This window comes from Shinella zoogloeoides, assembly GCF_033705735.1.
Classification (GTDB): Bacteria; Pseudomonadota; Alphaproteobacteria; order Rhizobiales; family Rhizobiaceae; genus Shinella; species Shinella zoogloeoides_A.
On sequence record NZ_CP131130.1, the window covers coordinates 1519591 to 1633045 of the forward strand.

The following is a 113455-nucleotide window of genomic DNA, read 5'->3' on the forward strand; positions in this document are numbered from 1 at the left end:
CCATTGCTGGGGTTACAGGCACAACGGGAACGTCACAGCCGACCTGATCTTCAAGAATAGAACATTAATAACCCGCTAACCGGTGCAGCCTTGCGCCCGACCATGCCAGAACTATTTCGTTTTTTCCCTATTTTCCATAATCGACCCTGACGAAATATGAATAATATATTATGAGAACATTCCCCTTAAGGCACGCAAGGCAAATTTCTATTAACGCAGAAGGCTCACACCAAAATCCTACCCAAAAATTTTTTCGGTCTGATTGGAGCTTCCATCTCCTCCCAGCCAACTCTTGCTCACTCCACGAAAGGAGAAGGTTGAGCCTGCACCAGCCATTTTACGTGGGCATCTGACCAAAAGATCGAAAATAATAAAATTCAAAACTCAAGCGCACATGCAAAAAGCCCACCTAATGACGGAATGGTTGACTAACGCGAAAAGGATACACAGAATACAGCCTCCGGGAGAACGATAATTATTTTACTATAAGGAGTCTTCCGCAGCTTTTTACGATAAGGGAGGATTAAATTGAAACGAATATTTTTGGCAAGCCTAATGATAATTGCAGCTGGACTGTCCGCCCATGCCCAGCCAATTGACCTCAAGCGCGGTGTCGGCGTGCACGAGTGGCTCAACTGGTCGCCACTAGCCTCGAATGGAAGCTATGCCTGGCCACCTTATCGGACCTATGCCGAATGGCTTTCTTCCGAAAGGCCGTTAGCGGACTGGCCTCCCGGAGATCAGTTCGTCCGTATTAAGGCTATGGGGTTCGATTTCGTCAGACTAACGGTCGATCCAGGTCCGCTTCTGGCGAATACAGGTACCAGGCGGCAAGAGGCCCTGGATATATTGGAAGCAGCAGTCCGGCGGGTTACGGCGTCTGGCCTTAAAGTAGTCTTCAATCTTCATCTTGTCAGTCAAGTGCCGGCCTACAGTGAAACGATCATCGAGGGTGGCGCGACTAGCTCTGGCGTGACGCTTTATCGTGCCATGGTAGAGGATGTGGCCCGGATGCTCGTGGATGTGGGCACCGGTGACGTCGCGCTCGAGCCGTTTAATGAGCCAGGCTATTATCCGTGTGACGCGACTGGCCTGCCCCCATTGGGTGATCCGTTTGGAAAGTTAGTGCATGCTCGGTCTTCTGGCCACCGCTGGCGTTGACGCTGGACCGCTTTGGCGAGGCCAGACGGCGGCTTCAGGTGCCGGCGGCTTGTAGCCTAGCGATGAGTGGGGTCGCACGGTGTTGTAATGCTGTCTCCAGTTTTCGATGATGATCTTCGCCTCCTTGAGCGTGTAGAAGATTTCGCCGTTGAGCAGTTCGTCACGGAGTTTCGAGTTGAAGCTCTCGCAGTATCCATTTTCCCACGGGCTGCCAGGCATGATGTAGGCGGTCTTGGTGCCCACCGCCGCGATCCACTCCCGTAGCGCCTTGGCGATGAACTCCGGGCCGTTGTCGGAACGTATGTGCGTCGGGATACCCCGCAGGATGAAGAGGTCGGAAAGCACGTCAATGACATCGACGGCTTTCAGCTTTCTCTCGACCCTGATGGCGATACATTCTCTCGTGAACTCGTCGATCACGTTGAGCATGCGGATTTTCCTGCCGTTGTGCGTGCGATCCTCAACGAAGTCGTAAGACCAGACATGGTTAGGATATTCCGGTCGCAGCCGGACGCACGAACTGTCGTTCAGCCATAGCCGCCCGCGCTTGGGCTGCTTGTGAGGCACTTTTAGCCCCTCCCGTCGCCAGATGCGCTCGACCCGCTTGACGTTCACGATCCAGCCAGCCTGGTGCAGCATCGCCGTGATGCGACGATAGCCGTAGCGGCCATACTGGAGAGCGAGCGCCGTGATGTCGGCGGTCAACGCCGCTTCATCATCTGGGGTCTTGGCGATCTTGCGCTGCGTGGAACGATGCTGACCCAAGACTTGGCACGCCCGTCTCTCGGACACACCCAGTTCCTCGGTGACATGATCCACGCAAGCGCGGCGACGGGCGGGGCTCAGAAGTTTCCCTTGGCGGCCTCGGCAAGGATCATCTTGTCCAGGGTGAGATCGGAAACCGCACGCCGCAGCCGTGCGTTCTCTGCCTCCAGTTCCTTCAGGCGTTTCACCTGGTCGCCCTTCAGGCCGCCGTATTCAGACCGCCACCGGTAATATGTAACTTCCGTTACGCCTATCGACCGGATCGCTTCCGCCATCGACTTTCCCTGTGCATTCAGCACGTCAACCTGACGAAGCTTCGTGACGATCTCATCTGCCTTGTGTCTTTTCGCTGCCATTTCAATGTCCTTCTGAGGCTTATAAGCCATACGTCATGAAGGATCACTTTTCAGGGGGCAGGCCACGTCTGCTTTTTCATGAGAACTCCGCAGAAAAATTTATGCATAGAGGTTCAGCACCTTGGCGGTGCTGAGCGATACCGCCATTTGCGGTTCAAACTGGACCTCTGCGCATAAATCTCCTTCTGCCGAGAACCCTCACCATAGGGACATGAAGCCATTGGGTCAACCGAGGCGTCAGCCTCATCATCCTAATCAATGGCCTGCCCTCACCCGTTAAAGTGGATGGAAAAAGCAGACCATGACCATGATAGAAGCCAAGTTCAGCGTCTGTGCGATCTGAGCGTAGCGACATGCAGCTATCAAGGTCATCAAGGAGATCATCAATGGGAATATCGGCCACATCTCGCGCGGTTCAGAACCCCGAAATCACTGGCGTGAGTGCAGCTGGGTTGTCTGTTGCCGATGGTGCCATTGCGGCTGCCATCGTCGGTGAAAAGACCCGTCAGCGCGAATCCATTGAACTGATCGCATCGGAGAATTTCGTAAGCCAGGCAGTGCTTGATGCTCAAGGGTCGGTGCTCACCAACAAATATGCCGAAGGTTATCCGCATCGCCGCTACTATGGAGGCTGCTTGAATGTCGACGCCGTCGAAGACCTGGCTATCGAGCGGGTAAACAGGCTGTTCGGCAGCAGCTATGCCAACGTCCAGCCACATTCTGGCAGCCAGGCCAATCAATCGGTTTTCCTCGCTCTGCTCAATCCCGGTGATACAATTCTGGGATTGGATCTTAAGGCTGGCGGTCACCTTACTCATGGAGCACCGGTCAACATCTCCGGCCGCTGGTTCAAGGTCGTGAGTTATGGTGTGGACCCGGAAACCCATCTCATCGACATGGATCAGGTGGCTGCGCTTACGCGCAAGTACCAGCCTAAATTGCTGATTGCCGGCGGCTCGGCCTATCCTCGCACCATGGACTTTGCGCGTTTCCGCCAGATCGCCGATGAAGTCGGAGCCGTCCTATTGGTTGACATAGCGCATTTCGCGGGCCTGGTTGCCGGTGGTGTCTATCCGTCTCCAGTTCCTTTCGCGCATGTCGTTACCTCGACCACGCATAAGACACTGCGCGGCCCCCACGGCGGTTTCGTCCTGACCAACGACGCAGAGATCGCGAAAAAGATCAATTCTGCGACCTTTCCCGGACTCCAGGGCGGTCCGCTGATGCATGTCATCGCTGCAAAGGCCGTGGCTTTCGGCGAGGCGCTACAACCATCCTTCAAAACCTATGTCCAGGCGGTGGTCGAAAACTGCCGAGTTTTGGCGCAAGAGCTTGCCGATGGTGGGCTGAAGATCACCTCCGGTGGTACGGATTGCCATCTGGCCGTAGTCGATCTGCGCCCCATTGGCGTAACAGGCAATATCGCCGAGGAGACGCTGGAATCTGTCGGCATCACCCTCAACAAGAATGCCATCCCCAATGACCCTGAAAAGCCAATGATCACGTCAGGCATCCGTGTCGGCAGCGCAGCAGGAACATCGCGCGGATTTGGTGCCGATGAATATCGCCAAATCGCCGCTCTCATGCTCGATACGCTCGCCGCCGCCCGTGACGAAACGCTTGATGCCCGCCAACAGGACATCAATAACCGTGTACGCCAACTCGTCGCGCCTTTCCCGCTGCCTTATTGACTGGAAGCGGGGTCGACATGGAAACACTCTCCAAGATTGAGCTTCTGCCCGAGGAAGTCGCCCGCTTTGGTAACGATCCGGCAACGACATTTGCGGCGAATCTGAAAACTGTGCGGGCGCGCATTGCGGCCGCCTGCCATCGTTGTGGGCGATCCACGGACGATGTACGTCTTCTCCCCGTCACCAAGACGGTGCCCGCTAATGTCCTGCGGCTCGCCTTTGCCGCAGGGATTTCCGATTTTGGAGAAAACAAGCTCCAGGAGGCCCGCGACAAGCTGGCCACCTTGAGCGATTTGCCGATCAACTGGAGCCTCATTGGCCATCTCCAGACGAACAAGGTGAAATATCTGGTCCGGATCGCATCGGAGTTCCATGCGCTGGACAGCTTTCGGCTGGCGGAAGAACTGAACCGGCGGCTTGATGCCGTGGCGCGCGATCTCGATGTGTTCGTTCAGGTTAATACGTCGGGTGAGGAAAGCAAATATGGCTTGCACCCCGACGATCTTATGCCCTTCGTCAATCGCCTGTCCGAATATCCCCGGCTTAAGCCGCGTGGTCTGATGACACTGGCGATCTTCAGCACCGATCACGAGCGGGTACGCACCTGCTTCCGCCTGCTGCGCGATCTACGGGATCGCGCTGTCACGGCCCATCCTGGCCTTACACAGCTTTCCATGGGCATGACAGGAGACTTCGAGATTGCCATCGAGGAAGGTGCGAACGTCGTGAGGGTCGGTCAAGCCATCTTCGGTCTGCGCCCAACCGGCAATGGCTTCTATTGGCCGGACCTTACCCCAGCCAGCGATATGCCTGCCACCGTTAACAAACGATGATGAACAGACAGAGTGGGCTACTGGCGCAGGTGTCCGCAGCGCATCTCGTCAGCCATTTTCATATCATGCCCCTTCCGGCGCTACTTCCGTTGCTTCCGGCCGGCATGGGCGTAAATTTCGTCGATCTTGGTATCGCGCTCGGCGTTTTCAATATAGTCACGGCCCTGGTTCAAATTCCAATGGGTTACGCGGTGGACCGCCTCGGCGCTCGCAGATTATTGCTGTATGGTCTGGCGTTAGGAAGTGCGAGTTTCGCACTTGTCTTCCTCTATCCAACATTTGAGGTTCTCATACTCGCGATGGTTTTCGCTGGCATCGCCAATGGCGTCAACCATCCAAGTGATTACGGGCCGGCACGTCAGAGCACGACGCGGTGAAGCAACATTTCAATGTGGTGAGAGAGCTGGTCCAGAAGGTGGTCATCGTGCCCTCGCCTGACGGGAAGTCCGCGGGCCTGACGATCCACGGCCGTCTCGCGACGATCCTTGCCTCGATGAAGGCGTTCCACGAGCACAGCAAGGCCATGCGCGCGGATTTCGTCGACGACTACGGGCAACGTTCAAAGGATGGCGAACTGAAGGGACAGAAGGTGAAGCTGGACTTTGTAGCCTGCTTCCGCACCGTCCTCGCTGAAGAGGAGGCGGACTGGAAGCGGCTACAAGTCTCAGTGGTTGCGGGGGCAGGGTTTGAATCTGTGCTATCAGCAGAAAACACGGATACTCCAGTTCTCATCTTCATCACTTGCGGCGTGCCACGGTCTCTCCCCGACACCGCCAAGAAAACAGAGTCTTTCAGAACGCCTTTGCGGCATCGATCACGCGGAACTGGATGCGCCGGCTGCCCTGCCAGCTATCGGCGGAAAGCGTGCCGGCGAAATGCACCGCCTGCCCGCGCTCCTTCATCAGGAAAAGCCCGAGATCGGCTTCTGCCGCACGGAAGGCCATGGCATCCAGCCTACCGCCGTCGGGGCCTTCCAAGCTGACGCGCAGGTGGTTGACGCCGACGGGGCGCACGTCGCGCACGCGATGCACCGGCAGCGCGAAGATCGGCTGCGGGTGGCCGGAACCATAGGGGCCGGCCTGCTCGAGCTGGTCGGCCAGCGCGAGCGTGGCGCCACTGGCGCTGAGCGCGCCGTCGATCTTCAACGTTTCCACGGCGACGAGGTCGCGCACGGTGCGTTCCGCGCGCTCCTCGAAGAAACTGCGCAGCCGGCCGAGATTGCTCCGTTCCACCGTCAGGCCTGCCGCCATGGCATGGCCGCCGCCCTTGACGAGGATGCCCTCCTCCACGGCAGCACGCACCATGCGGCCGAGATCGAAGCCACTGATCGAGCGGCCGGAGCCGGTGCCCTTGCCGGAAGGATCGAAGGCGATGGCGAAGGCCGGGCGGCGGAAACGGTCCTTCAGCCGCGAGGCAAGCAGGCCGACGACGCCGGGATGCCAGCCCTCGCGGGCCGTCAGGATCACCGAGGCGTTTTCACCCGTGCCGTATTCCGCCTGCGCTTCGGCTTCCGCCTCGGCCAGCATGGCGGCCTCCATGGCCTGGCGCTCGCGGTTGAGCTCGTCGAGCTGCTTTGCGATGCGCTCGGCCTCGCCCGGCTCGTCGATGGTCAGGAGGCGGCTGCCGAGGGCGGCATCGCCGATGCGCCCGCCGGCATTGATGCGCGGGCCGACGAGGAAGCCGAGATGATAGGGCGTCACCGGCCCGCCGATGCCCGCCTGCTTGAGCAGCGCCGTCAGGCCGGCATTGCCGAGATGGCGCGCGGCGACGAGGCCCTTGACCACATAGGCGCGGTTCAGCCCCTTCAGCGGAACGACGTCGCAGACCGTGGAAAGCGCCACCAGATCGAGCATGGAGAGGAGATCGAAGCTCCCCGCCCGCGTATCGCCCTTCTGGCGCAGCAGCCGCTGCAGGGCCACCAGCACGAGGAAGACGACGCCGGCGGCGGATAGATGCCCCTGCCCCGACAGATCGTCCTCGCGGTTCGGATTGACGAGCGCCAGAGCCGGCGGCAGCGTCTCGCCGACCTGATGGTGGTCGATGACGACGACGTCGATGCCGCGTTCCCGTGCGACGGCAAGCGATTCGTGGCTCGTCGAGCCGCAATCGACGGTGACGATCAACTGTGCACCCCGGTCGATGAGCTGGCCGATGGCGTTCGGGTTCGGGCCGTAGCCCTCGAAGATGCGGTCGGGAATGTAGATTTCCGCCGGCACGCCGAAATGCGTCAGGAAGCGGTAGAGCAGTGCCGAGGAGGAGGCCCCGTCGACATCGTAGTCGCCGAAGATCGCGACGCGCTCGCCGCGCTCGATGGCGCGCGCCAGCCGCTCCGTCGCGGCCTCGCAGTCCATCAGGCTATAGGGCTCGGGCATCAGCCGTCGCAGCGTCGGATCGAGGAATTCCAGCGCATTCTCGAAGGGAATGCCCCGTCCGGACAGGACGCGGGAGATGAGGTCCGGCAGGCCGTGCGTCTGGCTCATCGCCAGCGCGCGGTTCTCCCCCGCCTGGTCGAGCCGCGCCACCCAGCGCTGCCCGGTCGCCGAGCGCTCGACGCCGAGAAAGGCCCGGCTGACGGGATCTGCGTTTTCCAACATGCTCATGGCGGCTCCGGTCGTGTTACCCCTCCTGCATCGGAAGGCCGGCCCCTCATCCGGCCTGCCGGCCCCCTTCTCCTTGGCTGCGGGAGAAGGAAAAGTGCCGCACCGTTTTCCTCAACTCTCCAACGTTGCGTGGGGCAAGTCCCCTCTCCCCGCTTGCGGGGAGAGGGTTAGGGTGAGGGGCTGATCCGCACCGAGATGCGGGCAGCAAAAATCAGGCCGTCTTCGGCCGCTCGATGCGGATCACCTGCGGCTCGCCGACAAGATAGCCCTCGCTCTTGATGGAAGCGACGGCCTTGCGGACGGAATCCTCCATGGTGGCGTGGGTGACGAGGATGATCGTCTTCGGATCGGTCGATTCGGCCGTCGACTGCGCGCGCTGGACGATGGATTCCAGCGAGATGCCGTTCTCCGCCATGTGCCGCGCGATGCTGGCGAAGACGCCCGTGCGGTCCTCCACCGAGAGGCGGATGAAGTAGCCGCCGTGGTGCTTGCGGATCTGCGCGCGCTTGTAGGGCGCGAGCGCCGCCGCCGGGCGGCCGAGCGCCGGCACGGTCTGCGCGCCGGGGCGGCTCTTGGCGATGTCGGCGATGTCGCCGAGCACGGCCGAGGCCGTGGCATTGCCGCCCGCGCCGGGGCCGACCATCAGCAATTCGCCGAGAATGTCCGATTCGATGGCGACGGCGTTCGTCACGCCATCCACCTGCGCGATGACGCTGTCGAGCGGCACCATGGTCGGGTGCACGCGCTGCTCGACGCCCGTATCGGTCTTCTGCGCGACGCCCAGCAGCTTGATGCGGTAGCCGAGATCGGCGGCGGCGCGGATATCGTCGATGGAGATGTTGGTGATGCCTTCGAGATAGATGTCGTCGGCCGAAATCCTCGTGCCGAAGGCGAGCGTCGTCAGGATTGACAGCTTGTGCGCGGTGTCGTTGCCCTCGATGTCGAAGGCGGGGTCGGCTTCGGCATAGCCGAGGCGCTGGGCTTCCTTGAGGCACGCCTCGAAGGAAAGCCCCTCCTTCTCCATCTTGGTCAGGATGTAGTTGCAGGTGCCGTTCATGATGCCGTAGACGCGGGAAATCGTGTTGCCCGTCAGGGATTCACGAAGCGCCTTGATGACCGGGATGCCGCCGGCGACCGCCGCCTCGTAGTTGAGCAGCGAGCCGTGCTTCTCGGCGATGCCGGCAAGCTCGACGCCGTGCGCGGCGAGCAACGCCTTGTTGGCCGTCACGACATGGACGCCGCGCGACAGCGCCGCCTTGACGGCGGCAAGGGCCGGATCGCCCGCCCCGCCCATCAGTTCCACGAAGACGTCGATCTTCGCCTCGCGGGCGAGCGCGACCGGATCGTCGAACCATTCGGCAGCGGAGAGATCGACGCCGCGGTCACGGCCCTTGCTGCGCGCCGTGACGGCGACGATCTCGATCGGGCGACCGCATGTCGTCTCAAGCATGTCCCTGCGTTCGACGAGAATCTTCGCGAGCGAGGCACCAACGGTCCCCAAGCCCGCAATGCCGATCTTCAGGGCATCAGCCATGGTCATGTCCTATGAGTTCTGGAAAAGCCCTCCGCTGAACGCGGAGGGCGGATTTCATTAGCGATGGGCGTTGAGCGAGATGACGTTGTGCATCGTCTCGTCGGCCGTGGAAAGGAACTTCTTGATATTGCGCGCAGCCTGGCGGATGCGGTGCTCGTTCTCGACCAGCGCGAGACGGACGTAATCGTCACCGAGCTCTCCGAAGCCGACGCCGGGAGCGACGGCGACATCCGCCTTCTCCACGAGCAGCTTGGAGAATTCCAGCGAGCCGAGATGGCGGAACTTTTCCGGGATCTTCGCCCAGGCGAACATGGTCGCCGCCGGCGGCGGCACTTCGAAGCCGGCCTTCCCGAAGGTCTCGACCATCACATCGCGGCGGCGCTTGTAGACGTTGCGCACTTCCGCGATGTCCGAGCCGTCGCCGTTCAGCGCATGGGTCGCGGCCACCTGGATCGGCGTGAAGGCGCCGTAGTCGAGATAGGACTTCACGCGGGTCAGCGCGGCGATCAGGCGCTCGTTGCCGACGGCGAAGCCCATGCGCCAGCCCGGCATGGAGAAGGTCTTCGACATGGAGGTGAATTCGACGGTGATGTCCATCGCGCCCGGCACTTCCAGCACGGACGGCGGCGGCGTGTCGTCAAAGTAGATTTCCGAATAGGCAAGGTCGGAGAGCACGATGATGTCATGCTTCTTCGCGAAGGCGATGACGTCCTTGTAGAAATCGAGCGTGGCGACCTGCGCCGTCGGGTTCGACGGATAGTTGATGATCAGCGCGAGCGGCTTGGGGATCGAGTGGCGCACGGCGCGCTCGAGCGGCGGGAAGAAGCTCTCGTCCGGCTCGACCGGAATGGAGCGGATGACCCCACCGGTCATCAGGAAGCCGAAGGCGTGGATCGGATAGGTCGGGTTCGGGCAGAGGATGACGTCGCCCGGCGCGGTGATCGCCTGCGCCATGTTGGCGAAGCCTTCCTTGGAGCCCAGCGTCGCGACGACCTGCGTCTCCGGGTTCAGCTTCACGCCGAAGCGGCGGGCGTAATAGGCGGCCTGCGCGCGGCGAAGGCCGGGAATGCCCTTGGACGAGGAATAGCGGTGCGTGCGCGGGTCCTGGACCACCTCGCAGAGCTTGTCGACGATGGCCTTGGGGGTCGGCAGGTCGGGGTTGCCCATGCCAAGGTCGATGATGTCGGCGCCGCCCGCTCGCGCGCTTGCTTTCAAACGGTTGACCTGTTCGAAAACATATGGCGGCAGACGCCGGACCTTGTGAAACTCTTCCATCTCTAACCCCGTTGAGCGCGGAGCCCCTCCGGACCCTGCCGGACGACACAAAACTCCGCGCGTTTCAAGTGACCGGATAAGGGCGAAAGCGTTCGAAATGAAGGCGCTCCGCCCGCGCCGGCGGCCAAAAGGCCGTCTTTCGCTTTGCTGCCAAACGGCACGAAAGGCAAGCGCTATTTCGTGCCTTCGATTTCGGCCAGCGTCGCCTTGCCGTGGTTGTCGCGCAGCGCCTGCAATTCGGCGAGCTGCCGGCGATATTCGGCTTCCGAGATCGTACCCGCCTTACGGCGATGCGCAAGCGCCATCAGGCTCGCCTGGTAATTGGACGCTTCCTCGTCGCTCATCTGCTGCGTCTCGCCGCGCACGATGGCGGTGATGTCGGGATAGACGGCCGCGCGGTTCGCGCCGGCATTCACCGTCGCGGGCGCTTCCGAGGAGGCGCAGGCGGCGAGCGCGGCCGGCATGGCGGCCATGAGAAGGACGGCGCTGAAGCGCCTGAATTCGAACGCCATGAGGCTGTATGCTCCTGTCGAAACGGCCGGTTCCGGATATTGCCGCGAAAGGCTTCGAGGCCCTTGTAATCTGTTTCGCAGAGAATGTAAAAATACAAAAGTAACAATAAAATCGGGAGGGAGCGATGGCCGAGGACAGCAAAGCGGGCGGGCGCGATGCGGCCGGCGACAAGCCCGGTTTCCAGCCTTTCGATCCCGCCGCGATAGAGCCCTATATCGTCAAGGACCCCGAGGCGCTGACGGTCAACTTCGCCCGCACCGTCGAGCAGCTCGGCAAGGCCGCCTCCGCCTGGCTCGCCCCGCGCGAAACCGGCGAGAAGGTCGACACCGTCGCCGAGCCGATGGTCGACATGGTCAAGACGCTCTCCAAAGTCTCCGAATACTGGCTGGCGGATCCGCGCCGCACGCTCGATGCCCAGACCATGCTGCTCGGCAGCTATTTCGGCATCTGGTCGCGCACGCTCAGCAAGCTCGGCGGCAACGAGGTCGAGGAAGCGCCCGATCCGCACGCCAAGGACAAGCGCTTTTCCGACGAGGACTGGGTGAAGAACCCGTTCTTCGATTTCCTGCGGCAGGTCTATTTCGTGACCTCCGACTGGGCGGAAAAGCTGGTGGCCGATGCCGAGGGGCTCGACGAGCACACCCGCCACAAGGCCGGCTTCTACGTGAAGCAGATCGCCAGCGCGATCTCGCCTTCCAACTTCATCACCACCAATCCGCAGCTCTACCGCGAGACGGTCGCCACCAACGGGGCGAACCTCGTGCGCGGCATGAAGATGCTGGCCGAGGACATCGCCGCCGGCCGGGGCGACCTCAAGCTGCGCCAGACGGATACCAGCAAGTTCGCCATCGGCGAGAACATGGCGCTGACGCCGGGCAAGGTTCTGGCGCAGAGCGACGTTTGCCAGGTCATCCAGTACGATGCGACGACGGACAAGGTGCTGAAGCGCCCGCTCCTCATCTGCCCGCCGTGGATCAACAAGTTCTACATCCTCGACCTCAACCCGGCGAAATCCTTCATCAAATGGGCGGTCGACCAGGGCCATACGGTCTTCGTCATCTCTTGGGTGAATCCGGACGAGCGTCATGCGGGCAAGGACTGGGAAGCCTATGCCCGCGAAGGCGTCGGCTTCGCGCTGGACACGATCAGCCAAGCGACCGGCGAGGACGAGGTCAACGCCATCGGCTATTGCGTCGGCGGCACGCTGCTCGCCGCCACGCTGGCGCTGCATGCCAGGGAAGGCGACAGGCGCATCCGCACCGCGACGCTCTTCACCACGCAGGTCGATTTCACCTTTGCCGGCGACCTCAAGGTCTTCGCCGACGAGGACCAGATCGACGCCATCGAGCGCGGCATGAAGGCGACGGGCTATCTCGACGGCTCCAAGATGGCGACCGCCTTCAACATGCTGCGCGCCTCCGAGCTGATCTGGCCCTATTTCGTCAACAATTACCTGAAGGGCCAGGAGCCGATGCCCTTCGATCTTCTCTACTGGAATTCAGATTCCACGCGAATGCCTGCCGCCAACCATTCGTTCTACCTGAGGAATTGCTATCTCAACAATACGCTCTCCAAGGGCGAGATGGTGCTGGCCGGCGAGAAGGTTTCGCTGAAGGACGTGAATATCCCGATCTACAACCTCGCCACCAAGGAGGACCATATCGCCCCGGCGAAATCGGTCTTCGTGGGCAGCAAGTATTTCGGCGGCAAGGTCACCTATGTCATGGCCGGCTCCGGCCATATCGCCGGCGTCGTCAATCCGCCCGACAAGATGAAATACCAGTTCTGGACCGGCGGTCCGGTCAAGGGCGAATTCGAGGACTGGGTGAAGAAGGCCGAGGAGACACCCGGCTCCTGGTGGCCGCACTGGCACGAATGGATCAAGGCCGAGGACGACCGCATGGTGCCGGCCCGCAAGACCGGCGGCACCATGAACTCCATCGAGGAGGCCCCCGGCTCCTATGTGCGCGTGCGTGCCTGACGCCCTGTGAAGTACATCCCATGAAATTCGATCCGCCGCTCGTTTCCGGCACGCTCGTGCAGCGCTACAAGCGCTTCCTCTTCGACGCCATCCTCGACGACGGGACGGCGATCACCGGCTCCTGCCCCAATACCGGCTCGATGCGCGGGCTGACGGCGCCCGGTTCGCGCATCTGGATGTCGGAAAGCGACAGCCCGACGCGCAAGCACCGCCACCGCCTCGAACTGGTAGAGGCGGACGACACCGTCGTCGGCATCAATACCGGCCTGCCGAATCGGCTGGCGGAGGAAGCCATCCTTGCCGGCCTCGTCGCCGATCTCGGCAGCTATCCGGTGCTGGAGCGGGAAAGGAAATACGGTCGCAATTCCCGCATCGACATCCTGCTCTCCGGCGATGCCCGCCCGCCGGCCTATGTCGAGGTGAAGAACGTGCATTTCCGCCGCACGCCCGGCCTTGCCGAGTTTCCCGATACGGTGACGGCGCGCGGCGCAAAGCATCTCGAAGAGCTGGGCGACATGGCCGAGGCCGGCTTCCGCGCCGTCATGCTCTATCTCATCCAGCGCGAGGACTGCGATCTCTTCCGCATCTGCGCCGACCTCGACCCCACCTATGCCGGCGGCTTCCGCCGCGCGCTTTCGCGCGGCGTCGAGGCCTATGCGGTCAAATGTGCCGTTACACCCGGGCAAATCCGGCCTGTGGCATCGATCGCCATGGACGAACCCGGTGTCGCTGTTTTATGACGGTACGACAAAGACGAGTGAAAGTTCGACCATGGTGACCTATATCGACGCGACCTCCGCGCCGCTGAAGAACACGGGCGTGATCCGCCTCTACGATGCGGACGCCTTTGCCGGCATGCGCAAGGCCTGCCAGCTCACGGCCCGCTGCCTCGACGAGCTCTATCCGCTGGTCAAGCCGGGCGTCGCCACCGACGTCATCGATCGCTTCGTCTTCGAATTCGGCATGGATCACGGCGCCCTGCCCGCGACGCTCAACTATCGCGGCTATACAAGGTCCACCTGCACCTCGATCAACCACGTCGTCTGCCACGGCATCCCGAACGACAAGCCGCTGCGCGAAGGCGACATCGTCAATATCGACGTCACCTACATCCTCGACGGCTGGCACGGCGATTCGAGCCGCATGTACCCGGTCGGCGAGATCAAGCGCGCGGCCGAGCGGCTGCTCGAAGTCACCCATGAATGCCTGATGCGCGGCATCGCCGCCGTAAGGCCCGGCGCGCGCACCGGCGCCATCGGCGAGGCGATCCAGGCCTATGCGGAAGCCGAGCGCTGCTCCGTCGTGCGCGACTTCTGCGGCCACGGCGTCGGCCGGCTCTTCCACGACGCCCCGAACATCCTGCATTACGGCCGCGCCAATGAAGGCCCGGAAATGAAGGAAGGCATGATCTTCACCATAGAGCCGATGATCAATCTCGGCCGCCCGCATGTGAAGGTGCTGTCCGACGGCTGGACGGCGGTCACGCGCGACCGCTCCCTCTCGGCGCAGTACGAGCATACGGTCGGCGTGACGGCCGACGGCTGCGAGATCTTCACGCTGTCGCCCGGCGGCCTCGACCGCCCCGGCCTTCCCGCATAGGCCGCCCATGACGGGATCGCGCGGCCGCACGGACATTTCGCCCTCCATCTTCACGGCGGACGATCCGGCGGGCATCGACGATCTTTTCGGTCCCGGCGACGAGCGCGGGCACTTCTACGAGCGCCCTGCCCGCGCCGCACCCGCCAAGCCGATCCCCGCCGCCGTGGAAGACAAGCACTATCACGGCCACCGCGAGCGCCTGCGCACCCGCTTCCGCGACAATGGCGACACGGCGCTCGCCGATTATGAGATTCTCGAATTGCTGCTCTTCCGCCTGATCCCCCGCCGCGACACCAAGCCAGTGGCCAAGGCCCTGCTCGACCGCTTCGGCACGCTGTCCGGCGTCTTCGGCGCAACGCCCGCGCTGCTGCAGGAGGTCAAGGGCATCGGCGACGCGGTAGCGCTGGACCTGAAGCTCGTCTCCGCCGTCGCCCAGCGCACGCTGAAGAGCGAGATCCGCAACAAGACGGTGCTCGCCTCCTGGTCGTCGGTCATCCAGTATTGCCACGCCGCCATGGCGCACGAGCCGCGCGAGCAGTTCCGCATCCTCTTCCTCGACAAGCGCAACACGCTGATCGCCGACGAGGTGCAGGGCCACGGCACGGTCGACCATACGCCGGTCTATCCGCGCGAGGTGGTGCGCCGCGCCCTGGAACTGTCGGCGACGGCCATTATCCTGGTCCACAACCATCCTTCCGGTGATCCGACCCCGTCGCGGGCGGATATCGACATGACGAAGACCATCGTGGAGACGGCCCGGCCGCTCGGCATCACGGTGCATGACCACATCATCATCGGCAAGGACGGCCACGCCAGCCTCAAGGGGCTGCGGCTCATGTAGTTCCGAAGCGGCTTCGGGGCGCGATACGGGAAACCGGGGAGCGCGCCTTCATCCGTTTGAAACGGTTTGATGCCACATTCGGTTGACGGAAATTGCTCGGCGGAGAAAATTGCTGCAACGCAATACGATTCTTTGCCGCAGAAGACTGGGACAATCACACATGCAGGAATATGATCTCGTCGTCGTGGGCAGCGGCCCCGCAGGCCGCCGCGGCGCCATCCAGGCAGCAAAGCTCGGACGCAAGGTGCTCGTCATCGAGCAGGGCAAGCGCGTCGGCGGCGTGTCGGTGCATACCGGCACGATCCCGTCGAAGACGCTGCGCGAAACGGCGCTCAACCTTTCCGGCTGGCGCGAGCGCGGCTTCTACGGCCGCGCCTACCGCGTGAAGCAGGAAATCAGCGCCGACGACCTGCGCCGCCGCCTGCTCATCACGCTCGACCACGAGGTGGAGGTGCTTGAACACCAGTTCGCCCGCAACCGCGTGCAGCATATCCGCGGCAAGGCGAAGTTCCTGACGCCCGAGACCATGGAGATCGTCAAGGACGACGGCGAGACCATGCATGTCAGCGGCAAGAGCATCATGCTCGCCGTCGGCACCAAGCCCTACCGCCCCGACAATATTCCCTTCGACAGCGAGAGCGTGCTCGACAGCGACGAGCTGCTCGACATCAAGGAACTGCCGCGCTCGATGGCCGTCATCGGCGCGGGCGTCATCGGCATCGAATATGCGACGATCTTCTCCGCGCTCGACACACAGGTGACGGTGATCGATCCGAAGCCGACCATCCTCGACTTCATCGACCGGGAAATCGTCGAGGACTTCATCTACCAGCTCCGCGACCGCAACATGAAGCTCATCCTCGGCCAGAAGGCCGACAAGGTGGAGAAGCTTCCCAACGGCAAATGCGAGATCACGCTGGACAACGGCCGCCACGTCACCTGCGACATGGTGCTCTATGCCGCCGGCCGCGTCGGGGCGACGGACAGCCTGAACCTTGCCGCCGCCGGCCTTACCGCCGATTCGCGCGGGCGCCTCAGCGTAAACCCGGAAACCTTCCAGACCGAGGTACCGCATATCTACGCCGCCGGCGACGTCGTCGGCTTCCCGAGCCTTGCCTCGACCTCGATGGAACAGGGCCGCATCGCCGCCCGCGTCGCTGTCGGAGCGATCGCCAAGGAGCCGCCGAAATATTTCCCCTACGGTATCTATGCCGTGCCGGAAATCTCCACCTGCGGCCTCACCGAGGAAGAGGTGAAGGAGCGCGGCATTCCCTATGAATGCGGCATGGCGCGCTTCCGCGAGACCTCGCGCGGCCACATCATGGGCCTCGATTCCGGCCTGCTGAAAATGATCTTCTCGCTGAAGACCCGCCGCCTGCTCGGCGTGCATATCGTCGGCGAAAACGCCACCGAGCTCGTCCATATCGGCCAGGCCGTCTTGAACCTGAAGGGCACCGTCGAATATTTCGTCGAGAACACCTTCAACTATCCGACGCTCGCCGAAGCCTACAAGATCGCCGGCCTCGACGCCTGGAACCGCATGGGCGACCTGTCCCAGACCGGCTGACCATTTGCGGGAAGGAGCGGCGTGCATGAGGATCCTGTCGCTGAATGTCTGGGGCGGGATGCTGCATGCGCCGCTCCTCGACTATCTCGCCGCCGTCGACGCCGATATCTATTGCCTGCAGGAGGTGCCGCGCGCCGTCGCCGCCCGTTCCGAATGGCTGACCTATCGCGACGGCGCAGTGGAGCTTCAGCAGCGCGCCAATCTCTACCGCGAGATCGCCGCCGTCCTGCCCGGTCACGACGGCTTCTTCGCCCCGACCGCCCGCGGTGGACTGATGGACGGCGATCGCCCCTGCCACCAGGAATTCGGCCTCGCCACCTTCATCCGGCAGGACATCGCCGTCATCGGCCAGGCGCTCGATTTCGTGCACGGCGCCTTCTCTCCGCACGGCTTCGGCGCCCATCCCCGCGCCCGCAACGCCCATGCCTTCCGGCTCTACGACTACAAGGCGGACCGCCCGCTTTCCGTTGTGCAGTTTCACGGGCTTCGCGAGATCGACGGCAAGGGCGACACGGCGAGCCGCGCTGCGCAGGCCGAAGCCCTTACGACCCTCATCCAGCGCCTTCATCGGCGGGAAGAAGGCCTTATCCTCTGCGGCGATTTCAACGTGCTTCCCGAAAGCCGCACCTTCCAAACCCTCTCGCGCCTCGGCCTCACCGATCTCGTCACGACTCGCGGCTTCACCGACACGCGCACGTCGCACTACACCAAGCCCGGCCGCCATGCGGACTACATGCTGGTGAATGCGACTGTGCCTGTCGCGGATTTCACCGTGGTGGAGACACCGGAGGTTTCCGACCACAGGGCGCTGCTGCTGACTGTCGATTGAGGTCGGGCCGCTTTGGGAACGACCCGAGCACGTCTCAAACTAGACGGCAACCGGCTGTAGCGGCAGGCAGATTTCCGTCAGCAACTCGTTCGGCGGCACCTCGCGGGGATTGTTGAGATATAGCTCGAACATCACCTCGTCGCGGATCGAGCGGCCGGAGGCGGGCAGCCATGTGCCGTAGAGCCACCGATAGGCCGCGTCCATATTCGCATAGGGCCCCTGATGGCGCAGCACGGCATAGTCGCCGCCCGCCAGGACGCGCCGCGTCAGGGGCGGCTCGGCGGGGGTATTCTCATCAGCGGTGACGCAGGCGAAGGAGCGCAGCTTCTCCTCCGCCACCAGATCGGGATCGTCGAGGAAGAGACCGATCATGCGCATGTCCGGCCGGAAAAGGTTGCGGGAAAAGAGCGTGCCGTAAAGCGCCTCGAAGGCCTTGCCGATACCCATATAGGATCCGGTATGGGGAACGGCGAGCAGCGGCTGCTCGGCAAGGGTACGGATGGTGACGTCGAACATGCGCGAAGACTCCTCGTCGCTTTCGGGGGCATAGGCGCGATGGGAACCCTCCCTGCGGTAGCGCGCCGGCGGCATGCCATAGGCGGCCGCGAAGGTGCGCGTGAAGGATTGCAGGTTGGGATAGCCCCATCGCACGGCGATGTCCCGGACGGAGCGCTCGCTGCGCACCAGATCGCCCGCCGCACGATGGAGACGCAGCCGGCGCACGGTCGCCGCCAGCGTCTCGTTGTGCACGGCGCGGTAGACGCGGTGCCAGTGATGGGCGGAAAGGCAGGCGATCTCGGAAAGCCGGCCGAGGTCCAGGTCCTCGTCCAGATGTTCGTGGATATAGGCGGAAACCCGCAGCAGGCGTTTTTCATAGGCCGCCCAGATCTCGTTCTCGCTCATGCCTTTTCCTCTCGCCGGAACGCATTGAACCAAGCACGAAGCGATTTCACAAATCCTGCGCTTCTGTCTTGCCCTGCAATTTTCGCATAGCCTTGCCTTCCGTTATTGCAAAATCGGGCGACTCGGCGTGAGATGCCCTCGCCGGCCCCTTTTCCCCAATCCACCGGCCTTTCGAGGCTCCCATGACCGATACATTGATGCCGAAGCTCGCCAGCGTTTTCGCGGAGGGCTACAGCCCCGCGCGTCTGCGCGCCGATGCGCTTGCCGGCCTCACCGTGGCGATCGTTGCCCTGCCGCTTTCCATGGCGATCGCCATCGCCTCGGGCGTCACGCCCGACCGCGGCCTCTACACCGCCATCGTCGGCGGCTTCCTCGTCTCCGCGCTCGGCGGCAGCCGCTTCCAGGTGGGCGGGCCGGCGGGCGCCTTCATCGTGCTGGTCTCGGCAACCGCCGCCCGGCACGGGGTCGAGGGCCTGCTGCTCGCCACCTTCCTCTCCGGCATCATGCTGGCCATCGCCGGCTATCTCCGGCTCGGCAAATACATCAAGTTCATCCCCTATCCGGTGACCGTGGGCTTCACGGCCGGCATCGCCATCATCATCTTCTCCAGCCAGATCGGCGAGCTGCTGGGGCTGAAGCTCGAAGGCCGCGAGCCGGGGCCGATCATCGAGAAGCTCGCCGCGCTCTGGGCCGCGCGGCCCACCTTCAACCTCGCCGCCTTCGGTGTTGCGGGGCTCACCATCGCGGTCATCCTGCTTCTGCGCCGCTTCCGCCCCTCCTGGCCGAACCTTCTCATCGCGGTCGCCGTCGCCTCGGCCGCGACCGCCCTCCTCGCCCTGCCGGCGGACACCATCGGCACCCGCTTCGGCGGCATCCCGCGCAGCCTGCCTGTTCCGGCTCTGCCCTCCTTCTCGCCCGACCTTGTCGTCGCCGTGTTGCCCGATGCGGTCGCCTTCGCCCTGCTCGGCGCGATCGAATCGCTGCTCTCCGCCGTCGTCGCCGACGGCATGACGGGCCGGCGGCATCGCTCCAGCATGGAGCTCGTCGCGCAGGGCTTCGCCAATGTCGGCTCGGCGCTCTTCGGCGGAATCTGCGTGACCGGCACCATCGCCCGCACGGCGACGAATGTCCGCTCCGGCGCCACCAGCCCGGTCTCCGGCATGCTGCATGCCCTCTTCCTGCTCATCTTCATGCTCGTCGCCGCGCCGCTCGCCAGCTACATTCCGCTCGCCGCCCTTGCCGGCGTACTCGCCGTCGTCTCCTTCAACATGATCGAGCGCCCGGCCATCGGCGCACTCTTCCGCTCCTCGCGCGGCGACGCGGCGGTGCTCGTCGTGACCTTCCTCCTTGTCGTCTTCCGCGATCTCACCGAAGGCATCGTCGTCGGCTTCCTGCTCGGCGCCGTGCTCTTCATCGACCGCATGGGCAAGGCGGTGGATATCCGGGAGGAAACCGTGCCGCGCCTCGTGCGCGCCATCGAGGAGGCCGGCGAGGACAGCGGCCTGCCCGAGCGGCCGGTCGTGGCGGACGATCCGGATACGGTCGTCTATCGCATCAGCGGCGTGTTCTTCTTCGGCGCGGCCGCCAGCGTCGGCTCCGTGCTCGACCGCATCGCCGACCAGCGGCGCAATTTCGTGCTCGACTGCACCGACGTGCCGCTGCTCGATTCCACCGCCGCTAGCGTCATCGAAGGGCTGGTGCGCAAGGCCGACCGCGCGGGCGTCCGCGTCTTCATCGCCGGATTGAAACCGGACATGCGGCGGCTGCTGGAGGCCCACGAGCTGCACGCCCCGCGCGTCACCTATACGGCGACAGCCAATGCCGCCCTGGCGGAAATCGCCGGCAGGCCGGCGGAAAATTAGCCGGCTATGGAAATACCACTCTGCTCAGGGGAAATCCGCATGCGCTCGGCAAGCGCGGTAAGGTTTCCGCCGGGCCGGGCGAGCATCACGCGGTTGCGGCCGGCCTCCTTGGCAGCATAGAGCGCGCTGTCGGCCGCCGAATGCAGGCGGTCGAAATCCGCGCCGAAGGCCGCCACATCGGCAAGGCCGATGCTGACCGAAACGCCGATCTCGCGCCCCTCGCAGGTCACCGACATGGCGGCGATCTCGCGGAGGAGCGCTTCGGCGAAGGGTTCCGCCCGTTCGGCGCCCTGCCCCGGCGCGAAGAGCGCGAATTCCTCGCCGCCGAACCGGCAGAACAGCATGCCCTCGTCCAGCCAGGAGGAAACCCGGGCGGAAAAGCGCTTCAGCACCGCATCGCCCGCGACATGGCCATAGGTATCGTTGATCGCCTTGAACCGGTCGAGGTCGAAGATCATCAGCGTGCCCTCGCCCTTGCCGGAAAGGTGCACCCGCACATCCTCGAGGAACGAGCCGCGATTGGCGATGCCGGTCAGCGCATCCGTGCGCGAGGCCTGGCGATAGATCGCCTCGCCGCGCTCCTTGATCAGCACCAGCATGGCGACGGCCGCAAGGATCGTATGGGCGAAGAGCTCCAGCGAGAAGATGGCGAACCAGGCCGAATGCGCCGTTCCGTCTGCGAGTGGCGCAGGGAAGAAGATCGCCAGCGGCACGCGCAGGAAGTAGATCATGCCATGCGTCACGAAGAAAAGCGCGGCGATGGATCGGGTCGGCAGCCGCTCGACCTTGCGGCCGCGCCAGATATCGATGCCGATGGCGCCCGAATAGGCGGCGATGATGATCGAGGACAGGATGATACGGTTGTTGACATCGCTCGCCACCGCGTCGAAGCCGAGATAGGCGACGCTCCAGAGCAGCGGCCCCACCAGCACGACCAGAAGACTGGCGGAGCGGCGGTCGAAGACCCGGAAGCCGGCCCACATGAAGGCGTAGCCGGAGGCGGCGAACGCATTGCCGAGGCCGACGGTCAGAACCGGCAGGCCGATGGGCCGCAACGCGAAGAGCAGCGTGCAGGCCGAGCCCACCCACATGGACAGGCACCAGTAGCCGGCCGCCGCATGGCGCCGGTCGGTGAGCCAGACCTGCAGCATGAAAATCCCGACGACCATGGTCGACAGGAAGGTGCAGATCATCAAGGTCGAGATGCTGATGACGTCTTCAATCAATATGGGCACTCCACACGCCGGAATGCTAGGTGCAAACCTTGAAGACTTCGCAAACGAAACGGCGGGCCAGGACCCGCCGCTCGATGAATTGTGGAGTAAAAAGGAACGCTTAGCCGGCCAGCGCCGCGGCGACGGCCTCGACCGCATCGGTCGCCCTGGCACCATCCGGCCCGCCGGCCTGCGCCATGTCAGGACGGCCGCCGCCGCCCTTGCCGCCGAGCGCCTCGGAGGCGCGGCGGACGAGATCGACGGCGCTGAAGCGGGCGGTGAGGTCTTCCGTCACGGCGACCACGGCGCTCGCCTTGCCATCGGGCGAGACGCCGACGAAGGTGACGACGCCCGAGCCGAGGCTCTTCTTGCCTTCGTCCGCAAGGCTCTTGAGGTCCTTCGGCTCGACGCCGGCGACCACCTTGCCGAGATATTTCACGCCGGCAACCTCGCGCACGCCGTCGTCGCCGCCGGCCGTGCCGCCGGAGAGCGCCAGCTTCTTCTTGGCTTCCGTCAGTTCGCGCTCCAGCCTGCGGCGTTCGTCGACCAGCGCCTCGACGCGGAAGAGAACCTCGCCCGGCTGGGCCTTGAGCGCATTGGCGAGCGCCTTCACGCGCTCGTCCTGCTCGGCGAGATAGGCGCGGGCAGATTCCCCGGTCAGCGCTTCCAGACGGCGCACGCCCGAGCCGACGGCGCTGTCGGAAAGGATGCGCACGAGGCCGATCTCGCCCGTGGAGGAGACATGCGTGCCGCCGCACAGCTCGACCGAATAGGGCCGGTTGACCTTGGCGCCGCGAATGCCGGTGCCCATGGAGACGACGCGGACCTCATCGCCGTATTTTTCGCCGAACAGCGCCATGGCGCCCTCGGCGATCGCGTCGTCCACCGTCATCAGGCGGGTGGTGACCGGCGAATTCTGCACGATGATCTCGTTCGCCATGTCCTCGATGACGCGCAGTTCCTCGGCCGTCATGGGCTTGGGATGCGAGACGTCGAAGCGCAGGCGCTCGGGCGCGACCAGCGAGCCCTTCTGGGCGACATGGGTGCCGAGCACTTCGCGCAGCGCCTCGTGCAGGAGGTGCGTTGCCGAATGGTTGGCGCGCAGGCGCGAGCGGCGGGCGTGATCGACCGTGAGCGCCACGGCGTCGCCGACCTTGATCGTGCCTTCGGTGACGGTCGCGGTGTGGACGAAGACGCCATCACCCTTCTTCTGGGTATCGCTGACCGCAAGACGCGCATTGTCGGTGGCGATGGAGCCGGTATCGCCCATCTGGCCGCCGGATTCGCCATAGAACGGGGTCTGGTTGAACACGAGCTGGACGGTGTCGCCGGCCTTGGCGCTGTCGACCGTCTTGCCTTCGCTGACGATCGCCTGGACGACGCCTTCGGCGGTTTCCGTGTCGTAGCCGAGGAATTCGGTCGCGCCGAGCTTTTCGCGCAGCTCGAACCAGACGGTTTCCGTCGCCGCCTCGCCGGAGCCGGCCCAATGGGCGCGGGCTTCCGCCTTCTGGCGCTCCATGGCATCCGTGAAGCCGGAAAGATCGACGCCGATACCGCGGCCGCGCAGCGCGTCCTGCGTCAGGTCGAGCGGGAAGCCATAGGTGTCGTAGAGCTTGAAGGCGGTCTCGCCGTCGAGCGTATCGCCCTTGTGCAGCGTGTTGGTGGCGTCGGAGAGAAGGTTCAGGCCGCGCTCCAGCGTGGTGCGGAAACGGGTTTCCTCCAGCTTCAGCGTCTCGGAGATCAGCGCTTCGGCGCGCTGCAGCTCCGGATAGGCGCGGCCCATCTCGCTGACCAGCGTCGGCAGCAGCTTCCACATCAGCGGTTCTTTCGCGCCGAGAAGCTGCGCATGACGCATGGCGCGGCGCATGATGCGGCGCAGCACATAGCCGCGGCCGTCCTTGGCCGGCAGCACGCCGTCGGCGATCAGGAAGGCGGAGGAGCGCAGGTGGTCGGCGATGACGCGGTGGCTGGCGCGGGCCTCGCCCTCCGCCGGAACGCCGGTCGCCTCGACGGAGGCGTCGATCAGTGCACGGAAGAGGTCGATATCGTAGTTGTCATGCTTGCCCTGCAGCAGCGCGGCGATGCGCTCCAGGCCCATGCCGGTGTCGATGGACGGACGCGGCAGGTCGAGGCGCTCGTCCTTCGTGATCTGCTCGAACTGCATGAAGACGAGGTTCCAGATCTCGATGAAGCGGTCGCCGTCCTCTTCCGGCGAGCCGGGCGGGCCGCCCCAGATATGATCGCCATGATCGTAGAAGATCTCCGAACAGGGGCCGCACGGGCCGGTATCGCCCATCGCCCAGAAATTGTCGCTGGTCGGAATACGGATGATGCGGTCGTCGGAAAAGCCGGCGATCTTCTTCCAGAGGTCGAAGGCCTGGTCGTCCGTGTGGTAGACGGTGACGAGCAGCCGGCTCTTGTCGATGCCGAATTCCTTGGTGATCAGGTTCCAGGCAAGCTCAATGGCGCGCTCCTTGAAGTAGTCGCCGAAGGAGAAGTTACCGAGCATCTCGAAGAAGGTGTGGTGGCGCGCGGTATAGCCGACATTGTCGAGGTCGTTGTGCTTGCCGCCGGCGCGCACGCATTTCTGCGCGGTGACCGCCGTGGAATAGGGACGCGACTCCAGGCCGGTGAAGACGTTCTTGAACTGCACCATGCCGGCATTGGTGAACATCAGGGTCGGGTCGTTGCGCGGCACGAGCGGGCTCGACGAGACGACCTCGTGGCCTTCCCTGCGGAAATAGTCGAGGAAAGTCGACCGGATCTCATTCACGCCGCTCATGTCGCGTCCTTCATCTTGGCGCCGCCTGCCCCGCAGGCCGCGCATCATCCACCCAATGTCATATTCGGCAGACGCGAAACCGCCCCGCCGGCCGGAGCGCCCGCCGGAAGCCCCTTGCGAGGCTCTCCATCCGCCAGTTCCGTCGAAACTGCACACGCCGGCCGCCTTTCCCGGGAAAGGCCGTAAACCGCGGGCGCGCGCGAGAATTGATGGCTTTTATCGCCCGCACCCTTCCCTGTCCAGACACCAAAAAACCGGCCTTTCACGAAGAAGAGGCCGGTTTCCGGATTATCGTTCCGCATGGGGCGCAATCGCAGACCGATCCGCGTCATGCGCGGGCGGGCGCGGCGCCGGAGCGATCAGGGCTCGCCGTCGTCGCCGTCGTTCGGGTCCGGACCGCCGTTTTCCAGGAAGCGGTCGGCGATCAGGCCGGCATTCTGGCGCAGCGTCATCTCGATCTCGCGGGCAAGATCCGGGTTGTCGCGCAGGAACGTCTTGGCGTTCTCGCGGCCCTGGCCGAGACGCTGGCTGTTGTAGGAGAACCAGGCGCCAGACTTCTCGACGATGCCGGCCTTGACGCCGAGGTCGATAAGCTCGCCCGTCTTGGAGACGCCCTCTCCATACATGATGTCGAATTCGACCTGCTTGAAGGGCGGGGCCATCTTGTTCTTGACGACCTTGACGCGGGTCTGGTTGCCGATGACCTCGTCGCGCTCCTTGACCGCGCCGATGCGGCGGATGTCGAGGCGGACGGAAGCATAGAACTTCAGCGCATTGCCGCCCGTCGTCACTTCCGGCGAGCCGTAGACGACGCCGATCTTCATGCGGATCTGGTTGATGAAGATGACCATCGTGTTGGACTTGGAGATGGAGGCCGTCAGCTTGCGCAGCGCCTGGCTCATCAGGCGGGCCTGAAGGCCCGGCAGGCTTTCGCCCATCTCGCCCTCGATTTCGGCGCGCGGCGTGAGCGCGGCGACCGAATCGACGACCAGCACGTCGATGGCGCCGGAGCGTACCAGCGTGTCGGTGATCTCGAGCGCCTGCTCGCCGGTGTCGGGCTGCGAGATCAGCAGGTTTTCCAGGTCGACGCCGAGCTTGCGGGCATAGACCGGGTCAAGTGCGTGTTCGGCATCGACGAAGGCGCAGATGCCGCCCTTCTTCTGGGATTCGGCAATGGTCTGGAGCGCCAAGGTCGTCTTGCCCGAGCTTTCCGGACCGTAGATCTCGATGATGCGGCCCTTCGGCAGGCCGCCGATGCCGAGCGCGACGTCGAGGCTGAGAGAGCCCGTCGAAACCGTCTCGACCTCGATGACGCTGTCCTTTCCGCCGAGCTTCATGATGGAGCCCTTGCCGAAGGAGCGCTCGATCTGAGAGAGAGCCGCTTCGAGTGCCTTGCTTTTATCCACTGTTTTATCCTCTACGAGCCGCAAAGTGTTCTGTGCCATTTGGTCCACCTTTAGGTTATTGAAGCAAGACAGGCAACGAAGCCGCCGATGAAAGCTATGTACACTTTTTGTTCTCATTTCGCAAGACCCATTCATCTCATTGAATGACTTTGGAAATCGGGAGCGTGTTCTATTTCCGTTTCAGCGGGCGAACGGCACGAAAGACGAGACAGGATACCACGGTCGATCAGGCTCCATGCGGGCGAATCGGCGGGGATGCGAAGGAAGACCATGACGGACAGGACGATACTGGTGATGGGCGGCGCCCATGTGGACAGGCGCGGACGCATCGCCGGCGAAACGGCGCCGGGCGCAAGCAATCCGGGCGCCTGGTTCGTGGAAGCGGGTGGCGGCGCCTTCAATGCGGCGCGCAACCTTTCCCGGCTCGGCCACAAGGTGCGGCTCGTTTCGCCGCGCGGCGGCGATTCCGACGGCGACATCGTTGCCGCCGCTGCGGCCGCGGCCGGCGTGGAGGATACGCCCTTCATCTTCCTCGACCGCGCGACGCCGAGCTACACCGCCATCATCGAGCGTGACGGCAACCTCGTCATCGCGCTGGCCGACATGGAGCTCTACCGGCTGTTCTCGCCGCGCCGCCTTCAGCAGCGCGCGATGCGCGAGGCGATCGACACGGCCGCGCTCATCCTCACCGATGCCAACCTGCCGGGCGAGACGCTGGCCGCCATGGTCGAGGCAGCCAAGGCGTCGGGCGTTCCGGTCGCCGGCATCGCCATTTCCCCGGCCAAGGTGGTGCGGTTTCAGGGCAGCCTTTCCGCCCTCGCCTTCCTCTTCATGAACGAGGCGGAAGCCCGCACGCTGACGGGCGAGACGCCGGAAAACCCCGCCGACTGGCCGAAGGCGCTGCGCGCCGCCGGGCTTTCCGCAGGCGTCGTCACGCGCGGCGGCAGGGGCGTGGTCGCGTTCGACGAAAAAGGCGCGGCCCTCGTCATTCCGCCGGATATCCCGGCTCTCGGCGACGTGACCGGCGCCGGCGATTCGCTCGCCTCCGGCTTCCTCAGCGCATGGACGGGCGGCGCGACGGTCGGCGAGGCGCTGCGCCACGGCGTTGCGGCGGCGGCGATCACCGTGCGCTCCCCTCTGGCGGTGGCCAAAGAAATGTCGCAGGCCACCCTTTCGGGCGCACTTTCTCTTGTGCCGGAGGCTGAAATCCTGTCATGAGACTTTTTTGCTCGAAATCCAGAGCAAGATTCCTCCCAGGACTCTCAAGGAAAACAGCATGACCAGACCCGTATCCCCTCTCCTGCCCATGCGCTACTCGGCCGAAGTGGCCGCCGCGAAGGAACGCGGCGCGCCCATCGTCGCCCTCGAATCGACGATCATCACGCACGGCATGCCCTATCCGGGCAATCTCGACATGGCCCGCAGCGTCGAGCGCATCATCCGTGAACAGGGCGCCGTGCCCGCCACCATCGCCGTCATCGACGGCGTGCTGCATATCGGCCTCGAAGACGCCGAACTCGAAGCGCTCTCGCAGACCAAGGGTGCACTGAAGGTCTCGCGCGCCGACATCGCCTTCGCGATCGCCGAGCGCCGCACCGGCGCCACCACCGTCGCCGCCACCATGATCGGCGCGGCGCGCGCCGGCATCAAGGTCTTCGCCACCGGCGGCATCGGCGGCGTCCACCGCGGCGCGGAAGAAACCTTCGACATCTCCGCCGACCTGGAAGAGCTGGGCCGCACCGGCGTCATCGTCGTCTGCGCCGGCGCCAAGGCGATTCTCGACATTCCGAAGACGCTGGAGGTTCTGGAAACGCGCGGCGTGCCGGTCGTGACCTATGACAGCCCGACCTTCCCGGCCTTCTGGTCGCGCGATTCGGGCCTCAACAGCCCGCTGACGCTGAACAGCCCCGCGGCCATCGCCAACTTCCAGAAGGTGCGCGACCAGCTCGGCATCGACGGCGGCATGCTGATCGCCAATCCCGTACCGGCCGCCGACGAGATCCCGCGCGACGAAATGGAAATCTACATCGCCCGCGCGATCGACAATGCCGAACGCGACGAGATCGCCGGCAAGGCCGTGACGCCGTACCTGCTCGACAACCTCTTCCACCTGACGGACGGCCGCAGCCTGAAGACGAACATCGCGCTGGTGGAAAACAATGCGCGGCTGGCGGCGGAAATCGCCGTGGCGCTGGTCGATTGATCACGAAGGCGGAAGGAAGGTCCGAAACCTCTCCTTCCGTCATGCTCGGGCCTGTCCCGGGCATCTCCAACGCCACATTTTTCGATACGTTGGTAGATCCTCGGCACGAGGCCGAGGATGACGAGTGGGGCAAGAATCCCTATCCACCCGCGAAGGGCGTTTATGCGTCCAGCATTTCCCGCACGGCTTCGGCGAGCTGCTTCAGCGAGAACGGCTTCGGCAGGAAGCCGAACTTGGCGTCGGCGGGCAGGTTGCGGGCGAAGGCGTCCTCGGCGTAGCCGGAAACGAAGATGAACTTCATGTCCGGATAGGATTTGCGTAGTTCCCGCAACAGCGACGGGCCGTCCATTTCCGGCATGACGACGTCGGAGACGACGATGTCGACCGCTCCGTTCAGCTCTTCCATGATGTCGAGCGCCTCGACGCCGGAACCAGCCTCATGCACCGTGTAGCCGCGCGTTTCCAGCATGCGCTTGCCGCCGCGGCGCACCGCCTCCTCGTCCTCGACGAGAAGGACGACGGCCGAGCCGCCGGTGAGGTCGCGCGGTTCCTTTTCCGGCGCCTGCGCGACGGCCGCGGGCTGCTGCTCGCCGGCCTGCGCGGTCGCGGCGGTCTCGGCAGCCGGCACGGCCTCTTCGGTATGGCGCGGCATGAGGATGCGGAAGGTCGTGCCCTTGCCGACTTCGGAATCGAGATAGATGTAGCCGCCGGACTGCTTGACGATGCCATAGACCATCGACAGGCCGAGGCCGGTGCCCTTGCCGACTTCCTTGGTGGTGAAGAAGGGCTCGAAGATCTTGTCGATGATCTCGGGCGGAATGCCGGTGCCCTGGTCGGCGACCTCGACTTCCACATAGTCGCCGGGCGGCAGGTCGCGCAGGTTCCGCGCCGCGGCCTCCTCGGCCTCGACATTGCGCGTGCGGAAGGTGATCGTGCCGCCCTCCGGCATGGCATCGCGCGCATTGACGGCAAGGTTGATCAATACCTGCTCGAACTGGCCGAGATCCGTCTTCACCGGCCAGAGGTCCCGGCCGTATTCGACGTCGATCTTTACGTTCGTGCCGGTCATCCGGTCGACCAGCATGCGCAGGTCGCCGATGACGTCCGTGAGGTTCAGGACGGTCGGCCGCATCGTCTGCTTGCGCGAGAAGGCGAGAAGCTGGCGCACCAGCACGGCAGCGCGGTTGGCGTTGCGCTTGATCTCCATGAGATCGGCGAAGCTCGCATCGGACGGGCGCGCGGAAAGCAGCAGGTGGTCGGAGGACAGCAGGATCGCCGTCAGCACGTTGTTGAAGTCGTGCGCGATACCACCGGCGAGCGTGCCGACCGCATTCATCTTCTGCGTCTGCGCCATCTGCGTCTCGAGCGCCTTCTGCTCGGTGATCTCGACGGCGTAGACGATGGCGGCCTCTTCCGGGGCCTCGTCGCTCTGGTCGATGACAGCGTTCACGTAGAAGCGGAAATGCCTTCCGTCGTCGCCGGGATGCAGCGAATCGAGCGGCGGAATGTCGCCTTGCCGGTCCCTTGCCGCATCGAGCGCCGATTGCAGGCGCAGGCGGTCCGTCTCGTGCACGATGGTCTCGAGCTTGGCGCCGCGGTCGATATCGTCGCGCGAGACGACGCCGGAGAAGAGTTTCAGGAACGGCGCGTTGGTGCGCAGGATGCGCCCGTCGCCGTCCACCGAGGCGATGGCCATCGGCGTGTTGTTGAAGAAGCGCGTGAAGCGCATCGAGGCGATGGAGGCGGACTGGTCGTTCTGGCTCCCCTCCTCGCGCGCCAGCACGATGGTGCGGCTCTCGCCCGGCGCGCCGTCGCGCATGGAGGAGACGCGGTGCACAATGCGCACCGGCAGGCTCTGGCCGTTGGTCTTGCGCAAGTCGAGGTCGAGCGTCTCGGTGCGCTTGAGGCCCGGCTCGGCCTGCACGGACTGGATGAGCGCTAGCCCCTCGCCCGCCACGACATCGGCGATGGAAAGCGAGCCCGGATGGAACTTCGTCAGGTCGATGCCGAGCCATTCGGCGAGCGTGGCGTTGAGATAGACGATCTCACCCTTGCGGCCGGCGGAGAAGAAGCCGGCCGGCGCATGGTCGAGATAGTCGATGGCGTTCTGCAATTCCTTGAAGAAGCGCTCCTGGTCGTCGCGCTCGGAGGTGATGTCGGAGATCTGCCAGATATAGAGCGGCTGGCGGGCATTGCCGGAATTCGGCAGCACGCGCGCCTTGAGGCGATACCAATGGGCACCGGAACCGTTGGCGGAAGACGGGTTGAGCGCCTTCTGGACGCGGAATTCTTCCGCCCCTTCCTTGCCCTCGTGCAGGCCGTTCGTCAGGCGGTAGACGGCCTCGGTGGCGTCGCGGTTGCGCGACAGCAGCGTTTCCAGCGTCTGCACCTCCGCCTCGCCCTTCGCCCCCGTCAGCGCCCCATAGGCGGCGTTGGCATAGACGATGCGGCCCTTGCGGTCGGTGACGACCGTGCCGTCCGGATGCGAATCGACGAAGGCGCGCGCAAGCCCGTCCGATCCGTTCGCCTGCGGCATGATCTCGATGAAGCCGATCAGCGCGGAAACGACGAAGAAGATGCCGGCCATGGCGAGCACGCCGAGGACGCCGAGCACGATCTCGTTGTCGAGCTGGTTCTTGAAGAGGATGAAGGCCCCGGCGGATGCCGCCAGGACGAGCGCGAGCAGCACGACGCGCAGCGCCACCGCCGGCCGCAGGCCGCGGTCCACGATCGGCACATTGTCCTCGTCCGGCCGCTTCATCGTCGTCATCAATCCCTCGTCTGCAACTGTCCGGCCTTGCGCTGTGGCCGGACCCGATGCCAGAATCATGTTTATCCGCCCGAGGGAAGCGCAAAAAGCCGCCCGAGGGAAGCAAGGCGGCGAATTCACAGGGAATATTCGAGGCCTTACCCTCGCAATTTCCGCATGCTGCCATAGTTGGGCGGCGATGACGACGGCAATAGGTGCTGGACAAGCGGCGTGCCGCGCTTGTACGAGCCCGTAAAAAGCCGTCAAATGCTGTCAGTTTGACGAAGCAACCCGTCCACCGAGGAGTGACTGCGCCATGCCCCAGGAGATCCTAGCAGAGAACGGCATGAAATTCGCCATTGCCGCGGCGGTGGTGCTGCTCGGCCTTCTCTGCCTCGCGCTGGTGCTGTGGATCATCCGCGGCCGGCCCTCCTCGCCGTTCATTCGCGGCGGACGCAACCGGACGCCGCGCCTTGCCGTGCTGGACGCCGCCGCGATCGATACGCGCCGCCGCCTCGTGCTGGTGCGCCGCGACGATGTCGAGCATCTCGTCATGATCGGCGGCCCGACGGATATCGTCATCGAATCCCGCATCGTCTCCGCCGCCGCCGAAGCGGCCCCGACCGCGGAAAAGCCGATCGAGAAGGTCCAGCGCGCCGAGCCCGCCGTCATCGCGCAGGAGACAACGGCCAAGACCGCCGAGACACCGCTCGCCGCCCGCTCCGCCACGGCGGGCGTGGCCGCGGGAGCCGTTCCCCTCGCCGCCGAGCGCCGGCCGGCCGCGCTGCCGGAAGGCGTCTCGGCCATGAGCAAGGTGCTCTATTCCGGCGACGAGGATGCCGCCGTCCGCGCCCTGCCCGCGCGCCCGGTCCAGCAGCCGGCCGCCGTCGCTCAGCAGGCGCAGACCGGCGCGCAGCAGCGCGCGCCCGAGCGCCGCGTCGAGGAGATGCTGGAGCAGAACCGCCAGCGCGTTCTGTCGCCGCAGACGGGTGCAACCACGGCGCAGGCCACGGTCGCCCAGACCGTGCAGCGCCCCGTCACCAGCGCGGCGATCACCAACCCGACGGCGAGCGCCGCCGACAATCCGGCGCTGGTGAGCGAGTTCGAAAAGATCCTCGAAGCGGAAATGGCGAACAATGCCGCTGCCGCGGCGACCGTTCCGGCCCGCACCGTCACCCAGCCGACGACCAATCCCACGCAGACCGCGGCGATGATCGGCCAAGGCCAGTCCGCCGCCAAGAGCCGCGAGGAGACGGAAGCGGAAATGGCCCGCCTGCTCGGCGAGATTGCCGCGAACCGCAAGGCTTGATCTTCCGGCCTGACAAGGGAATCGAGGCGTGAAGGATCACGCCTCCGGCGCGTGACAAACCGCTTCGATATTGTGCCCGTCGAGACCGATGACGAATGCCGCGTAATAGTTCGCATGGTAGCGGGGACGCAGGCCCGGCGCGCCATTGTCCTTGCCGCCTGCTTCCAGAGCGGCACGGTGGAAGGCATCCACCTGCTCCCGGCGCTCGGCGACGAATGCCAGGTGAAGAAGCGCCGGCTTCTCCTCTGTCCGGTAAAGACACAACGACACCTTGCCGTCCGAACTCATCTCTACGCCATAGGCCGGCGTTCCTTCCGAGACGACGGCCACGCCGAGCGGCGCGAGCGCCTTGAGAAAAAAGGCCTTGCTCGCCTCATAGTCGCTGACGCCGAATTTCACATGATCGAACATGGTTCCTCCTGAAGCCCAGGCAACGCTGGCCGGGAATCGAAAACCGGAAACCAAAAAGCCGCCGGGATATCCGCGGCGGCTTTTGGCAGTCTTCCCGATGTCACGCGGTCCGAAAACCGCCCGCACCGGACAATGTCCGATGTTCGATCCTTGCCGACGCGACCTGCGAGCCTCCTCGGACCCGCAGGAAACGCCTACTCGTCGCGATACACCTTCTCCCGACGCTCATGGCGCTCCTGCGCCTCGATCGACAGCGTTGCGATCGGACGGGCGTCGAGACGCTTGAGGCCGATCGGTTCGCCGGTTTCCTCGCAATAGCCATAGGTGCCTTCGTCGAGACGCTGGAGCGCCGCATCGATCTTGGAGATCAGCTTGCGCTGGCGGTCGCGAGCGCGAAGTTCGATGGCACGGTCGGTTTCCGAGGATGCCCGGTCCGCGAGGTCCGGGTGGTTGGCGCTTTCTTCCGCCAGATGATCGAGGGTTTCGCGCGCTTCGCGCAGGATATCGTTTTTCCAGGCGTTCAACTTCGCTCGAAAGTAGGCGCGCTGGTTTGCATTCATGAATTCCTCGCCCTCATCGAGGACGAAATTGCTAAGATCGATCTTCTCACTCAACGCGATTCTCCTGAAGAACATCTCAAGGCGCGCTGTATATCCCCACGGGTAACGCGATTCAAGCCTGCCGGGACTTACCCACGGTTTTCGCGCGTGCCTCTATTTTAAACCCTGCCAGACTAATATTTCATCAAGATTACAACGGGATGGGGAAAACGTCCCCGAATCGGCCCCAAATTTGCTTGCCGCTTCACACGAAAAGGTGTCCCCAGAATGGGCCAAGCGCCATCCCTGCCGTGAATTTAAGCACAGAATTCTTGCCATGCTGGCGGCGGCGCAAAACCGGTTGATCTTTCCGGCAAGGAAAGACATGAAGTCTGGAGACGGCATCGATCCTGCTGCAGGCGGATGGAGGACAGACTTGGCATCTCTCGGCACGCCGGCCTTCCGGCTCTATATCCTTCGCCACGCCCGCGCCGCCTGGGCCCAGCCCGGCCAGTCGGATTTCGACCGGGCGCTCGACGACGACGGCTTCGCCGAAGCCGAGGTGATCGCCGAGGAAGCGGCCGACCAGGGCTACCGGCCGGACCTCATCATCTCCTCGACCGCCGTGCGCTGCCGCCAGACGGCGGAACCGTTCCACCGCGCCGTCAGCGAGGAGCTTTCCATAGACTATGTCGACTCACTCTATTCCGGCACGATCGACGCCTATGCGGAGCTCGCCTTCGCGAACCGGCGGGAAAGCGCCGTGATGGTCGTCGGCCACAATCCGATGATCGAGGAATTCTTCCATCGCCTCGTCGGCAAGGAGATCGCCGAGACCGCCGCGCCCTTCGGCTACCCGACGGCGGGCCTCGCCATCCTCGATTTCGACCGGCGCCCGACGGAAGAGGATTACACGGGCGCCTGCCTTGCCGGCTTCATGGCGCCGCGTCCGGCCCATTGACGAAACGGCGTCGCCTCTTTTCCTGCCGGATTTCGTTTCCTATATCGCCCTCGATGCTGGAAAGAGACCTTGCCGCCTAGCCTGACCACCTTCACCGACGAAGCCCGGCTCGCGCTCGATGCGCTCACCGGCCGCGCCACCAATCTCGTCAGCCCGTCGATCCGGCTGGGCGTGACGGGTCTTTCGCGCGCCGGCAAGACGGTCTTTATCTCCTCCCTCGTGCACAATCTGCTGAACGGCGGACGCCTGCCGCTGTTCGAGGCCGGCCGCTCCGGCCGCGTCTCGAAGATCCGGCTGGAGCCGCAGCCGGACGACGCCGTGCCGCGCTTCCAGTACGAGGACCATATCCGCGCGCTCGTCGCCGACCGCCTCTGGCCGGACTCGACCCGCGCCATCTCACAACTCCGCATCACGCTGGATTACGAGAGCGCGTCCGGCTGGGGCCGCCTGTTCTCGCCCGGCAAGCTCTCCATCGACATCGTCGACTATCCCGGCGAATGGCTGCTGGACCTGCCGCTGCTGGCGCAGGATTTTCGCACCTTCAGCCGGAACACCGTCGCGCTCGCACAGTCCGGCATTCGCGCCGAGCTTGCCCGCGACTGGCTCGCGCTTTCCGGCACGGTCGATCCCGCCGCCCATGCGGAGGAGGCCACCGCCCGGTCGCTAGCCGAAGCCTTCACCGCCTATCTGAAAGCCTGCAAGTCCGACGAGCGCTCGCTTTCCACCCTGCCGCCCGGTCGTTTCCTGATGCCGGGGGACCTCGAAGGTTCGCCGGCGCTCACCTTCGCCCCCTTGCCGAACCTTGCCGCAGGCAGTCCCGCCAGGGGCTCGCTGCATGCGATGATGGAACGTCGCTACGAGGCCTACAAGGCCCATGTCGTGCGCCCCTTCTTCCGCGAGCATTTCGCCCGCCTCGACCGGCAGATCGTGCTGATCGACGCGCTTCAGGCGATCAATCGCGGCACTGAAGCCGTCCACGACCTGGAGCGGGCTCTCGGCGACGTGCTCGACTGCTTCCGCGCCGGCGCCAACAGCTTCCTCTCCTCCTTCGTCACGCGCCGCATCGACCGCATCGTCATCGCCGCCACCAAGGCCGACCACCTGCATCATGAAAGCCATCCGCGGCTGGAGGCCATCACGCGCCGGCTGGTCGAGCGCGCCATCGAGCGCATCGGCATGAGCGGCGCGGGCATCGAGGTCATGGCGCTCGCCTCCGTGCGCGCCACCCGCGAAGCGACCGTCAAGCACGATGGCGAGGAGCTGCCGGTCATCGTCGGGGTGCCGATGGCGGGCGAGAGGATCGACGGCGAGGTCTTCGACGGCGAACGGAAAACAGCGATATTTCCCGGGGACTTGCCGAAGGATCCGGATTCACTTTTTCAAGCGCTTGGATCGTCCCCTGAAGGCGAAGCGCCGCATCTTCTCAATTTCGTCCGCTTCCGCCCGCCGCATATCGAGGAGACCGGCGGCGGCCTGAAACTGTCGGTGCCGCATATCCGCCTCGACCGGGCGCTGCAATATCTCATCGGAGACCGGCTCGCATGACAGACCGTCCGCGCAGGCCCGCCGCCTTCTCGCTTCCGCCCGCCGCCACGGCGAAGGAACCGGAGCGCAGCAAGCCCCGCACGCCCGCCGCCTTCGACGATGCCGTGACGCTGACGCCGGACGCGGACGATCCCTTCATCGCCACGACCGCCGACCTGCCCGAGCTGACACCGCCTGTCGCGACGCCCCGCCCGCGCCGCCTGACGCTCGGCCGCATCGCCTTCGGCGCGCTCGGCCTCCTCGTCTCGCTCGCCGTCGGCCTCTGGGTGGATGCGCTGATCCGCGATCTCTTCACCCGCAACGACTGGCTCGGCTATCTCGCGGTCGCCGCCGCCGCCGTCGCCGTGCTCGCCCTTCTCGGCGTGGTGTTGCGCGAGCTCATCGGACTGCGCCGGCTTGCCGCCGTGCAGGACCTCAAGCACGATATCCTCGCCGCCGCCACCTCCCCGACGCCGTCGGTCGGCCGCGCTATCGTCTCCCGCCTCGTCCATCTTCTCGCCGCCCGGCCGCAGACGGCCCGGGGGCGCGCAAGGCTCGCCGAGACCGAAGGAGAGATCATCGACGCCGCCCATCTCGTCGACCTTGCCGAGCGGGAGCTGATGGCTCCGCTCGACCGCGAGGCGCGGGCATTGATCCTCGGCGCCGCCAAGCGCGTCTCCATCGTCACCGCCGTCAGCCCGCGCGCGCTGGTCGATCTCGGCTATGTCGTCTACGAAAGCAGCCGGCTGGTGCGCGGCATGGCGGAACTCTATGGCGGAAGGCCGGGCAAGATCGGCATGCTGCGCCTGATGCGCGACGTCATCGCCCATCTCGCCGTCACCGGCTCCATCGCCATGGGCGACAGTCTCGTCCAGCAGGTGCTCGGCCACGGCATCGCCTCCAAGCTCTCCGCGCGGCTCGGCGAAGGCGTCATCAACGGTCTGATGACGGCACGAATCGGCATCGCCGCCATGGACCTCTGCCGGCCCATGCCCTTCCGGGCGCTGAAACGGCCCGGCATCGGCGATTTCATCGGCGACCTGACGCCGGGAACCGGGAGCAGCCGCCGCGACGAGGCGTGACTGGACTGCAACACCCCGGTTTTCAGGGCCTCGGCCATAATCAAATACGAATGGACAGGGCGGCGGGAAACCGTCCATTAACCATTTTCGCGCAAATCTCCTCTCACCAGAGCAGGCCAGATGGCCGTCGCCCATCAAGGATCGTTCATGTACTCGCGCACCTCTTTGATCGCCCGCGTCTCCGTAGCGGCCATTCTCGCAACCACCGCCTTCGCCCTTCCGGCCGCCGCCGGCTCGCGCGACAAGGCATTCTTCCAGCAGGTCGCGGGCAACTGGCAGGGCAGCGGCGAAATCGTCGCCGGCAAGTACAAGGGCACCAAGTTCAGCTGCGACCTCACCGGCGACACCGCCGCCGCGAAGGATGCCGGCATCCAGCTCGACGGCTTCTGCCGCGTCGGCGTGTTCAAGCAGCCGATGTCCGCGCTGATCACCAAGGCAGGCGCCACCTACAAAGGCAAGTTCCTCGACGGCGCGAACGGCAAGGGCCTCGACATCACCTCCGGCCAGGTCGCCGGCAACAAGGTCGTCGTCGGCATCAACCGCCAGAAGCTCAACGGCGCGATGATCGCGCGGCTGGAGAGCGACAACAAGATGAACATCACCATCTCGGTGAAGGTCGAGAACAAGATGGTCCCGGTCATCGGCCTGTCGCTCGACCGCAGCCTCGACGACATCGCCGTCGGCTCGATCAAGTAAGGCTCAGGCCTTCCACCAGTCCGGACCGGCGCTCGCCGGCTCGATCCCCGCGACATCCGCCTCCTTCAGCCACGCCTCGACGGTCCGTCCCTCGACATCGAGCGTCGGCGCGACGTCCGCCAGCGGCATCAGCACGAAACCGCGCGCCGTCATGCGCGGATGCGGCAGTTCCAGCCGGCCGCCGGCCTGCGAGACGCCCTCATAGGTCAGGACATCGATATCGATGGTACGCGGTCCCCAGCGCTCCTTGCGCTCGCGCTTCATGTCGCGCTCGATGCCGAGACAGGCGTCGAGAAGCGCTTCCGGGGCAAGCATCGTCTCCACCAGCGCGCAGGCGTTGAAGAACCAGTCCTGGTCCGTCTTGCCCCAGGGCGGCGTGCGGTAGAGCCGCGACACGGCAACGACGCGGCAGTCCGGCCGCGCATCGAGCATACGCAGCGCCTGCGCCATCGATCGCACCGGATCGCCGACATTGCCGCCGAGGCCGAGCGTCGCCCGGCGGAAGGGCTCAGACGGCATGATCGACCGTCACCTGGACATAATCGAGCACGCCGGGCACCGGCGCGTTCGGCTTGCGCACGGTGATGCGCGCGCGGGAGATCTGCGGGAAGCGCGCACAGAGAACGGTGGCGATCTCCTGCGCCAGCGCCTCGATGAGGTAGCGCCGTTGACCGGTGACGATCTTCTCGATCTCCTGGAAGGCGACGCCGTAATCGACGGTCGATTCGATCGAATCGTCGGAAAGCGGGCGCAGCGGCCGCACGTCCAGCTCGGCATCGACGAAGAAGCGCTGCCCCAGGAATTCCTCGGCATCGTGCAGGCCGTGGCGGGCGAAGAAGGCGCAGTTCTTGAGCGTGATCGTATAAGTCGTGGTCATGGTCTATCCTGTCCGGTTGGCTCTCCGGCGCGCGCCTCGCGCGCCTTCACCTTGCGCCCTGCGTCGAGCATAGCATCCGCCATGGCAAGCGCATCCCTGTTGATTGCGACATCGTGCACCCTGAAGACCGCCGCGCCGGCGACACGCAGCAGCGCCGTCGTCGCGGCCGTGCCCGCATCCCGCTCCGCCGCCTCGCGGCCGGTGACCGCACCGACGAAGCGCTTTCGCGACGTGCCGGCGAGAATGGGCAGTTCGAAACCGAAAAGCGCGCCGAAACGCGCCATGAGCTCGATATTCTCGTCGGTATCCTTGGCAAAGCCGAAGCCGGGATCGAGCACCATGGCCTCGCGGGCGACACCGGCCTCCCGCGCGATCTTCAGCGAACGGCCGAGGAAGAGATACTGGTCCTCCACGACGTCGGGGAGCTTCTGCCGGTCGCGACCGGTATGCATGATGCACAGCCCCGCCCCGGTCTCCGCCGCCACGCACGCGATATCGGGCTCGCGCTGCAGCCCGTGCACGTCGTTGACGATATGCGCGCCGGCGGCAACGGCGAGCCGGGCGGTTTCGGCGCGGTAGGTATCGACGGAGAGAATGGCGTCCGTGGTGCCGGCAAGCGCCTCGATGACGGGCAGGATCCGGTCCTGCTCCTCGGCGGCCGTCACCGTCGCGGCGCCGGGCCGCGTCGATTCCCCGCCGATATCGATGATTTCGGCGCCCTGCTCCAGACAGAGGATCGCCTGCGCCACCGCGGCATCCGCGCTGTCGAACTTTCCGCCGTCGGAAAAGGAATCGGGGGTAACGTTGACGATCGCCATCAGAATGCCACGCGGGCCGAGTTCCAGATGCCGACCGTGCGCAAGCGCCCAGCGGAAGGGTTCGAACGGCGAGAACATGGCGGTTTCCTCCCGCGATTAACCAGTGCCCTGAAAGGGTGTTGCGCTCGCCGAGCCTATGCCCCAAGCTTAAAGGAAGTTCAACCGGTTCAGCGTATCGAGCCGGCACACCATCGGCGGATCCGGTGGCGAAAGGAATGCTGAACCGAAATGAAGACCATCGCCCGCCTGATGGCCGTTGCCGCCCTCGCCTGCCTCGCCCTCCAGCCGGCCCGCGCCGAGACGATCACCTCCAAGTCCTTCGCCTATTTCTCCGTCGGCGGGCGCACGGCCGCCGAACTCGACGAAGAATTGTCGAAGCGCGGCCCCGTCATGAAGCACAGCGGCTCGCGCCATCCCGGCGCCACGCGGATCAAGTGGGGCGGGTCCGTCACCTATGTGCGGCGCGGCGACCGCTGCGCGGTGGGCAATGCCAGGGTCACGCTCTCCACCCAGATCATCCTGCCCCGCTGGAAGAACCGCAAGCGCGCGACGCCCTCGCTCGCCCTCATCTGGGACACGCTTTCCGCCGACATCCGCCGCCATGAGGAACGCCACGCGGAAATCGCCCGGAATCACGCCCGCGACCTGGAGCGCACCCTCAAGCGCCTGCCGCCGGAAGCAAGCTGCGAGCGCATGCAGGCGCGGGTCGACCGGGTGACCGCCGATGCCGTCGCAAAGCACGACGCCGACCAGGCGCGCTTCGACCGCATCGAGTCGAAGAACTTCAACGACCGCATGATGCGCCTGCTCACGCACCGTCTCAACAACGGCAAGTGAGTAAAGGCCGCAGGGCCTTGCATGTATTTCCCGAAAAATTCCCAGTGCAACCGGAACGGATCAAGCCGAGAGCGGCGCGACCTGCACAAAATCAGTGGTGAATTTTAGCGATAGCGCAATTCTGCAAATCACCTTATCGTCATTCCAACAGCGATCGGGAAGTTTCTCTTGCTTTCCAACGCAGCATGAATTGGTTTTGACAGGTTCTCCTGGCGCATCCCTATCGAAGCAGCAGGTGTTCTCCTCCCTCTCCTGACTGCGATGCGCCCTCCTGGCCTCGCTCGTCCCTGGTGACCGGCGAGGCATTTTTTTGTCCATCTATTCTTAGGCAAGAACAGACCTCACCCGTTCTCTTCTTCACGCGGGAAGAAGAGCGGCAAGGTTTCTATCCGGGGGGATGATGTCAGGCCTGGCGTTCCGGCACGTGGACGACGAGCCCGTCGAGGGCATCCGACATCTTGATCTGACAGGAAAGCCGCGAGGTCGGGCGGACATCGTAGGCGAAGTCCAGCATGTCCTCTTCCATCGCTTCCGGCGGGCCGACGACGGCGCTCCAGGCATCGTCGACATAGACATGGCAGGTCGCGCAGGCACAGGCGCCGCCGCATTCCGCCTCGATGCCCGGCACGGAATTGCGCACGGCATTTTCCATCACCGTGGAACCGTTGGCGACATCCAGTTCGTGACGCGTGCCGTCGAAGGCGACGATGGTGAGTTTGCTCATGATGACTTCCGGATCCTGTAGGCTGCCCTGTGCGGGCACGTGACTGGACGGCAGAGAGGGTGCGCGCCGCCGGTTTTCCGGCGGCTGTTTCCAACAAAACCTGTCACCAGTCAACATAGTGCGCCGCGCCCGGGACTTTAAGGACCCGGCGCCGCACGGCTGCCTTGCGGCAGGGACTGTCGCTCAGCGGCAGAGTTTCAGGATGAAGTTTTCCGCCTCGACCACGGCCGCCGTGACATTTGCCAGTGCGACGGCATTTGCGGGATTGCGCTCCAGCGTTTCTGCGGCCGCGCCGACGATGGTGGCGCCGACGGACTGGGCCGAGCCCTTGAGGCGATGGGCGACAGCGGCGCGGGCGGGGCCCTGCGTTTCCGCGATCTCCTTCATGCTGGCGCGGGCCTGCCGCGCGAACATTTGCAGCACTTCCAGTTCCAGGGCCTTGTCGCCCATGGTCTGCCGGGCAAGGTGTACCAGATCGATCGGCCGTCCATTCGGGGGACACATGCCGCCCGGATTGTCGGGCGCCTCGAATGCGATGTTGAGCGCTGCCATTGCCAATATCCTTATTACGCTACGTACGCTTGTTTCGTTGTGATGCACGCAGATGCCGGCGGGTGGCGCGGGCGTTTTCCGCCCTCATGCACCGTCCGCCCGGCAATTCATTCTGCGCGGCCGGCGCGCCTATCCGATTAAAAGGCGGCGCAAAATGGGCATGAATCGCAAACTATGGTTAACGGCTGAAAAATTGCCGTTTTCTCAAGTTTTCCATCGCGATACGGATTCGCCCGATTTTAACTTCCTGTTAAGTTTCGGGCGAAGGGAGATGGCAATGAATTGTGTGATACAGGCTAATGTGTCACTACGATACGACCGGGTAGTCCCGGTGGATAAACCGTGCGCGGAGATACACCCTTTCACCGTTTCGGTTTATCGAGCGAAGTTGGAATGAACGGCGGTCCGGACGCTGCTTGCCATGAGGGTCAGCAGCAAGACCGGCCACCACCCGGACGGTTGCAGTGCGCCTGAGCAGCGGCAGCGCGCATGAAGGCCGATCCCGGACATGGTAACGAGGCGTAACCGCATGGCGACGAACAAGTCCATTGAGTCGATCGACGAAAAGGCCTTCCAGGCCCTCGAAGAAGCATTGAAGATCGACTTCGACGATCTGGCGCCGGAAACGCCCGCAAAGCAGGACGCCTCGGAGGCCCGCGTGTCGGAACCAGCAAGCCGCATTCCCAACAAGGCACAGGAAAAGACGGCGGCCCAGCCGGCCGGCGCAGAGACCCCGCGCAACCTTTCCCCCGAGCCCGGCCCGAAAGCCCCGGTCTTCACGCCGGCCAACGACGGCTCACGCAAGACGCCGGCCGCGATCCTGAAGTCGCTCGACATGCGCTCTTCGCGCGGCCCGCTGCGCATGGCGGTGCTCGCCTCCATCCTCTGGGTCATCGGCGGCCTCGGCGTCGCAAACCTTCTTTATGCGCCGCAGATCTGGCAGATCCGCTCGGTCGCCGACCTCGTCGCCCTGCCCGGCGCCATCGGCATGATTGTCGCCATCGTCATGCCGATCATGCTCTTCTTCGCCTTCGCCATCATGATCGCGCGCGCCCATGAGCTGCGCAGCGCCGCCCGCTCGATGGCCGAGGTCGCCCTTCGCCTGTCAGAGCCGGAAACGGTCGCCACCGACCGCATCATGTCCGTCGGCCAGGCCGTCCGCCGTGAAGTCTCGGCGATGAACGAAGGCATCGAACGCACCATCGCCCGCGCGACCGAGCTCGAAACCCTCGTGCATTCCGAAGTCAACGCGCTCGAGCGCAGCTATTCCGACAATGAAATGCGCGTACGCACGCTCGTGCAGGAACTCGGCTCCGAGCGCGAGGCGATCGTCAGCCATGCCGAGCGCATCCGCTCCTCGATCTCCGGCGCGCATGAACAGCTGAAAGACGAGCTCGCCAGCGCCGGCGAAAGCATCACGGCGCGCATCGCGACGTCCGGCGAGGCCTTCGCCTCGATGCTCGACACCCGCGCCGCCATGCTGATGGAAAAGTCCGACAGCGCGACGCAGACCATCGGCGCCATGCTTTCGGCCCGCACCGACAGCCTGCTCTCCACGCTCAGCTCTTCCGGCCTTGCGCTCGCCAACGAGTTCGACAGCCGCCTCGACCAGCTGACGGCAAGCCTCGATTCCCGCGGCCGCGACCTGCTGCAGCAGTTCGAGACCCGTGCCTCCTCGCTCGACACCAACACCGAGAAGCTGAACGCCGCCCTCAACGAGCGCGCCAAGCAGCTCAACGAGACGCTGATCGCCCGCACCCGCGAGATCAGCGAAAGCCTCTCCATCGGCCAGCAGGCCGTGACGGGCGGCCTCGACCACGTTCTCCAGTCGATGAACGCCGCGCTCGACGAAAAGGGTGCGCAGTTCCGCCAGAGCCTCAAGAACGCCGCCGACGACACGGTCATGGACCTCGACCTTCGCACCGGCTTCTTCGACGAGCGCATGCAGGCGACGGTCGGCCAGATCGCCAGCGCCTTCGACCAGCGCGTCGAGGAATTCGCAAACGCCTTCGACCAGCGCGCCGGCTCGCTCGACTCCAAGCTGATGGAGAGCCTTGCCCGCATCAACGAGACGGTCGCCAGCGGGCACGATTCCATCGACGGCATCCTCACCTCCAGCATCGAGCGCCTCGGCAACACGCTCACCGACCAGTCCTTCGCGCTGGCGACCACCCTCGCCACCAGCCAGGAAGTCATCGAGCACGCTGTTTCCGGCCATGCCGAATCCATCGGCAACGCCGTCGGCGGCGCGCATGAGCGCATGAGCGCGATCCTCTCCGAAAAGTCCGCGACGCTGCTCGGCGGCCTCGCCGACGTGCAGAACCGCATCGAGACCGGCTTCGGCGCCCGCGCCGACGCGCTCGCGGAAAGCATTTCGGGCAGCGAGCGCCGCCTGACGGACGCGCTGGATTCGCGCGGCACCACCATCGCCAGCGACATCCACGCCGCCCAGACCCGCATGGAAGAGGCGCTCAGCGCCCGCGCCAACGCGCTGGTCGAAAGCATCTCGGGCAGCGAGCGCCGGCTGACGGACGCCCTCGACACCCGCGGCGCGACCATTGCCGGCGGCATCGAGGCCGCGCAGGCCCGCATGGAAGACGCGCTCGGCGCCCGCGCCGACGAGATCACCTCGACCATCGCGGCAAGCCACAACCGCATCGACAACGCGCTCACCGAGCGCACGGCCGCCCTCTCCTCCATGCTGAACGAGACCGGCAGCCAGCTCGAGCAATCGGTGGGTTCGGCTGCAAGCCGCGTCGAGACCGCGCTGACGGGCGCCGCTCGCCAGATCGACGAGGTCATCACCGGCCGCACGGCCAACCTCGCCTCAGTCCTTTCCAACAGCGCCGGCTCCATGCAGTCCGCCATCGACGCGGCCGCCGACCGCGTGGAAACCGTCCTGACGGAAGGCAGCCAGCAGCTCGGCGGCGTCCTGCATGGCCAGGCGGCCGAGTTCGCCGACGCCTTCTCCGGCCGCGCCGCCGAAATCGCCGAAGCCCTGTCGGGCCGTGCCTCCGAACTCGCCGGCTCGCTCGTCTCCACCCACGAGCAGATCCGCACGACCCTCGACGACCGCATCAATGCGATCAATGTCGCGATCACCGAAGGCCGCAACCAGCTCACCGAGACGCTGAACGACCAGGCGACCTCCATCGGCACGTCCATCGCCACCAGCGCCGGCATGCTGGAAATGTCGCTGGAACAGCACGAGGAAACACTGCGTCGCACCATCGACGGCAGCGCCGCCCTTCTCGACCAGCGCGTGCGCGAAAGCGCCGGCGCCGTCGCCGAGCGCCTCGGCGAGACCTCCTCGAAGATCGCCGAAGCAGCCCATGCCTTCGGCACCCGCATGGAGCAGACCGTCGACAGCGTCGCAAGCCGCTTCGACACGACGGGCAGCCGGCTGGAGGAAAACCTCGGCAAGCTCGAAGCCCGCATCGAACACAGCGTCGAGAATGTCTCCGGCATCGTCGACACGGCCGCCGCCCGGATTTCGGACACGCTGTCCGAGCGCCTCGCCGATCTCGACCGCGTGGGCGGCGACGTCTCGCTGCGCGTTTCCGACGCCCTTTCCCGCCCGATCGCCGAAGTCGACCGCATCGGCGACGAGACGACCGCGCGCATCGCCGCCGCGCTTGCCGGCCGCGTGGGCGACATCGAACGCATCAGCGTCGACGCCGCCGACCGGATCGAAGGCGCGCTTTCGGGCCGCCTCACCGATATCGAGCGCGTCAGCGCGGATGCCGCCAACCGCATCGAGGGCGCTCTCTCGAACCGCCTCGGCGACATCGAGCGCGTGACCGGCGAAGCCGCCGACCGCATCGACGGAACGCTCGCCGAGCGCGCCACCCAGATCGAGCGCATCACCGGCGAAGCCGCGGCCCGCATTGACGGCACGCTCTCCACCCGCACGGGCGACATCGAGCGCATCTCGACCGAAGCTGCCGAGCGCATCGCCACCACCATCGACGAGAAGACCGGCCGCATCGAGGAACGCCTCGGCACGATGGACCGGGCGCTCACCATCGGTCTCGATAGCGTCAACCGCACCATCGACGGCAAGGCCGCCGGCCTTGCCCAGACACTGCGCGACGCCGTCTCCCAGGCCGCGCAGGACATGGATGCCGAAGCCATCCGCTCGGCGCAGTCGCTCGCCAAGACCGGCGAGGAATTCGCAAGCCTCAGCAGCACCCTGCGCGGCGCAGTCTCCCGCGCGGCACAGGAAATGGGCGTAGAGGCGCAGCGCGCCGCGGAGAACATCGCCAAGACCGGCGAGGAATTCGCGGAGAACCTTTCGGCCCGCAACGAAGCCTTCACCCGCGCCGTCGAGGAAACCACCTCCTCCGCCGTCGCCCGCTTCGCCGACACGGAAAGCCGCCTCGCAAGCCAGGCCCAGTCCCTGCATACCGGCCTCGGCGATGTCGAAAAGGCGCTGGAAACGCGCGGCGCCTCCATCCGCACGGCGCTCGACGACCGCACCCGCGAACTCAACTCCATGCTGGCAAGCCGCACGGAGGAGCTGTCGCGCCTCATCAACGAGGAAGCCCGTCCGGTCATCGACGACTATGCCGCCGCCGGCCGCGAGGCCGCCGAGCGCATCACCGGCGTCGCCCGCGAGAGCGCCGAGCGCCTGCGTAACGAGAATGCCGCGCTCATCAATGCGATCTCCGCCCGCACCGCCGACACGCTGGCCGCCATTTCGGCCCGCACGGAGGAAGCCGCCGGCACGATGCGCGCCATCGAGAGCGGCCTGCAGTCGAATGTCGAGAGCCTGATCGCCCGCCTTTCGGAAAGCAACGGCGCCATCGCCGGCATGGTCGACGAGGCGAGCCAGACGCTCGGCGCCATCGACGGCCGCCTCACCTCCACGGCAGAGCGCTTCACCGCCTCCGCCGAGCGGGCATCCGACATGGTCTCCACCACGTCGCGCCTCCTCGAAGGCAAGGTCGACCGCCTCTCCGACATTTCCGCCGGCACGCTCTCGCAGATCGGCGGCATCGTCGGCCGCTTCGAGGACCATTCGAAGATCCTGTCGCAGGCCTCCGATCTCCTCGCCGCCGCCCAGTCGAACCTGGTCTCGACGCTGGAAGAGCGGCAGGATGCCCTTCGCTCGCTCTCCGTCGGCCTCGTCCAGCGCTCGGAAGAGATCGAGAAGACCATGCAGTCGCTCGAAGGCATGGTGGAAGGCGTCTTCAGCCGCGCCGAGGAGCGCTCGAACCTGATCGCCGGCAACCTGCGCGGCGGTATCCAGTCCTCCTTCAACGAGGTCGGCCGCATTCTCGGCGAGACCGAGAAGCGTGCGGAGGCCGCCGCCAACACGTTGCGGGATTCGCTGGTCAAGGCCGGCGAGGAAGCCGGCCAGTCGGTGGAAGGCGCCTTCACCCGCGCCGAGGAGCGCACGAAGGAAGTGGCGAACCGCCTGCGCGGCAGCGTCGGCGCCTCGCTCTCCGACGTCGACCGCCTGCTTGCCGAATCCGGCCAGAAGTCGGAGGCCGCGACGACCGTCATGCGCGAAACGCTGCGCCAGGCCGTCGAGGAAGCCGTGGGCAAGTTCTCCGGCGCCACGGAGGAAATCCGCCGCGCCGCCGCCGACATCCGCAAGGAGCTCGACCAGACCCGCGGCGAACTGAAGCGCGGTGCCTTCGACCTGCCGGAAGAGGCCAAGGAAAACGCCGCCCAGATGCGCCGCGCCGTCAGCGAGCAGATCAAGGCCCTGCAGGATCTTTCCGACATCATCGGCAAGTCCTCCACGGCGCTGGAAGTCTCCCGCCCGACCGCGCAAGCGACCGTCGCCCAGCCGGTGCAGCAGCCCCGCGTCGAGCCGCGCCGTGAAGAGCAGCCGGCCCAGCAGTTGCGCGGCAGCCTCGGCATCGAGCGTGCGGCAACCGCCGCCGGCATTCCGCAGCGCGCGCAGCCCCTGCCCGCCGAAGCCGACGCCAAGGCGGCCGGCGAAGGCGGCTGGATGCGCGACCTCCTGCGCGGCGCCGTCTCGCGCGAGGAAGCGCAGTTCGCCCAGCCGCGCGGCGAAGGCCAGGCTGCCCGCCCGGCGGACACCCGCAACCCGCGCCATGTCGTAGAATCGCTGAATTCGCTGTCGGTTGACATCGCCCGCGCCATCGACCACGACGCCTCGGTTGAACTGTGGCGGCGCTACCAGCGCGGCGAGCGCGACGTTTTCACCCGTCGCCTCTACACGCTGAAGGGCCAGCAGACCTTCGACGAGATCAAGCGCAAATACGAGCGCGAGCCGGAATTCCGCACCGCGGTCGACCGCTACATCTCGGACTTCGAGAAGCTGCTCGCCGACGTCGCGCGCAACGACCGCGACAAGGTCATGACGCAGACCTATCTCACCTCGGATACCGGCAAGGTCTACACCATGCTGGCCCATGCCGCCGGCCGCTTCAACTGAGCGGATCGGTACTGGAACAGAGAACGGCCGCCCCTCGGGGCGGCCGTTCTGCTTTCGGGGAAGGTCGAGAAACCTGCGCCTGCCAACCCATTTTTCACCGCCCGAAACCTTAAAATCGGATGCCCGCCCCTCTATATGCCTTCCGACACAGATGGAACGCAGGGGAAGAGAAGCGAAAATGATGTCGATACAAGGATTTGGCCGCGCGCTCGCAATGGTTGCCGTGGCGCTGATGGTGGTGATGACCGTGGTGGACGTCGCCGAGGCCCGCCGCGCCGGCGGCGGTTTCGGCAGCCGCGGCACGCGCACCTTCTCGACGCCCTCGACGACGCGCACCGCGCCGACCGACGCCATGCCGATCGACCGGACCATGACGCGCCAGCCATCCGCGCAGCAGCCTTCCGCAGGCCGCAACACGACGGCCAACCCACGCCCCGGCCTGTTCGGCGGCTTCGGCGGCTCGCTTCTCGGCGGTCTCATGCTGGGCGGCCTCGTCGGCATGTTCCTCGGCCACGGGCTCGGCGGCGGCGTCGGCTTCCTCGGCCTCATCCTGCAGGTGCTGCTGATCGCCGGCGTCTTCATGTTCCTGCGCCGCATGTTCACGCAGACGAACGCACCCGCCTATTCCGGCAATGCGCGAGGCCAGTACAGCAATGGCGGCTCCGATTTCGAGATCCCGCGCATCGGCGGCGGTGGCCGGCAGGCGCCGCAGCCGAAGGCCGGTGACGAGATCGGCGTCCAGCAGAAAGACCTCGACCAGTTCGAGGACCTGCTGAAGGAATTGCAGGCAGCCTATGCAGCCGAGGATTTCCGCACGCTTCGCCAGATCACAACGCCGGAAGCGATGTCCTATCTCGCGGAGGAAATCGGCGACAACGCCACGAAGGGCCTTCGCAACGAGGTCCGCGACATCCATCTCGTCCAAGGCGACGTGGCGGAAGCCTGGCGGGAAGGCGCGGATGACTACGCGACCGTCGCGATGCGCTATGAAAGCATCGACGTGATGCGCGACCGGTCGAGCGGCCGTGTCGTTTCCGGCGATCCGGACAATCTCACCGAGGCCGTGGAAGTGTGGACGTTCCTGCGCCGCAACGGCGGCGAGTGGAAAGTCTCGGCCATCCAGGGCGTCGAAGCCGCGTGATGCAGGGGCGCCTGCCCCTCATCCCGCTGCCGCGACCTTCTCCCCGCAAGCGGGGAGAAGGCGAGGATGCCCGCCTTTCCTGAAACGTTCAGGTCCTTGGGAAGGGAAACCCTATCATCCCTCCCTTCGCCCCGCTTGCGGGGAGAAGGTGGCCGGCAGGCTAGATGAAGAACATTTTCTGGAGGGACGCTCGCTCTCGTTCCGCTGCCGCGACACTCTCCCCGCAAGCGGAGAGAAGGCGAGGATGCCTGCCTTTCCTGAAACATTCAGGTCCTTTGGAAGGGAATCCCTGTCATCCCTCCCTTCGCCCCGCTTGCGGGGAGAAGGTGGCCGGCAGGCCGGATGAGGGGCATTTCATTTTCCGGATCAGATGGACTTCAGCGTCCAGCCGACGATATCAGCGGTCACCGTCGCAAAGGCAGCATCGAGCCCCTTCACAAAAGCCGTGCTATCCGTCCCGCGCACCGGAGCCGTCGCGCGAAAAACCTTCTGCGTGCGCACCGTGCCGTTGCGGTCGTTGAGCAGCTTGGCGGAAATCTCCACGACGGCCGTCGCCGCACCCGAGGTCTGCACCTCGAAGGTGCGGATATCCGTGACGACCTGGTAGTCGATGGCCAGCCCCTGCCCGGGCATGCCGACGCCGCCGACGCGGCCGGTATTCTCGAAGGCCTGCACGAGCTTCGCCTGCACCATCTTGCTCAGGCTGTCGCTCCACTGCGACTTGGCGAGATACTGGATTTCGGAGGACGACGGGCGGATGACGATCTGGTCGCTGTCGATTGCCTTGAGGGCGGAAGGCTGCGGCACGAGGATCTGCCGGTTCTTCGCCGAAGGGCCTTCCGCAGAGGCCGTGGCCGAGAGGCTGAACGTGTCGTTCTTCGCAGGCGCCCCGCCGCAGGCGGCGAGCGTTGCCGCCAGAACGGCGATGAGAGCGGCGCGCGCCGCAGTCCCGTTCCGCAACAACTCCATACCCGATACCGTCATTTCATCCTCAAACCCTGGGAATCAATGTGTAGCAGCGGCACGGCACGCTGTCACGGTTGCGCGGGCGGACAAATTCGCGTCCGCCTGCTGCGGCCTCCCCAATGTGGGGATCGGGCCACACTTCGGATCGTTACCGCCGGGTGCGCCCGTCATATTGCTTGACGGTGTCGCCGCCGAAGAGCAGGCGCTGCGGATTGCGCTCGAAGCCGGAAATGGCGCTGTCGAGATTCTGGACCGTCCGGCGCGTGTCGAGCACGAGAGCCTCGACGTCGCGCAGGCCCGAGCCCGAGAAGCGCTGCAGGCCATCGGCGATGGGGCCGATGCGGCCGTTCAGCGTATCGGCGGCCTGCTTGATCGATTGCAGCGTCGCCTTGGCCTCGGCGAAGAGCGATTCGGAATCCCCCTCGCCCAGGAAGCCGTCGAGCTTGGCCAGCACGCCATCGACGCGCGTGGACGCGGCGTTCAGCTTGTTCGACATCTGCTTCACGTCGGTGATGATCTGGTCGATGTCTTCCTTGCGCTCGCCGATGCGGTTGGCGACGCCCGTGACGGAAGCGATCGCCTTGCGGGCATCGTCCGTCGCGACCGAGATGTTGTCGATCGCGCCGCTGACCTTCTGCGCGTCGACGGCAGCCATCAGCGTATCGACCTTGTCGAGCGTCTCGCTGGCGCGCTTGCCGAAGGCGTCGAAGGTCTCGGCGGTCTTGCGGAAGCCCTCGACGGTCGCCTTCACGTCGCCCGAGGCGTCCGCGATGTCCCTGCTGACCTTGTCGACATTGCCGACGAAGTCCTCGACCTTCTTCGGATCGACGGCCTTGATGAGCGAATCGACGGAGGCGAGCGTGGAATCCAGCCGGCCGGAAAGGTTCCTGAACGTATCCGACAGCCCGCCGACGCTTTTCAGGAACTCGTCGATGTTCTCGCCGTTGCGCGCGAGCGAATCGGAGAACTTCTCCGCATTGCGGATCGTGTTGGTGAGCGGACCGCGCGCATCGGCGACGAAGCCCTGAATATCGGAGATCGCCGTGTCCGCGCGCTTCAGGATCTTGTCGGCGGTCGAAAGGATGTTTGTCACGCTCGACTGCTCGGCCTGGAGCACGGCGGTCGTCTCGTTGTCGAAGGCCTCGCGCAGGATGTTCGGATCGCCCGCATTGCCGCCGCCGAGCTCGATATAGGCCGCGCCCGTCAGGCCCTGCACTTCCAGCACCGCGCTGGTCGATTTCTTCACGGGTGCGCTCGTCAGCACCTCCGTCATGGCGACGGAAAAGCGCGGGTCCTTGGAATCGATGGCGAGGCTGCGCACCGAGCCGACCGGAATGCCGTTGAAGCGCACCGGCGAGCCGACGGAAAGGCCGTTGGCCGAGCCCGGAATGCGGATCGCCAGCTGCGCCATGTCACCGCCGCGCCCGTATTGCGACATCCAGTAAACGAAGACGAAGGCGGCCGCCATGACCAGCACGGTGAAGAAACCGACGAGGGCGTAGTTGGCTTTCGTTTCCATGCGTCCATCCTGCCGCAATTCTATTCGCCGGGGCCGAAAGGTCCCGTTATTCCTGCTTCCGCACGATCGACCGTGCCCGCTTGCCCCGGAAATAGGACTGCACCCACGGATCGTCGAAGGCCAGCATGTCCTCGATCGTGCCTTCGACCAGAACCTTCTTCTGCCCGAGCACGGCGATGCGGTCGCATACCGAAAACAGGCTGTCGAGGTCGTGAGTCACCATATACACGGTGAGGCCAAGGGTGTCGCGCAGTTTGGCGATCAACTCGTCGAATTCCGCCGCGCCGATGGGGTCGAGGCCCGAGGTCGGTTCGTCGAGGAAGACCAGCGCCGGATCGAGCGCCAGCGCACGGGCCAGCGCCGCGCGCTTGATCATGCCGCCGGAAAGCTCGGAGGGGAACTTGTCCGCTGCCTCGGGCGCAAGGCCGACCAACTCGATCTTGAGGCGCGCCAGCTCGTCCATCATCGCCTGCGGCAGGTCGAGATATTCGCGCATCGGCACCTGGATGTTCTCCTTCACCGTCAGCGAAGAAAACAGCGCGCCCTGCTGGAAGAGGACGCCGAGCTTCATGTCGAGCGCCAGCCTCTGGGCTTCCGATGCCTTGTCGAAATCCGTACCGAAGATGCGGATATTGCCCGAGCGGCGCGGCAGGAGGCGTAGCACGGTGCGCATCAGCACCGACTTGCCGGTGCCCGACGCGCCGACGAAGCCGAGGATTTCTCCGCGATAGATGTCGAGATTGAGCCTGTCGAGGACGATGTTGCTGCCGAAACCGACGGTCAGGTCCTTGACCGAGAGCACCACGTCGTCCTGTTTTGCCGGATCCATGGGCATCCCTAGAAATTGATAGCGGCGTAGAACATGGCGAACAGCCCGTCGACCAGAATGACGACGAAAATCGCCTTCACCACCGAGGCGGTGACGTGCCGGCCGAGCGATTCGGCACTGCCGCCGACCTTCAGGCCCTCCACCGAGGCGACGATACCGATGATGAGGGCCATGAACGGCGCCTTGATCATGCCCGAGACGATGGTCGAAAGGTCGATCGCCTCGCGCAGGCGCGACTGGAACGTGTCGAAGGTGATGCCGGAATAGGCCCAGGCGACGACCGCTGCGCCCCCAAGGGCCGCAAAGTTCGCGATGATGGTCAGGAGCGGCAGCGCCACCGTCAGCGCCACCAGCCGCGGGAAGACGAGCACGCCGATGGGGCTGAGGCCCATGACCTTCAGCGCGTCAATCTCCTCGCGCATCTTCATCGAGCCGATTTCGGCCGTGATGGCGCTGCCGGAGCGGCCGGCGATCATGATCGCCGTCAGCAACACGCCGATCTCGCGGAGCTGGAGGATACCGACGAGGTCGACCACGAAGACTTCCGCGCCGAAATAGCGGAGCTGGAAAGCGCCCTGCTGCGCGATGATCGCCCCGATGAGGAAGGACATCAGGAGGATGATCGGCACGGCGCGCACGCCCATATGGTCGATCTGGTTCACGATGGCGGCCGGCGATACGCCGCTTCTGCGGCCGAGCTTCAGCTGCGCGCCGCGCACCGCCGAGCCGAGGATGAACATCGCCGCGACGGCATCGTCCCAGAGATTGTACATGATCTTGCCGACCGGCGTGAACAGGCACTCGAACAGGGTGCCGGGCGGGCGCTTGTCCTCGCCGGGCTCGGCGAGCGTTTCCGGCAGAGCGGATATCAGGTCGGCATAGCGCGTGCCCTTATGGTCGCTGACGCTGACCTCGGCCCCCTTGGCCTGCCGCGCGGTGATGGCGCGGCGCAACAGCCAGGCGCCGGCGGTGTCCATCTCGTCCACGGCGCTGAGATCGATTTCGAGCGTCCCGCCCGCGCCGCCCGCGATCTTGTCGAGCCGCTTGCCGGCGGCGACGGCGGTCGTGTTGATCCAGGGGCCGGAGAGACGCCAGATCTCCCCGCCATTGTCCGGCAGGCGCTCGGTCGCGATTTCGGCTGTGGGGCTGGCGGCGGTCAAGTCTCTTGCATCTTCCCGTGCTTGGGACAACATGCGCCTGTCTTACCGGCTCGCCGGCCATCTGTCACCGAACGAACCGCCGAAAGCCTCACTCCGCCCCGAAATTTTCTGCCCTGTCAGGATTGCCCATGCGCCGCACACTCCTTGCCCAAACCGAAAGCTTCCCGATTGCCGGGGCCTTCACCATTTCGCGCGGCGCGAAGACGACGGCCGAGGTGGTGACCTGCGCGATAGGCGCCTCTGGCCTTTTCGGCCGCGGCGAATGCGTGCCCTATGCCCGCTACGGCGAATCGGTCGCCGGCGTGCTCGACGCCATCGAGGCGATGCGGGGCGCAATCGAGGACGGCATGGGCCGGGAGGACCTCGCCCGCGCCATGCCCGCGGGCGCGGCGCGCAACGCCCTCGACTGCGCGCTCTGGGACCTGGAGGCCAAGCTCTCCGGCGTGCCGACCTGGCAGGTCATCGATACCGCCGCTCCGCAAAAGCTCGTCACGGCCTATACGCTCTCGCTCGGCGAGCCGGAGGCGATGCAGCGCCAGGCGGCCGAACATGCCTGGCGGCCGCTGCTGAAGGTCAAGGTCGGCACACCGGACGATGCCGCCCGCATCCGCGCGGTACGCGCGGGCGCGCCGGAAAGCGCGATCATCCTCGATGCCAACGAGGGCTGGACGCCGGAAAACCTCGCCCATCATTTCGCGCTCTGCGCCGAGGCGCGAATCGCCCTCGTCGAGCAGCCGCTTCCCGCTGGGGGCGATTCGGCGCTGCGCGACCATGCGCGCCCCATCCCGGTCTGCGCCGATGAGAGCGTGCACCGCACGCAGGACGTGGCGGCGCTCGCCGACCGCTACGATGCGGTCAACATCAAGCTCGACAAGACCGGCGGGCTGACGGAGGCGCTGGCGCTGAGGCAGGCCGCGCGCGACCACGGCCTCAAGATAATGGTGGGCTGCATGGTCGGCACGTCGCTCGGCATGGCCCCGGCGGTGCTTTTGGCACAGGGCGCCGATTTCGTCGATCTAGACGGCCCGCTGCTGCTGGCCCGCGACCGGGAACCCGGCCTTCACTACGAAGGCTCGAACGTCTATCCGCCGGAAGCCACGCTCTGGGGCTGATCGCCCAGGCGCGGCGCGGCGAACCGCCCTGCGACGACGCAGACGAGCCCCGCCGCCGCGATGACGGACATCAGATAGAACCCGTCGACGCCATACCAGTTGAAGGCATAGCCGGAGATGAAGGTGGCCGCTGCCATGAAGATGCCGGTGTAGAAGAAATAAAGCCCCTGCGCCGCCGCCTCCTGCTCCTCCGCCACGCGCTCGACCATGCGGCTCTGCACGCTGACATGCAGGAGCGCGAAGGTGAAGGCGTGCAGGCATTGCAGCACGAAATAGCCGGCGAACGGCATCTCGAGCGGAAAGATCAGCCAGCGCCCGACTGCGGCCGAACAGCCGAAGATCATCATGGACCACAGACTGAATCGCCGCCGCAACCGGACGGCACAGGCGAAGAGGATTACCTCGGCAAGGACGCCGACGCTCCAGAGAAGGCCGATATCCGTGCCGCTGAAGCCCTTCTTGCGCCAGTAGATCACCGAGAAGGCATAGAGCATGGCATGGCTCGCATTGACCAGTGAAACGCCGATCAGCATGAGCTGCACGTCGCGCTGCCTGAGCGTGCGCGCCGCCGGCATGGTGGCGATTGCCGCGATGGGGGACGGACGACGCGGCCGGCCGATCTTCGGCACGATCACCGCCCCCACCACCGTCAGCGCGAAGGCCGCGGCCATCGCCGGCAGCACCATTGCCCCCCCGTAGAGCCCGGCAAGCCAGCCGCCGATCATCGTCGCTACGATGAAGGCGAGCGAGCCCCACAGCCGCATCCGGCTGTAGTCGAAATTCCAGCGCCGCACGCCCGAGAGCGCGATGGCGTCGGTGATCGGCACATAGGGCGAATAGACCGCGCATTGCAGCGTATAGAGCAGGAGTACCGGCCAGAAACCGTGCACGCCGAAGAACAGGAGCGCCGTCGCCAGCGACAGCACGCCCGACCACATGAGCACGACCGAGCGCTCACCGATGCGGTCCGCAATGACGCCTGCCGCGGGCGCGGTGAAGACGCGCACGAACATCGGCAGGGCGAGCACGATGCCGATCTGGAAATCGTTCATAGAAAGGGTTTCGAGCCAGACCGGGAAGAACGGCAGCGCAATGCCGTTGACCATCATCGGCGCGCAGAAGACGAGGGCGATGCGCGCGGCGAAATACGGCGGCGCGCCGGCGGTCACGGTAAACCCGGAAGGGGCGGTCATTGGCGGGGAACCTGCGTTGGAACGCCCTCCGCTCTATCACGCCGATGTACGTACGCCAATCCGCTATTTCTGCGGGTGGCGGCGGATAATTCTGCGGTGCGGTGCCTCCCCGCGAGAGCGGCTCTCACGGCGGACGCCGCGCCCCTCATCCGGCCTGCCGGCCACCTTCTCCTTGGCTGCGGGGCGAAGGGGATATGCCGTGCCGTTTTCCCCAACTCTCCAACGATACGTGAGGCAAGTCCCCTCTCCCCGTCTGCGGGGAGAGGGTTAGGGTGAGGGGCAAGCTCCGTGCGCTGTCGCCTGCTCTATACTACGCAGCCTCCACGCCAACCTGCTCCCGCACCTCGATGGCGGGCATCTGGCGTGAGACCGGCAGGGCCTCGACGGGCGCGGCGGCCATCTGCTGCCAAGTGATCAGTTCCATCCGGCCGTCGTGATGCTCGGCGATGGCCGTGCAGCTTTCCACCCAGTCGCCGCTGTTGATGTAGCGGATGCCGTCGATCTCGGTGATCACGGCATGGTGGATATGGCCGCAGATGACGCCGTCCGCATCGTTGCGGCGCGCCTCCTCGACGACGACCCTCTGGAATTCGCCGATGAAGTTCACGGCCGTCTTCACCTGCTGCTTGGCCCAGGAGGAGAAGGACCAGTAGGGCAGCCCCAGCCGGCGGCGGATGGCGGCGAAGACGACGTTGATCGCGATGGCCGCGTCATAGGCCCAGTCGCCGAGATAGGCGACGACACGGGCGTGGCGCACCACCACGTCGAACTCGTCGCCGTGCAGCACGAGGTAGCGCCGGCCGTCGGCGGCCTCATGGATGATACGCTCGGCCACCTCGACGCCGCCGAAATGCGTGCCGGGGAAGTCACGCAGGAATTCGTCGTGGTTACCGGGAATGTAGACGATGCGCGTACCCTTGCGGGCCTTGCGCAGGAGCTTCTGCGTCACGTCGTTGAAGGCCTGCGGCCAGTACCAGTTGCGCTTGAGGCGCCAGCCGTCGACGATGTCGCCGACGAGCACGATGGTCTCCGCTTCGTGATGCCGCAGGAAGTCGATCAGGAAGTCCGCCTTGGCGGCCTTAGATCCGAGATGCACGTCCGAGATGAACAGCGTGCGGAAGTGGCGGACATTGGGGTCGACGGGGGTCGCTGTCATGCGTCTGTCTCCGGGTGGCCGGCCGCCGCGATCCTCTTCGGACGGGCGGCTTTCCTCCCGTTGAAAACCAGACTCCTGTTTCAGATTGATGACACACCTATGCCTTTTCCGGCAGCAAATAGGCATTGCACAGGCCGGCGATTGCGGCTTTATGGAAGACTCCGGAAACTTACCGTTGCGGCGGCTTCGCCCCCGAGAAACCGCGACGAAAACAGCATATGGCAGGACGCATCATGAGCACGGCTGATAAATCGAGGACGCAGGACGGCCCCGCAAGCGGCGACATCGACCAGCAGGCCCTCTTCTTCCACCGTCATCCGCGCCCCGGCAAGCTGGAGATCAACCCGACCAAGCCGCTCGGCAACCAGCGCGACCTCGCGCTCGCCTATTCGCCGGGCGTCGCCGCGCCCTGTCTTGCCATCCGTGACGATCCAAACACCGCCGCCGACTACACCGCCCGCGCCAACCTCGTCGCGGTCGTCTCCAACGGCACGGCCGTGCTCGGCCTCGGCAATATCGGTCCCCTCGCCTCCAAGCCGGTGATGGAGGGCAAGGCCGTCCTCTTCAAGAAATTCGCCGGCATCGACGTCTTCGACATCGAGATCGACGCGCCGACCGTCGGGGAGATGGTCGATGTCGTCTCCGCGCTGGAGCCGACCTTCGGCGGCATCAACCTGGAAGACATCAAGGCGCCGGAATGCTTCGAGGTGGAGCGCCAGCTCCGCGAGAAGATGGACATCCCCGTCTTCCACGACGACCAGCACGGCACGGCGATCATCGTCGCGGCCGCCGTCCTGAACGGACTGGAGCTTGCCGGCAAGTCGCTGCCCGACGCCAAGATCGTCGCTTCCGGCGCTGGCGCTGCCGCTCTTGCCTGCCTCAACCAGCTTGTCGCCCTCGGCGCAAAAGTCGAGAACATCTGGGTCCACGACATCGAGGGCGTCGTCTACAAGGGCCGCGAAGAGCTGATGGACCAGTGGAAGGCCGTCTATGCGCAGGAGACGGACAAGCGCCAGCTTTCCGAGACCATCGACGGCGCCGACGTCTTCCTCGGCCTTTCGGCCGCCGGCGTGCTGAAGCCGGAGCTTCTCGTGCGCATGGCGGAAAAGCCGCTGATCATGGCGCTCGCCAACCCGAAGCCGGAGATCATGCCTGAGGAGGCGCGCGCCGCCCGTCCCGACGCGATGATCTGCACCGGCCGCTCCGACTTCCCCAACCAGGTCAACAACGTCCTCTGCTTCCCCTACATCTTCCGCGGCGCGCTCGATTGCGGCGCGCGCACGATCAACGAGGAGATGAAGATGGCGGCCGTGCGTGCCATCGCCGCCCTCGCCCGCGAGGAAGTATCCGATGTCGCCGCCCGCGCCTATTCCGGCGATACGCCGAGCTTCGGCCCGAACTACCTGATCCCCTCGCCCTTCGACCAGCGCCTCATCCTGCGCATCGCGCCGGCCGTCGCGCGCGCCGCGGCCGAAACCGGCGTCGCCTCGCGGCCGATCACCGATTTCGACGCCTATCTCGACCAGCTCAACCGCTTCGTCTGGCGCTCGGGCTTCATCATGAAGCCTATCTTCGCCGCCGCGAGGAAGGCCGAGAAGAAGCGCGTGATCTTCGCCGAGGGCGAGGACGAGCGCGTGCTGCGCGCCGCGCAGGTGCTGCTGGAAGAGGAGATCGCCAAGCCGATCCTCATCGGCCGTCCGCAGATCATCGAGGCGCGCCTCAACCGCTACGGCCTGCGCATCCGCCCGAACACCGATTTCGCCGTGGTGAACCCGGAAGACGATCCGCGCTATCGTGACTATGTCGACGACTATTTCCGCATCGTCGGCCGCCGCGGCGTGATCCCGGAGGCCGCCCGCACCATCGTTCGCACCAACCAGACGGTCATCGGCGCGCTCGCCGTCAAGCGCGGCGAGGCCGATGCGCTGATCTGCGGCGTCGAAGGCCGCTACGCCAAGCACCTGCGCGACGTCAGCCAGATCATCGGCAAGAAGGAAGGCGTGCTCGACTTCTCCGCGCTCAGCCTGCTCATCTCGCAGCGCGGCGCCACCTTCTTCACCGACACCTATGTGACGATGGACCCGACGGCCGAGGAGGTCGCGCAGATGACCGTCATGGCCGCGCAGGAAATCCGCCGCTTCGGCATCACGCCGCGCGCCGCCCTCGTCTCGCATTCCAATTTCGGTTCGCGGGATTCGAATAGCAGTTTCAAGATGCGCAAGGCGATGGAGATCGTCCGCGAGGTGGACCCGACGCTGGAAGCCGACGGCGAAATGCACGGCGATTCGGCGATCTCCGAGGTGCTGCGCCAGCGCGTCATGCCGGATTCGACGCTCACCGGCGAGGCCAACCTCCTGGTCTTCCCGAACCTCGACGCCGCCAACATCACGCTCGGCGTGGTGAAGACGATGACGGACAGCCTGCATGTCGGCCCGATCCTGCTTGGCGCGGCCATGCCCGCCCACATCCTCTCGCCGTCCGTCACCTCGCGCGGCGTCGTCAACATGGCCGCGCTCGCCGTGGTGGAAGCCTCCAACCCGGCCTGAGCCGCACCATCCGCCTTATGAAACGGCCGCCTTCCGGCGGCCGTTTTCGTTCAGAGCTCCAGCCGGCGCGTGATATCGATAGCTTGCAGGAACGGCTCGTCGTGGCTGACCACCAGCAGCGCGCCGTCATAGGATCGCAAACCCGCCTCCACCGCCTCGATGGAATCGATGTCCAGATGGTTCGTCGGCTCATCCAGGATGAGGAGCGCCGGCGGCCTGGCCCCGCCGAGTACGGCGGCAAGGCCGGCGCGGAGCATCTGCCCACCGCTGAGGCTTCCGGCAATCTGCAAGGCCGCATCCGCCCGGAACATGAAGCGCGCCAGCGCCGCGCGGCAGGCATTCTCGTCGGCCTCGGGATTGATGCGCCGGAAATTGTCGCGGATCGACAGCGCCGGGTCGAGCAGGCTGACGCGCTGGTCCAGCATCGCGGCATCGGTGAAGAGGCGCACGCTCCCCTGCCAAGGCTGCAGCTGTCCGGTGACGAGTGCGAGGAACGTCGTCTTGCCGGAGCCGTTCGGCCCCGTCACCGCGACCCGCTCCGGCCCGGTCATCGCGAAGGAAAGGTCGCGGATCACCGGGCGTTCCGGCAGGTAGCCAGCCGTCACACCCTCCATGCGCAGCACCGTCCGGCTTGCGGGAAGATGCGTCGGCGGCACGGAGACGGTGAGCGGCTGGAGAACCTCGATGCGCTCGCGCGCCATCGTCACTGCCTCGGCCGCCTGGGCCTGCCGGCTTTCGGCAAGCCGCGCATTCGCGCCGCTCGTCAATTCGCTCCGCTCCTTCATCGCGCCCAGCATGATGCGCGGAATGTCGCCTCGCGCCTTCTTGCGGCGCCCGGCGCTGTCCTTGCGTGCCTTGCGCTCGGCGACGGCCTGCGCTGTGCGCGCGATATCGGCCGCATGCTTTTCCGCGTCAGCAAGATCGCGATGCGCGGCCGCGAGCTCCAGCGCCTTTCGCGCGCGATAGGCGCTCCAGTTGCCGCCGTAGCGCGTCGCGCCGAGGCTCGTCAGCTCGACGATGGCGTCCATCGTGTCGAGAAGTTCGCGGTCGTGGCTGACGACGATGGCGCCCGCCCGCCAGCCGGCGAGCATGTCGATGACCGCCCGCCGCCCGTCGCGGTCGAGATTGTTGGTCGGCTCGTCGAGCAGCAGGAAATCCGGCTCGCGGAAGATGAGGGCGGCAAGCGCCGCCCGCGTCCCCTGCCCGCCGGAAAGCGCGGCCAGCGGCGTTCCCGCCTCCGCATCCAGTCCGACGCGGGCGAGCGCGGCGGCAAGGCGGGCCTCCAGCGTCCAGTCGGCCCCGGCAAGCGCCTCGGCGCTCGCCTCGCCGTGCTCGGCGCGCGCGAGAAGGTCGAGCGCTTCGGCAATGCCGAAGAGATCGGCAACCGTCTCATCCGGAGCGATCTGCACGCTCTGGCGCAGGAGGCCGAGCGTGCCGACGACCGTGACGGAGCCGGATTGCGGCGCAAGATCGCCGGTGACGAGCTTCAGCAGCGTCGTCTTGCCGACGCCGTTGCGGCCGACAAGGCCGGCGCGCTCGGAGCCGAAGGTCAGATCGAGATCGGAAAGAAGCGTGTGCCCGTCAGGCGTCGACCAGGTAATTTTCGAAAGTGTGATGGAATGCGGCATGGATACGGAGTTCCCCGAGGACAAAACGAAGTCGGTTTGCGGTCGGGTCGAATTCCATGGCGCACCATCCGGTCGGCATTGACGATGCCCGATATCTAGGGCCCGGCGGCGGCGGTTGCAAGGCAGGCCCGTTAATCACAAATGCGGGAGAACGTTGCGATCCCCTCCGCGCGGCCTATGATGAAGCCTCGAAAACGGCCTTCAGGCCCAAGGAATTCAAGCATTCAGGGATCGATCGACGTGAAGGCACGCGCCCGTCTTCTTTTCGCCGCTGTCGCCGGCCTGCCGCTCATCCTTTCCGGCGGCACGGCGGCGGCGGGCGTGTGCGAGGGCATCCGGGCCGAGCTTGCGAACCTGCCGAAGGTCGTCGTCGACACGGCGAGCGCCCGTAAATATGCCAGCGCCATTGCCCGCCAGAACATCCAGCTGCGCAAGGCGAAGAGCGACCAACGGCGCCTGCGCTGCTCCAGCGGCAGCATCATCGTGATCGGCGGACCGAATGCCGATGCCTGCGCGACGCTCGCCTCCGTCATCGGCCGCATGGAGCAGAATATCCAGGTGCTCGACGGCAAGCGGCGGGAGTTTGCCGGCGGCGTGTCATCTTCAGGCAAGCGGAACCGCCTGCTTGCGGCCCTGGAGGCCAATGGCTGCAACGACGAGCCGGAAATCATGCCGGTCGCCGCGACCGAGCCCCTGCGCACGCTCGACGACACCCGCACCCTGCCGCTCGGCACGGCACCGGAGGGCAGCGAGCGGCTGGAGCTGCGCTCGCTCGGCGGCAGCTCAGGCCATGGCAACCTGCGCACCGTCTGCGTGCGCACCTGCGATGGCGGCTTCTTCCCGATCTCCTCGGGCGCGACGCCCCTCGACTTCCGCCGCGACCAGAAGGTCTGCGAGATGATGTGCCCGCAGACGCCGACGGAACTCTTCTACCAGTCGATGTCGAGCGGCCAGGAAACCGAGCAGATGACCTCGACGGTCACCGGGCGCCCCTATTACGAATTGCAGAATGCCTTCGCCTACCGCACGCGCGATCTCTCCAGACCCGGCGATTGCGGCTGCAATCTCTCGGCCTATTATCAGGAGATGATCAGGCGCGAGAAGGCGGTCGAAGGCAACGGCACGACCGCCGGCACCGGCGAAGCGGGCGGCGGCGAGAACGGCTCCGTCACCACCATCCGCACCCTGTCGAAAAAGGAAACGGTCGCCGAAAAGCCACCGGTCGCCGTCGAGGAACGCGACTACGATCCCGCCAAAAGCAAGGTGCGCACCGTCGGCCCGGTCTTCCTGCCGGAGAACTCCACCGCCATCGACCTCGGCCGCCCGGCCGACGCCGACGTCAACTGACGCCGGCGCGGCCGGCCGCTCAGAGCGGCGCTTCGGGATGGGGCGAGCCGTCATAGGCGCCCCAGATCGACTGGTCGAAGCAGATGACCGAACCCGTCATCAGGCCGGATTCCGCCGAGGAGAGATAGGCACAGGCCCGCGCCACCTCCGCCGGATCGACGAGCCGGCCGAACGGCTGGGCCGCCGCCGCCTTCGCCAGCCAGTCCTCCGCCGCACCGTGATATTCACGCTGGATGCGGTCCTCGCCCTCCGAGGCCATCCAGCCGATATTGAGGCCGTTGACGCGGATGCGGTTGCGCAGCACGGCATAGGCCGTGTTCTTCGTCAGCGTCTCCAGCGCGCCCTTGGAGGCGCAATAGGCCGAGATGAAGGGCTGGCCCGCCTTGGCGGACATGGAACCGATATTGACGATCGTGCCCTCGATCTTCTCGCGCCGCATCACCTTGATCGCCTCCTGCATCAGGAAGAACGGCGCGCGCACATTGACGGCGAACATCCTGTCGAAGAGTTCCGGGCTTGTATCAAGGATCGTGCCGCGATCCGTGAGGGCGGCGGCATTGACCAGCGCGTCGATGCGCCCGAAAGCCTTGTCCGCGGCGGCGATCACCGCCCTTGCATCGTCGACCTTTTCGAGATCCGCCTGCACATAGACGGTCTTCACGCCCGTCGCGTCCGAAATCTCCCGCGCCTTCGCCTCGCCCTTGGCCGCGTTGCGGCCGCAGATGACGAGGCCGGCCGCGCCGCGCTCGGCGAAAAGCCGGGCGATCGTCGCGCCGAGCCCCTGCGTCCCCCCGGTAACGACGGCGATCCTGCCGTCGAGTCGTGCACCATCGCTCATTGCATTCCTCCATCCGGGCCTCGTCACGAGGCCGTTTCCCATTGACTCTTTTTCTCAGCCGTGACGGTCATCCATCTGTTTCGGAAGGCTTTCCTTCGAAAATCGGATATCCGGCGGCATGCGATATCGAACGGGAACTATACGGCCTGCCCCGATCCGCGATAGATCGGGAAACCATCAAAAATCCATCAGGAACACCATGACCCATCCCTTCCTCGTCAAGGACATCGCCTTCCAGGCCGGCCTCAGCACGGCGACCGTCGACCGCGTGCTGAACGGCCGCCCGGGCGTGCGCCGGCAGACGGCGGCGCGCGTACATGCGGCCATCATCGAGCTGGAACGCCAGGCGGCGGCGCAGGACAGTCCCGCCCGCCTGCATGGCATCGACGTGGTCATGGAGGCGCCGGATCGCTTCACCAGCGCTGTGCGCCGCGCCTTCGAAAGCGAGGCGGCGACATTCGCCGCCGCCGTTTTCCGCGCGCGCTTCCATTTCGCCGAGCTCATCCGCCCGGCGGACATGGCGCAGATGCTCGACCGCATCCGCCTGCGCGGCACCGACGGCGTCGCACTCAAGGCGGCGGACGTGCCGGAAGTGGCCGGCGCGGTCGCCCGGCTGGAAGCGGCGGGAATCCCCGTCGTCACGCTGGTGACGGACCTGCCCAACACGCCGCGCACCGCCTATGCCGGCGCGGACAACCGCGCCGCCGGCGAAACGGCGGCCTATCTCATCGGCGAGCGGCTGAAGGGCGAAAGGCTCCATATCCTCGTCACGCTCAGCTCCAACCGCTTCCGCGGCGAGGAGGAGCGCGAGATCGGCTTTCGCCGGCTGATGCGCGAGCGCTATCCCGAACTCGGCATCGTCGAAGTCAGCGAGGGCTTCGGCCGCGATACGGCGACCGGCGCCCTCGTCGCTGCGGCCCTCGCAAGTCATCCGGACATTGCCGGCGTCTATTCCATCGGCGGCGGAAACCGCGCCGTGCTCTCGGCCTTCGAGGCGGCGGCAAGACTCTGCCGGATCTATGTCGCGCATGATCTCGATGCCGAAAATCTCGATCTCCTGCGCGCGGGAAAGCTTTCCTTCGTGCTGCACCACGACCTGCGCACGGATGCGCGGCGGGTCTTCGAGGCGGTGCTTGCCCGAAAACGCCCGCGGCAGGCCGGCGGCCCGGCGCGGCTCTCGGCCGTCGAAGTGGTGACGCCCTTCAATATTCCGGCCGACCTTATCCGCTAGGCGGCATGCGTGCTCGCGACGTTCTCGATGTCGCCGGCATGGACGGCACGGTTACGGCCGGCGTTCTTGGCCGCATAGAGCGCGGCGTCGGCCTTCACCATGACATCGTGAACGGTTCCGCCATGGACCGGGAACTGCGCGATGCCGGCACTGCCGCCGATCAGCAGTAGATGGGCGCCATAGGCGATGGGCAGCTGCGTATCGAGCACGAGGTTGCCGGCCAGCGCCAGAAGGCTTTCGCGGTCATGCTCGCCGGCCAGCAGCACGCAGAATTCGTCGCCGCCGAGACGCGCCACGCAGCCCTGCCCGCCGACCCGGTCGGAAAAGCGACGGGCGACGGCCTGCAGCACGATATCGCCCGCCACATGGCCATGCCGGTCGTTGACCGCCTTGAACCGGTCGAGGTCGATGGAGAGGATGGAAAAGCCCTTGCCCGCGCCCTCGGCGTGAAGCAGGTCCTCGTCGAAGCCGCTGCGGTTCCTCAGCCCTGTCAGCGGATCGTGCCGGGCGAGAAAGGCATTCTTCTCCTCGCTGCGCTGCAGCGCCCGGACGAGAGCGGCAAAGCGGGCCGCACCGAAGAGCATCACGCCGGCAAAGACCAGCACGAACAGCGCGATCTGCGGCAACGCCGAGTGCCAGACGAAGGAGCCCGGCATGTTCGGGCGCCACGAGGCGACCATGGGATTATAGGCATCGGCACCGACAGACGTCATCGCCAACCCGGGCTCCACGCTGACGATGGGAACGAAGGCAAGGCCATGCACGCCGAGCCGCCGTTCTGCATCGGCCAGCATCTTCTGCGAGATCGGCTTGACCGTGACGAGCAGGGTGGGCTGCAGACGCCCTGCCGGGATATAGAGCGTCTTCGGAACGACCGCCTGCACGACGACGATGCTCATCGTGCCCTCGATGAGCCGCATGCCGGTGACATGGATCTGCGGCAGCGCCGGCGTCAGAAGGTCGGGATCCTCCTTTGCGGGGGCAACCTGCCAGCCGCCCCGATCGGGCGAAAGCGCATTGCGGTAGGCCCGCTCGGCCTTGCGGGTGAGATCGCTCACCCATTGCAGCTTCTCGCGTGCCTTGCGGTCCGAGACCTTCTCGCCGCGATGCACGCCGAGAACCTTTTCCCCATCCGGCGTGGCGAAGATCATCCATGAGAAGCCGAAATCCGACCACATCCAGTCGCGGATCTGGTCATGCACGAAAGCCTCGCCGGGCATGCCGTTCGCCAGTTCCCTGAAGGTCTTGTCCCAGAAGGAAAGCTGGCTCTGATACTGCACCACCTGATCGATCTGGTGGCTGAACTCGTTGCGGACCAGCGTGCGCTCGGTCTCGATGACGAAGCTGTCGGACCGGTCGATGGCATGGTCGAGGACGAGATAGTTGGCGGCGCCGAACAGAACGACAATCAAGACGGCCGTCATCCGGATTGCCGTCCCGACACCGCGCCGTCGCCTCGCCCGCCCCTTTTCCGCCCTGCCTGCCATCGTTTCCCCTGTCCGGCCATCCGGTTTTCCGGATTGTTGGAGGAAGGCTAGCGGACAGACGGCAAAATTCGCTTAAACAGGCTGGTGAGCGAAAGCTTAACCCACGACTGCAACGGAAGGCTGCCCGTTATCGACAACCTTCTTCAGCGCGCACTTGCCGACGCGCGCCTTCCTGTTGTTGTCGGCCAGTTCGGCGCCGGAAAAGGCGAGCAGCTTGCAAAGCTGGCTATGCCCGTAGGTCTTGACCTCAAAGCCCGGCGCGCATTCCTTCAAGGCCTTCATCATGTCCGGCAGGCCAACCCAATCGCCGCCATCCAGCCGCGGCGCCGCGACAAAGGCCCGCTGGAGGAGATCGGCCTCCAGCCTGCACGGCGCAGATGCATTGCTTGCCGGCGGCGCGGCCCTGGTGCAGACAGTTGCCGGCTTGCTGGCCTTCGCCACCTCCACGAAAGCATCGCACGCCTGCCTGAAATGGGCCGACGCCGCTGCGCTGCCGAGACCGATAACGGTTTTTCCCTCCTGCCGGATACGCATCGCCAGTTGCGTGAAGTCTCCGTCGCAGGTGGCGATGCAGAAGACGTCCACCTCGTTCCGGCAAAGCATTTCGACGGCATCGATGACGAGCGCGATGTCTGCACCGTTCTTGCCTGTCGTACCCCCGGCCGTTTGGCGCGGCGTCAGTGCATGGCGCGGCGCGGCGTCAAGCCAGGAAGCAAGATGTTGCCGCGCGAAGTCGCCATAGAGCCGCCGCTCCCGCACAAGGCCGTGCCGGGCCGCCTCGTCGATAATTCTTGCCGCTGCCGAGACCGACACGTTCTCCGCATCGATAAGAACCGCTACATGCTGCACCGTCATGGCCATCGCCTCCGCCATTTTGCGGAAACGATAACAAAAGGCGGCGCCGTCGCAATCGACACCACCGCCTTTTGCTTGCAACGGTTAATGCGAAACTACCCCCGGTCACGGTACCGGTTGGTGATCGGGTAGCGGCGGTCGCGGCCGAAATTCTTGCGGGTGATCTTCACGCCCGGCGCGGACTGGCGGCGCTTGTATTCGGCGATGTAGAGCAGATGCTCGATGCGGTGGACGGTCGCCGCGTCGTGGCCGCGCGCGACGATCTCCTCCGTGCTCATCTCCATCTCGACGAGGCATTCGAGGATGTCGTCGAGCACCGGATAAGGCGGCAGCGAATCCTGGTCGGTCTGGTTGGGCCGCAGTTCCGCGGACGGAGCCTTGTCGATGATGTTGTGCGGAATGACCTCGCCCGAGGGGCCGAGCGCGCCCGGCGGCACATGCCCGTTACGCCAGCGCGACAGGCCGTAGACCTGCATCTTGTAGAGGTCCTTGATGGGATTGAAGCCGCCGTTCATGTCGCCGTAGAGCGTGGCGTAGCCGACCGACATCTCCGACTTGTTGCCGGTCGTCACGACCATCGAGCCGAACTTGTTGGAGATCGCCATGAGGATCGTGCCGCGGGCGCGGCTCTGGAGGTTCTCCTCGGTGATCCCCTCGTCCGTCCCCTCGAAAAGCTCGGAGAGCGAAGAGAGGAAGCCGCTTACCGGCGCCTCGATCGGCACGATGTCGTAACGGCAGCCGAGCGCCTTCGCGCAATCGGCCGCGTCCTTCAGCGAGTCCTTCGATGTGTAGCGGTAGGGCAGCATGACGCAGCGCACCCGCTCCTCGCCGAGCGCGTCCACGGCGATGGCCGCGCAGATCGCCGAGTCGATGCCGCCGGAAAGGCCGAGCACGACATTCTTGAAGCCGTTCTTGTTGACGTAATCGCGGAAGCCAAGGAGGCACGCGCGATAATCCGCCTCCTCCCGCTCGGGAATGCGCGACATCGGCCCGCCGTCGCAGACCCAGCTCCCGCCGTGCTTCTTCCAGGTGGTGAGCGCGATCGTCTCCTCGAACTGGCTCATCTGGAAGGCGAGCGTCTTGTCCGCGTTGAAGGCGAAGCTCGCGCCGTCGAAGACGAGTTCGTCCTGCCCGCCGAGCTGGTTGGCGTAGAGAAGCGGCAGGCCGGTCTCGATCACCTGTTTCAGGGCGACCTGATGGCGCATGTCCACCTTGCCGCGATAATAGGGCGAGCCGTTCGGCGACAGCAGGATTTCCGCGCCGCTCTCGGCCAGCGTCTCGCAGACGCCGAGATCGCCCCAGATATCCTCGCAGATCGGAATGCCAAGCCGCACGCCGCGGAAATTGACCGGGCCGGGCATGGCGCCCTGGTCGAAGACGCGCTTCTCATCGAACTCGCCGTAGTTCGGCAGGTCCACCTTGTCGCGTACCGCGATCACCTTGCCGGCGTCGAGCACGGCGACGGCATTGTATCGCCCGGTCTCGTCCTGGCGCGGAAAACCGATGACGACGCCGGGACCGCCCTTCGCCGTATCGGCGGCAAGGTCGTCGATCGCCCGGCGGCAGGCCTTCAGGAAGGCTGGCTTCAGCACGAGGTCCTCCGGCGGATAGCCGGAGATGAAGAGTTCCGTCAGGAGCAGGAGATCGGCGCCCTGCCGGGCCGCATCCTCGCGGGCGGCACGCGCCTTGGCGAGATTACCGGCAACGTCGCCGACCGTCGGGTTCAATTGCGCGACAGCGATGCGCAGCGTGGTCTTTTCAGTCTCGGAAGTCATGTCTGCGGACCCGTCTCCTGCTCGTGTCCGCCTTTCCCGCGCGATGCCGGAGGAAACGACGGACGGTCGATACGCTCTTTAGAGCATGGCTGGCGTTTTGGGAATGAACGGCGGCCGGTTTGCATTCGATTTCGGCAAAATCCGTCGTTTTTCAGGGGGTTCGCGACCATTGCCGCAATGCAACAGAAGGAACCAAAGCACGCCGGAAACGTTCGGCAAGCCATTCATGTTCTGTTCAAGATGACATCCGTATGACAGATACACGAAAGTTTTATGACACTCGGAGAAGGCCTTGGCCCTGTTCACTTCCGCAGCCGTGGCAATCGAAGCCACCGAGATTTCCGCCGCAGAGGCAGGCTTTTTCGCGCGCCATGCCAAGGCGCTGGCGGTTCTGCGCTCGCTGGCCGTCTCGTTTCTCCTGGCGCTTGCCACTGTCGTCGTCGTCGAACTCATCACGCGTGGCTCGCTCGGGCAGACCTATGCCTATCTGACCAATCTCCAGCAGCCCGGCTGGACGACCGCCGGCATGTTCTTCCTGCTCTATCTCGCCATCGACGCGCTGATCGGCCGCCAGCACAAGGCCGTGCTGCTGGTCTCCCCGCTCGTCGTGCTGATGGGCGTCATCTCGCAGCAGAAGCAAGTGTTCCTTACCGACCCGCTCTATCCGACCGACCTGCTTTTCGGCCGCCAGATCCTCGAGCTGATGCCCGTGCTGGTGCAGGACCGCCCGTGGACCGCCGCGGGCCTTGCGCTGGCCGTCCTCGCCGCGGTCTCCGGCCTCATCGCACTCTGGATCTTCGCCTGGCGCCGCTTCCGCCCGCTGACCAGGAAGGAGCGCCTGACGCGCCTTGCCGTCACGCTGCCGCTGCTTGCCGGCTTCGTGTCCATCATGGACTACAACGACTTCTCCTGGGTGCGCGACCGGCTGAAGGTCTTCCCGATCATGTGGGATCAGGCGGAGAACTACCGCCATAACGGCTTCGTCATGGCCTTCGCGATCAACCTGCCGATGGCGAACGTGCAGGCGCCTGCCGGCTACATGACCGATGCCATCGACAAGATTCCGTCCAAGCCCCTGCCGGCCGGCACGACGCACCGCTCCAAGCCGGACGTCATCGTGGTGATGAGCGAGTCCCTCTGGGATCCGACGCGCCTTGAGAACGTCAAGCTTTCGCCCGATCCGATGCCGGTCATCCGCGAAAACGCCAGCGGCAACGTCTTCTCGCCGGAATTCGGCGGCCTGACGGCCAATGTGGAATTCGAGGCGCTGACGGGCTTCTCCAACGCCTTCCTGCCGACCGGCAGCATTCCCTACCAGCAATATGTGCGCAAGCCGATCCCCTCGCTCGCCACGTTCTTCCGCGCGGAAGGCTACACGGCACGCGCCATCCATCCGTTCTCCGGCTGGTTCTGGAACCGCACCAGCGTCTACAAGGCCTTCGGCTTCGAGGCCTTCAAGGATGTCGACCAGATGCCGCCGCTGGCAAAGCGCGGCAACTTCACCTCGGACGAGGCGCTGACGAAGGAAATCATCCGCCAGGCGGACGCGCAGGAAAACCCGTTCTTCTTCTTCGCCGTCACGCTGCAGGGCCACGGCCCCTATGACGACGGCCGCTACAAGAAGACCGACATCGCCATCGACGGCAAGCTCGACGCCCGCGAGAACCGCATGCTGGCAAGCTATGCCCAGGGCGTGAAGGAAGCCGACCAGAGCCTCAAGATGCTGATGGACTGGGCGAAGGAACGCGACCGCGAGACGATCATCGTCGTCTTCGGCGACCACCTGCCGCCGCTCAACACGGTCTACAAGACATCCGGCTACATGCAGGGCATCACCGCCTCGCGCAAGGGCTCGGCCGAGCAGATGAAGAAGGAGCACGAGACCCCGCTCGTCATCTGGTCGAACAAGACCGGCGTGGAGAAGGAAGTGGGCACGATCAGCCCGGCATTCCTCTCCTACTACATCCTCAAGGAAGCGGGCTACGAGCACCCCTACTACACCGGCTTCCTCGGCGCGGTGCACGACAAGCTGCGCGTCATCGACCGCTACATGCTGATCGACGCCAAGGGCAACGCCACGCCCGACTGGGCGCGCAAGAAGACGCTCGACCCGCTGGTGCGCGACTTCCGCTTCCTGCAGCACGACATCATGTTCGGCAAGCAGTACGGCCTCGAACGCTTCTTCGACTCCCATGCGGAACTGATGGCGGCAGGCTACTGATTTTCGCCGGAATAAGGCTAGGCTAGGGCTCCGATTCCCGCTTCCGGAGCCCGGCCATGAGACCCTTCGACGACGCAGCCCAGATCCTCTTCGGCAAGCCCGCCGACCAGCTCGACGAGACCGAGCGCGACGTACTGCTGCACTCCCGCGAGGGCCGCATTCTTTCGGAAGACCGCAACATCGCCTACGAGGCGAAGCAATCGGTCGGCGAGCGCATCGCCGACGCCATCGCCCGCATCGGCGGCTCCTGGGCCTTCATCATCGGCTTCCTCGCCTTCCTCGTCGTCTGGACGATCGCCAATACGCTGCTGCTGACGAAGGATGCCTTCGATCCCTACCCCTTCATCTTCCTCAACCTCGTGCTTTCCATGCTCGCCGCCCTCCAGGCTCCGATTATCATGATGTCGCAGAACCGGCAGGCCGCCCGCGACCGCTTCGAGGCCACCAAGGACTACGAGGTGAACCTCAAGGCGGAGATCGAGCTCATGGCGCTGCATCACAAGATCGACACCCATTTCATCGAGGAGATCGCCGCACTCAAAATGGAAATCCTGCGGCTGCACGACGTGCTGCACCAACGGGGATGACAATCCGCCACAACCAAAAATAGGCGTATTTCACAAAAATCAATCTATAGGAGAAATTAAGATTCTCGGCGCACGATAAACGTGCATCCACATCAGGGATGCGGGGAATGCCATGCCGTCACACAATCCGAAGGAGGAGATGTCGTGCACGCCTTGTCCCGCCTGTCGAAGGATCGCGCCGGCACATCGGCGCTGGAATTCGCGATCATCGCCCCGCTCTTCTTCCTCGCACTGTTCACGCTGATCGCCTACGGCATCTACCTTTCCGTCACGCATTCCGTGCAGCAGATCGCCGCCGATGCCGCCCGCACGGCGGTTGCCGGGCTCAACCCGACCGAGCGCGTCACGCTCGTCAACCGCTACCTCGATGCATCCCGCCTCGACTACTCCTTCATCAACCGCACGAAGATGAAGGTGCTCGTCACGGACGATCCGGGCAATCCGGACCAGTTCACCGTCACCATCACCTACGATTCCAGCGACCTGCCGATCTGGAAGCTCTTCACCTTCGCGCTGCCGAAGGAAGAGATCCAGCGCTACGCCACCGTGCGCATCGGGGGGATGTGAGATGAAGCCTCCCCGCTTGCTCCAGGACCGTTCCGGCAATATCGGCATACTCGCGGCGGCGAGCCTGCCCCTGATGATCTTCTCGCTGGCGCTGGGCGTGGACTACGGCTACCTCACCGTGCAGCGCCGCCAGTTGCAGTCCTCCGCGGACCTCGCCGCGATCGCCGCCGCCTCCAACGTTGCGGAGGCGGAAAAGGCCGCCGCGACCTATTTCGCGCTCAACCACCTGCCGGCTTCCGTCTCCGGCACGAACGGCGTGACGATCCCCGCCGCGACGCCGGTCGGCCTCAAGGCCGCCGTCACCACCGCGACGGTCGAGCGCGGCCGCTACGTCGCCGATCCCGACATTCCGCCCGAGGACCGCTTCAAGCCGGCGACGGCCGATGCCGACGCCGCACGGGTGACGCTGTCCCGCCCCGCCGACCTCTTCGTCGCCTCGGTCTTCATGCCGAAGTCGCCGCTGCTTTCGGCAACGGGGTCGGCCTCGCGCACCAAGGTCGCCGCCTTTTCCATCGGCACGCGCCTTGCCAGCCTCAACGACGGCATCCTCAATACGCTGCTCGGCAAACTCCTCGGCACGAAGCTCTCGCTCAAGGTGATGGATTACCGCGCGCTGGTCGACACGGATCTTTCGGTACAGCCCTTCCTGAAGGCCGTCGCCACGCAATTGAACCTGACGGCCGGCACCTATGAGGACGTGCTGAATGCCGGCATCACCATGCCGCAGCTTCTCGCCTCCATGCGCGCCGTCGAGGGGCTTTCCGGCCCTGTCCGCTCCGCCCTCCACGCCATAGAGACGGCGACGTCTGGCAGCAAGGTGAAGCTCTCCCTCTCCCGCATCCTCAACATCGACCCGAAGAAGGGCATAGCCGTAGCGACGGGCGGCGACTGGGCGATGTCCGTCAACGCCCTGCAGATCGTCACCGCCGCCGCGGCCCTTGCCAACGGCAAGAACCAGGTGGCGCTCGACACCGGCCTTGCCATTCCGGGCCTCGCCTCGGTGACCGTCGCGCTCGCCATCGGCGAACCGCCGGTCGAAACGCCCTCCCACCGGCTGGGCGCATCGGGCAGCGCCGTGCGCAGCGCCCAGACGCGGCTTGCGGTCGAGGTCGGCATCGACGGGCTTGCCGCGCTGGCGGGCCTTCGGATCAAGCTGCCGCTCTATGTCGAGGTCGCAGCGTCCGAGGCAAAGCTCGCCGATATCCGCTGCCTCGGCGGCTCGCCGTCCAATGCCAATGTCGCGGTCGATGCCGCGGCGGGCGTTGCGGAGATCGCCATCGGCAAGGTGGATCCGTCCGTGCTCGCCGATTTCTCCGACGAGCCCCGGGTGCAGAAAGCCCGGATCGTCGATGCCCTGCTCCTCAGCATCGACGCGCTGGCGCATGCCGAGGCCAAGAATCTTACGAAGGATCGCCTCACTTTCACCCCGACGGAGATCACCGCCAAGGCGACGAAATCCACCTCGACACGCGATACGCTCACCTCCACCATCCAGAGCCTGCTCGGAAAGCTCGAGGTCGAGATCAACATCAAGCTGCTCAATCTCGGGCTCAGCACCTCGCTCGTCACGCAGGCGCTCGCCTCGACGCTCGGCGCGGTGACGCCGGCGCTGGACGAACTGCTCTACAATCTGCTGCTCGCCGTCGGCGTGAAGATCGGGGAAGCGGATATCCGCGTGACGGGCGTAGCCTGCCAGCGCCCCGCCCTCGTGCAATAGGGCCTACCCGCCCTGCGGGAATTGCGGCGCGCCGTCGGCAATCTCGTAATAGTCGCCCTTGTCCGCGCAATAGATGTGCACGCCGATGGAAAACCCTGTCGGCCTGTCGAAGGAGCCGGCCATGACCGAGGTATAGTTGGAACCATCGCCCTTCCAGAACAGGGCGGAGCCGCATGTCCGGCAGAAGCCCCGGCCCGCACGGTTGCTTGCACGATACCAGGCGACGTTCTCCGATCCTTCCACCGTCAGCTTCTCGTCGCGCACATTGACCGCGGCGTAGAAATTCCCGGTCTGCCGCCGGCACTGGCTGCAATGGCAGGCGACGATCTTGCTGAGGTCTCCCTGCGTGCGGAAACGCACCGCGCCGCAGAGGCAATGTCCCCGATGTTCCTCGCTCATATTCCCCCCAAACGAAAACCGGGCCAGCTTTGCCAGCCGGCCCGGTCCTGTCAAATTCACATTCCTGAATGCATGCATCAGCCCCGCTCATCGACGGAACCGAAGCATGAACGGAAGGCGATCAGCCGTTCACGACCATCCGCTTCTCGTCGCGGCCGCCCTTCATGCGCTCGGCAAGGAGGAAGGCGAGCTCCAGCGCCTGGTCGGCGTTGAGGCGCGGGTCGCAATGCGTGTGGTAGCGGTCGCCAAGGTCCGCGCCCGAAAGCGCCCGTGCGCCGCCCGTGCATTCCGTCACGTCGTTGCCGGTCATCTCGATATGGATGCCGCCCGGATGCGTGCCTTCGGCGCGATGAATCTGGAAGAAGCTTTCGACTTCCGACAGGATCCGCTCGAAGGGACGGGTCTTGTAGTTGTTGAGCGTGATCGTGTTGCCGTGCATAGGGTCGCAGGACCAGACGACCTTCTTGCCTTCCCGCTCGACGGCGCGGATGAGGCGCGGCAGGTTTTCCGCCACCTTGTCGTGGCCGAAGCGGCAGATCAGCGTCAGGCGGCCGGCCTCGTTCTGCGGGTTGAGGAGGTCGATGAGCTCCAGGAGGCCATCGCTCGTCAGCGACGGACCGCACTTGAGGCCGATCGGGTTCTTGATGCCACGGCAATATTCGATATGCGCATGGTCGGCCTGGCGGGTGCGGTCACCGATCCAGATCATGTGACCGGACGTCGCGTACCAGTCGCCCGAGGTCGAATCGACGCGGGTCAGCGCCTGCTCGTAACCGAGCAGCAACGCCTCATGGCTGGTGAAGAAATCCGTCTCGCGCAGGTTCGCGTGGTTCTCCGAGGTGATGCCGATGGCCTTCATGAAGTCCATGGTCTCGGAAATCCGGTCGGCGAGCTTGCGGTAGCGCTCGGCCTGCGGGCTGTCCTTGACGAAGCCGAGCATCCACTGGTTGACGTTCTCCAGGTTGGCATAGCCGCCCATGGCGAAAGCGCGCAGGAGGTTCAGCGTCGCGGCGGACTGGCGGTAGGCCATGATCTGGCGTTCCGGGTTCGGCACGCGGGCCTCTTCCGTGAACTCGATGCCGTTGATGATGTCGCCGCGGTAGGACGGCAGCGATACATCGCCCTGCTTCTCGATGCCCGAGGAACGCGGCTTGGCGAACTGGCCGGCGATGCGGCCGACCTTGACCACCGGGAGCTGGGCGCCGAAGGTCAGCACCACGGCCATCTGGAGGAAGGCGCGGAAGAAGTCGCGGATCGTATCGGCACCGTGCTCGGCGAAGCTTTCGGCGCAATCGCCGCCCTGAAGCAGGAAGCCCTTGCCTTCGGCCACGTTCGCAAGCGCGGTCTTGAGGCGGCGTGCCTCACCGGCGAAGACGAGCGGCGGAAACTTCGCGAGGCGCTCTTCGGTCGCCGCCAATGCGGCGAGATCGGGATAATCCGGAACCTGCTGGATGGGCTTCTGCCGCCAGCTGCTCGGCGTCCAATTCTGTGCCATGATACTCACCTGTCCTGAAGCGCTCCCAACAAGCCTGGAACGCCCCTCCGTTTTAACGATGCGGGCTTATAAACCGATAGATGGTTCTTGCATAGCGGGAGTTCTAGCGATCGACTGTCCCAAATGCGCCAGATGTGGCAACCGCCGTCAGACCCGCTGGCCGTTCCTGACGCGATAGCTTGGCTGGTACATCGTCACCAGTTCCTCCGACGCCGTCGGATGCACCGCCATGGTGCGGTCGAAGTCGTCCTTGGTGACACCAGCCTTCAGCGAGATGCCGAGGAGCTGCGCCATCTCGCCCGCCTCGTGGCCGAGGATATGCGCGCCCACCACCTTTCGGTCGGAGGCATTGACGACGAGCTTCATGATCGTCTTTTCCTGCCGGCCGGAAAGCGTCGCCTTCATCGGGCGGAATTCGGCGCGGTAGATTTCGAGATCGTCGAACCGCTTCGCTGCTTCCTCCTCACTGAGCCCGACCGTGCCGATCTCGGGCTGCGAGAACACGGCGGTCGCGATGAGGTCATGATCCGGCGAGACCGGATTGCCGCGAAACTCCGTCTCGATGAAGCACATCGCTTCGTGGATCGCGACCGGCGTCAGCTGCACGCGGTCGGTCACGTCGCCAAGCGCAAAGATGCCGGGAACGTTGGTCCGCGAATGCTCATCGACGATGATCGCGCCACGCTCGTTCATGGCGACGCCCGCCGTCTCCAGCCCGAGGCTGCCGGTGTTCGGCACGCGGCCGAGCGCCAGCATCACCTGGTCGACGGTCAGTGTCTCGCCGGTCTTGGTCTTCACGACACGGCGCCCGCCCTCGCCTTCGGCGACGCTGGTGATGATATCCTCGCAGATGACGCGGATGCCCTTGCCGATCATCGCCGACTGCAGGCCGTGGCGCATGTCCTGGTCGAAGCGCGAGAGGATCTGCTTGCCGCGGTAGATCAGCGTCGTCTCGACGCCGAGGCCGTGGAAGATGTTGGCGAATTCGACGGCGATATAGCCGCCGCCCGCGATCAGGATGGACTTCGGCAACGCCGGCAGGTCGAAGGCCTCGTTCGAGGTGATGCAGAGATCATGGCCGGGCAGGTCGAAATGCGGCGTCGGATGACCGCCGACGGCGATCAGGATGCGCTCGGCCGTCACCAGTTCGTCGGTGGCGGTGAGGCGGATCGTGTTCGGTCCGACGAGCACTGCGCGCGTCGCGAGGATGATCGCGCCGGCATTCTCCAACCCCTTGCGATAGAGACCTTCGAGGCGTGCGATCTCCTTCTCCTTGGCCGAAACGAGCGCCGGCCAGTCGAACTTCGTTTCGCCGACCTGCCAGCCGAAGCCGGCCGCATCCTCGAAATGCTCGTGGAACTGCGAGGCATAGACATAGAGCTTCTTCGGCACGCAGCCGCGGATGACGCAGGTGCCGCCGAAGCGGAACTCCTCGGCGATCGCCACCTTCTTGCCCATGGCGGCGGCAAGGCGCGCGCTGCGCACGCCGCCGGAGCCTCCACCGATGACGAAGAGGTCGTAGTCGAATGTCGTCATGTCGCGATCTCCTGCGGGCAAGCCTGGCCGAACGGCCGTCTAAGGACGCGGAAGGCGAATCCGCCCGCTGCGTCCGACACATATAGGAACAGCGCGCCCAAAAGGAAAAGGCCGGATCGCCGGTTGAGCGCCACTCCCGCTGCGGTCGCTTTACATTACCGGAAAATCCGCCCCAAATGCTGGGCCGGGCGGCGTGGATGCCCGATTTACGCCGGGGCGAAGGGCCGTTAGGAAATACCCGACCGATTGTGGTCCAAGTGGATGATCATCATGACAAAGCCCCTGCGTACCGCGGCCTGCGCGGCCGTACTCGCCCTCCTGGCAGGCCCTGCGGCCGCCGAAGACCTCGTCTTCGAGCTAAGGAACGGCACCAATTCCACGCTCACCGCCTTCTACACCTCCCCGGTCGGCGAGGACCGGTGGGAAGAGGATGTGTTCGGCGACCAGGTGCTCGAGCCCGGCGAGACGATCGAAGTCACCATCGCGGATGGCCGCGACGTCTGCGAGTACGACATGCGCTTCGAGTTTTCGGAGGATTCCGCCTTGGATACGACGACCGACACGCAGAACCTGTGCGAACTCGGCTCCTACACGATCCATGAATAGACGGTGGCGGGCCGTCGCCATCGAGGCATATGAAAAAGGCGGCCCGTGGCCGCCTTTTTCCGTCGATACTTACTGCTTCGGCTTCGCGTCGCCGCCTTCGGCAGGCTTGGCGCCGATCATCTGGTCGAGCTTGGTGCCGCTTTCGGTGCGCAGGTCGCGGTCGATGCCCGAAGCCCAGATTTCGGCAGCCTTCACGACTTCGCGCGTGGCGATCGGACCGTCCGACAGCAGCTTCTTGCCGACGGCCGAGCCGTAGAAGTCGGCGATGGCCTTCAGCTCGTCCTGCGTGAAGGTCTTGGCGTAGATCGTCGCGGCTTCCTTCTCGAGGTCGGCGCGGCGCGGCGCCAGCGCCAGCGCCTGTTCGTCGACGACGGCACTGATTTCCGGTTCGTGGTTCGGCGAGGCCTGCACGAGAGACGCCTTCACCCGCGCGGCAAGGCTCGGAAGGATGTCGTCGAAGCGGCTCGTCGCGCCGATGGCGTCGATGGCGGCGCGGGCTGCCTTGATCTGCGCGTCCGTGACGTCCTGCGCCTTGACGGCGCCGGCAAAGCCAGCCGAAACGATGAGGGTCACCGCGAGGGTCCGGCCGAAACCAGCAAATTTGATCATGTCGGTCTGTGCTCCTGTCTATTCTTTCGCCGTCAGCGTGCGCGCACCAGCGGGTCCCGCGATGATGGCAAGCGACGCCATATTGATGAAGAGGCCGTGTTCGACGACGCCCGGTATGTCATTGAGATTGCTTGCGAGCGCATCTGCATCAGGAATGCGGCCAAAAGATGCGTCGAGAATGTAGTGTCCACCGTCCGTCATGAACGGGCCATCGCCGGAGGTGCGCAGTGCGATCGGGCCGCAAAGGCCGAGGCGCGCGGCCGTCTTCTCGATGGCGATGCGCGTTGCGGCAAGACCGAACGGATTGACCTCGATCGGCAGCTTGAAGGCGCCGAGCGTCTCGACGACCTTGCTCTCGTCGGCGATCACGATCATGCGCTGCGAGGCGCTGGCGACGATCTTCTCGCGCAGCAGCGCGCCGCCGCCGCCCTTGATGAGGCGCAGCCTGCCGTCCACCTCGTCGGCGCCGTCGATGGTGAGGTCGAGTTCCGGCAGTTCATCGAGCGACTTCAGCGGCACGCCGAGTTCGACGCAGAGCCGCGCCGTGCGCTCGGAGGTGGGCACGCCCTCGACCCTGAGGCCGCCGGCCACCTTCTCGGCCAGGAGTCGCACGAATTCCTCGGCGGTCGAGCCGGTGCCGATGCCGAGGCGCATGCCGTCTTCTACATGGGCCAGCGCTGCCTCGGCGGCCTTGATCTTCATTTCACGGGCGTCCATGCCCAAAACTCCCTGAGCCGTTGCAAACCGGCGCGCGAAGCGGCCGAAATTCCGGTGAGACACTTACACGCCCCTGCCGGCAAACGAAAGCCAAAATCGCCGCCTCCCTGCGGCAGGAAAGCGGATTGCAAATGCCGCCCCGCCGTCGCATACCGAAAGCATCCTCCCTCTTTCCACCCGCAGGTTTTCATGTCCGCTCCTCTCGTAGTCTTCGATCTCGACGGCACCCTCATCGATACGGCACACGATCTCGTGGCGAGCCTCAACCACACGATCGGCCTCGAAGGGCTGGAGCCGGTCGGCTACGGCGACCTCACCTATCTCGTAGGCCACGGCGGCCAGGTGATGATCAAACGCGCCTTCGCGCTGCGCGGCCGCGAGATTTCCGACGAGGAGCTGCAGCGCATGCTCGCCGTCTTCGTCGAGCACTATGCGGACGCCATGCCCGGCGTCTCGACGCCCTATCCCGGCCTCACCGACGCCATGGACCGTCTTGCCGGAACCGGCTACCGCCTCGCCGTCTGCACGAACAAGATGGAAGGGCTTGCCCGCCGCCTCGTCGACGGCCTCGGCCTCACGGCGCGCTTCGCCGCCATCACCGGCGGCGATACCTTCGCCGTGCGCAAGCCGGATGCCGAGCACCTGCTCGGCACCGTCCGCCTCGCCGGGGCCGACCCCAAGCGCACGGTGATGATCGGCGACAGCCTCAACGACATGCTCGTCGCCCGCAATGCCGGCGTCCCGTCGATCGGCGTGCCCTTCGGCTATTCGGACGTGCCGGTCGCCGAGCTCGAGCCGAACCACGTCATCGCCCATTTCGACGAACTGACGCCCGGCCTCGTGGAGCGCCTCATCGCCCGCTAGAGCATCTCCGGCAAATGCGAAAATGCTGCAATGAAAAAGGGCACGCCTCCCGGGAGGCGTGCCCTTTGATTTACCAGCCGGCTTGCAGGATCAGCCCTGGACCTGCCGTGCCGAGCGCGTGGCGGCGAAGGCCTTGCGCATGTAGTCGTCACGGCCATAGACGTCGTCGAAATACTCGACCGCGCCGTTCTTGTTCGGCCAGGCGGTGAAATAGGTGATGTAGATCGGGATATCCGCCTTCACGCTCAGCGCCTTGTTGCGGCCGGCCGCGATCTCCTTGCCGACATCCGCCTCGCTGACGCCGAGCACGGCCGCCGCCATCTTGCGCGGTTCGGCAAGGCGCACGCAACCGTGGCTGAGCGCCCGCATGTCCTTCTTGAAGAAGCTCTTCGACGGCGTGTCGTGCATGTAGATGGCGTGGCTGTTCGGGAAGAGAATCTTCAATTCGCCCAGCGCATTGTCGCCGCTCGGCGGCTGACGCACGGAAACGCCGGCGGTCGAGCCGCTCCAGTTGACGGAGGACGACGGCACCGCCCGGCCGCCCACGGCGACCTCGTAGCCCATGCGGTCGAGATAGGACGGGTCGTTGCGCAGCTTCGGCAGCATCTCGTTGATGATGATCGACTGCGGCACGCCCCAATATGGGTTGACCTCGACGGTCTGGATGCGGTCCTCGAAGAAATAGGTCTGGTGCGACTTGGAGCCGACGACCGTGCGCATCGAGAACTTTTCCGCGCCGTCCTCGTAGTAATAGACCATGAAGGCCGGCTGGTTGATGAAGACATGGCGCGCGCCGAGATCGGCCGGCAGCCAGCGGGCCTGTTCCAGCGCGACTTCGAGCTTGGCGACCTTGTCGGCCACCGAATCGCCGCCGACGAGCTTGCGGATCGATGCCTTGCCGACGACGCCGTCCGGCTTCAGGCCGTTCTCCTTCTGGAAGGCCTCGACGAGCGCGACCAGTTCCGGCGTATAGTCCGGCGTGCCCGCATAGCTTGCGATGGTCACCGAATGGTCGGTCTTCAACGCATCCGAACCGTGCTTGACGATGCCCTTGACGATATTGGCGAGTTCCGGGCTGCTCTGGCCCGGCTTCAGCAGCGTATTTTCGGCGATCACCACGCGGTCGTCGCCCTCGGTCTCGGCGCGCAGCCTGGCAAGCTCGGCCTTGAGCGCCTGGAAATCGGCATTGGCCGGCGAGCGGCTTTCGAGGTAGCCCTTCACGTTGCCGCTCAGCGCCACGTTCTTCAGCGCGGCGACGAGGTTGACGTCCTTGCGCTTGAAGTCGTGATAGCCCGAAATCCGGTTCGGATCGATCCGGCCCCGCACCGCGTCCTGCACATAGGTCGCGACGGCCGACGAGAGGGCGATCTCGAAGGTCGCAAGCTCGTTGTAGCGCGCGTTCATGTCGGCGCTGTCGAAGCTGTCCGCCGGGATCTGCACCGCGTAGTCCCAGGGGTCGAGACCGACGGCCGCGGCATCGGCGAGCACCGCGATGGCGGCCTTGGCCTTCTCGTTGATGCCGGTGCCCTCGACCCAGACGAGCTTCTTGTGGTCGGCGTAGAACGTCTCGACCGCCTTGGCGGCATCCGGCGTGGTGCGCACATTGACCGAGGCGAAAGCGGCGCGGATGCCGGAATCGCCGGCCGGCACGATATCCGCGGAGATCGAGCTGGTTACGACGGGATCGGCCAGTTTATCGACGGCGACACGCTTCAGGGCATCGGCCTTGTAGGTATAGTAACGGGGGCCGGTGACGCGCGGCAGGGGCTTTGCTTCCTGCTTCACCGCGGCATTCGGCATCACCGCGCCGGTTTGCACGCCCGGAAGCTCCTCGCGCTTCGGCTCCTTCTTCTTGCCGCCGCGAATGAAATCCATCAGCGTAATGGCATTTGCGGGCGCGGCGGGCAGCGTGATGGTGGCGCAGGACAGAGCCAGCGCAGCGGCCAGCACGGCAGTCTTTGACAGCTTCATAAGTATTCCATTCCCCGAATGAACCGCACCTTGCGGTCTCTGGCGGCGCCCGAACCAGCAGGCCGGTAAGTTATAGGAAAGGATGGTGAATGAAAAGGAAACGCCCCTCCCCGCCGACCGTTCCACGCCTCACGAAACCGTTATGCCCGAACCTGAAAAACAGGACGGGCGACACCCGGTAAAAATTTGAATTGACGCGGATTTTTTTGCCTGGAGCCGGTTTTCCAAATCCCTCGGCAGAAAATCAGAAAAAATTTGTGCCGACAGTTGTGATGGAAAAGGCACAGCGCCCGCGAGGCCTTCGATACCCCTTGCGCGACCATATCCGCCGCCTAATCGATTTTAACCGAAAGTCTCGTCCCGCACCGCCAATCCGCCCTTGCAACCCGGTCTGAGATGGGCCAGAGATTTGCGCGATTTTTTCGCGCCAGCGCGGCCCTTCCCGAACGGCCCGCGCTCGCCCGGCCTGCCGCGCCCCATGCGGCGGCATCGCCGGCGGCAGGATGGAGCGCATGGGCTTTAAAGCGGGAAGCACAATGACATCGACGCGCACGGAAACGGATACATTCGGCCCCATCGAAGTGGATAACAGCCGCTATTGGGGCGCGCAGGCCCAGCGTTCGCTCGGCAACTTCAAGATCGGCTGGGAAAAGCAGCCGCTTTCGGTCGTGCGCGCCCTCGGCATCGTCAAGCAGGCCGCCGCCCGCGCCAACGTGGAGCTCGGCCGTCTCGACCCGAAGCTCGGCGAAGCGATCGTCGCCGCCGCGCAGGAAGTCATCGACGGCAAGCTCAACGACCATTTCCCGCTCGTCGTCTGGCAGACGGGCTCGGGCACCCAGTCCAACATGAACGCCAACGAGGTGATCTCCAACCGGGCCATCGAAATGCTCGGCGGCGTCATGGGCTCCAAGAAGCCGGTGCATCCGAACGACCACGTCAACATGAGCCAGTCGTCGAACGACACCTATCCGACGGCCATGCACATCGCCTGCGCCGAGCGCATCGTCCATGACCTGCTGCCGGCGCTCAAGCACCTGCACGCCGCGCTCGAAGCCAAGGTCAAGGCCTTCGACCACATCATCAAGATCGGCCGCACGCACACGCAGGACGCCACCCCGCTGACCCTCGGCCAGGAATTCTCCGGCTATGCCGCGCAGGTCGCCTCCTCGATCAAGCGCATCGAACTGACCTTGCCGGGTCTTTGCGAACTCGCCCAGGGCGGCACCGCCGTCGGCACCGGCCTCAACGCCCCGGTCGGCTTTGCGGAAAAGGTCGCCGATCAGATCGCGAAGATCACCGGCATCGCCTTCAAGACCGCACCGAACAAGTTCGAGGCGCTCGCCGCACACGATTCCATGGTCTTCTCGCACGGCGCGATCAACGCGGCCGCCGCCGCCCTCTTCAAGATCGCCAACGATATCCGCTTCCTCGGCTCCGGTCCGCGCTCCGGCCTCGGCGAACTCTCCCTGCCGGAAAACGAGCCCGGCTCGTCCATCATGCCCGGCAAGGTCAACCCGACCCAGTGCGAAGCCCTCACCCAGGTCTGCGCCCAAGTCTTCGGCAACCATGCCTCGCTGACCTTCGCCGGCAGCCAGGGCCATTTCGAGCTCAATGTCTTCAACCCGCTGATGGCCTACAATTTCCTGCAGTCGGTCCAGCTCCTGTCGGATGCCGCGATCTCCTTCACCGACAATTGCGTCGTCGGCATCGAGGCGCGCGAGGACAACATCAAGGCGGCGCTCGACCGCTCGCTGATGCTCGTCACGGCGCTCGCCCCGAAGATCGGCTACGACAATGCCGCCAAGATCGCCAAGACCGCGCACAAGAACGGCACGACGCTCCGCGAGGAGGCCGTCGGCGGCGGCTACGTCACGAACGAGGAGTTCGACGAGGTTGTGCGCCCGGAAAAAATGATCATGCCGGGTTGAAGAAGTTTTTTTTAATATAACAAGCGAAAAGGCCGCAGATCATTGGATTTGCGGCCTTTTTTCTTTCCGCATTCCGTTACGGAATACACAAACGTTAATCTTTCCCAAAGCTTTTTCGCAGTATTTTACGGGATGGGAGCCAACCAGGGAAATCAGGAGCAGCCGCAATGAACACGGCAGTCGCGCAGAAGGTCCAGGTGCCCGATATCGCGGCACAGGTGACCTATGCCATGCGCATAATGGGCGTTTCTCCCATTCCGCGGAATTACGAGCTGTTCTACGAAGCCTATATCGGCTCGAACCCCAAGCTGACGCGGGAACTGGCCGCCCTCGGCACCAAGGCCTCGCAGGAGGAACTGGACGAGATCGGCGCCCGCTATTTCGGCCATCACCACGGCGAAACCGTCATCGACGGCGCGCATACGAGGATCGTCGGCGAGCTGGAAGGCATCCTCCGCCTCCTCAAGCAGGAACAGACCTCACTCGAAAGCTATAACAGGCTGCTCGACGAAACCTTCGTGCGCATCAGCGGCAAGAGCGTCACCAGCGCCGAGATCATCCGCAGCGCCATCGGCGTCCTGACGGAAGCGACCGGCGACACCATCACCCAGGGCAAGGAGATGGTCGAGAACGTCGCGCAGAAATCCATAGAGATGGAGAACGTCCGCAAGGAGCTGGACGAATACAAGCGTATCGCCAACACCGATTCGCTGACGCAGCTCTCCAACCGCCGCGCCTTCGACGACAAGCTCTCGGCGATCTACAATTCCTCCATGTCGCGCAACGTCACCGCGCTGGTCCTTGCCGATATCGACCATTTCAAGAAGATCAACGACACCTACGGCCACCCGGTCGGCGACAAGATCCTCGCCTCCGTCGCCAGCCTGATCCGCGCGAACGTGCGCAAGGACATCCTCGTCGCACGCACCGGCGGCGAGGAATTCGCGATGATCGTCGAGGGCAATACCGAGGAAGAGGCGATGGCGATCGCCGAGCGCATCCGCACCGCGCTGGAGCACACGCCGTTCAAGAATTCCAAGACCGGCGTCAACTACGGCCCGATCACCATCTCGCTCGGCTTCTGCATGGCCTCCTGGGCGGAAGGTCCCGGCGAACTCTACTCCAAGGCCGATATCGCGCTTTACTGCGCCAAGAACGGCGGGCGCAACCGCACCATGGCCTTCGAGGACGGCATGAAAAAGGACTTCACCAAGAGCTGGCTGATCTACCGCAAGTAGGACATCCGTTCCTGTCCCGAAACGGCGCCCTTCGCGGCGCCGTTTGCATTTCGGCAACGAAATTTTCTCCCCGGCCAAATCCGGCGGAACCGTGGCGGGACCTGAGCGTTTCCACGGCGAACGGAGGATCGTGCCATGCAGAACGAATTTCTCGAAATGACGATCATCGCAGTCCTGATGGTCAGCAGCCTCGTCTGGATCCAGCCCTTCTGAGGGTATATGGCCGGCGGGCGCCTGTTCCCGCCGGAACATCGCGGCATCCGCCGCCGTCCTACAACGTCCCCATCGGAACACGCCGGGCGGAACGCCCCGGCTTCAAGACAGGGGACAGGACATGAAAAAGCTCGCCATCGCGCTCATCGCCGGCCTTCTTTCCACCACGAGCATCGCTGCCGCCGACAATAGGGTCGATCCGATCGAGGTCGCGTCGCTCTCCTCCGCCTCGCAGAAGACCGGCTGGCTGCAGGTGCTCTCTGGCGGCAAGCCGGTGAAGTCGAATACGAAGATCGCCGCCGTCTCCCGCGCGCCCATCGCCCGCGAACTCGTCGCCTTCGACGAGGACGTCCCGTCCGGCACGATCATCGTCGACAATTCCGAGCGGCGCCTCTACCACGTGCTCGGTTCCGGCCTTGCCATGAAATATGCCGTCAGCGTCGGCCGCGAGGGCTTCATCTGGACCGGCACGGAAAAGGTGACGCGCAAGACCGAATGGCCGACCTGGACGCCGCCGGAAGACATGCGCGCCCGCGAGGCGAAGAAGGGCAAGGTCCTGCCGGTCACCATGAAGGGCGGCCTCGACAATCCGCTCGGCTCGCGCGCCATCTATCTCGGCTCCACCATCTATCGCATCCACGGCACCAACCAGCCGTCCTCGCTCGGCAAGGCGCAGTCGTCCGGCTGCATCCGCATGGCGAACGAGGATGTCGAGCACCTCTATGCGCAGGTGACGCCCGGCACGACGGTCATCGTGCGCAATTGAGGAAGACCGGAACGATCAGCGGCAGGCCGATGCGCCTGCCGCTTTTGCTATCGCGATGAGTTCCGGGCGGTATTCGAAATGCATGGTGTCGTAGTGATACCAGCGCCCGCCCCAGATGAAGCCGTGCCGCTCGAAAATCTCGACGATCTCCAGTGGATACCGGTTGGCATGGCGCGGCACCTTGCCCGGCTTGCCGCCGGACCAGACCCAGTAATCGGCGAATGTCGTGTTGAGGTCGATGGCCGCGCCGAAGCTGTGCACCGACATGTTCGGCGCGCCGGAGACCCTGCGCCAGTTGAAGGTGCCGGCGGAGGGCGCCAGGTAGCGCTTCAGCGCCGGCCTTTCCGCAAGCGCGTCCCGCACCTTTTCCAGCGCCGCCGCGGCGCCCTGCCGCTTCGTGACGCGCAATGTCGTGCCGAACCAAGCGACGGGAACGAGGTCGCCTTCCACCGCCTTCGCGGTCCGGCCGTAAAGCCGCATCATCAGCGCATCGCTGCGGATGCGGCCCGGGTCGAAATCGACCACGGGCTTCGCCTCGCAGGCGCCGAGCGGATAGATCTGCCGCAGGCTGTCCTCGATGTCCCCGCCGGCGAGCGCCGACTGGTGGTCCTTCGCCTTGCCGTCGTCGATCGGAAGCGGCTCGCCGCCGTCGCGCAGGAGAAGCATGTTGCCCTCGACGCCGGAAAGGCTCTCGGGATAGGCCTCCACGAGGAGTTTGAGGCGCGTGGCAAGGTCGGGCTCGGCCGCGCGCGCGGCCGGCATGGCCGCCGCCAGCGCGAGCGCGGCGGCGAACCGGCGCTTAGTCGACGGAGATATTGATATAGTCGCCTCCCGCGCCGCGCCAGATTTCGACGGAGATGCGCACGTCGCCATCGAGGATGCGCCGTGCGGCGCTGCCCTCGATCCGGCCGCCGCGGATCATGCGCTCGGCAAGATCGCGGTTGCGGGCGGATGCGAAGAAGCTGTCGATATCGTCGCCGGGCTGGCGGATGCCGAAGCGGTGCACATTGGCGCGATCCTGGCGGATGACCTGCCAAGGCTGGGTCAGACGCTCGTTGCTGGAATTGTAGAGATCGTCCTGCCCGATATAGGCGTCATAGCTTTCCAGCAATTCGTCGGCATGGGCCGCACCCGTCGAAACCATCAATGTTGCAGCGCAAGCCGCCGCGAAAATTCCTGTCCGCATTTCTCACTCCAAATCCGGCCGAAGCCCTTAGCAATGACAAGACGGGCGGGCAGGTGCGGATATTCGCGGCCTTCTTAGGCGGCAAGACGCCGCCGGTCCTCCGCCAGGAAATCGACGATGCGGTCGATCACCGGTTCGGCCGAGACGATGCGGCGATGGCCGAAGCCGTTCGCCCATTCGAGCGTCACGTTCGGCCCGGCGGCCGCATAGCGGCGGGCATGCAGCGCCGGCACCTCCTTGTCGTCCTCGGCGTGGAGAACAAGCATGGGCGCTCCGAGCCGCCCTGCGCCGTTCGCCGCATCGAAGGCCGAAAGCGGCGCGCCGGCGATCCGTTCCACATGGCTCTCCAGCGCCGCCTGCGCCCGGGGCCCGAGCTTCAGCAGCCGGCCGAGATCCTTGAAAAGCCACATCATTTCGCTCGGAGAACCGATGGTGACGAGCCGGCGCGGCCGGTGGGCGGGAACCGAGGGCACGAGGCCGCTTGCCGCGCAGGCAAGCGATGCGCCGCCGAAGGAATGGCCGCAGAAATAGTCGAAGCCGCCAAAGCGCTGCCAGGCCGCGTCAATCGCCCGGACGGCCATCGGCAGCGTCAGCGTGCGGCCCCGCGAAGCGCCGTGGCCCGGCAGGTCGAGCGCGACGACCTCATGGCCCGCGGCGACCAGCCCCTCGGTAAGGGCGGCAAGATAGGCCGTGCGCGAGCCCCAGCCATGCACCACGAGGACGCGCCCCGCAAAGGCCTCGCAGGGGCGCGCGGCAAAGCGGTGCGCGACGGCGCTGCCGCCCTCGAAGGAAAGCGTGACGCGCTGCGCCTGCCGCATCCAGCCGCGCGAGCGGGCGAACAGCTCCTTCTCCTTCGCCGTGCCGGGGCGCCGGCGGGGCGTCGTCGCGAAGAGACGGAAGGCGGCGCGGCCGGCCGCATTAGGGGACACCGCGGCCACGCCCGAAAGCGCCAGCCGGATGACCTTCAAGCCAAAGGATGCCATAGTGGGAATCCATAAAAATGTTCAATGCTGAACAATAAAGTACAACCATGAACGAAAATCAAGCCTTCCCCTGGGATCATCCGCGCTTTCGCAGCTGGATCGGCGTGGCGCGCGCCTGCCAGCTCATGCAGCAGGCGATGACAAGGGCAATCGCGGACCTCGGCATCAAGACGCCGCATCTCGATATCCTGATCAATCTCTACCGCTTCGACGGCATTTCCCAGCAGGAGCTGGCCCGCAAGCTTCTGGTCGGCCGCTCGAACATGAGCATGCTGCTGCCGCAGCTCGAAAAGCGCGGCCTGATCGTCCGCCGGCCCGACACGAAGGACAAGCGCATCCTGCGCCTTTCGCTGACGGAAGCCGGCCGCAAGCTCACCATGGAAGCCATGGCCATCCAGACGGGAATGATCGAGAAGATCATGTCGCAGACGCCCGCCGACCGCTGCCTCCAGGTCGCCGAGGCGATGGAGGACATCATCCGCATTCTCCAGACGATGGAGACGGAAACGGACGCCGGAGACTAGACGGCGGCGACGTCGTCCGCGCGGGTCGACCGCAGCGACAGGAACTCCCAGACGGCGACGCCGAACAGCACCGCGCCGGCCGCCATGAAGAGCTGGTAGGGTTCTACGACCGGCACGACCAGCGACAACGCCAGCAGCGCGCCGATGCCGACGAGATGCGACAGCGGCGAGCGCCCGCGGATCGCCGCCTTGAACCAGATATTGCCGAGCAGGAAGACGACCGGCCCGCCGATGATGGCGCTCGCCGTCCTGAAATCGAGATGGCCGTGCGGATGGGCGAGAGCGAACTCCTCCGCCACCGCCGAAAGGATGATGCCGGCGACGATCGGGATATGGGCATAGGTGAAGGCCATGCGCGCGATGCGGCCGGGCGTTGCCGAATGCTCGATGAGATGCGCCGCCTCGCCATGGCCGAAGCGGAAGTAGATCCACCACATGGTCGCCGTCGAGACGAAGGCCGCGGCCAGCATGAAGATGGTGAAGCCGTCGAGCAGTTCCATGCCGGCAACCGTGCGGCCGGTCACGAGGATGGTCTCGCCGAGGCAGATGATGACGAAGAGCGCGCAACGCTCGGCCATGTGCTCGCCCGACACCTGCCAGTCGCTCACCGACGAACGCCCGAGGCCGGGCACGGCAAAGCCGAGCGCCGGCGAGACATATTCGACGCCGAGCGCGACCAGCCAGAGCGCCAGCCGCGCCTCGTGCTCGACGAAGGCGCCGGCCAGCCAGAACACGGCGGAAAACACCGTCCAGGCGGTGATGCGGGTGAAGTTGCGGCTGTTCTCCGGCCAGTCCCCCCGCATCGCGAAGGCGGTGAAGGCCGAGCGACCGACCTGCATGGTGACATAGGTCAGCGCGAACAGCAGCCCGCCCTCGCCGAAGGCGGTCGGAATGGCGATAGAGAGCATCAGGCCGAGGAACATCAGCACGAAGAGCAGCACGCGCACCGGCGTCTTGTCCGGGTCGAGCCAGTTCGTCGCCCAGGTCGTGTAGATCCACACCCACCAGACCGCCAGCAACAGCATGCCCGCCTCGACGAGGCCAAGCGGCGAATAATGTGCGGCGAGCGTATGGGAAAGCTGGATGATCGTCAGCACGAAGACGAGATCGAAGAAGAGCTCGGCAAAGGCGACCTTGCCTTCCTGCGCGGTGCCGCGCGCCCGCAGGCTCGCGGAATGGGCGAAGCGTTCGTCATTCTGCGCCGTCATGGCGGGTTTCCTCGGTTAGAGCTTTTCGAGACGACGGTCCGGCACCACCCAGAGCAGCGCGACGGCGGCGTAGATGAGGTGCGAGATCGTCGGAGAAACGAAGGCGAGCAGGATCGCGGCGAGATAGAAGAGAGGCGAAAAGCGTCCCTTGAAGTCGGTCCCGAGGGCGCGCTTTACACGCTCGGGATCGGGATGAACCGCAACGATTCGTATCTGCAGGATGGCATAGGCGATGGCCGACAGCAGGAGGATCGCGCCGTAGAGCGCGGTCGGCAGCGCCGCGGAGGGATTGTTGCCCATCCAGGCGGTGACGAAGGGAATGAGCGACATCCAGAAAAGCAGATGCATGTTCGCCCAGAGCACGCTGCCGCTGGCATTGTCACATACCGTCAGCAGGTGATGGTGGTTGTTCCAGTAGATCCCCACATAGACGAAGCTCAGGATATAGCCGAGAAAGACCGGCATCAGCGGCAGCAGCGCCGCGAAGGTCGGTTCCTTAGGAACCGTGAGCTGCAGCACCATGATCGTGATGATGATGGCGATCACGCCATCACTGAAGGCTTCCAGACGTCCCTTGTTCATGCGCGCTCCCTATCCGTTCTCATTAGAGATGCCGCATGTTGCGCTGAGTCGCTACAGAAGATTGCGTAACGTCAATTCGCCTCTTCCTCGGCGTGGCGCTGGCGCTCCTCTTCCGCCGCCGCCCGCACCCTGCCGGTGCGCGCAGCCACGATATCGGCGGGCTGGGCATTGCCACGGATGAGCTGGCGGCCCGCATAGATGCCGCCGACCGTCTCGAGGGAGAAGCGCTCGCGGTCCGTGTCGCGGAATTCCTCGACCACCTCGCCCGCCAGTTCCTCGTCCTCGCCGAGCGCCTTCAGCGTCTCGCGGCTGAAGATCATGGCGGATTCGAAGGTCTCGCGGATCTGGAAGTCGACCCCCGCATGGACGAGGTCGATCGCGTGGCCGCGGTCATAGGCGCGGGCAAGCAGGGGCACGAGCGGGAACTCCTCCTTCACCACCTCGGCGATCTTCACCGCCGCCTCCTTGTCGTCGACGCAGATGAGGATCGCTTTCGCCGTCGCCGCGCCCGCCGCATGCAGGATGTCGATGCGCGAGCCGTCGCCGTAATAGACCTTGAAGCCGAATTCCGAGGCATCGCGCACGAATTCCGCGTCCTTGTCGATCAGCGAGAGCGTATAGCCACGGGCAAGCAGCGGCTGGCTGACGATCTGGCCGAACCGGCCGAAGCCGATCATCAGCACCGTGCCCTCGACATTTTCCGGCAGCGTCAGACCCTCGATGGAGGGCTGGCTTTTCGGCACCAGCCGGTCGTGCAGCATGACGAAGAGCGGCGTCAGCACCATGGAGATGATGATGGTCGCCGTCAGGATGGCGTTCTGCTCGCCGTTGAGGATGCCGGCGGAGACGGCGGCGGCATAGAGCACGAAGGCGAACTCGCCGCCCTGCGCCATCAGTACCGCCCGCTCCAGGCTTTCGCTGTGGCAGGTGCCGACGAGGCGCGCCACGACGTAGATCAGCACCGTCTTGGCCACCATGTAGCCGGCGACGCTCGCCACCACGAGCGTCCAGTTGGCGGCGATGACCGAAAGGTCGATCGCCATGCCGACGCCGAGGAAGAACAGGCCGAGCAGGATGCCGCGGAACGGCTCGATATCCGCTTCGAGCTGGTGGCGGAAGGACGATTCGGAGAGCAGCACGCCGGCAAGGAAGGCCCCCATGGCCATGGAAAGGCCCGAGAGCTGCATGGCGAGCGCCGAGCCGAGCACCACGAGCAATGCCGCCGCCGTCATCACCTCGCGCGCACCAGATGCCGCCAGCACCCGGAAGAGCGGGTTCAAGAGGTACCGTCCGGCCAGCACCAGCGCGACGACCGCGCCGATGGCGATGGCGAACGACAGCCAGCGGTCGGATGCATCCGCCGCCGCTGCACCCGTGCCGAGCAGCGCGACGATGGCGAGCAGCGGCACGATAGCAAGGTCCTCGAAGAGCAGGATCGCGATGATGCGCTGCCCCTTGAGCGTGGAGAGCGTGCCCCTCTCCTGCAGCATCTGCATGACGATGGCGGTGGAGGTGAGCACGAAGCCGGTGCCGGCGACGAAGGAGGGAATGAGCGGGAAGCCGAAGGCAAGCCCGATCCCGGTGAGCGCCGCCATGGCGCCGAGCACCTGGAACGTGCCGAGGCCGAAAATGTCCTTGCGCATGCCCCAGAGCCGCGAGGGCTGCATTTCAAGGCCGATGATGAAGAGGAACATCACCACGCCGAGTTCGGCGACATGGATGATCGCCTGCGGATCGGAGAAGAAGCCGAGGCCGAACGGACCGATGGCAAGGCCCGCCGCCAGATAGCCGAGCACCGAGCCGAGGCCGATCTTCTTGAAGACCGGCACGGCGGCGACGCCCGCCGCCAGGAGCACGACAACCTGGGTGAGATCGTTTGCGTTCGTTTCTGCTGCCAAAGGCGTCTCCCGACGGGATTGGAATGGACGCTACCTTCGGCAGGCAGTCCAAGTTTATCGCGGCTTCTCGGAAATATCGCGGCTCATGCCCTTCTCCGCAAGCTCGCGCTCGTAATCGGCAAAGAGCCCGGCGCCCTTTTCCCCGAGTTCCCGGAGATAGGACCACGTATAGATGCCGGTATCGTGAAAGTCGTCGAAGCCGATGCGGACGGCGTAATTGCCGGTCGGCGTCATGGAGATGATCGCGACATTGCGCTTGCCGGGCACCGTCACCTTCTGCCCCGGCCCGTGGCCCTGCACTTCCGCCGACGGCGAGAGCACACGCAGGAGCTCAGCGGAGAGATCGAAGCTCGCGCCGTCGTTGAAGGTGACGACGAGGCGCTGGCGGTCCTTGGAGACGCGCAGCTCGGTCGGCCAGAGGTCGCTCATGCCTGATCCCTTTCCATTCGATTTCGCGAAGGACTATGCCGCAAGCCGGGGATGCGCAAGGCTGAAAATGCTGTCATAATCGCCACATTGGCTTGACGGCACGCGCCCCGCGCACGACATGTCGATAAAGGAGATGTGGTTTGAATTCGCATGCAGGACCCTGGAACGGCGCGAACGCGGTCGCGCAATCCGAAGCGCCGATGATCGACCCCTTCGGGCGGGCGATCACCTATCTGCGCGTCTCGGTCACCGACCGCTGCGATTTCCGCTGTACCTACTGCATGGCGGAGAACATGACCTTCCTGCCGAAGAAGGATCTCCTTACGCTGGAAGAGCTGGAGCGGCTCTGTTCCGCCTTCATCGCCAAGGGCGTGCGCAAGCTGCGCCTGACCGGCGGCGAGCCGCTGGTGCGCAAGAACATCATGCATCTGGTGCGCGGGCTCGGCGCCCATGTCCATGCCGGCCGCCTCGACGAGCTGACGCTGACGACGAACGGCTCGCAGCTTGCAAGGCATGCCGCCGAGCTTGCCGATTGCGGCGTGCGCCGCATCAACGTCTCGCTCGACACGCTCGACGCGGAAAAGTTCAGGACCATCACCCGCTGGGGCGAGCTTTCCAAGGTCATGGAGGGCATCGACGCGGCGCAGGCCGCGGGCCTCAGGATCAAGATCAACGCCGTGGCGCTGAAGGACTTCAACGACCGCGAAATCCCCGACCTGATGCGCTGGGCGCACGGCCGCGGCATGGACCTCACCCTCATCGAGACCATGCCGATGGGCGAGATCGAGGAGGATCGCACGGACCGCTACCTGCCGCTCTCGCAAATGCGCGCCCGGCTCGCCGAAGAATTCACCCTCACCGAAAACGCCTACCGCACCGGCGGCCCGGCGCGCTACGTGACGGTGGAGGAGACCGGCGGCCGCCTCGGCTTCATCACGCCGATGACGCACAATTTCTGCGAAAGCTGCAACCGCGTCCGGCTCACCTGCACCGGCACGCTCTATATGTGCCTCGGCCAGAACGATGCGGCCGATCTTCGCCTGCCGCTGCGCGCCTCCGAGGACGACGCCCTGCTCTCGCAGGCGATCGACGAGGCGATCGGCCGCAAGCCGAAGGGCCACGATTTCATCATCGATCGCCGCAACCGCCCGGCCGTCGCCCGTCACATGAGCGTTACCGGCGGCTGATCGCCGGAACGGAGGCTTGGTGAAACGTCTTCTAGCAGCCCTCCTCTGCACCGCCCTTCCCGCGCCCGGCGCCACCGCCGACCGCCCGGCCGGCATCGCCGCCGCCGAGGCCATCGCCAAAGCGGCTCTCGGCGAGAATTGCGACATGAACGGCATGGAGGAGGTTCCGATGGCCGGGCCCGAGGCGGAAGGCTTCGCCCATTCCGTCTACCGCTTCTCCTACAAGCCCGCCTACGACCCCGACGGTGAGGATGTTCAGGCCGAACTCTACCTGCTCTTCTGCGGCTCCGGCGCCTACAATATCCGCAATGCCGTCGTGCTGAAGACGAGTAACGACGACACGCCGAAGCTCATCGCCTTCGCCATGCCCGACGTCGACTACAGCTATACGGACGACAACCGGAACAGGCTGAAGGCCGAGCCGACCGTGCGCGGTTTCCGCGCAACGCCGCTTCTGGTGAACGCCGGTTTCGACGAGAAGAGCCGGACCATCAACAGCCATACCGCATGGCGCGGCATCGGCGATGCCTGGGACAGCGGTGAATGGACATTCCGCAGCGGCGATTTCGTGCTGATCCGCTTCGAATTCGACCCCACCTATGGCGACCCTCTGCCGGACGTTCCGGAAAGCTATGTCGTCTACGAGGCGGGCAGGTAGGGCCGACGTGAAAACGGCCGGGCTTCCGCCCGGCCCGCCTCCAACCGAAAGTTTTTGCCCTCAGGCCGCGTGATACCGGCCGTAGCCGTCGTCCTGCCGCAGGTCGAGGTCGCGGGTCTTGAAGTGGTCGATCTTCTCGTTGAGGGTCTGCACGCGCCGGCGCAGGCCGTGGATCTCGGCGGTATTCTCCTCCACCATCGCGGCGTTCTGCTGCGTGATGAGCTCGACCTGGTGCACCGCCTGGTTCACCTCGTTGATGCCTTCATACTGTGCCGCGGCGGCAGCCTCGATCTTGCCGACGAGCGTATGGATCGAGGAGATGTGCTCGTTGATGACGGTCAGCGCCTCGCCCGTCTCGGTGACCAGCGCGACGCCGTTTCGGACCTGCGCCGAGCTGTCGGAGATGAGGCCCTTGATCTCGCGGGCAGCACCCGCGCAGCGCTGGGCAAGCTCGCGCACCTCCTGCGCGACGACGGCGAAGCCGCGCCCCGCCTCGCCCGCCCGCGCGGCCTCGACGCCCGCATTAAGGGCGAGCAGGTTCGTCTGGAAGGCGATCTCGTCGATGACGCCGATGATCGTGCCGATCTTCTCCGAGGAGCGGTTGATCTCGCCCATGGCGTCGACCGCCTTGGCTACGACCTCGCCGGAGCGCCGGGCATAGCTGTGCGTCTCGTCGACGGAAACGGCGGTCTGCTGCGCGCTTTCGGCCGTCGAGCGGACGATGTCGGTGAGCTGGCGGAGCGCCCGGGAGCTCTCCTCCAGCGCCGCCGCCTGCTGCTCGGTGCGGCGGGCGAGGTCGTCGGCGGAAGCGGCAAGGTTGCCGGCGCCGCCGTTGATCTCCATCGTCGTCGCGCGAACGTCCGAAAGCGTGGCGCGCAGCGCCTCGACCGCATTGTTGTAGGTGCGGGCCATGGCGACATATTCGGCGGCCAGCGCCTCCGTCATGCTCTCCTCGAGATTGCCGGCGGCAAGCTGGCCGAGCACGTCGGACAGCGCCGTCAGCGCCTCGGTCTGCTCCGCCTCGATGCGGGCGCGCTCGCTGGCGCGGCGGGCCTCTTCCTCCGCGGTGAGTTGGCGCTGGGCTTCGGCCTCCTGCTCCAGCCGGATGTTCTCAAGCGCCGCATCGCGGAAGACGGCGACCGAGCGCACCATGTCGCCGATCTCGTCGCCGCGGTTGCGCCCGTCGATGCTGATATCGAGGTCGCCGCTGGCGAGCCGCGACATGGCCTCGGTGACGCGCTTCAGCGGACCGCGCAGGGTTTCCACCAGCATCAGGCCGCCGATGATGGCGAGCAGCGTGCCCGCGACCATGGCGATGATGGAGACATTGGCCGAGCGCTGGCTGTCCTTCTTGCCGGCTTCCTGCGCGCTGGAGACGAACTGCTCGAGCGTCTGGCTGGCATCGGCGACCGAGGCATAGGCGGCAACACGCGCCGCCTGCCACTTCTCGCCGACGGAGATGAGATCCTGCGTGCCCTTCTTGATCTTGGCGAGCGAGGGGGCGAGCTTTTCGGCAAGGTCGCGCAATGCGGCATTCTTCGCGCCGAGTTCGGCAAGCTTGCCAGCGCTTTCGGAAACCGCCTTCACGTCCACCAGCACGGCGTCGCGGCTCGCCTGGTCGAGCTTGCGGTGCAGCTCGCTGATATGCAGGCGGGTCTCGTCGATGCCCTTGAACGTATCGCCCATCAGCGCGATCAGCGTCTTCAGGAGGGCGATCTCGGCATCCATGCCGACGAAACGCTTGGCGGCGGTGTCGGAGTTCTTGCCGGCCTCCTTCACGAAATCCGCATCGAATTTCGAAAGCCGCGTCAGAACCGGCACGAATTTCGTCTTCTTCGTCTCGGCATCGTCGCCGGCGGCGAGAATTTCCTTGATGGCGACGATCTCGGCCTCGAGCGGCTTGATCTGCTCCAGCGCCTTGGCCGAGGCGATCGCCTTGGATTCGTCGAGCTGCTTGAGGAGCGGTGGCAGATAGGTCTCGGCCGCCTTCACCTTGTCCTCGGCCTTCATCGCCAGCGCGACGGGCTTGCGGAACTTGCCGATGCGCTCGGCAAGGCCCTGATAGGCGGCGGCGTCGAAAAGCAGCGCCTTGGCGAAGGCTTCCTTCTCGCCCGATTCGCCACGGATGACGCCGATCTGCTTTTCGGCGAATTCGCCGTCGCGCGTCATGGCGGCAAGCGCGCCTTCGAGGTCAGCCGTCACGGCGTTGCGTTCCTGGTCGATGGCCCAGAGCGTCTCGCTCTGGCTGCGCATGGTCGCGGCAAGCGCGACGACGGAAGCGATCTTCGCCTTTTCCGCCGCGTCGGGCAGAAGCGCGTCGAGATCGTGGATCCCGGCCTCCTGCTCGTCGATCCGCGCGCCCAGCGCATCGCGCGTTTCCTGGCCCGGCCGGTCGACGAAATCCTGAAGCCCGGTGCGCAGGTTCTGGAAATGCGACAGGCTGTTGATCGTCTCACGCGTCACGGTCATGTGGCCGTTGAGCGTGCTTGCGGTGAAATAGCCGACGAGACCGATGCCCGCGATCAGGGCGACGAGAGGAATGACGAAGAGCAGCACCTTCGTGACGATGCGACGCTGCTGCAGCAGGCGGTCGATGAATGACATGGATTCCCCAATATGTTCTTCTTATGAGAGCCAAGATTTCCCAGGGTGCCTCAAAGCCGAAGCGGCCGCTCGACTCGTTGCCGAGCCCGGCCGTTCTCCTCGCTGTCAGGGCTTCGGCCGATCTTCCACCAGGCGGCGCGCCCTCACCCGTCGCATCATGCGATCGCTCATCGGGATCACGCAACGATAGGTGGGGAAGCTTAATGAAACCCTTCGGCGGGAGGGCAGCAATTCAGGCGCAAGCCGCACGGAAACCGGACTTTGCATCCTCTTTTGCCGTTACCCCTGATTGTTCCGGTCGATAAGCTGCGCCATTCGGCCTATGACAAGACGACAGAGGCTCGGAATCATCCGCATGAACACTTCCGGAAACGCACGGGGCGCGCTCTACATGGTCATCGCCATGGCCGCCTTCACCTGCAACGACGCCCTCGTCAAATCCGTCACCCATGTCATGAATACCGGCCAAATCCTCTTCGTGCGCGGGCTGATGACCAGCGCGCTGGTCCTCCTGATCGCATGGAGCATGAGCGCGCTCGGCTCCTGGCGGATCGTGTTGCAGCCGGCCGTGGCGCTGCGCCTTGCGGCGGAGATATTCGCCTCGCTCACCTATATCTCGGCTCTCGGCGCCATGCCGCTCGCCAATACGTCCGCCATCCTCCAGTCCCTGCCGCTCGCCGTCACGCTGGGCGCGGCGCTGTTCCTCGGCGAGACGGTCGGCTGGCGGCGCTGGCTTGCCATCGCCGCGGGCTTTGCCGGCGTGCTGGTCGTCATCCGGCCGGGCCCGGAGGGCTTTTCCATGGCGGCGATCTACGCCATCGGCTCGGTGGTCGGCGCCGCCGCGCGCGATCTTTCCACCCGCAGGATCCGCAGCGACGTGCCCTCCATCTTCATCAGCGCCGTGACGGCCGTCGCCATCACGCTGTTTGGCGGGGCGCTCGTCGTGCCGATGGGCGGTTGGCAGCCGATGCCGCCCGATGTCCTGGCGCGGCTGGCGGCGGCGAGCGTGCTGCTTCTCGTCGGCTACCAGACAATCGTCAGCGCCATGCGCGTCGGCGAGATCTCCTTCATCGCGCCCTTCCGCTATACCAGCCTCGTCTGGGCCATCGCCATCGGCTTCCTGTTCTTCGCCGAACTGCCCGACGCCTGGATGACGGTCGGCATTACGATCATCGTCGCCTCCGGCCTCTACACCTTCTACCGCGAGAACCGGCGGCGGTCCGACGCGGCCGAAGCGCAAATCCCCGTGGCATCCTGAACACTTGCGGGCAAAGCCCGCAGGGCCTAGATCGGATAAAGGAAAGGCGGGGAGGAAATGGCACTGAGCGAGACGATACCGGGCGTGATCCTGGCCGGCGGCCTGTCGTCCCGCATGGGGCAGGACAAGGCGCGCATCCGGCTCGGCGGACTCTCGCTGATCGATCGCGCCGCCCGGCGGCTGCGCCCGCAAGTCTCCGCCCTCGCCGTCAATGCCAACGGCCCCGTGCTTTTCGAGGAAGGCGGGGAACTGCCGGTCTTCGCCGATCTCGACGCCTCCCGCTCCGGCCCGCTCGGCGGCGTGCTCGCCGCCCTCGACCATGCAAGGCGCTTCCATCCCGAAGCGAGCCACGTCGCGACCGTGCCGACGGACAGCCCTTTCTTCCCCGCCGATCTCGTCGCGCGCCTCGCTGAAGCCGTCGACAGGCCGGAGCGCATCGTCGCCGCCAGCTCGGCAAGCGGCCCTCATCCGGTTTTCGCCCTCTGGCCCGTCGCGCTGATGGACGATCTTGCCGCCTGGCTGGCCGGCGGTGGCGCGCTTCGGGTGCGCAGCTACCTGGAGCGCCACCAGGCGCGGGAGGTCGCCTTCCCGGCGGTCGAGACCCCGCGCGGCGCCTTCGACCCCTTCTTCAACATCAATACGCCGGACGATCTCGATGCGGCGGAAAACTGGCTCTGGATACTGGAACGATGACGCGACCGAAAATCTTCGGCATTGCCGGCTGGAAGAATTCCGGCAAGACCGGCCTTGCCGTCCGCCTTGTGAGCGAACTCGTCGCCCGCGGCTACCGCGTCTCGACCATCAAGCACGCTCACCATGACTTCGACATCGACAAGGTCGGCGCCGACAGCTACCGCCACCGACAGGCCGGCGCCCATGAGGTCACCATCGTCTCCGGCACGCGCTATGCCATCATGCACGAGCTGCGCGGCGCGCCGGAACCCTCCTTCGAGGAGATCCTCGCCCGCCTCGCCCCCTGCGACCTCGTGCTGATCGAGGGCTACAAGCGCGAGCCGATCCCGAAGATCGAGGCACGCCGGCTGGACGCGGCCAACCGCACGCCGCTCGCCCCGGAAGATCCCCATATCGCCGCCATCGCCGCCGACCATCCGGTCCCGGATGCGGCGCTGCCCGTCTTCAACCTCGACGACACGAAGGCCATCGCCGATTTTGTCATCCGCCTCACCGGCCTTGCCTGACCGCCGGACATGAAAAAGGCCGCGGGATTTCTCCCGCGGCCTTCTCCGTTCATGCCTGCGATCAGTTCTGCGCGACCGGACGGACCAGCGTCGTGACGCGACGGATGGTGACGCGGCGGTTCTGCTGTTCTGCGGACTGGGTGCGAACCTTCAGGAAGCGTTCGCCATAGCCCTGCGTCTGCAGGTTTTCCGGCGGGATGCCATAGACGTCGGTGAGCAGGCTCGCGACGGATTCGGCGCGTTCGTCGGAGAGGATGAGGTTCGACTTGTCCGAACCCACCGCATCCGTATGGCCTTCGATGAGGAAGGTCTCGCCCGCATCCTTGTCCAGCACCTTCTGCATGGCGTCGGCGACCTTGCGCAAGGTACGGGCCTGCGACATCGGCACTTCGGCGCTGCCGGTGGCGAAGGTGATCGTATCGAGGTCGATACGGCGCACCTTGTCGCGCAGGCGGGCCGAGTGCTTCACCTCGTCGATCGTGTAGACGCGCTCGACGCGCTCGACCGGCGGCTCGGCGAGGAAGTCGTAATAGTCGCGGTCCGGATCGCTGGACGTGTCGATGATGTAGTCGCGAACCGGAATGCGCAAGCGCATCGGCGGCAGCTCGTAGCCGACATCGACGAAATCGGGCCGCGGCGCATCGTCGCCGAGGTCGGGCGCATAGACGAGGATGTGCTCGTCGCCGTCGCGGCCGATGCGCGAACGCTGGATGATGTCGCCGTAGCGGTTGTAGATCGTCACCAGCCGCACGCCGCCCGGACGCACGATGGTTTCACGGACACGGCCGCGCGCGAGGTTGTCGTAATAGACCTCTTCCGAATCGTGCCGCAGGCGTTCCCGGTCATCGCCACGCACGACGAGCTGGTTGCCGATCGACAGAACCATGCGGTTGTCGACCTTCTCCACCACGTTCACATGCGTGACATTGTTGTTCACCGTGTTGTTGTTGACGGTGTTGTTCACGACCGTGTTGTTGATCACGGTATTGTTGATGACATTGGTCGTCTGCGGGACTTCGAAGACAGGCGCGGCGTCGAGGCGCTCGCCCTTTTCCTTGATCGCGGCGTCGATTCGCTGCGGCAGGGCCTCACGCACCTCGTCCGAGATGGGAGCCTGAGCCGAGACGTCAGATTCCGGCATGGGAGCCGCCTCTTCCTCGGCACGCAGTTCCTCGCGCTTCTTGCGGCGCTGGTCGCGGCTCTTCTGGCCGCCGGCATTGTCGGCGTCCTTGTCGCTGTCCAGCACGGCGGCACCGTTTTCGACCGGCAGGACGACGGTTTCGTCGGTCTTGCTCGGGTCAGCGGCGATTTCCTGCTTCTGCTCCTCGGAAAGGGTCTCGACGACGGCCGGAGCCTTCTTCTCGCCGGATGCCTCGCCGCCCTCGGCGGTGGCCGGCTGCTGTTCCGCGTCCATCGGCTGTTCGGCGGTCGAAGGCTGCCCTTCCGTTTCGGCAGGCGTGCCCTCGCCGGTCATTGCCGGCTGTTCCTCGGTCGGCTGCTGCCCTTCGGTCTGCTGCTGCTCCTGCTGGTGCCGCTTCTTGCCCTTGCGTTCCTTCTGCGAGGGCTGCTGCTCCTCGGCCGGCTGGGCGCTTTCCTCACCGGCCTTCTGCTCCTCGGCCTGACGCGGGGTGTCCGCATTCTGCTCTTCGGCGGGCTGCTGCTCCTCGGTCTGCTGCTGCTCCTGCTGCTGCTGGTGCTTCTTGCCCTTGCGCTCCTTCTTCGGGCGCTGCTGCTCTTCTTCGGCAGGCTGGGCGCTTTCCTCGGCAGCGCGCTGCTGATCCTCAGCCTGACGCTGGGTGTCCTCACCGACCGCGTTCTGCTCCTCGGCAGGCTGCTGCTCTTCGCTCTGCTGTTCCTGCTGGTGCCGCTTCTTGCCCTTGCGCTCCTTCTGGGTGCGGGGCTGCTCTTCCTCGGCGGCCGGCTGGGCACTTTCCTCGGCGGCCTTCTGCTCCTCGGCCTGACGCTGGGCTTCCTGTTCGGCCGCGCGCTGCTGATCCTCGGCAGCCTTCTGCTGTTCCTCGGCCTGACGCTGCTGCTCTTCAGCCTGACGCTGTTGTTCCTCTGCCTGGCGCTGTTCCTCCTGCTGCTGCTTCAGCAGCAGTTCGTCCTCGCTCGGCTGGCCTTCATCGGAGCTTTCCTGAGCAACCTCGAAGGGCTTCGACAGGGCATCGGCCAGCGAGGGCGTGGCGATCAGCGATGCCGAAAGCAGCGGAAGCGCCACGGTTGCAAAAAGTCTTGAGCGAAAAGTCATCGTTCTGTCCTCACGGTGTCCCGTCTGTTGTTTCGAGAGCGACCGGCCGGCTTCTGCGGCCGGTCGGCAAATCGCCGTTGTCCTGAAAAGGCGTAATCAGAGGCGCCTGAATGCCCGCTGAACAACCTCCTGTTGACCGGCGAGATAGGTCGCGCCTTCCGCCGAACCAGAGGCGGGCGCAGAAATTGTCGGGGAAACGGGGCGGAATGACGGCGGAAAACCAGTTGATTTTTTGGCGAAAACGGGTCGATTATCCGGCCCAAGCGGGCAGTCCTGCCCGCTGGACTTAAGGCCCGGACAAAAAGAAGAACCCGAGCGCCTTCAACTGAGAGGATTAAAATGCGTATTTCCAAACGTTTCACGCTGGCAGCCTCCGCCGCCGTCATCGCGCTGTTCGCCTCGTCTGCCGCGATGGCGGAGGGCGAGAAGATCGTGATCGCCACGGAAGGCGCCTACCCGCCCTTCAACAATCTCGAATCCGACGGCACGCTGACCGGCTTCGACGTCGACATCGCCAAGGCCCTCTGCGAGGAGATGAAGGCGGACTGCACCTTCGTCACGCAGGACTGGGACGGCATGATCCCCGCGCTGATCGCAAAGAAGTTCGACGCGATCTTCGCCTCCATGTCGATCACCGACGAGCGCAAGGAAAAGGTCGACTTCTCCAAGAAGTACTACAACACGCCGCCGGCCATCGTCGTGCCGAAGGATTCCGACATCAAGGACGCCTCGGCCGAATCGCTTGCCGGCAAGACGCTCGGCGCACAGGGTTCCACGACCCACGCCAACTATGCCGAAGCGCATATGAAGGATGCCGAGCTCAAGCTCTACCCCACGGCTGACGAATACAAGCTCGACATCGCCAACGGCCGTATCGATGCGGCCATCGACGACGTCGTGATTCTCTCCGAATGGCTGAAGACCGAAGACGGCGCCTGCTGCAAGCTGCTCGGCACCCTGCCGGTCGATCCCGTCATCAACGGCAACGGCGTGGGCGCGGCCGTGCGCAAGGGCGATCCGCTCGCCGACAAGTTCACGGCGGCGATCGCCGCGATCCGCGCCAACGGCAAGTACCAGGAAATCAACGCCAAGTACTTCCCGTTCGACGTCTACGGTGAGTGATAGGCAACATCTTTCTCTTCATGCGGGTTTTTTCTGACCCCATCACGAGAATGCAGCGGCGGGAGGGCTTGCTCTCCTGCCGTATTTGTTTGAGAAGTCGAGGATAGACGGGGTTTCGCGACCGAAACGGCGTCGCTACGAACAAAAGACGGGGCGTGGAAAACGCCTTAAAGACAAGCGCAAAGCGCATCGGGGGATTTTGGCATGAGCGGGTTCTTCACCGCCATTGTCGAGGCGGTATACGCGTTTTTCGGGATCATAGATCCTCTCTGCGGGCCGGTCGGCATCTTCAAACTGTTCGCGGGTAACACGCTGCTGGCATGCGGCGATGCCGGCTGGGGCGACGAAATCGCCTTCGGCTTCCTGGTCACCGGAGCGCTTGCCGTCGCCACCCTGCCCGTCGGTCTCGCCATGGGCTTCTTCATCGCGCTTGCCAAGCAGTCGGAAGAAAAGTCGCTGCGCCTCGCGGCAGACATCTACACCACGCTCTTCCGCGGCCTGCCGGAACTGCTGACGCTGTTCATCGTCTATTACGGCCTGCAGATCCTCGTGCAGAACCTCATGACCGCCATCGGTTATCAGGGCACGGTCGAGATCAACGCCTTCGCCGCCGGCATGGTGGCGCTCGGCGTCGTCTTCTCCGCCTATTGCTCGGAAGTGCTGCTCTCGGCCTTCAAGGCCATTCCGCGCGGCCAGTACGAGGCAGGCTATGCGCTCGGCCTGCATCACGGACGCACCATGCAGCTCATCGTCCTGCCGCAGCTCATCCGCGTCGCCCTGCCCGGCCTCGGCAATCTCTGGATGGCACTGCTCAAGGATACCGCCCTCGTCTCGGTCGTCGGCCTTCCCGATATCCTGCGCCAGACCAGCGTCGCCGCACGCGTGACCAAGCAGGCCTTCGAGTTCTACGCCATCGCCTGCCTGCTCTTCCTCATCCTCGCCTTCCTCTCCTCGCTGATCTTCTCGTGGATCGAGAGCTGGGCCAAGCGTTCGGAGGCCGCGCGATGAGCCACGTCACCACCCTCCTGCCGCCGCAGGCCCCGCCCCCGGCGCCGCCCAAGCCCTTCACCGCCGGCCGCTTCTTCGGCAACGTCTTCCTCGGCGTCTGGCTGGCGCTCACCGTCGGCATCTTCATGATGATGGTCGAGGGCTGGGATCCGGAGAAATTCACCAAATACGGCCCGAACTACATTTCCGGCCTCGGCGTGACGCTGCTGCTCGTCAGCCTTTCCATCGTGCTCGGCGGCCTGCTCTCGCTGCCCATCGCCTTCGCGCGCATGTCGAAGAACAAGGCCCTGTCCTGGCTCGCCTATGGCTATGTCTACTTCTTCCGCGGCACGCCGCTGCTGACGCAGCTCTTCCTCGTCTATTACGGCCTCGGCAGCTTCTCGGCCGAGCTGAAGGCCTGGGGGCTCTGGTGGTTCTTCCGCGATGCGTGGAACTGCGCGCTGCTGACCTTCACCCTCAACACCGCCGCCTACCAGGCCGAGATCCTGCGCGGGGCGATCGAGAGCGTCGCGCGCGGCCAGCACGAGGGCGCCGCCGCCCTCGGCCTGCCGAAGAAGGTCGCCTTCTTCAAGGTCATCCTGCCGCAGGCGCTCATCGTGGCGCTGCGCCCCTACGGCAACGAGATCATTCTGATGATCAAGGGCTCGGCCATCGTCGCCATCGTCACGGTTTTCGACCTGATGGGCGAGACCCGCCGCGCTTTCTCGCGCACCTTCGACTACCAGGCCTATCTCTGGGCGGCGCTGCTCTACCTCATCATCGTGGAGCTGCTGCGCAATGTCTGGGCCTGGCTGGAAGCCCGCCTGACGCGCCACCTCAAGCGCTGAACATCTTGGCAGCACTCGATGATGAGCGCTGCCAAGATTTTGTTTTCACGGAATTATTCCCGTTACGACGCAGATTTTAAGGTCCGGTTAATCATGCCGGCGCACACTCATAAGGACCATCATTCGCAAGCAATGAGGTCCGTTATGACCGACGACATGGCACTGCAACTCAGGGGCTACGGCATGACCACGGCCCAGATCCTCTACCGCATGCCGGACCACCGGCAGTTCCTGCAAACTTACATCTGGCAGCACTACGATCTCGCCCCGGATTTCCCGGAGATGAAGAGCTTCCTGAAATTCTGGCAGGAGAAGCTGGACGGCCCCATCCACTCTGTCAGCTACGTCCACCGCCGCCTGATCTCGGCGACGGAATGGCGCGCGCTGAAGGGAGAATTCGTCATCAACTGAAGCGGTCTGCGCTCAGACATGCACCGAACCGTGCGCCAGCTCGCTGTCGGACATATCCACCTTGAGCGAGAAATAGGCGATGGCGACGTAGAAGATCATCACCAGCGCGATCACCACGCCGCCGGGCACCGGCCCGAGCGCCGCATTGCCCACCACATGCTCGACGGCGAGCGACATGTCCCGGCCCGCCGTCGCCGGCCGCTGCAGGGCCGAGGACGAGATCTTCAGCCCCCAGGCAAGCAGCAGGATGAGATACATCCAGCAATAGTTGCGCCGCAGCCGCCGGCACGCGGCATCCCGGTAGCTGATCAAGAATTCCGGCTTGCGCAGGCTCTTTGCGATGGGCGCCGCCCAGTCGAGGGCGAGCTGGTCGCGCGGATTGAGGATTTCGGCGAAATAGAACCGCTCGAGCTGGCGCACCCGCGCCCGGTAGACGTCGAAGAAGCGGTAGCGCCGCGCCTCGATAAGGAGCAGCAGCGTCACCAGCAGCATGGCGAAGAGCAGCACGCCGTGATGCGCGTTGGGCGTCGACAGCGACACCGAAAGCAGCGCCGCGACCACCGTGATCGCCCAGTTCGAGGTCCGGTCGATGCGGTCGCGCCAGCCGGCCATGCGGCCGAGCTCGCCACGGTAGTAGTGCACCATGGTGTTGATCGTCTCCATCGGCGTCGACGGCAGGCCCGGACTGGCGGAACGCTTGGCATCGGTGGAGAGCGACGTGAGGGGCATATCGGCGGGCATGTCATTCCTCCCAATGGTCTTTTTGGTCTTGGGAGCGATCATGCGCCTCTTTCGTTGATTGATAAATGCTTATTTGCCCGCGCATCCTTCATTGCCAAAGCCCGCACCGGACCGTAAGAGACGCCGCATGAAGAAGATCGACGAAGACGCGCTCGCGGAAGCCTACAACCGCGCCCTTTCGCTGGAGAAGTCCGGCGATTTCGACGCCGCCGCGAAGGCCTATGCCGAGGTGCTGGCGCTCGACCCGGAAGACCATGGCGGAGCGGCCGTGCGCCTTGCCTCGATGGGCCGCGGCGATACGCCCGAAAAGGCGCCCGACGCCTATGTCACCACGCTCTTCGACCAGCATGCCGAGGTCTTCGACAACGTCCTCGTCGACCAGCTCGGCTATTGCGTGCCGCTCCTCGTGCGCCAGCGCTTCCAGGCGCTAGAGCTCGGACCGTTCAAGCGCGTCCTGGACCTCGGCTGCGGTACGGGCCTCACCGGCGGGGCACTGCGCGATATGGCCGAGGACATCACCGGCGTCGACCTCTCGGAGAACATGGTCGAGGTCGCCCACGACAAGGACCTCTACGAGACGCTCTATGTCGCCGAGGCCGTCGATTTCCTCGACGACAACGAGGACGAGCCCTTCGATCTCATCACCGCGACCGACGTGCTGCCCTATCTCGGCGCGCTGGAGCCGCTGTTCTTCGGTGCCGCCGAGAATCTCGTGCCGGGCGGCCATTTCATCTTCTCCTCCGAGACGCTGCCCGAAGACACCTTCGCCGGCCGCCCCTTCATGGTCGGCCCGCACCAGCGCTTCGCCCATTCCGCCGGCTATGTCCGCCAGCGCCTCGACGAAACCGGCTTCGACCTCGTCGAGATCACGGACATCACCGTGCGCCTGGAGGAAGGCGAACCCATTGCCGGCCATCTGGTGCTGGCGAAATATCGCGGCTGACCGGAAGGTTTTCGCGGATGATGGATCCTCGGGTCGAGCCCGAGGATCCATCCACGCCCGCACCATCACCTTTTGCGAGAAACACTTTCGCCGAAATCGATCATCCGCTACACCACCTGCCAGCAATTGCAGGAGGTTACGACATGGCAAAGGTTGCATTCATCGGTCTCGGCGTCATGGGCTATCCCATGGCAGGCCATCTGAAGGTCAAGGGAGGCCATGAGGTGGCGGTCTACAACCGCACCTTCGCCAAGGCGGAGAAATGGGCGGCCGAATTCGGCGGCAAGGCGTTCCGCACGCCGGCGGAAGCGGCGAAGGACGCCGATTTCGTCTTCACCTGCGTCGGCAACGACGACGACCTGCGCTCGGTGACGATCGGCAAGGACGGCGTCCTCGAAGGCATGAAGCCGGGCGCGATCCTCATCGACAACACCACTGCCTCCGCCGAAGTCGCCCGCGAGCTCGACGCCGCCGCGAAGGAAAAGGGCTGCGGCTTCATCGACGCCCCCGTCTCCGGCGGCCAGGCCGGCGCCGAGAATGGCGTGCTCACCGTCATGTGCGGCGGCGACGAGGCGACCTTCGAAAAGGCCCGGCCCGTCATCGACGCCTATGCCCGCATGGTCGGCCTGATGGGCCCGGCCGGCGCCGGCCAGCTCACCAAGATGATCAACCAGATCTGCATCGCCGGCCTCGTGCAGGGCCTCGCCGAGGGCATCCACTTCGGCAAGAAGGCCGGCCTCGACATCGAGAAAGTCGTGGAGGTGATCTCCAAGGGCGCCGCCGGCTCCTGGCAGATGGAGAACCGCCACAAGACGATGAACGCCGGCAAGTACGATTTCGGGTTCGCCATCGACTGGATGCGCAAGGACCTCGACATCGTGCTGTCCGAAGCCCGCCGCAACGGCGCCAAGCTGCCCGTCACCGCCCTCGTCGACCAGTTCTACGGCGACGTGCAGGACATGGGCGGCAACCGCTGGGACACGTCTTCCCTGCTGGCGCGGCTCGAAAGGAAATAGGGTGCTGCGCCGCACAGCCCTCGTCGCTTTGGCCGCCCTCGCCCTCTCCGCACCGGCGAGGGCCGAGGACGCGACGGCGGCGCTGGCCACGACGCTGCACCGGCAGATCGCCCGGTGCTGGTCGCTCCCGGCCGATACGCCGGTCGATGCTACGGTGCGCGTGAAGGTCTCGCTGACCGAATCCGGTGAACTCGACGGGTCGCCGACGATCGATGGCCCCGTCGCCGGTGGTCCGGCGACGAAGGCTTTTGCCGCGAGCGCGGTGCGCGCCGTCGTCCGCTGCGCCCCCTTCAAGGGATTGGCCGAGCTTGCGCCCTATGCGACGTGGAAGACGCTTCTCGTCACCTTCAGGCCGCCGCCGGACGACCTGTGAGCGATGCCTATTCCTCGCCGCTCTTCTGGTTGTCCACGGCCATGTAGTCGAGCGGAAGCTCGGTCGTGTACTTGATCTGCTCCATGGCGAAGGCGGAGGAGACGTCGCGGATCTCGATGCGGGCGATCATGCGCTTGTAGAAGGCGTCATAGGCCGCGATGTCGGGCACGACGACGCGCAGCAGGTAATCCACCTCGCCGCTCATGCGGTAGAACTCGACGACTTCCGGGAACTCGACGATCACCTCGGAGAAGCGCTTCAGCCATTCCGTCGAATGCGAATTGGTGCGGATCGAGACGAAGACGGTGACCTTGGTGTTGATCTTGACGGGATCGAGCAGCGCGACGCGCTTGCGGATCACGCCGTCCTCTTCCATCTTCTGGATGCGCCGCCAGCAGGGCGTGGTGGAAAGCCCCACCTTCTTGGCGAGGTCCGCCACCGCGAGCGTTGAATCTTCCTGTAGCAGGCGCAGGATCTTGCGGTCCAGACGGTCCATTGTGTCCCCCTATGAAAATTAATTCCCTCATACACCCAAATAAGGCCGGATGGGAAGAATTACATTTCAACCCGCCAGCGTTTTCACCCGCTTTCGCAGCTCGGGCAGCACCTCTTCCTCGAACCAGGGATTGCGCTTGAGCCAGGCCGTGTTGCGCCAGCTCGGATGCGGCAGCGGCAGCACGGCCGGCCCCGCGTTGCGGTGGAGATGCCGACGCCAGTCGCGCACCGTCTCCGTCATGCTGGCGGCCTTCGCCGCGCCGAGATGCCAGGACTGCGCATACTGGCCGATTGCCAGCACCAGCTCGACCTGCGGCATGGCCGCCATCGCGCGCGAGCGCCACAGCGGCGCGCATTCCCGCCGCGGCGGCAGGTCGCTGCCATGAGCGTCGTAGCCGGGAAAGCAGAAGCCCATCGGCACGATGGCGAATTTCCGCGGATCGTAGAAATCCTCGCGGGTGACGCCCATCCAGCTGCGCAGCCGGTCGCCCGATGCGTCGTTGAACGGCAGGCCGCTTTCGTGCACCCGCAGCCCCGGCGCCTGCCCGGCGATCAGGATGCGGGCGCTTTCGGAAAGCACCGCGACCGGCCGCGGCTCGTGCGGCAGCGGATTGCCGGCCTTCGCGGGCGTGTCGCGACAGAGCCGACAGGCCGCAATGGCGGCGGCAAGCGCCGCCAGATCGCGTTCCCGTCCGTCTGCGTCCATCAGTTCAGTCCCAATGCTTCCAGAATATCGCCGAACAGGCCGGGCTCTGCCATATGCCGTCCCTCCTGCGGCCGACCGTTCATCCGCCGCCACTCCTGTGGAACGTCGAACTGCGAGCCCCAGAGCCCCTTGCGCTCGGCCTTGGCGAGCCGCTCCTCGCCCTCATAACCACCATAGGCGACGGCAAGCCCCTCCCGCACCATGCGCTCGCCGAGATCGGCGCCGTCGGCGCCGGTGCAGCGCGCCAGCCATCGCTCGTACTTGTCAGTGGCCTGCGTGCGGCAGGTGATCGGCCCGGCGCGCAGCATCTCCGCCATGCGCGAGCGCGCGGCAACGCCGCAGCGCCATTCCGCGCCGTCCCTTTTGCACATCTGCATGAGCTCCGGCGCATCGAAACCGAGGAGGCGGATGCGATGGCCCTCCAGCGTCAGCGTGTCGCCGTCCGCCGCCCGCGCCGTGCCGGTGATCGTCCCGCCGCTCTCGCCGCCGACCCGCAAGACGACCAGCGCCGTCAGCGCCAGAAACGCAACCGCCACGCCGACATCGCGTCCCCGCCTGGAAAGTCCCATGGACCGTATTCCTATCCTGATTCCCGACATCGGTCCTATGCCGGAACATGGCCGAACGCATGTCACGGAAAATGCCGAAATGGTTCGCAAATGGTTTATGCGCGGCAGCATCTTCTTAAGGATTCCACCCTAGAATTCAATGCTGTCCGCAACAGTTGCAACCGTGATGAGTACCGGCGTCAGTACCTCGACCGACAAGATCATCGTCGACAAGTCGCGCAGCCATCGTAACAAGGCTGTCTCGCGGGCTGTCCGCGCGACTCGCGAGCGGTTGCAGACGGCAACGGGCAATTCGCCGGGCTTCGACCGCGAGATGATGCAGCTCCACATCAGCGCGACCGTGCAGGGCGCGCTCGCCATCCCGGTCGTCGTGGTGCTGATCGCGGCCGGCGGCATCTACCTCACGCAGGAGATCGGCCTTCTCGCCTGGGCCGTCTTGGCGCTCAGCGTCCACGCCATCGGCATGCTCGTCGCGCGCCGCGCACGCCGGCACGACATCACCGGCGAGAACGTGCGCCGCTGGCAGCGCCGCTTCCTTCTCGCGCAGGTCCTCATGGGCCTTGCCTGGGCGACCTTCGCGCTGCAGACCTGCGGACGCTGCTCCGGCGTCGCCTTCGATTTCTACAAGGGCTCCTCGCTGCTGGTGGCGCTCGCCGTCACCGCCATGAGCACGCTCATGCTGCGCCATGCGATTCTGTGTGCCTTCATGCCCACGGTCATCGCGCTGTCGGCCTCCTCGCTGCTGCGCCCCGATCCCTCGACCGTCGGCATGACGGCCATCGTCGCCGCCGCCCTCGCCTTCCTCGTCTTCATGACGCACCGCCTGCGCCACACCAGCGCGCAGCTCCTCTCCTCGCAATCGGAGAAGGACGACCTCATCGCCGAGCTGGAGGTCGCCAAGTCCATGTCCGACGAGGCGCGCCGCCGCGCCGAGGAGGCGAACCTTGCGAAATCCCGCTTCCTCGCCTCCATGTCACATGAGCTGCGCACCCCGCTCAACGCCATCCTCGGCTTCTCCGAGGTCATGTCGACGGAAGTGCTCGGGCCGCTCAACAACCCGGTCTACAAGGAATACACCTCCGACATCCACCGCTCCGGCCAGCACCTGCTCAACCTCATCAACGAGATCCTCGACCTCTCGCGCATCGAGGCGGGCAAGTACGACCTCGCGGAGGATTCGGTGGCGCTCGTCGATATCGCCGAGGATTGCATCGGCATGGTGCAGCTGCGCGCCCGCGCCAAGAACATCACCATCTCCGAGCAGGTCGAGAGCGGCATGCCGGCGGTCTGGGCGGACGAGAAGGCGCTGCGCCAGGTCATCCTGAACCTCCTGTCGAACGCCGTGAAGTTCACGCCGCAGGGCGGCGAAGTCGTCGTCAAGGCCGGCTGGACGGCCGGCGGCGGCCAGTATGTCTCCATCAGGGACAACGGCCCCGGCATCCCGGAAGACGAGATTCCCGTGGTCCTCTCCGCCTTCGGCCAGGGCTCCATCGCCATCAAGAGCGCCGAACAGGGCACCGGCCTCGGCCTGCCCATCGTCCAGGCGATCCTCGCCAAGCACAACGGCGAATTCATCCTGAAATCCCGGCTGCGAGAGGGCACCGAGGCCATCGCCATCCTGCCTGCCAAGCGCGTCCTCCAGAGCCTGCCCGCCGTCAGCGAGACCCAGCCCGTCACCCCGCGCAGGAAGAGCTTCGCCTGAGGCGTCGGCCAGGTTCAGATGAACTGGGACACCACCACATACCCGGCATAGCCGGCATTGGCGATGATGAGGCAGAAGACGGCGAAGGAGCCGAGGTCCTTCGAATGCTTGCCCATCTCGGAAATCTCCGGCGACACCCGGTCGACGATTTCCTCGATGGCGGTGTTGAGCGCCTCGAAGGCGACCATCAGCAGGAAGAGGATCGCCATCGCCACATACTGGAAGAACGACGCGCCGACGACGGCGAAGATCGCCATGGCGACGACGAAGGCGATCAGCTCGTGCCGGAAGGCCGATTCGCCGAGCAGGCGGCGCGCGCCGGCCGCCGAATAGCTCGCCGCCGCGAACAGGTGGCTGATGCCCGTCTTCTTCTCGATTGGTGCCTGACCCATTCCGATATCCCGCTCTCACCGTGCCTGCAGCATACCCTTGGGACGGGCATGCGGGGCTCTCAATTCACGCCATTGGGGCTTTTTGCCGGCGATGCGCTACGAACGGTTGCTGACGCCCGCCTGAACGAAGGTCGCCATGCCGGAATGGCAGGCCGCGGCCGCCTTGACGATGCCGGCGGCAAGCGCCGCGCCGGTGCCCTCGCCAAGCCGCATGCCGAGCGCCAGCAGCGGCGTCTTGCCGAGCTTCTCGATGGCCTTCATGTGCCCCGGCTCGCCCGAGACGTGGCCGATCAGGCAATGGTCGAGCGCCGAGGGATTGGCCGCGCGCAGGATCGCGCCCGCCGCCGTCGCGACATAGCCGTCGATGATGACGGGAATCTTCTGCATGCGGGCGGCGAGGATCGCGCCGGCCATCGCCGCGATCTCGCGCCCGCCGAGGCGGCGCAACACTTCGAGCGGATCGGAAAGATGCGCGCGGTGCAGCTCCACCGCCCTCTTCACCACCGCGATCTTGCGCTGGAGCAGTTCGCCCTCCGAACCCGCACCGGGGCCGACCCATTCCTCCGCCGTGCCGCCGTAGAGCGCGAGGTTGATGGCCGCCGCGATCGTCGTGTTGCCAATGCCCATCTCGCCGATGCACAGGAGGTCCGTGCCGCCGGCGACGGCCTCCATGCCGAAGGCCATGGTGGCGGCGCAGTCGCGCTCGGAGAGCGCGGCTTCCTCGGTGATGTCGGCAGTCGGATAGTCGAGCGCGAGGTCGAAGACCTTGAGGCCGAGATCGTGCGTCACGCAGATCTGGTTGATCGCCGCGCCGCCGGCCGCGAAATTCTCCACCATCTGCGCCGTGACGGTGGACGGATAGGGCGTGATGCCCTGTTTGGTGACGCCGTGATTGCCGGCGAAGATGGCGACGAGCGGACGCGTGACGGCCGGCGGACGGCCGGTCCAGGCGGCGAGCCAGAAGGCGATCTCCTCCAGCCGGCCGAGCGCGCCCGGCGGCTTCGTGAGCTGCGAATCGCGTTCGCGCGCCGCGACCAGCGCCGCCGAATCCGGACCGGGCAGGTTACGCAGCAATTCACGAAAATCATCGAACGGCAGGCCACTGGCACTCATCTTGGGGAATTCCTCGCTTCAGGCTTTCAAAGGCGGGTGTTTGGTGTCTCCTAATAGAGCGAGGGCGCGAATCCGACAACCGCAATTGCGGCGGTCTGAGCCGCCCTTTCGTCACAGGGCAACCGGATGCGAAGGTGCAGCCGCGCGAAAAGCCCCTCACCTGCCTGTCGGCACCCCCCCCCGCAAGCGGGCCGAGGAACGATAGGCGCGCCGTTCCGCCTCCTTCTCCCCGCCTGCGGGGAAAAGGTCCCGGCAGGGGGATGAGGGGCAATCGCCGGCTTCGCCGTCGCTCCCAGGAAGGAGCGCTCGCCTTGGCCATCCACGACTTCATCGACGACACGGCACGCTCGGTCGCCTTCCTCTCGCGCGTGCCGGTGCCGCAGCGCCATTTCACCGGCCATGACGGCCGCCTGTCGCGGGCCGTTCGCGCCTTTCCGCTGGCCGGCG

98 protein-coding genes (1 of these 98 cut by a window edge) are annotated in these 113455 nt (G+C 65.2%); 49 read left to right on the top strand and 49 right to left on the bottom strand.

Annotation, left to right across the window (positions count from 1 at the left end; translation table 11 throughout):
• The first annotated feature begins 528 nt into the window (after positions 1-528).
• Complete coding sequence (locus tag ShzoTeo12_RS07880) at positions 529-1161, top strand: cellulase family glycosylhydrolase (RefSeq protein WP_318912061.1); 633 nt, start codon at positions 529-531, stop codon at positions 1159-1161.
• Here ShzoTeo12_RS07880 and ShzoTeo12_RS07885 read toward each other — a convergent pair.
• A protein-coding gene (locus ShzoTeo12_RS07885; RefSeq protein ID WP_318912063.1) for an IS3 family transposase occupies positions 1123-2282 on the bottom strand; the annotation gives its coding sequence in 2 pieces (ribosomal slippage) (positions 1123-2018 and positions 2018-2282; 1161 coding nt in all). The genes ShzoTeo12_RS07880 and ShzoTeo12_RS07885 overlap by 39 nt on opposite strands.
• A 386-nt stretch (positions 2283-2668) precedes the next feature.
• Between ShzoTeo12_RS07885 and glyA the strand changes: the two genes are divergently transcribed.
• Genes glyA through ShzoTeo12_RS07900 form a run of 3 tightly spaced genes read left to right on the top strand, consistent with a single transcriptional unit; the run spans position 2669 to position 5183 of the window.
• Positions 2669-3973, top strand: a complete 1305-nt coding sequence (gene glyA, locus ShzoTeo12_RS07890; protein ID WP_318912064.1) for a serine hydroxymethyltransferase — start codon at positions 2669-2671, stop codon at positions 3971-3973.
• Positions 3974-3990: 17 nt separating this feature from the next.
• Positions 3991-4806, top strand: a complete 816-nt coding sequence (locus tag ShzoTeo12_RS07895) for a YggS family pyridoxal phosphate-dependent enzyme (protein WP_318912066.1) — start codon at positions 3991-3993, stop codon at positions 4804-4806.
• On the top strand, positions 4803-5183 hold the full coding sequence (locus tag ShzoTeo12_RS07900) for an MFS transporter (protein WP_318912068.1): 381 nt from the start codon (positions 4803-4805) through the stop codon (positions 5181-5183). Before ShzoTeo12_RS07895 ends, ShzoTeo12_RS07900 begins: the two co-directional genes overlap by 4 nt.
• 414 nt (positions 5184-5597) lie before the next feature.
• On the opposite strand, the gene recJ is transcribed toward ShzoTeo12_RS07900, so the two are convergent.
• From recJ to ShzoTeo12_RS07920, 4 genes are all read right to left on the bottom strand, one after another.
• Positions 5598-7400, bottom strand: coding sequence for a single-stranded-DNA-specific exonuclease RecJ (gene recJ, locus ShzoTeo12_RS07905; RefSeq protein WP_318912407.1), 1803 nt, complete (start codon positions 7398-7400; stop codon positions 5598-5600).
• Between the two features lie 217 nt (positions 7401-7617).
• A complete protein-coding gene (locus ShzoTeo12_RS07910) occupies positions 7618-8940 on the bottom strand; it encodes a homoserine dehydrogenase (RefSeq protein ID WP_313193015.1) in 1323 nt (440 codons plus the stop codon).
• A gap of 57 nt (positions 8941-8997) precedes the next feature.
• Positions 8998-10215 (bottom strand): LL-diaminopimelate aminotransferase, encoded by a 1218-nt coding sequence (locus tag ShzoTeo12_RS07915; RefSeq protein WP_119256245.1) that lies wholly within the window; start codon positions 10213-10215, stop codon positions 8998-9000.
• Positions 10216-10388: 173 nt separating this feature from the next.
• Positions 10389-10727, bottom strand: coding sequence for an SHOCT domain-containing protein (locus ShzoTeo12_RS07920; RefSeq protein WP_318912070.1), 339 nt, complete (start codon positions 10725-10727; stop codon positions 10389-10391).
• A gap of 125 nt (positions 10728-10852) precedes the next feature.
• On the opposite strand from ShzoTeo12_RS07920, the gene ShzoTeo12_RS07925 reads away from it, so the two are divergent.
• The 6 genes from ShzoTeo12_RS07925 to ShzoTeo12_RS07950 all read left to right on the top strand — a co-directional run bounded on the left by ShzoTeo12_RS07925 (position 10853) and on the right by ShzoTeo12_RS07950 (position 17545).
• Positions 10853-12709, top strand: coding sequence for a class I poly(R)-hydroxyalkanoic acid synthase (locus ShzoTeo12_RS07925; RefSeq protein ID WP_318912072.1), 1857 nt, complete (start codon positions 10853-10855; stop codon positions 12707-12709).
• Positions 12710-12729: 20 nt separating this feature from the next.
• Positions 12730-13449: a DNA/RNA nuclease SfsA gene (sfsA, locus tag ShzoTeo12_RS07930; protein ID WP_318912074.1), complete on the top strand. Its 720-nt coding sequence runs from the start codon at positions 12730-12732 to the stop codon at positions 13447-13449.
• A gap of 31 nt (positions 13450-13480) precedes the next feature.
• Positions 13481-14308 (top strand): type I methionyl aminopeptidase, encoded by an 828-nt coding sequence (gene map / locus ShzoTeo12_RS07935; protein ID WP_203318795.1) that lies wholly within the window; start codon positions 13481-13483, stop codon positions 14306-14308.
• Positions 14309-14315: 7 nt separating this feature from the next.
• Positions 14316-15149: a RadC family protein gene (radC, locus tag ShzoTeo12_RS07940; protein WP_318912075.1), complete on the top strand. Its 834-nt coding sequence runs from the start codon at positions 14316-14318 to the stop codon at positions 15147-15149.
• Positions 15150-15309: 160 nt separating this feature from the next.
• Positions 15310-16716: a Si-specific NAD(P)(+) transhydrogenase gene (gene sthA / locus ShzoTeo12_RS07945; RefSeq protein ID WP_318912077.1), complete on the top strand. Its 1407-nt coding sequence runs from the start codon at positions 15310-15312 to the stop codon at positions 16714-16716.
• Between the two features lie 25 nt (positions 16717-16741).
• Positions 16742-17545 carry an endonuclease/exonuclease/phosphatase family protein gene (locus tag ShzoTeo12_RS07950; protein ID WP_318912079.1) on the top strand — a complete coding sequence of 268 codons (804 nt, stop codon included), beginning with the start codon at positions 16742-16744 and terminating at the stop codon, positions 17543-17545.
• Between the two features lie 39 nt (positions 17546-17584).
• On the opposite strand, the gene ShzoTeo12_RS07955 is transcribed toward ShzoTeo12_RS07950, so the two are convergent.
• Positions 17585-18448: an AraC family transcriptional regulator gene (locus ShzoTeo12_RS07955; RefSeq protein WP_318912080.1), complete on the bottom strand. Its 864-nt coding sequence runs from the start codon at positions 18446-18448 to the stop codon at positions 17585-17587.
• Between the two features lie 182 nt (positions 18449-18630).
• Between ShzoTeo12_RS07955 and ShzoTeo12_RS07960 the strand changes: the two genes are divergently transcribed.
• Entirely contained in the window at positions 18631-20310 is a 1680-nt protein-coding gene (locus tag ShzoTeo12_RS07960) for a SulP family inorganic anion transporter (RefSeq protein WP_318912082.1), read from the top strand.
• Here the strand turns inward: ShzoTeo12_RS07960 and ShzoTeo12_RS07965 are convergent.
• From ShzoTeo12_RS07965 to recA, 3 genes are all read right to left on the bottom strand, one after another.
• Positions 20307-21536, bottom strand: a complete 1230-nt coding sequence (locus ShzoTeo12_RS07965; protein WP_318912083.1) for a GGDEF domain-containing protein — start codon at positions 21534-21536, stop codon at positions 20307-20309. The two genes, ShzoTeo12_RS07960 and ShzoTeo12_RS07965, sit on opposite strands and share 4 nt — an antisense overlap.
• A gap of 109 nt (positions 21537-21645) precedes the next feature.
• Positions 21646-24306: an alanine--tRNA ligase gene (gene alaS / locus ShzoTeo12_RS07970; RefSeq protein WP_318912085.1), complete on the bottom strand. Its 2661-nt coding sequence runs from the start codon at positions 24304-24306 to the stop codon at positions 21646-21648.
• Positions 24307-24665: 359 nt separating this feature from the next.
• Positions 24666-25751, bottom strand: a complete 1086-nt coding sequence (recA, locus tag ShzoTeo12_RS07975; protein ID WP_119256233.1) for a recombinase RecA — start codon at positions 25749-25751, stop codon at positions 24666-24668.
• Positions 25752-25982: 231 nt separating this feature from the next.
• Here recA and ShzoTeo12_RS07980 point away from each other — a divergent pair, with 231 nt between their 5' ends.
• Together ShzoTeo12_RS07980 and ShzoTeo12_RS07985 are read left to right on the top strand one after the other, a co-directional pair.
• Positions 25983-26930 carry a carbohydrate kinase family protein gene (locus ShzoTeo12_RS07980; RefSeq protein WP_318912086.1) on the top strand — a complete coding sequence of 316 codons (948 nt, stop codon included), beginning with the start codon at positions 25983-25985 and terminating at the stop codon, positions 26928-26930.
• A gap of 58 nt (positions 26931-26988) precedes the next feature.
• Complete coding sequence (locus ShzoTeo12_RS07985; protein WP_119256231.1) at positions 26989-27915, top strand: pseudouridine-5'-phosphate glycosidase; 927 nt, start codon at positions 26989-26991, stop codon at positions 27913-27915.
• A gap of 160 nt (positions 27916-28075) precedes the next feature.
• On the opposite strand, the gene cckA is transcribed toward ShzoTeo12_RS07985, so the two are convergent.
• Positions 28076-30685 (bottom strand): cell cycle histidine kinase CckA, encoded by a 2610-nt coding sequence (gene cckA, locus ShzoTeo12_RS07990; RefSeq protein ID WP_318912088.1) that lies wholly within the window; start codon positions 30683-30685, stop codon positions 28076-28078.
• 295 nt (positions 30686-30980) lie between these two features.
• Between cckA and ShzoTeo12_RS07995 the strand changes: the two genes are divergently transcribed.
• Complete coding sequence (locus ShzoTeo12_RS07995) at positions 30981-31973, top strand: flagellar biosynthetic protein FliO (protein ID WP_318912089.1); 993 nt, start codon at positions 30981-30983, stop codon at positions 31971-31973.
• A gap of 36 nt (positions 31974-32009) precedes the next feature.
• Here ShzoTeo12_RS07995 and ShzoTeo12_RS08000 read toward each other — a convergent pair whose 3' ends face one another.
• Complete coding sequence (locus tag ShzoTeo12_RS08000) at positions 32010-32384, bottom strand: VOC family protein (RefSeq protein WP_318912409.1); 375 nt, start codon at positions 32382-32384, stop codon at positions 32010-32012.
• Between the two features lie 194 nt (positions 32385-32578).
• Entirely contained in the window at positions 32579-32998 is a 420-nt protein-coding gene (gene dksA / locus ShzoTeo12_RS08005) for an RNA polymerase-binding protein DksA (RefSeq protein WP_119256227.1), read from the bottom strand.
• Positions 32999-33359: 361 nt separating this feature from the next.
• Between dksA and ShzoTeo12_RS08010 the strand changes: the two genes are divergently transcribed.
• The 4 genes from ShzoTeo12_RS08010 to ShzoTeo12_RS08025 all read left to right on the top strand — a co-directional run bounded on the left by ShzoTeo12_RS08010 (position 33360) and on the right by ShzoTeo12_RS08025 (position 37186).
• On the top strand, positions 33360-33884 hold the full coding sequence (locus ShzoTeo12_RS08010) for a SixA phosphatase family protein (protein WP_245424797.1): 525 nt from the start codon (positions 33360-33362) through the stop codon (positions 33882-33884).
• 69 nt (positions 33885-33953) lie between these two features.
• Positions 33954-35429: a YcjX family protein gene (locus ShzoTeo12_RS08015; RefSeq protein WP_318912091.1), complete on the top strand. Its 1476-nt coding sequence runs from the start codon at positions 33954-33956 to the stop codon at positions 35427-35429.
• Complete coding sequence (locus tag ShzoTeo12_RS08020) at positions 35426-36490, top strand: TIGR01620 family protein (protein ID WP_318912093.1); 1065 nt, start codon at positions 35426-35428, stop codon at positions 36488-36490. Before ShzoTeo12_RS08015 ends, ShzoTeo12_RS08020 begins: the two co-directional genes overlap by 4 nt.
• Positions 36491-36637: 147 nt before the next feature.
• Complete coding sequence (locus tag ShzoTeo12_RS08025) at positions 36638-37186, top strand: hypothetical protein (protein WP_318912094.1); 549 nt, start codon at positions 36638-36640, stop codon at positions 37184-37186.
• 3 nt (positions 37187-37189) lie between these two features.
• On the opposite strand, the gene folK is transcribed toward ShzoTeo12_RS08025, so the two are convergent.
• From folK to folP, 3 genes are read right to left on the bottom strand one after another with little or no spacing between them, the layout of a single operon-like run.
• Complete coding sequence (folK, locus tag ShzoTeo12_RS08030; RefSeq protein WP_318912096.1) at positions 37190-37705, bottom strand: 2-amino-4-hydroxy-6-hydroxymethyldihydropteridine diphosphokinase; 516 nt, start codon at positions 37703-37705, stop codon at positions 37190-37192.
• Entirely contained in the window at positions 37695-38063 is a 369-nt protein-coding gene (gene folB, locus ShzoTeo12_RS08035) for a dihydroneopterin aldolase (RefSeq protein WP_318912097.1), read from the bottom strand. The genes folK and folB overlap by 11 nt, the downstream gene beginning before the upstream one ends.
• The gene (gene folP / locus ShzoTeo12_RS08040) at positions 38060-38959 is read right to left on the bottom strand and encodes a dihydropteroate synthase (protein ID WP_318912099.1); all 900 of its coding nucleotides are present in this window, start codon (positions 38957-38959) and stop codon (positions 38060-38062) included. The genes folB and folP overlap by 4 nt, the downstream gene beginning before the upstream one ends.
• Before the next feature lie 150 nt (positions 38960-39109).
• Here folP and ShzoTeo12_RS08045 point away from each other — a divergent pair, with 150 nt between their 5' ends.
• Positions 39110-39718 carry a DUF922 domain-containing protein gene (locus ShzoTeo12_RS08045; RefSeq protein WP_119256219.1) on the top strand — a complete coding sequence of 203 codons (609 nt, stop codon included), beginning with the start codon at positions 39110-39112 and terminating at the stop codon, positions 39716-39718.
• A gap of 403 nt (positions 39719-40121) precedes the next feature.
• Here ShzoTeo12_RS08045 and ShzoTeo12_RS08050 read toward each other — a convergent pair whose 3' ends face one another.
• Entirely contained in the window at positions 40122-40442 is a 321-nt protein-coding gene (locus ShzoTeo12_RS08050) for a 2Fe-2S iron-sulfur cluster-binding protein (protein ID WP_119256218.1), read from the bottom strand.
• A 183-nt stretch (positions 40443-40625) separates the two neighbouring features.
• Positions 40626-40994, bottom strand: coding sequence for an Hpt domain-containing protein (locus ShzoTeo12_RS08055; protein WP_318912102.1), 369 nt, complete (start codon positions 40992-40994; stop codon positions 40626-40628).
• A gap of 529 nt (positions 40995-41523) precedes the next feature.
• Between ShzoTeo12_RS08055 and ShzoTeo12_RS08060 the strand changes: the two genes are divergently transcribed.
• Complete coding sequence (locus ShzoTeo12_RS08060) at positions 41524-47406, top strand: kinesin (RefSeq protein WP_318912104.1); 5883 nt, start codon at positions 41524-41526, stop codon at positions 47404-47406.
• Between the two features lie 181 nt (positions 47407-47587).
• Positions 47588-48547, top strand: coding sequence for a Tim44 domain-containing protein (locus ShzoTeo12_RS08065; protein ID WP_318912411.1), 960 nt, complete (start codon positions 47588-47590; stop codon positions 48545-48547).
• A 366-nt stretch (positions 48548-48913) separates the two neighbouring features.
• Here the strand turns inward: ShzoTeo12_RS08065 and ShzoTeo12_RS08070 are convergent, their stop codons facing one another.
• From ShzoTeo12_RS08070 to ShzoTeo12_RS08085, 4 genes are all read right to left on the bottom strand, one after another.
• On the bottom strand, positions 48914-49531 hold the full coding sequence (locus ShzoTeo12_RS08070) for an ABC-type transport auxiliary lipoprotein family protein (RefSeq protein WP_413251123.1): 618 nt from the start codon (positions 49529-49531) through the stop codon (positions 48914-48916).
• A gap of 130 nt (positions 49532-49661) precedes the next feature.
• Complete coding sequence (locus ShzoTeo12_RS08075) at positions 49662-51032, bottom strand: MlaD family protein (protein ID WP_119256214.1); 1371 nt, start codon at positions 51030-51032, stop codon at positions 49662-49664.
• 46 nt (positions 51033-51078) lie between these two features.
• On the bottom strand, positions 51079-51861 hold the full coding sequence (locus ShzoTeo12_RS08080; protein WP_245424796.1) for an ABC transporter ATP-binding protein: 783 nt from the start codon (positions 51859-51861) through the stop codon (positions 51079-51081).
• 8 nt (positions 51862-51869) lie between these two features.
• Positions 51870-53054 (bottom strand): ABC transporter permease, encoded by a 1185-nt coding sequence (locus tag ShzoTeo12_RS08085; protein WP_413251124.1) that lies wholly within the window; start codon positions 53052-53054, stop codon positions 51870-51872.
• Positions 53055-53149: 95 nt separating this feature from the next.
• On the opposite strand from ShzoTeo12_RS08085, the gene dgcA reads away from it, so the two are divergent.
• Positions 53150-54133 carry an N-acetyl-D-Glu racemase DgcA gene (gene dgcA, locus ShzoTeo12_RS08090; RefSeq protein ID WP_318912106.1) on the top strand — a complete coding sequence of 328 codons (984 nt, stop codon included), beginning with the start codon at positions 53150-53152 and terminating at the stop codon, positions 54131-54133.
• Here dgcA and ShzoTeo12_RS08095 read toward each other — a convergent pair.
• Together ShzoTeo12_RS08095 and ShzoTeo12_RS08100 are read right to left on the bottom strand one after the other, a co-directional pair.
• Positions 54103-55326, bottom strand: coding sequence for an MFS transporter (locus ShzoTeo12_RS08095; protein WP_318912107.1), 1224 nt, complete (start codon positions 55324-55326; stop codon positions 54103-54105). The genes dgcA and ShzoTeo12_RS08095 overlap by 31 nt on opposite strands.
• Positions 55327-55636: 310 nt before the next feature.
• Complete coding sequence (locus ShzoTeo12_RS08100; RefSeq protein WP_318912108.1) at positions 55637-56482, bottom strand: UDP-2,3-diacylglucosamine diphosphatase; 846 nt, start codon at positions 56480-56482, stop codon at positions 55637-55639.
• A gap of 233 nt (positions 56483-56715) precedes the next feature.
• On the opposite strand from ShzoTeo12_RS08100, the gene ShzoTeo12_RS08105 reads away from it, so the two are divergent.
• The gene (locus ShzoTeo12_RS08105) at positions 56716-59028 is read left to right on the top strand and encodes an NADP-dependent malic enzyme (RefSeq protein ID WP_318912110.1); all 2313 of its coding nucleotides are present in this window, start codon (positions 56716-56718) and stop codon (positions 59026-59028) included.
• Positions 59029-59078: 50 nt separating this feature from the next.
• Here the strand turns inward: ShzoTeo12_RS08105 and ShzoTeo12_RS08110 are convergent, their stop codons facing one another.
• On the bottom strand, positions 59079-60656 hold the full coding sequence (locus ShzoTeo12_RS08110; protein WP_318912112.1) for an ABC-F family ATP-binding cassette domain-containing protein: 1578 nt from the start codon (positions 60654-60656) through the stop codon (positions 59079-59081).
• 240 nt (positions 60657-60896) lie between these two features.
• On the opposite strand from ShzoTeo12_RS08110, the gene ShzoTeo12_RS08115 reads away from it, so the two are divergent.
• Positions 60897-62003 carry a DUF2865 domain-containing protein gene (locus tag ShzoTeo12_RS08115; RefSeq protein ID WP_318912114.1) on the top strand — a complete coding sequence of 369 codons (1107 nt, stop codon included), beginning with the start codon at positions 60897-60899 and terminating at the stop codon, positions 62001-62003.
• Between the two features lie 19 nt (positions 62004-62022).
• Here the strand turns inward: ShzoTeo12_RS08115 and ShzoTeo12_RS08120 are convergent, their stop codons facing one another.
• The gene (locus tag ShzoTeo12_RS08120) at positions 62023-62841 is read right to left on the bottom strand and encodes an SDR family oxidoreductase (protein ID WP_318912115.1); all 819 of its coding nucleotides are present in this window, start codon (positions 62839-62841) and stop codon (positions 62023-62025) included.
• Between the two features lie 199 nt (positions 62842-63040).
• Here ShzoTeo12_RS08120 and ShzoTeo12_RS08125 point away from each other — a divergent pair, with 199 nt between their 5' ends.
• On the top strand, positions 63041-64072 hold the full coding sequence (locus tag ShzoTeo12_RS08125; RefSeq protein WP_318912116.1) for a LacI family DNA-binding transcriptional regulator: 1032 nt from the start codon (positions 63041-63043) through the stop codon (positions 64070-64072).
• Here ShzoTeo12_RS08125 and ShzoTeo12_RS08130 read toward each other — a convergent pair.
• The 3 genes from ShzoTeo12_RS08130 to ShzoTeo12_RS08140 all read right to left on the bottom strand — a co-directional run bounded on the left by ShzoTeo12_RS08130 (position 64069) and on the right by ShzoTeo12_RS08140 (position 68189).
• A complete protein-coding gene (locus tag ShzoTeo12_RS08130) occupies positions 64069-65496 on the bottom strand; it encodes a diguanylate cyclase domain-containing protein (protein ID WP_318912118.1) in 1428 nt (475 codons plus the stop codon). The genes ShzoTeo12_RS08125 and ShzoTeo12_RS08130 overlap by 4 nt on opposite strands.
• Positions 65497-65655: 159 nt before the next feature.
• Positions 65656-66414, bottom strand: coding sequence for an NYN domain-containing protein (locus tag ShzoTeo12_RS08135; protein ID WP_318912120.1), 759 nt, complete (start codon positions 66412-66414; stop codon positions 65656-65658).
• A 95-nt stretch (positions 66415-66509) separates the two neighbouring features.
• On the bottom strand, positions 66510-68189 hold the full coding sequence (locus ShzoTeo12_RS08140; RefSeq protein WP_318912122.1) for an NAD+ synthase: 1680 nt from the start codon (positions 68187-68189) through the stop codon (positions 66510-66512).
• Between the two features lie 298 nt (positions 68190-68487).
• Here ShzoTeo12_RS08140 and ShzoTeo12_RS08145 point away from each other — a divergent pair, with 298 nt between their 5' ends.
• The 4 genes from ShzoTeo12_RS08145 to ShzoTeo12_RS08160 all read left to right on the top strand — a co-directional run bounded on the left by ShzoTeo12_RS08145 (position 68488) and on the right by ShzoTeo12_RS08160 (position 73281).
• A complete protein-coding gene (locus ShzoTeo12_RS08145; protein WP_413251146.1) occupies positions 68488-70410 on the top strand; it encodes an LTA synthase family protein in 1923 nt (640 codons plus the stop codon).
• Between the two features lie 56 nt (positions 70411-70466).
• Positions 70467-70997, top strand: coding sequence for a DUF1003 domain-containing protein (locus ShzoTeo12_RS08150; protein WP_318912124.1), 531 nt, complete (start codon positions 70467-70469; stop codon positions 70995-70997).
• Between the two features lie 144 nt (positions 70998-71141).
• Entirely contained in the window at positions 71142-71564 is a 423-nt protein-coding gene (locus ShzoTeo12_RS08155) for a TadE/TadG family type IV pilus assembly protein (protein WP_245424795.1), read from the top strand.
• A 1-nt stretch (position 71565) separates the two neighbouring features.
• Positions 71566-73281 (top strand): pilus assembly protein TadG-related protein, encoded by a 1716-nt coding sequence (locus tag ShzoTeo12_RS08160; protein ID WP_318912126.1) that lies wholly within the window; start codon positions 71566-71568, stop codon positions 73279-73281.
• Between the two features lie 3 nt (positions 73282-73284).
• Here the strand turns inward: ShzoTeo12_RS08160 and ShzoTeo12_RS08165 are convergent, their stop codons facing one another.
• From ShzoTeo12_RS08165 to gor, 3 genes are all read right to left on the bottom strand, one after another.
• A complete protein-coding gene (locus ShzoTeo12_RS08165; RefSeq protein ID WP_318912128.1) occupies positions 73285-73680 on the bottom strand; it encodes a GFA family protein in 396 nt (131 codons plus the stop codon).
• A gap of 121 nt (positions 73681-73801) precedes the next feature.
• A complete protein-coding gene (locus tag ShzoTeo12_RS08170; protein WP_119256196.1) occupies positions 73802-75175 on the bottom strand; it encodes a class II 3-deoxy-7-phosphoheptulonate synthase in 1374 nt (457 codons plus the stop codon).
• Positions 75176-75322: 147 nt separating this feature from the next.
• Positions 75323-76711 carry a glutathione-disulfide reductase gene (gene gor, locus ShzoTeo12_RS08175; RefSeq protein WP_318912130.1) on the bottom strand — a complete coding sequence of 463 codons (1389 nt, stop codon included), beginning with the start codon at positions 76709-76711 and terminating at the stop codon, positions 75323-75325.
• Between the two features lie 270 nt (positions 76712-76981).
• On the opposite strand from gor, the gene ShzoTeo12_RS08180 reads away from it, so the two are divergent.
• A complete protein-coding gene (locus ShzoTeo12_RS08180; RefSeq protein ID WP_318912132.1) occupies positions 76982-77317 on the top strand; it encodes a hypothetical protein in 336 nt (111 codons plus the stop codon).
• 69 nt (positions 77318-77386) lie between these two features.
• Here the strand turns inward: ShzoTeo12_RS08180 and ShzoTeo12_RS08185 are convergent, their stop codons facing one another.
• Both ShzoTeo12_RS08185 and rpiA read right to left on the bottom strand, forming a co-directional pair.
• A complete protein-coding gene (locus tag ShzoTeo12_RS08185; RefSeq protein ID WP_318912133.1) occupies positions 77387-77926 on the bottom strand; it encodes a DUF2059 domain-containing protein in 540 nt (179 codons plus the stop codon).
• Between the two features lie 18 nt (positions 77927-77944).
• Positions 77945-78643, bottom strand: coding sequence for a ribose-5-phosphate isomerase RpiA (gene rpiA, locus ShzoTeo12_RS08190; protein ID WP_318912134.1), 699 nt, complete (start codon positions 78641-78643; stop codon positions 77945-77947).
• A 189-nt stretch (positions 78644-78832) separates the two neighbouring features.
• Here rpiA and ShzoTeo12_RS08195 point away from each other — a divergent pair, with 189 nt between their 5' ends.
• Entirely contained in the window at positions 78833-79507 is a 675-nt protein-coding gene (locus ShzoTeo12_RS08195) for an HAD family hydrolase (protein WP_318912135.1), read from the top strand.
• Positions 79508-79597: 90 nt separating this feature from the next.
• On the opposite strand, the gene ShzoTeo12_RS08200 is transcribed toward ShzoTeo12_RS08195, so the two are convergent.
• On the bottom strand, positions 79598-81478 hold the full coding sequence (locus ShzoTeo12_RS08200) for a murein L,D-transpeptidase (RefSeq protein ID WP_318912137.1): 1881 nt from the start codon (positions 81476-81478) through the stop codon (positions 79598-79600).
• 503 nt (positions 81479-81981) lie between these two features.
• Here ShzoTeo12_RS08200 and fumC point away from each other — a divergent pair.
• From fumC to ShzoTeo12_RS08215, 3 genes are all read left to right on the top strand, one after another.
• Positions 81982-83406 carry a class II fumarate hydratase gene (gene fumC, locus ShzoTeo12_RS08205; protein WP_119256190.1) on the top strand — a complete coding sequence of 475 codons (1425 nt, stop codon included), beginning with the start codon at positions 81982-81984 and terminating at the stop codon, positions 83404-83406.
• 167 nt (positions 83407-83573) lie between these two features.
• Complete coding sequence (locus tag ShzoTeo12_RS08210) at positions 83574-84644, top strand: GGDEF domain-containing protein (RefSeq protein WP_318912140.1); 1071 nt, start codon at positions 83574-83576, stop codon at positions 84642-84644.
• 334 nt (positions 84645-84978) lie between these two features.
• Positions 84979-85623 (top strand): L,D-transpeptidase, encoded by a 645-nt coding sequence (locus ShzoTeo12_RS08215; RefSeq protein ID WP_318912141.1) that lies wholly within the window; start codon positions 84979-84981, stop codon positions 85621-85623.
• 15 nt (positions 85624-85638) lie between these two features.
• Here ShzoTeo12_RS08215 and ShzoTeo12_RS08220 read toward each other — a convergent pair whose 3' ends face one another.
• The 3 genes from ShzoTeo12_RS08220 to ShzoTeo12_RS08230 form a co-directional block, all read right to left on the bottom strand.
• Positions 85639-86385, bottom strand: coding sequence for a M15 family metallopeptidase (locus ShzoTeo12_RS08220; RefSeq protein ID WP_318912143.1), 747 nt, complete (start codon positions 86383-86385; stop codon positions 85639-85641).
• A 37-nt stretch (positions 86386-86422) separates the two neighbouring features.
• Complete coding sequence (locus ShzoTeo12_RS08225; protein WP_318912144.1) at positions 86423-86809, bottom strand: hypothetical protein; 387 nt, start codon at positions 86807-86809, stop codon at positions 86423-86425.
• Between the two features lie 74 nt (positions 86810-86883).
• Complete coding sequence (locus ShzoTeo12_RS08230) at positions 86884-87792, bottom strand: alpha/beta hydrolase (RefSeq protein WP_318912146.1); 909 nt, start codon at positions 87790-87792, stop codon at positions 86884-86886.
• Positions 87793-87839: 47 nt separating this feature from the next.
• Between ShzoTeo12_RS08230 and ShzoTeo12_RS08235 the strand changes: the two genes are divergently transcribed.
• The gene (locus ShzoTeo12_RS08235) at positions 87840-88316 is read left to right on the top strand and encodes a MarR family transcriptional regulator (protein WP_318912147.1); all 477 of its coding nucleotides are present in this window, start codon (positions 87840-87842) and stop codon (positions 88314-88316) included.
• Here ShzoTeo12_RS08235 and ShzoTeo12_RS08240 read toward each other — a convergent pair.
• The 4 genes from ShzoTeo12_RS08240 to ShzoTeo12_RS08255 all read right to left on the bottom strand — a co-directional run bounded on the left by ShzoTeo12_RS08240 (position 88313) and on the right by ShzoTeo12_RS08255 (position 92433).
• Complete coding sequence (locus ShzoTeo12_RS08240) at positions 88313-89524, bottom strand: low temperature requirement protein A (protein ID WP_318912148.1); 1212 nt, start codon at positions 89522-89524, stop codon at positions 88313-88315. The two genes, ShzoTeo12_RS08235 and ShzoTeo12_RS08240, sit on opposite strands and share 4 nt — an antisense overlap.
• A 15-nt stretch (positions 89525-89539) precedes the next feature.
• A complete protein-coding gene (locus ShzoTeo12_RS08245; protein ID WP_119256182.1) occupies positions 89540-90106 on the bottom strand; it encodes a TMEM175 family protein in 567 nt (188 codons plus the stop codon).
• Between the two features lie 71 nt (positions 90107-90177).
• On the bottom strand, positions 90178-92004 hold the full coding sequence (locus tag ShzoTeo12_RS08250; protein WP_318912149.1) for a monovalent cation:proton antiporter-2 (CPA2) family protein: 1827 nt from the start codon (positions 92002-92004) through the stop codon (positions 90178-90180).
• 54 nt (positions 92005-92058) lie between these two features.
• The gene (locus tag ShzoTeo12_RS08255; RefSeq protein WP_318912151.1) at positions 92059-92433 is read right to left on the bottom strand and encodes a DUF971 domain-containing protein; all 375 of its coding nucleotides are present in this window, start codon (positions 92431-92433) and stop codon (positions 92059-92061) included.
• A 200-nt stretch (positions 92434-92633) separates the two neighbouring features.
• Here ShzoTeo12_RS08255 and moaA point away from each other — a divergent pair, with 200 nt between their 5' ends.
• Positions 92634-93620, top strand: a complete 987-nt coding sequence (moaA, locus tag ShzoTeo12_RS08260) for a GTP 3',8-cyclase MoaA (RefSeq protein ID WP_318912417.1) — start codon at positions 92634-92636, stop codon at positions 93618-93620.
• A gap of 19 nt (positions 93621-93639) precedes the next feature.
• A complete protein-coding gene (locus ShzoTeo12_RS08265) occupies positions 93640-94278 on the top strand; it encodes a DUF1176 domain-containing protein (protein ID WP_318912152.1) in 639 nt (212 codons plus the stop codon).
• A gap of 60 nt (positions 94279-94338) precedes the next feature.
• Here ShzoTeo12_RS08265 and ShzoTeo12_RS08270 read toward each other — a convergent pair whose 3' ends face one another.
• Positions 94339-96882: a methyl-accepting chemotaxis protein gene (locus tag ShzoTeo12_RS08270; RefSeq protein ID WP_318912153.1), complete on the bottom strand. Its 2544-nt coding sequence runs from the start codon at positions 96880-96882 to the stop codon at positions 94339-94341.
• Positions 96883-97237: 355 nt separating this feature from the next.
• Here ShzoTeo12_RS08270 and ShzoTeo12_RS08275 point away from each other — a divergent pair, with 355 nt between their 5' ends.
• From ShzoTeo12_RS08275 to mobB, 3 genes are read left to right on the top strand one after another with little or no spacing between them, the layout of a single operon-like run.
• Positions 97238-98140 (top strand): DMT family transporter, encoded by a 903-nt coding sequence (locus ShzoTeo12_RS08275; RefSeq protein ID WP_318912155.1) that lies wholly within the window; start codon positions 97238-97240, stop codon positions 98138-98140.
• 57 nt (positions 98141-98197) lie between these two features.
• Positions 98198-98833: a molybdenum cofactor guanylyltransferase MobA gene (mobA, locus tag ShzoTeo12_RS08280; protein ID WP_318912156.1), complete on the top strand. Its 636-nt coding sequence runs from the start codon at positions 98198-98200 to the stop codon at positions 98831-98833.
• Positions 98830-99339 (top strand): molybdopterin-guanine dinucleotide biosynthesis protein B, encoded by a 510-nt coding sequence (gene mobB, locus ShzoTeo12_RS08285; RefSeq protein WP_318912158.1) that lies wholly within the window; start codon positions 98830-98832, stop codon positions 99337-99339. Before mobA ends, mobB begins: the two co-directional genes overlap by 4 nt.
• 61 nt (positions 99340-99400) lie before the next feature.
• Here mobB and ShzoTeo12_RS08290 read toward each other — a convergent pair whose 3' ends face one another.
• Positions 99401-101590: an OmpA family protein gene (locus ShzoTeo12_RS08290; RefSeq protein WP_318912160.1), complete on the bottom strand. Its 2190-nt coding sequence runs from the start codon at positions 101588-101590 to the stop codon at positions 99401-99403.
• Between the two features lie 339 nt (positions 101591-101929).
• Between ShzoTeo12_RS08290 and ShzoTeo12_RS08295 the strand changes: the two genes are divergently transcribed.
• From ShzoTeo12_RS08295 to ShzoTeo12_RS08310, 4 genes are all read left to right on the top strand, one after another.
• A complete protein-coding gene (locus ShzoTeo12_RS08295; protein ID WP_119256173.1) occupies positions 101930-102712 on the top strand; it encodes an ABC transporter substrate-binding protein in 783 nt (260 codons plus the stop codon).
• Positions 102713-102916: 204 nt separating this feature from the next.
• Positions 102917-103720, top strand: coding sequence for an ABC transporter permease (locus ShzoTeo12_RS08300; protein WP_119256172.1), 804 nt, complete (start codon positions 102917-102919; stop codon positions 103718-103720).
• The gene (locus ShzoTeo12_RS08305; RefSeq protein WP_318912163.1) at positions 103717-104547 is read left to right on the top strand and encodes an ABC transporter permease; all 831 of its coding nucleotides are present in this window, start codon (positions 103717-103719) and stop codon (positions 104545-104547) included. The genes ShzoTeo12_RS08300 and ShzoTeo12_RS08305 overlap by 4 nt, the downstream gene beginning before the upstream one ends.
• Positions 104548-104691: 144 nt before the next feature.
• Positions 104692-104958, top strand: a complete 267-nt coding sequence (locus tag ShzoTeo12_RS08310; protein WP_119256170.1) for an usg protein — start codon at positions 104692-104694, stop codon at positions 104956-104958.
• 12 nt (positions 104959-104970) lie between these two features.
• Here the strand turns inward: ShzoTeo12_RS08310 and ShzoTeo12_RS08315 are convergent, their stop codons facing one another.
• Positions 104971-105699, bottom strand: coding sequence for a DUF2270 domain-containing protein (locus ShzoTeo12_RS08315; protein WP_318912164.1), 729 nt, complete (start codon positions 105697-105699; stop codon positions 104971-104973).
• Between the two features lie 127 nt (positions 105700-105826).
• On the opposite strand from ShzoTeo12_RS08315, the gene ShzoTeo12_RS08320 reads away from it, so the two are divergent.
• The 3 genes from ShzoTeo12_RS08320 to ShzoTeo12_RS08330 all read left to right on the top strand — a co-directional run bounded on the left by ShzoTeo12_RS08320 (position 105827) and on the right by ShzoTeo12_RS08330 (position 108031).
• Positions 105827-106642 carry a methyltransferase gene (locus tag ShzoTeo12_RS08320; protein ID WP_318912166.1) on the top strand — a complete coding sequence of 272 codons (816 nt, stop codon included), beginning with the start codon at positions 105827-105829 and terminating at the stop codon, positions 106640-106642.
• Positions 106643-106785: 143 nt separating this feature from the next.
• Entirely contained in the window at positions 106786-107658 is an 873-nt protein-coding gene (locus tag ShzoTeo12_RS08325) for an NAD(P)-dependent oxidoreductase (protein WP_119256167.1), read from the top strand.
• Between the two features lies 1 nt (position 107659).
• The gene (locus ShzoTeo12_RS08330) at positions 107660-108031 is read left to right on the top strand and encodes a hypothetical protein (RefSeq protein ID WP_318912167.1); all 372 of its coding nucleotides are present in this window, start codon (positions 107660-107662) and stop codon (positions 108029-108031) included.
• 7 nt (positions 108032-108038) lie between these two features.
• Here ShzoTeo12_RS08330 and ShzoTeo12_RS08335 read toward each other — a convergent pair whose 3' ends face one another.
• The 3 genes from ShzoTeo12_RS08335 to ShzoTeo12_RS08345 form a co-directional block, all read right to left on the bottom strand.
• The gene (locus ShzoTeo12_RS08335; protein WP_119256165.1) at positions 108039-108527 is read right to left on the bottom strand and encodes an Lrp/AsnC family transcriptional regulator; all 489 of its coding nucleotides are present in this window, start codon (positions 108525-108527) and stop codon (positions 108039-108041) included.
• 66 nt (positions 108528-108593) lie between these two features.
• Positions 108594-109232, bottom strand: coding sequence for a uracil-DNA glycosylase family protein (locus ShzoTeo12_RS08340; protein ID WP_318912168.1), 639 nt, complete (start codon positions 109230-109232; stop codon positions 108594-108596).
• Entirely contained in the window at positions 109232-109801 is a 570-nt protein-coding gene (locus tag ShzoTeo12_RS08345; protein ID WP_318912169.1) for a thermonuclease family protein, read from the bottom strand. The genes ShzoTeo12_RS08340 and ShzoTeo12_RS08345 overlap by 1 nt, the downstream gene beginning before the upstream one ends.
• 166 nt (positions 109802-109967) lie before the next feature.
• Here ShzoTeo12_RS08345 and ShzoTeo12_RS08350 point away from each other — a divergent pair, with 166 nt between their 5' ends.
• Positions 109968-111503: a HAMP domain-containing sensor histidine kinase gene (locus ShzoTeo12_RS08350; protein ID WP_318912170.1), complete on the top strand. Its 1536-nt coding sequence runs from the start codon at positions 109968-109970 to the stop codon at positions 111501-111503.
• A 14-nt stretch (positions 111504-111517) separates the two neighbouring features.
• On the opposite strand, the gene ShzoTeo12_RS08355 is transcribed toward ShzoTeo12_RS08350, so the two are convergent.
• Together ShzoTeo12_RS08355 and cobT are read right to left on the bottom strand one after the other, a co-directional pair.
• Positions 111518-111895: a diacylglycerol kinase gene (locus tag ShzoTeo12_RS08355; protein WP_318912172.1), complete on the bottom strand. Its 378-nt coding sequence runs from the start codon at positions 111893-111895 to the stop codon at positions 111518-111520.
• Between the two features lie 96 nt (positions 111896-111991).
• Complete coding sequence (gene cobT / locus ShzoTeo12_RS08360; RefSeq protein WP_318912173.1) at positions 111992-113008, bottom strand: nicotinate-nucleotide--dimethylbenzimidazole phosphoribosyltransferase; 1017 nt, start codon at positions 113006-113008, stop codon at positions 111992-111994.
• Positions 113009-113268: 260 nt separating this feature from the next.
• On the opposite strand from cobT, the gene ShzoTeo12_RS08365 reads away from it, so the two are divergent.
• Positions 113269-113455: the 5' portion of an adenosylcobinamide-GDP ribazoletransferase gene (locus ShzoTeo12_RS08365; RefSeq protein ID WP_413251125.1), read on the top strand. It continues 647 nt past the right edge of the window; 187 of the gene's 834 nt are visible here — the first part of the coding sequence; the start codon lies at positions 113269-113271; its stop codon lies off the right edge, out of view.

Coding starts and splice junctions, on each gene's coding strand:
- glyA (WP_318912064.1), top strand. CDS start 2,669: ATGGGAATATCGGCCACATCTCGCGCGGTTCAGAACCCCGAAATCACT.
- ShzoTeo12_RS07895 (WP_318912066.1), top strand. CDS start 3,991: ATGGAAACACTCTCCAAGATTGAGCTTCTGCCCGAGGAAGTCGCCCGC.
- ShzoTeo12_RS07900 (WP_318912068.1), top strand. CDS start 4,803: ATGATGAACAGACAGAGTGGGCTACTGGCGCAGGTGTCCGCAGCGCAT.
- recJ (WP_318912407.1), bottom strand. CDS start 7,400: ATGTTGGAAAACGCAGATCCCGTCAGCCGGGCCTTTCTCGGCGTCGAG.
- ShzoTeo12_RS07910 (WP_313193015.1), bottom strand. CDS start 8,940: ATGGCTGATGCCCTGAAGATCGGCATTGCGGGCTTGGGGACCGTTGGT.
- ShzoTeo12_RS07915 (WP_119256245.1), bottom strand. CDS start 10,215: ATGGAAGAGTTTCACAAGGTCCGGCGTCTGCCGCCATATGTTTTCGAA.
- ShzoTeo12_RS07920 (WP_318912070.1), bottom strand. CDS start 10,727: ATGGCGTTCGAATTCAGGCGCTTCAGCGCCGTCCTTCTCATGGCCGCC.
- ShzoTeo12_RS07925 (WP_318912072.1), top strand. CDS start 10,853: ATGGCCGAGGACAGCAAAGCGGGCGGGCGCGATGCGGCCGGCGACAAG.
- sfsA (WP_318912074.1), top strand. CDS start 12,730: ATGAAATTCGATCCGCCGCTCGTTTCCGGCACGCTCGTGCAGCGCTAC.
- map (WP_203318795.1), top strand. CDS start 13,481: ATGGTGACCTATATCGACGCGACCTCCGCGCCGCTGAAGAACACGGGC.
- radC (WP_318912075.1), top strand. CDS start 14,316: ATGACGGGATCGCGCGGCCGCACGGACATTTCGCCCTCCATCTTCACG.
- sthA (WP_318912077.1), top strand. CDS start 15,310: ATGCAGGAATATGATCTCGTCGTCGTGGGCAGCGGCCCCGCAGGCCGC.
- ShzoTeo12_RS07950 (WP_318912079.1), top strand. CDS start 16,742: ATGAGGATCCTGTCGCTGAATGTCTGGGGCGGGATGCTGCATGCGCCG.
- ShzoTeo12_RS07955 (WP_318912080.1), bottom strand. CDS start 18,448: ATGAGCGAGAACGAGATCTGGGCGGCCTATGAAAAACGCCTGCTGCGG.
- ShzoTeo12_RS07960 (WP_318912082.1), top strand. CDS start 18,631: ATGACCGATACATTGATGCCGAAGCTCGCCAGCGTTTTCGCGGAGGGC.
- alaS (WP_318912085.1), bottom strand. CDS start 24,306: ATGAGCGGCGTGAATGAGATCCGGTCGACTTTCCTCGACTATTTCCGC.
- recA (WP_119256233.1), bottom strand. CDS start 25,751: ATGGCACAGAACACTTTGCGGCTCGTAGAGGATAAAACAGTGGATAAA.
- ShzoTeo12_RS07980 (WP_318912086.1), top strand. CDS start 25,983: ATGACGGACAGGACGATACTGGTGATGGGCGGCGCCCATGTGGACAGG.
- ShzoTeo12_RS07985 (WP_119256231.1), top strand. CDS start 26,989: ATGACCAGACCCGTATCCCCTCTCCTGCCCATGCGCTACTCGGCCGAA.
- cckA (WP_318912088.1), bottom strand. CDS start 30,685: ATGACGACGATGAAGCGGCCGGACGAGGACAATGTGCCGATCGTGGAC.
- ShzoTeo12_RS07995 (WP_318912089.1), top strand. CDS start 30,981: ATGCCCCAGGAGATCCTAGCAGAGAACGGCATGAAATTCGCCATTGCC.
- ShzoTeo12_RS08000 (WP_318912409.1), bottom strand. CDS start 32,384: ATGTTCGATCATGTGAAATTCGGCGTCAGCGACTATGAGGCGAGCAAG.
- ShzoTeo12_RS08020 (WP_318912093.1), top strand. CDS start 35,426: ATGACAGACCGTCCGCGCAGGCCCGCCGCCTTCTCGCTTCCGCCCGCC.
- ShzoTeo12_RS08025 (WP_318912094.1), top strand. CDS start 36,638: ATGTACTCGCGCACCTCTTTGATCGCCCGCGTCTCCGTAGCGGCCATT.
- folK (WP_318912096.1), bottom strand. CDS start 37,705: ATGCCGTCTGAGCCCTTCCGCCGGGCGACGCTCGGCCTCGGCGGCAAT.
- folB (WP_318912097.1), bottom strand. CDS start 38,063: ATGACCACGACTTATACGATCACGCTCAAGAACTGCGCCTTCTTCGCC.
- folP (WP_318912099.1), bottom strand. CDS start 38,959: ATGTTCTCGCCGTTCGAACCCTTCCGCTGGGCGCTTGCGCACGGTCGG.
- ShzoTeo12_RS08045 (WP_119256219.1), top strand. CDS start 39,110: ATGAAGACCATCGCCCGCCTGATGGCCGTTGCCGCCCTCGCCTGCCTC.
- ShzoTeo12_RS08050 (WP_119256218.1), bottom strand. CDS start 40,442: ATGAGCAAACTCACCATCGTCGCCTTCGACGGCACGCGTCACGAACTG.
- ShzoTeo12_RS08055 (WP_318912102.1), bottom strand. CDS start 40,994: ATGGCAGCGCTCAACATCGCATTCGAGGCGCCCGACAATCCGGGCGGC.
- ShzoTeo12_RS08060 (WP_318912104.1), top strand. CDS start 41,524: ATGGCGACGAACAAGTCCATTGAGTCGATCGACGAAAAGGCCTTCCAG.
- ShzoTeo12_RS08065 (WP_318912411.1), top strand. CDS start 47,588: ATGTCGATACAAGGATTTGGCCGCGCGCTCGCAATGGTTGCCGTGGCG.
- ShzoTeo12_RS08070 (WP_413251123.1), bottom strand. CDS start 49,531: ATGACGGTATCGGGTATGGAGTTGTTGCGGAACGGGACTGCGGCGCGC.
- ShzoTeo12_RS08075 (WP_119256214.1), bottom strand. CDS start 51,032: ATGGAAACGAAAGCCAACTACGCCCTCGTCGGTTTCTTCACCGTGCTG.
- ShzoTeo12_RS08080 (WP_245424796.1), bottom strand. CDS start 51,861: ATGGATCCGGCAAAACAGGACGACGTGGTGCTCTCGGTCAAGGACCTG.
- ShzoTeo12_RS08085 (WP_413251124.1), bottom strand. CDS start 53,054: ATGTTGTCCCAAGCACGGGAAGATGCAAGAGACTTGACCGCCGCCAGC.
- dgcA (WP_318912106.1), top strand. CDS start 53,150: ATGCGCCGCACACTCCTTGCCCAAACCGAAAGCTTCCCGATTGCCGGG.
- ShzoTeo12_RS08095 (WP_318912107.1), bottom strand. CDS start 55,326: ATGACCGCCCCTTCCGGGTTTACCGTGACCGCCGGCGCGCCGCCGTAT.
- ShzoTeo12_RS08100 (WP_318912108.1), bottom strand. CDS start 56,482: ATGACAGCGACCCCCGTCGACCCCAATGTCCGCCACTTCCGCACGCTG.
- ShzoTeo12_RS08105 (WP_318912110.1), top strand. CDS start 56,716: ATGAGCACGGCTGATAAATCGAGGACGCAGGACGGCCCCGCAAGCGGC.
- ShzoTeo12_RS08110 (WP_318912112.1), bottom strand. CDS start 60,656: ATGCCGCATTCCATCACACTTTCGAAAATTACCTGGTCGACGCCTGAC.
- ShzoTeo12_RS08120 (WP_318912115.1), bottom strand. CDS start 62,841: ATGAGCGATGGTGCACGACTCGACGGCAGGATCGCCGTCGTTACCGGG.
- ShzoTeo12_RS08125 (WP_318912116.1), top strand. CDS start 63,041: ATGACCCATCCCTTCCTCGTCAAGGACATCGCCTTCCAGGCCGGCCTC.
- ShzoTeo12_RS08130 (WP_318912118.1), bottom strand. CDS start 65,496: ATGACGGCCGTCTTGATTGTCGTTCTGTTCGGCGCCGCCAACTATCTC.
- ShzoTeo12_RS08135 (WP_318912120.1), bottom strand. CDS start 66,414: ATGACGGTGCAGCATGTAGCGGTTCTTATCGATGCGGAGAACGTGTCG.
- ShzoTeo12_RS08140 (WP_318912122.1), bottom strand. CDS start 68,189: ATGACTTCCGAGACTGAAAAGACCACGCTGCGCATCGCTGTCGCGCAA.
- ShzoTeo12_RS08150 (WP_318912124.1), top strand. CDS start 70,467: ATGAGACCCTTCGACGACGCAGCCCAGATCCTCTTCGGCAAGCCCGCC.
- ShzoTeo12_RS08160 (WP_318912126.1), top strand. CDS start 71,566: ATGAAGCCTCCCCGCTTGCTCCAGGACCGTTCCGGCAATATCGGCATA.
- ShzoTeo12_RS08165 (WP_318912128.1), bottom strand. CDS start 73,680: ATGAGCGAGGAACATCGGGGACATTGCCTCTGCGGCGCGGTGCGTTTC.
- ShzoTeo12_RS08170 (WP_119256196.1), bottom strand. CDS start 75,175: ATGGCACAGAATTGGACGCCGAGCAGCTGGCGGCAGAAGCCCATCCAG.
- gor (WP_318912130.1), bottom strand. CDS start 76,711: ATGACGACATTCGACTACGACCTCTTCGTCATCGGTGGAGGCTCCGGC.
- ShzoTeo12_RS08180 (WP_318912132.1), top strand. CDS start 76,982: ATGACAAAGCCCCTGCGTACCGCGGCCTGCGCGGCCGTACTCGCCCTC.
- ShzoTeo12_RS08185 (WP_318912133.1), bottom strand. CDS start 77,926: ATGATCAAATTTGCTGGTTTCGGCCGGACCCTCGCGGTGACCCTCATC.
- rpiA (WP_318912134.1), bottom strand. CDS start 78,643: ATGGACGCCCGTGAAATGAAGATCAAGGCCGCCGAGGCAGCGCTGGCC.
- ShzoTeo12_RS08195 (WP_318912135.1), top strand. CDS start 78,833: ATGTCCGCTCCTCTCGTAGTCTTCGATCTCGACGGCACCCTCATCGAT.
- ShzoTeo12_RS08200 (WP_318912137.1), bottom strand. CDS start 81,478: ATGAAGCTGTCAAAGACTGCCGTGCTGGCCGCTGCGCTGGCTCTGTCC.
- fumC (WP_119256190.1), top strand. CDS start 81,982: ATGGAGCGCATGGGCTTTAAAGCGGGAAGCACAATGACATCGACGCGC.
- ShzoTeo12_RS08210 (WP_318912140.1), top strand. CDS start 83,574: ATGAACACGGCAGTCGCGCAGAAGGTCCAGGTGCCCGATATCGCGGCA.
- ShzoTeo12_RS08215 (WP_318912141.1), top strand. CDS start 84,979: ATGAAAAAGCTCGCCATCGCGCTCATCGCCGGCCTTCTTTCCACCACG.
- ShzoTeo12_RS08220 (WP_318912143.1), bottom strand. CDS start 86,385: ATGCCGGCCGCGCGCGCGGCCGAGCCCGACCTTGCCACGCGCCTCAAA.
- ShzoTeo12_RS08225 (WP_318912144.1), bottom strand. CDS start 86,809: ATGCGGACAGGAATTTTCGCGGCGGCTTGCGCTGCAACATTGATGGTT.
- ShzoTeo12_RS08230 (WP_318912146.1), bottom strand. CDS start 87,792: ATGGCATCCTTTGGCTTGAAGGTCATCCGGCTGGCGCTTTCGGGCGTG.
- ShzoTeo12_RS08235 (WP_318912147.1), top strand. CDS start 87,840: ATGAACGAAAATCAAGCCTTCCCCTGGGATCATCCGCGCTTTCGCAGC.
- ShzoTeo12_RS08240 (WP_318912148.1), bottom strand. CDS start 89,524: ATGACGGCGCAGAATGACGAACGCTTCGCCCATTCCGCGAGCCTGCGG.
- ShzoTeo12_RS08245 (WP_119256182.1), bottom strand. CDS start 90,106: ATGAACAAGGGACGTCTGGAAGCCTTCAGTGATGGCGTGATCGCCATC.
- ShzoTeo12_RS08255 (WP_318912151.1), bottom strand. CDS start 92,433: ATGAGCGACCTCTGGCCGACCGAGCTGCGCGTCTCCAAGGACCGCCAG.
- moaA (WP_318912417.1), top strand. CDS start 92,634: ATGATCGACCCCTTCGGGCGGGCGATCACCTATCTGCGCGTCTCGGTC.
- ShzoTeo12_RS08270 (WP_318912153.1), bottom strand. CDS start 96,882: ATGTCATTCATCGACCGCCTGCTGCAGCAGCGTCGCATCGTCACGAAG.
- ShzoTeo12_RS08275 (WP_318912155.1), top strand. CDS start 97,238: ATGAACACTTCCGGAAACGCACGGGGCGCGCTCTACATGGTCATCGCC.
- mobA (WP_318912156.1), top strand. CDS start 98,198: ATGGCACTGAGCGAGACGATACCGGGCGTGATCCTGGCCGGCGGCCTG.
- mobB (WP_318912158.1), top strand. CDS start 98,830: ATGACGCGACCGAAAATCTTCGGCATTGCCGGCTGGAAGAATTCCGGC.
- ShzoTeo12_RS08290 (WP_318912160.1), bottom strand. CDS start 101,590: ATGACTTTTCGCTCAAGACTTTTTGCAACCGTGGCGCTTCCGCTGCTT.
- ShzoTeo12_RS08295 (WP_119256173.1), top strand. CDS start 101,930: ATGCGTATTTCCAAACGTTTCACGCTGGCAGCCTCCGCCGCCGTCATC.
- ShzoTeo12_RS08300 (WP_119256172.1), top strand. CDS start 102,917: ATGAGCGGGTTCTTCACCGCCATTGTCGAGGCGGTATACGCGTTTTTC.
- ShzoTeo12_RS08305 (WP_318912163.1), top strand. CDS start 103,717: ATGAGCCACGTCACCACCCTCCTGCCGCCGCAGGCCCCGCCCCCGGCG.
- ShzoTeo12_RS08310 (WP_119256170.1), top strand. CDS start 104,692: ATGACCGACGACATGGCACTGCAACTCAGGGGCTACGGCATGACCACG.
- ShzoTeo12_RS08315 (WP_318912164.1), bottom strand. CDS start 105,699: ATGCCCGCCGATATGCCCCTCACGTCGCTCTCCACCGATGCCAAGCGT.
- ShzoTeo12_RS08320 (WP_318912166.1), top strand. CDS start 105,827: ATGAAGAAGATCGACGAAGACGCGCTCGCGGAAGCCTACAACCGCGCC.
- ShzoTeo12_RS08325 (WP_119256167.1), top strand. CDS start 106,786: ATGGCAAAGGTTGCATTCATCGGTCTCGGCGTCATGGGCTATCCCATG.
- ShzoTeo12_RS08335 (WP_119256165.1), bottom strand. CDS start 108,527: ATGGACCGTCTGGACCGCAAGATCCTGCGCCTGCTACAGGAAGATTCA.
- ShzoTeo12_RS08340 (WP_318912168.1), bottom strand. CDS start 109,232: ATGGACGCAGACGGACGGGAACGCGATCTGGCGGCGCTTGCCGCCGCC.
- ShzoTeo12_RS08345 (WP_318912169.1), bottom strand. CDS start 109,801: ATGGGACTTTCCAGGCGGGGACGCGATGTCGGCGTGGCGGTTGCGTTT.
- ShzoTeo12_RS08350 (WP_318912170.1), top strand. CDS start 109,968: ATGAGTACCGGCGTCAGTACCTCGACCGACAAGATCATCGTCGACAAG.
- ShzoTeo12_RS08355 (WP_318912172.1), bottom strand. CDS start 111,895: ATGGGTCAGGCACCAATCGAGAAGAAGACGGGCATCAGCCACCTGTTC.
- cobT (WP_318912173.1), bottom strand. CDS start 113,008: ATGAGTGCCAGTGGCCTGCCGTTCGATGATTTTCGTGAATTGCTGCGT.